This window comes from Kitasatospora sp. NPDC038210 (assembly GCF_055600605.1).
Genome location: NZ_JBVJYK010000010.1, coordinates 54,827 through 168,781, shown reverse-complemented (window position 1 = coordinate 168,781; position 113,955 = coordinate 54,827). Strand labels below are relative to the sequence as shown.

The 113,955-nt window shown below is 74.1% G+C and carries 96 protein-coding genes and 1 pseudogene (2 of these 97 only partly in view); 48 read left to right on the top strand and 49 right to left on the bottom strand.

The window, feature by feature from the left end; all coding sequences use genetic code 11:
- Positions 1–1,513: the 5' portion of an ATP-binding protein gene (locus ACZ7KX_RS21625; RefSeq protein ID WP_470327844.1), read on the bottom strand. The gene continues 134 nt to the left of window position 1, outside the view; only the first 1,513 of its 1,647 coding nucleotides appear in the window; it begins with the start codon at positions 1,511–1,513; its stop codon lies off the left edge, out of view.
- Between the two features lie 428 nt (positions 1,514–1,941).
- Here ACZ7KX_RS21625 and ACZ7KX_RS21620 point away from each other — a divergent pair, with 428 nt between their 5' ends.
- From ACZ7KX_RS21620 to ACZ7KX_RS21610, 3 genes are all read left to right on the top strand, one after another.
- Positions 1,942–2,877: a class I SAM-dependent methyltransferase gene (locus tag ACZ7KX_RS21620; RefSeq protein WP_470327843.1), complete on the top strand. Its 936-nt coding sequence runs from the start codon at positions 1,942–1,944 to the stop codon at positions 2,875–2,877.
- On the top strand, positions 2,861–3,448 hold the full coding sequence (locus ACZ7KX_RS21615) for a GNAT family N-acetyltransferase (protein ID WP_470327842.1): 588 nt from the start codon (positions 2,861–2,863) through the stop codon (positions 3,446–3,448). Before ACZ7KX_RS21620 ends, ACZ7KX_RS21615 begins: the two co-directional genes overlap by 17 nt.
- A gap of 115 nt (positions 3,449–3,563) precedes the next feature.
- Complete coding sequence (locus ACZ7KX_RS21610; protein ID WP_470327841.1) at positions 3,564–5,015, top strand: WGR domain-containing protein; 1,452 nt, start codon at positions 3,564–3,566, stop codon at positions 5,013–5,015.
- Positions 5,016–5,163: 148 nt separating this feature from the next.
- Here ACZ7KX_RS21610 and ACZ7KX_RS21605 read toward each other — a convergent pair whose 3' ends face one another.
- The 7 genes from ACZ7KX_RS21605 to ACZ7KX_RS21575 all read right to left on the bottom strand — a co-directional run bounded on the left by ACZ7KX_RS21605 (position 5,164) and on the right by ACZ7KX_RS21575 (position 13,793).
- Positions 5,164–6,180: an NADP-dependent oxidoreductase gene (locus ACZ7KX_RS21605; RefSeq protein WP_470327840.1), complete on the bottom strand. Its 1,017-nt coding sequence runs from the start codon at positions 6,178–6,180 to the stop codon at positions 5,164–5,166.
- Between the two features lie 122 nt (positions 6,181–6,302).
- Positions 6,303–6,941, bottom strand: coding sequence for a hypothetical protein (locus tag ACZ7KX_RS21600; RefSeq protein WP_470327839.1), 639 nt, complete (start codon positions 6,939–6,941; stop codon positions 6,303–6,305).
- Positions 6,942–7,167: 226 nt separating this feature from the next.
- A complete protein-coding gene (locus tag ACZ7KX_RS21595) occupies positions 7,168–8,229 on the bottom strand; it encodes an LLM class flavin-dependent oxidoreductase (RefSeq protein ID WP_470327838.1) in 1,062 nt (353 codons plus the stop codon).
- A gap of 220 nt (positions 8,230–8,449) precedes the next feature.
- Positions 8,450–8,839 (bottom strand): SCO5389 family protein, encoded by a 390-nt coding sequence (locus ACZ7KX_RS21590; RefSeq protein ID WP_350523156.1) that lies wholly within the window; start codon positions 8,837–8,839, stop codon positions 8,450–8,452.
- Between the two features lie 118 nt (positions 8,840–8,957).
- Positions 8,958–10,499 carry an MFS transporter gene (locus tag ACZ7KX_RS21585; protein ID WP_470327837.1) on the bottom strand — a complete coding sequence of 514 codons (1,542 nt, stop codon included), beginning with the start codon at positions 10,497–10,499 and terminating at the stop codon, positions 8,958–8,960.
- Positions 10,500–10,698: 199 nt separating this feature from the next.
- Positions 10,699–11,232, bottom strand: a complete 534-nt coding sequence (locus ACZ7KX_RS21580; RefSeq protein ID WP_470327836.1) for a flavodoxin family protein — start codon at positions 11,230–11,232, stop codon at positions 10,699–10,701.
- 197 nt (positions 11,233–11,429) lie between these two features.
- Positions 11,430–13,793: a glycoside hydrolase family 65 protein gene (locus tag ACZ7KX_RS21575; protein WP_470327835.1), complete on the bottom strand. Its 2,364-nt coding sequence runs from the start codon at positions 13,791–13,793 to the stop codon at positions 11,430–11,432.
- A 238-nt stretch (positions 13,794–14,031) separates the two neighbouring features.
- Between ACZ7KX_RS21575 and ACZ7KX_RS21570 the strand changes: the two genes are divergently transcribed.
- The 3 genes from ACZ7KX_RS21570 (at position 14,032) to ACZ7KX_RS21560 (ending at position 18,712) form a co-directional block, all read left to right on the top strand.
- Positions 14,032–16,764, top strand: a complete 2,733-nt coding sequence (locus ACZ7KX_RS21570; protein WP_470327834.1) for a bifunctional acetate--CoA ligase family protein/GNAT family N-acetyltransferase — start codon at positions 14,032–14,034, stop codon at positions 16,762–16,764.
- 135 nt (positions 16,765–16,899) lie between these two features.
- The gene (locus tag ACZ7KX_RS21565) at positions 16,900–17,577 is read left to right on the top strand and encodes a response regulator (RefSeq protein ID WP_470327833.1); all 678 of its coding nucleotides are present in this window, start codon (positions 16,900–16,902) and stop codon (positions 17,575–17,577) included.
- A gap of 154 nt (positions 17,578–17,731) precedes the next feature.
- On the top strand, positions 17,732–18,712 hold the full coding sequence (locus ACZ7KX_RS21560; RefSeq protein ID WP_470327832.1) for an Acg family FMN-binding oxidoreductase: 981 nt from the start codon (positions 17,732–17,734) through the stop codon (positions 18,710–18,712).
- Positions 18,713–18,748: 36 nt separating this feature from the next.
- Here the strand turns inward: ACZ7KX_RS21560 and ACZ7KX_RS21555 are convergent, their stop codons facing one another.
- Complete coding sequence (locus tag ACZ7KX_RS21555; protein ID WP_470327831.1) at positions 18,749–19,072, bottom strand: ATP-binding protein; 324 nt, start codon at positions 19,070–19,072, stop codon at positions 18,749–18,751.
- Positions 19,073–19,186: 114 nt separating this feature from the next.
- Here ACZ7KX_RS21555 and ACZ7KX_RS21550 point away from each other — a divergent pair, with 114 nt between their 5' ends.
- Positions 19,187–20,230, top strand: a complete 1,044-nt coding sequence (locus ACZ7KX_RS21550; protein WP_470327830.1) for an alcohol dehydrogenase catalytic domain-containing protein — start codon at positions 19,187–19,189, stop codon at positions 20,228–20,230.
- Positions 20,231–20,356: 126 nt separating this feature from the next.
- Here ACZ7KX_RS21550 and ACZ7KX_RS21545 read toward each other — a convergent pair whose 3' ends face one another.
- A complete protein-coding gene (locus tag ACZ7KX_RS21545; protein ID WP_396545830.1) occupies positions 20,357–20,761 on the bottom strand; it encodes a hypothetical protein in 405 nt (134 codons plus the stop codon).
- 291 nt (positions 20,762–21,052) lie between these two features.
- Between ACZ7KX_RS21545 and ACZ7KX_RS21540 the strand changes: the two genes are divergently transcribed.
- The 4 genes from ACZ7KX_RS21540 to ACZ7KX_RS21525 are packed head-to-tail and all read left to right on the top strand — an operon-like array spanning position 21,053 to position 25,308.
- The gene (locus ACZ7KX_RS21540; protein WP_470327829.1) at positions 21,053–22,330 is read left to right on the top strand and encodes an ABC transporter substrate-binding protein; all 1,278 of its coding nucleotides are present in this window, start codon (positions 21,053–21,055) and stop codon (positions 22,328–22,330) included.
- Positions 22,327–23,259, top strand: coding sequence for a carbohydrate ABC transporter permease (locus tag ACZ7KX_RS21535; protein WP_470327828.1), 933 nt, complete (start codon positions 22,327–22,329; stop codon positions 23,257–23,259). Before ACZ7KX_RS21540 ends, ACZ7KX_RS21535 begins: the two co-directional genes overlap by 4 nt.
- The gene (locus tag ACZ7KX_RS21530) at positions 23,256–24,089 is read left to right on the top strand and encodes a carbohydrate ABC transporter permease (protein WP_350523144.1); all 834 of its coding nucleotides are present in this window, start codon (positions 23,256–23,258) and stop codon (positions 24,087–24,089) included. The genes ACZ7KX_RS21535 and ACZ7KX_RS21530 overlap by 4 nt, the downstream gene beginning before the upstream one ends.
- Positions 24,090–24,123: 34 nt before the next feature.
- Complete coding sequence (locus ACZ7KX_RS21525; protein ID WP_470327827.1) at positions 24,124–25,308, top strand: ABC transporter ATP-binding protein; 1,185 nt, start codon at positions 24,124–24,126, stop codon at positions 25,306–25,308.
- 25 nt (positions 25,309–25,333) lie between these two features.
- Here ACZ7KX_RS21525 and ACZ7KX_RS21520 read toward each other — a convergent pair whose 3' ends face one another.
- Entirely contained in the window at positions 25,334–25,717 is a 384-nt protein-coding gene (locus ACZ7KX_RS21520; RefSeq protein ID WP_470327826.1) for a cupin domain-containing protein, read from the bottom strand.
- 154 nt (positions 25,718–25,871) lie between these two features.
- Positions 25,872–27,062 (bottom strand): CopD family protein, encoded by a 1,191-nt coding sequence (locus ACZ7KX_RS21515; protein WP_470327825.1) that lies wholly within the window; start codon positions 27,060–27,062, stop codon positions 25,872–25,874.
- 185 nt (positions 27,063–27,247) lie between these two features.
- On the opposite strand from ACZ7KX_RS21515, the gene ACZ7KX_RS21510 reads away from it, so the two are divergent.
- Positions 27,248–27,547 (top strand): hypothetical protein, encoded by a 300-nt coding sequence (locus ACZ7KX_RS21510; protein ID WP_350523140.1) that lies wholly within the window; start codon positions 27,248–27,250, stop codon positions 27,545–27,547.
- 65 nt (positions 27,548–27,612) lie between these two features.
- On the opposite strand, the gene ACZ7KX_RS21505 is transcribed toward ACZ7KX_RS21510, so the two are convergent.
- The 5 genes from ACZ7KX_RS21505 to ACZ7KX_RS21485 all read right to left on the bottom strand — a co-directional run bounded on the left by ACZ7KX_RS21505 (position 27,613) and on the right by ACZ7KX_RS21485 (position 33,703).
- Positions 27,613–28,779: a class I SAM-dependent methyltransferase gene (locus ACZ7KX_RS21505; RefSeq protein ID WP_470327824.1), complete on the bottom strand. Its 1,167-nt coding sequence runs from the start codon at positions 28,777–28,779 to the stop codon at positions 27,613–27,615.
- A gap of 92 nt (positions 28,780–28,871) precedes the next feature.
- Positions 28,872–32,024 (bottom strand): ATP-binding protein, encoded by a 3,153-nt coding sequence (locus tag ACZ7KX_RS21500; RefSeq protein WP_470327823.1) that lies wholly within the window; start codon positions 32,022–32,024, stop codon positions 28,872–28,874.
- A gap of 43 nt (positions 32,025–32,067) precedes the next feature.
- A complete protein-coding gene (locus ACZ7KX_RS21495) occupies positions 32,068–32,505 on the bottom strand; it encodes a universal stress protein (RefSeq protein ID WP_470327822.1) in 438 nt (145 codons plus the stop codon).
- A gap of 124 nt (positions 32,506–32,629) precedes the next feature.
- Complete coding sequence (locus ACZ7KX_RS21490) at positions 32,630–33,193, bottom strand: YbaK/EbsC family protein (protein ID WP_470327821.1); 564 nt, start codon at positions 33,191–33,193, stop codon at positions 32,630–32,632.
- A gap of 36 nt (positions 33,194–33,229) precedes the next feature.
- Positions 33,230–33,703 (bottom strand): nucleoside deaminase, encoded by a 474-nt coding sequence (locus ACZ7KX_RS21485; protein ID WP_350523135.1) that lies wholly within the window; start codon positions 33,701–33,703, stop codon positions 33,230–33,232.
- Positions 33,704–33,855: 152 nt separating this feature from the next.
- On the opposite strand from ACZ7KX_RS21485, the gene ACZ7KX_RS21480 reads away from it, so the two are divergent.
- Positions 33,856–34,944: a hypothetical protein gene (locus ACZ7KX_RS21480; protein ID WP_470327820.1), complete on the top strand. Its 1,089-nt coding sequence runs from the start codon at positions 33,856–33,858 to the stop codon at positions 34,942–34,944.
- Between the two features lie 28 nt (positions 34,945–34,972).
- On the opposite strand, the gene ACZ7KX_RS21475 is transcribed toward ACZ7KX_RS21480, so the two are convergent.
- Positions 34,973–35,821: a universal stress protein gene (locus tag ACZ7KX_RS21475; RefSeq protein WP_470327819.1), complete on the bottom strand. Its 849-nt coding sequence runs from the start codon at positions 35,819–35,821 to the stop codon at positions 34,973–34,975.
- 254 nt (positions 35,822–36,075) lie between these two features.
- On the opposite strand from ACZ7KX_RS21475, the gene ACZ7KX_RS21470 reads away from it, so the two are divergent.
- On the top strand, positions 36,076–36,432 hold the full coding sequence (locus ACZ7KX_RS21470; RefSeq protein WP_350523132.1) for a zinc ribbon domain-containing protein YjdM: 357 nt from the start codon (positions 36,076–36,078) through the stop codon (positions 36,430–36,432).
- A gap of 54 nt (positions 36,433–36,486) precedes the next feature.
- On the opposite strand, the gene ACZ7KX_RS21465 is transcribed toward ACZ7KX_RS21470, so the two are convergent.
- The 11 genes from ACZ7KX_RS21465 to ACZ7KX_RS21415 form a co-directional block, all read right to left on the bottom strand.
- On the bottom strand, positions 36,487–37,491 hold the full coding sequence (locus tag ACZ7KX_RS21465; protein WP_470327818.1) for a hypothetical protein: 1,005 nt from the start codon (positions 37,489–37,491) through the stop codon (positions 36,487–36,489).
- Entirely contained in the window at positions 37,488–38,390 is a 903-nt protein-coding gene (locus ACZ7KX_RS21460; protein ID WP_470327959.1) for an ABC transporter ATP-binding protein, read from the bottom strand. Before ACZ7KX_RS21460 ends, ACZ7KX_RS21465 begins: the two co-directional genes overlap by 4 nt.
- A gap of 36 nt (positions 38,391–38,426) precedes the next feature.
- Positions 38,427–38,834 carry a GntR family transcriptional regulator gene (locus ACZ7KX_RS21455; protein WP_350523129.1) on the bottom strand — a complete coding sequence of 136 codons (408 nt, stop codon included), beginning with the start codon at positions 38,832–38,834 and terminating at the stop codon, positions 38,427–38,429.
- A 98-nt stretch (positions 38,835–38,932) separates the two neighbouring features.
- Positions 38,933–40,468: a DUF2079 domain-containing protein gene (locus tag ACZ7KX_RS21450; protein ID WP_470327817.1), complete on the bottom strand. Its 1,536-nt coding sequence runs from the start codon at positions 40,466–40,468 to the stop codon at positions 38,933–38,935.
- A 322-nt stretch (positions 40,469–40,790) separates the two neighbouring features.
- Positions 40,791–41,354 (bottom strand): CGNR zinc finger domain-containing protein, encoded by a 564-nt coding sequence (locus ACZ7KX_RS21445; protein ID WP_470327816.1) that lies wholly within the window; start codon positions 41,352–41,354, stop codon positions 40,791–40,793.
- A 190-nt stretch (positions 41,355–41,544) separates the two neighbouring features.
- Complete coding sequence (abc-f, locus tag ACZ7KX_RS21440; protein ID WP_470327815.1) at positions 41,545–43,179, bottom strand: ribosomal protection-like ABC-F family protein; 1,635 nt, start codon at positions 43,177–43,179, stop codon at positions 41,545–41,547.
- A gap of 407 nt (positions 43,180–43,586) precedes the next feature.
- On the bottom strand, positions 43,587–44,483 hold the full coding sequence (locus tag ACZ7KX_RS21435) for a Bax inhibitor-1/YccA family protein (protein ID WP_470327814.1): 897 nt from the start codon (positions 44,481–44,483) through the stop codon (positions 43,587–43,589).
- A 186-nt stretch (positions 44,484–44,669) separates the two neighbouring features.
- A complete protein-coding gene (locus ACZ7KX_RS21430) occupies positions 44,670–45,137 on the bottom strand; it encodes an SsgA family sporulation/cell division regulator (protein ID WP_470327813.1) in 468 nt (155 codons plus the stop codon).
- A gap of 321 nt (positions 45,138–45,458) precedes the next feature.
- Entirely contained in the window at positions 45,459–45,887 is a 429-nt protein-coding gene (locus ACZ7KX_RS21425) for an SRPBCC family protein (RefSeq protein ID WP_470327812.1), read from the bottom strand.
- A gap of 134 nt (positions 45,888–46,021) precedes the next feature.
- Positions 46,022–46,888 (bottom strand): alpha/beta fold hydrolase, encoded by an 867-nt coding sequence (locus tag ACZ7KX_RS21420; RefSeq protein WP_470327811.1) that lies wholly within the window; start codon positions 46,886–46,888, stop codon positions 46,022–46,024.
- A 127-nt stretch (positions 46,889–47,015) separates the two neighbouring features.
- On the bottom strand, positions 47,016–48,395 hold the full coding sequence (locus ACZ7KX_RS21415; RefSeq protein WP_470327810.1) for an amidase family protein: 1,380 nt from the start codon (positions 48,393–48,395) through the stop codon (positions 47,016–47,018).
- Between the two features lie 341 nt (positions 48,396–48,736).
- Here ACZ7KX_RS21415 and ACZ7KX_RS21410 point away from each other — a divergent pair, with 341 nt between their 5' ends.
- Positions 48,737–48,931, top strand: a complete 195-nt coding sequence (locus tag ACZ7KX_RS21410) for a hypothetical protein (protein ID WP_470327809.1) — start codon at positions 48,737–48,739, stop codon at positions 48,929–48,931.
- Between the two features lie 248 nt (positions 48,932–49,179).
- Positions 49,180–51,174, top strand: a complete 1,995-nt coding sequence (locus tag ACZ7KX_RS21405) for a sensor histidine kinase (RefSeq protein ID WP_470327808.1) — start codon at positions 49,180–49,182, stop codon at positions 51,172–51,174.
- A gap of 130 nt (positions 51,175–51,304) precedes the next feature.
- Here ACZ7KX_RS21405 and ACZ7KX_RS21400 read toward each other — a convergent pair whose 3' ends face one another.
- Positions 51,305–51,517 (bottom strand): hypothetical protein, encoded by a 213-nt coding sequence (locus ACZ7KX_RS21400; RefSeq protein WP_350523117.1) that lies wholly within the window; start codon positions 51,515–51,517, stop codon positions 51,305–51,307.
- 472 nt (positions 51,518–51,989) lie between these two features.
- Between ACZ7KX_RS21400 and ACZ7KX_RS21395 the strand changes: the two genes are divergently transcribed.
- Positions 51,990–52,586 carry a TetR/AcrR family transcriptional regulator gene (locus tag ACZ7KX_RS21395; RefSeq protein ID WP_470327807.1) on the top strand — a complete coding sequence of 199 codons (597 nt, stop codon included), beginning with the start codon at positions 51,990–51,992 and terminating at the stop codon, positions 52,584–52,586.
- A gap of 216 nt (positions 52,587–52,802) precedes the next feature.
- A complete protein-coding gene (locus tag ACZ7KX_RS21390) occupies positions 52,803–53,420 on the top strand; it encodes a TetR-like C-terminal domain-containing protein (protein WP_470327806.1) in 618 nt (205 codons plus the stop codon).
- Positions 53,421–53,586: 166 nt separating this feature from the next.
- On the opposite strand, the gene ACZ7KX_RS21385 is transcribed toward ACZ7KX_RS21390, so the two are convergent.
- Both ACZ7KX_RS21385 and ACZ7KX_RS21380 read right to left on the bottom strand, forming a co-directional pair.
- Positions 53,587–54,951, bottom strand: a complete 1,365-nt coding sequence (locus ACZ7KX_RS21385) for an FAD-dependent oxidoreductase (protein WP_470327805.1) — start codon at positions 54,949–54,951, stop codon at positions 53,587–53,589.
- A gap of 220 nt (positions 54,952–55,171) precedes the next feature.
- Positions 55,172–56,011 carry a slipin family protein gene (locus ACZ7KX_RS21380; RefSeq protein ID WP_470327804.1) on the bottom strand — a complete coding sequence of 280 codons (840 nt, stop codon included), beginning with the start codon at positions 56,009–56,011 and terminating at the stop codon, positions 55,172–55,174.
- A 239-nt stretch (positions 56,012–56,250) separates the two neighbouring features.
- On the opposite strand from ACZ7KX_RS21380, the gene ACZ7KX_RS21375 reads away from it, so the two are divergent.
- The 3 genes from ACZ7KX_RS21375 (at position 56,251) to ACZ7KX_RS21365 (ending at position 59,622) form a co-directional block, all read left to right on the top strand.
- Positions 56,251–58,179 carry a site-specific integrase gene (locus ACZ7KX_RS21375; protein WP_470327803.1) on the top strand — a complete coding sequence of 643 codons (1,929 nt, stop codon included), beginning with the start codon at positions 56,251–56,253 and terminating at the stop codon, positions 58,177–58,179.
- Between the two features lie 91 nt (positions 58,180–58,270).
- Positions 58,271–59,323: a hypothetical protein gene (locus ACZ7KX_RS21370; protein ID WP_470327802.1), complete on the top strand. Its 1,053-nt coding sequence runs from the start codon at positions 58,271–58,273 to the stop codon at positions 59,321–59,323.
- Positions 59,323–59,622 (top strand): hypothetical protein, encoded by a 300-nt coding sequence (locus ACZ7KX_RS21365; RefSeq protein WP_470327801.1) that lies wholly within the window; start codon positions 59,323–59,325, stop codon positions 59,620–59,622. The genes ACZ7KX_RS21370 and ACZ7KX_RS21365 overlap by 1 nt, the downstream gene beginning before the upstream one ends.
- 112 nt (positions 59,623–59,734) lie before the next feature.
- Here ACZ7KX_RS21365 and ACZ7KX_RS21360 read toward each other — a convergent pair whose 3' ends face one another.
- The 9 genes and pseudogenes from ACZ7KX_RS21360 to ACZ7KX_RS21320 form a co-directional block, all read right to left on the bottom strand.
- Complete coding sequence (locus tag ACZ7KX_RS21360) at positions 59,735–60,340, bottom strand: hypothetical protein (protein ID WP_344637714.1); 606 nt, start codon at positions 60,338–60,340, stop codon at positions 59,735–59,737.
- Positions 60,341–60,605: 265 nt separating this feature from the next.
- Complete coding sequence (locus tag ACZ7KX_RS21355) at positions 60,606–61,856, bottom strand: IS701 family transposase (RefSeq protein WP_470327800.1); 1,251 nt, start codon at positions 61,854–61,856, stop codon at positions 60,606–60,608.
- Between the two features lie 149 nt (positions 61,857–62,005).
- Complete coding sequence (locus ACZ7KX_RS21350) at positions 62,006–62,884, bottom strand: GNAT family N-acetyltransferase (RefSeq protein ID WP_470327799.1); 879 nt, start codon at positions 62,882–62,884, stop codon at positions 62,006–62,008.
- 324 nt (positions 62,885–63,208) lie between these two features.
- A complete protein-coding gene (locus ACZ7KX_RS21345) occupies positions 63,209–64,540 on the bottom strand; it encodes an IS1380 family transposase (RefSeq protein ID WP_470327958.1) in 1,332 nt (443 codons plus the stop codon).
- A gap of 46 nt (positions 64,541–64,586) precedes the next feature.
- Entirely contained in the window at positions 64,587–65,165 is a 579-nt protein-coding gene (locus ACZ7KX_RS21340) for a suppressor of fused domain protein (protein WP_470327798.1), read from the bottom strand.
- Positions 65,166–66,485: 1,320 nt separating this feature from the next.
- Entirely contained in the window at positions 66,486–68,045 is a 1,560-nt protein-coding gene (locus ACZ7KX_RS21335; RefSeq protein ID WP_470327797.1) for an alpha/beta fold hydrolase, read from the bottom strand.
- A gap of 180 nt (positions 68,046–68,225) precedes the next feature.
- A pseudogene (locus tag ACZ7KX_RS21330) lies at positions 68,226–68,400 on the bottom strand (IS481 family transposase); the annotation flags it as partial.
- 522 nt (positions 68,401–68,922) lie between these two features.
- Positions 68,923–69,600 carry a hypothetical protein gene (locus ACZ7KX_RS21325; protein WP_470327796.1) on the bottom strand — a complete coding sequence of 226 codons (678 nt, stop codon included), beginning with the start codon at positions 69,598–69,600 and terminating at the stop codon, positions 68,923–68,925.
- Positions 69,601–69,974: 374 nt separating this feature from the next.
- Complete coding sequence (locus ACZ7KX_RS21320; protein WP_470327795.1) at positions 69,975–71,414, bottom strand: MFS transporter; 1,440 nt, start codon at positions 71,412–71,414, stop codon at positions 69,975–69,977.
- Between the two features lie 155 nt (positions 71,415–71,569).
- On the opposite strand from ACZ7KX_RS21320, the gene ACZ7KX_RS21315 reads away from it, so the two are divergent.
- Together ACZ7KX_RS21315 and ACZ7KX_RS21310 are read left to right on the top strand one after the other, a co-directional pair.
- Positions 71,570–72,493: a LysR family transcriptional regulator gene (locus ACZ7KX_RS21315; protein ID WP_470327794.1), complete on the top strand. Its 924-nt coding sequence runs from the start codon at positions 71,570–71,572 to the stop codon at positions 72,491–72,493.
- Between the two features lie 188 nt (positions 72,494–72,681).
- The gene (locus ACZ7KX_RS21310) at positions 72,682–73,863 is read left to right on the top strand and encodes an MFS transporter (protein ID WP_470327793.1); all 1,182 of its coding nucleotides are present in this window, start codon (positions 72,682–72,684) and stop codon (positions 73,861–73,863) included.
- Positions 73,864–73,945: 82 nt separating this feature from the next.
- On the opposite strand, the gene ACZ7KX_RS21305 is transcribed toward ACZ7KX_RS21310, so the two are convergent.
- Entirely contained in the window at positions 73,946–74,806 is an 861-nt protein-coding gene (locus ACZ7KX_RS21305) for an NAD(P)H-binding protein (protein ID WP_470327792.1), read from the bottom strand.
- A 276-nt stretch (positions 74,807–75,082) separates the two neighbouring features.
- Between ACZ7KX_RS21305 and ACZ7KX_RS21300 the strand changes: the two genes are divergently transcribed.
- Positions 75,083–75,733, top strand: a complete 651-nt coding sequence (locus ACZ7KX_RS21300; protein WP_470327791.1) for a helix-turn-helix domain-containing protein — start codon at positions 75,083–75,085, stop codon at positions 75,731–75,733.
- A 104-nt stretch (positions 75,734–75,837) separates the two neighbouring features.
- Positions 75,838–76,326: a DUF4265 domain-containing protein gene (locus tag ACZ7KX_RS21295; protein WP_470327790.1), complete on the top strand. Its 489-nt coding sequence runs from the start codon at positions 75,838–75,840 to the stop codon at positions 76,324–76,326.
- A 119-nt stretch (positions 76,327–76,445) separates the two neighbouring features.
- Here ACZ7KX_RS21295 and ACZ7KX_RS21290 read toward each other — a convergent pair whose 3' ends face one another.
- Positions 76,446–76,880: an alpha/beta fold hydrolase gene (locus ACZ7KX_RS21290; RefSeq protein ID WP_470327789.1), complete on the bottom strand. Its 435-nt coding sequence runs from the start codon at positions 76,878–76,880 to the stop codon at positions 76,446–76,448.
- A 227-nt stretch (positions 76,881–77,107) separates the two neighbouring features.
- Between ACZ7KX_RS21290 and ACZ7KX_RS21285 the strand changes: the two genes are divergently transcribed.
- The 16 genes from ACZ7KX_RS21285 (at position 77,108) to ACZ7KX_RS21210 (ending at position 97,312) form a co-directional block, all read left to right on the top strand.
- Positions 77,108–78,346 carry a styrene monooxygenase/indole monooxygenase family protein gene (locus ACZ7KX_RS21285; RefSeq protein WP_470327788.1) on the top strand — a complete coding sequence of 413 codons (1,239 nt, stop codon included), beginning with the start codon at positions 77,108–77,110 and terminating at the stop codon, positions 78,344–78,346.
- A gap of 130 nt (positions 78,347–78,476) precedes the next feature.
- On the top strand, positions 78,477–79,022 hold the full coding sequence (locus ACZ7KX_RS21280; protein WP_350523103.1) for a hypothetical protein: 546 nt from the start codon (positions 78,477–78,479) through the stop codon (positions 79,020–79,022).
- A gap of 183 nt (positions 79,023–79,205) precedes the next feature.
- Positions 79,206–80,117: a phytoene/squalene synthase family protein gene (locus ACZ7KX_RS21275; RefSeq protein WP_470327787.1), complete on the top strand. Its 912-nt coding sequence runs from the start codon at positions 79,206–79,208 to the stop codon at positions 80,115–80,117.
- A gap of 477 nt (positions 80,118–80,594) precedes the next feature.
- On the top strand, positions 80,595–81,689 hold the full coding sequence (locus tag ACZ7KX_RS21270; RefSeq protein WP_470327786.1) for a sugar ABC transporter substrate-binding protein: 1,095 nt from the start codon (positions 80,595–80,597) through the stop codon (positions 81,687–81,689).
- 169 nt (positions 81,690–81,858) lie between these two features.
- Positions 81,859–82,647: an ATP-binding cassette domain-containing protein gene (locus tag ACZ7KX_RS21265; RefSeq protein ID WP_350523100.1), complete on the top strand. Its 789-nt coding sequence runs from the start codon at positions 81,859–81,861 to the stop codon at positions 82,645–82,647.
- On the top strand, positions 82,644–83,909 hold the full coding sequence (locus tag ACZ7KX_RS21260; protein ID WP_470327785.1) for a sugar ABC transporter permease: 1,266 nt from the start codon (positions 82,644–82,646) through the stop codon (positions 83,907–83,909). Before ACZ7KX_RS21265 ends, ACZ7KX_RS21260 begins: the two co-directional genes overlap by 4 nt.
- Before the next feature lie 602 nt (positions 83,910–84,511).
- Positions 84,512–85,033 (top strand): hypothetical protein, encoded by a 522-nt coding sequence (locus ACZ7KX_RS21255; protein ID WP_470327784.1) that lies wholly within the window; start codon positions 84,512–84,514, stop codon positions 85,031–85,033.
- Between the two features lie 471 nt (positions 85,034–85,504).
- A complete protein-coding gene (locus ACZ7KX_RS21250; RefSeq protein ID WP_350523097.1) occupies positions 85,505–85,675 on the top strand; it encodes a thiazolylpeptide-type bacteriocin in 171 nt (56 codons plus the stop codon).
- Positions 85,676–85,744: 69 nt separating this feature from the next.
- A complete protein-coding gene (locus ACZ7KX_RS21245) occupies positions 85,745–85,945 on the top strand; it encodes a thiazolylpeptide-type bacteriocin (protein WP_350523096.1) in 201 nt (66 codons plus the stop codon).
- 138 nt (positions 85,946–86,083) lie between these two features.
- The gene (locus ACZ7KX_RS21240; RefSeq protein ID WP_470327783.1) at positions 86,084–88,789 is read left to right on the top strand and encodes a lantibiotic dehydratase; all 2,706 of its coding nucleotides are present in this window, start codon (positions 86,084–86,086) and stop codon (positions 88,787–88,789) included.
- Between the two features lie 144 nt (positions 88,790–88,933).
- Entirely contained in the window at positions 88,934–90,097 is a 1,164-nt protein-coding gene (locus ACZ7KX_RS21235) for a hypothetical protein (protein ID WP_470327782.1), read from the top strand.
- The gene (locus ACZ7KX_RS21230) at positions 90,094–91,797 is read left to right on the top strand and encodes a hypothetical protein (RefSeq protein ID WP_470327781.1); all 1,704 of its coding nucleotides are present in this window, start codon (positions 90,094–90,096) and stop codon (positions 91,795–91,797) included. Before ACZ7KX_RS21235 ends, ACZ7KX_RS21230 begins: the two co-directional genes overlap by 4 nt.
- Positions 91,794–93,797, top strand: coding sequence for a TOMM precursor leader peptide-binding protein (locus tag ACZ7KX_RS21225; RefSeq protein WP_470327780.1), 2,004 nt, complete (start codon positions 91,794–91,796; stop codon positions 93,795–93,797). The genes ACZ7KX_RS21230 and ACZ7KX_RS21225 overlap by 4 nt, the downstream gene beginning before the upstream one ends.
- Positions 93,798–93,887: 90 nt before the next feature.
- Positions 93,888–95,582: a thiopeptide-type bacteriocin biosynthesis protein gene (locus ACZ7KX_RS21220; protein WP_470327779.1), complete on the top strand. Its 1,695-nt coding sequence runs from the start codon at positions 93,888–93,890 to the stop codon at positions 95,580–95,582.
- Between the two features lie 80 nt (positions 95,583–95,662).
- Positions 95,663–96,247, top strand: a complete 585-nt coding sequence (locus ACZ7KX_RS21215; protein ID WP_350523090.1) for a TetR/AcrR family transcriptional regulator — start codon at positions 95,663–95,665, stop codon at positions 96,245–96,247.
- 84 nt (positions 96,248–96,331) lie between these two features.
- Positions 96,332–97,312, top strand: a complete 981-nt coding sequence (locus ACZ7KX_RS21210; RefSeq protein ID WP_470327778.1) for a zinc-binding dehydrogenase — start codon at positions 96,332–96,334, stop codon at positions 97,310–97,312.
- Between the two features lie 90 nt (positions 97,313–97,402).
- Here the strand turns inward: ACZ7KX_RS21210 and ACZ7KX_RS21205 are convergent, their stop codons facing one another.
- Positions 97,403–99,466 carry a galactose-binding domain-containing protein gene (locus ACZ7KX_RS21205; protein ID WP_470327777.1) on the bottom strand — a complete coding sequence of 688 codons (2,064 nt, stop codon included), beginning with the start codon at positions 99,464–99,466 and terminating at the stop codon, positions 97,403–97,405.
- 273 nt (positions 99,467–99,739) lie between these two features.
- Here ACZ7KX_RS21205 and ACZ7KX_RS21200 point away from each other — a divergent pair, with 273 nt between their 5' ends.
- Genes ACZ7KX_RS21200 through ACZ7KX_RS21190 form a run of 3 tightly spaced genes read left to right on the top strand, consistent with a single transcriptional unit; the run spans position 99,740 to position 103,531 of the window.
- The gene (locus tag ACZ7KX_RS21200; protein WP_470327776.1) at positions 99,740–100,465 is read left to right on the top strand and encodes a hypothetical protein; all 726 of its coding nucleotides are present in this window, start codon (positions 99,740–99,742) and stop codon (positions 100,463–100,465) included.
- Positions 100,466–100,473: 8 nt separating this feature from the next.
- Positions 100,474–102,123: a S8 family serine peptidase gene (locus tag ACZ7KX_RS21195; protein WP_470327775.1), complete on the top strand. Its 1,650-nt coding sequence runs from the start codon at positions 100,474–100,476 to the stop codon at positions 102,121–102,123.
- A gap of 40 nt (positions 102,124–102,163) precedes the next feature.
- Positions 102,164–103,531: a hypothetical protein gene (locus ACZ7KX_RS21190; RefSeq protein WP_470327774.1), complete on the top strand. Its 1,368-nt coding sequence runs from the start codon at positions 102,164–102,166 to the stop codon at positions 103,529–103,531.
- Positions 103,532–103,585: 54 nt separating this feature from the next.
- Here the strand turns inward: ACZ7KX_RS21190 and ACZ7KX_RS21185 are convergent, their stop codons facing one another.
- Entirely contained in the window at positions 103,586–104,800 is a 1,215-nt protein-coding gene (locus ACZ7KX_RS21185) for a saccharopine dehydrogenase family protein (RefSeq protein WP_470327773.1), read from the bottom strand.
- Positions 104,801–105,015: 215 nt separating this feature from the next.
- Here ACZ7KX_RS21185 and ACZ7KX_RS21180 point away from each other — a divergent pair, with 215 nt between their 5' ends.
- The 3 genes from ACZ7KX_RS21180 to ACZ7KX_RS21170 are packed head-to-tail and all read left to right on the top strand — an operon-like array spanning position 105,016 to position 107,719.
- Complete coding sequence (locus tag ACZ7KX_RS21180) at positions 105,016–105,402, top strand: DUF485 domain-containing protein (RefSeq protein WP_470327772.1); 387 nt, start codon at positions 105,016–105,018, stop codon at positions 105,400–105,402.
- Positions 105,399–107,129, top strand: coding sequence for a solute symporter family protein (locus ACZ7KX_RS21175; protein WP_470327771.1), 1,731 nt, complete (start codon positions 105,399–105,401; stop codon positions 107,127–107,129). The genes ACZ7KX_RS21180 and ACZ7KX_RS21175 overlap by 4 nt, the downstream gene beginning before the upstream one ends.
- A 2-nt stretch (positions 107,130–107,131) precedes the next feature.
- A complete protein-coding gene (locus ACZ7KX_RS21170) occupies positions 107,132–107,719 on the top strand; it encodes a cysteine dioxygenase family protein (protein ID WP_470327770.1) in 588 nt (195 codons plus the stop codon).
- A gap of 118 nt (positions 107,720–107,837) precedes the next feature.
- On the opposite strand, the gene ACZ7KX_RS21165 is transcribed toward ACZ7KX_RS21170, so the two are convergent.
- On the bottom strand, positions 107,838–109,667 hold the full coding sequence (locus ACZ7KX_RS21165) for an alpha-keto acid decarboxylase family protein (RefSeq protein ID WP_470327769.1): 1,830 nt from the start codon (positions 109,665–109,667) through the stop codon (positions 107,838–107,840).
- Entirely contained in the window at positions 109,664–111,784 is a 2,121-nt protein-coding gene (locus ACZ7KX_RS21160; protein WP_470327768.1) for a flavin monoamine oxidase family protein, read from the bottom strand. Before ACZ7KX_RS21160 ends, ACZ7KX_RS21165 begins: the two co-directional genes overlap by 4 nt.
- Before the next feature lie 216 nt (positions 111,785–112,000).
- Here ACZ7KX_RS21160 and ACZ7KX_RS21155 point away from each other — a divergent pair, with 216 nt between their 5' ends.
- Positions 112,001–112,774: a GNAT family N-acetyltransferase gene (locus tag ACZ7KX_RS21155; protein WP_470327767.1), complete on the top strand. Its 774-nt coding sequence runs from the start codon at positions 112,001–112,003 to the stop codon at positions 112,772–112,774.
- 160 nt (positions 112,775–112,934) lie between these two features.
- Here the strand turns inward: ACZ7KX_RS21155 and ACZ7KX_RS21150 are convergent, their stop codons facing one another.
- Entirely contained in the window at positions 112,935–113,513 is a 579-nt protein-coding gene (locus ACZ7KX_RS21150) for a 3'-5' exonuclease (RefSeq protein ID WP_470327766.1), read from the bottom strand.
- Between the two features lie 83 nt (positions 113,514–113,596).
- A protein-coding gene (locus ACZ7KX_RS21145; protein WP_350523076.1) for an SOS response-associated peptidase crosses the window boundary here: on the bottom strand, positions 113,597–113,955 show its 3' portion. Its footprint extends 385 nt past the window's final position; only the last 359 of its 744 coding nucleotides appear in the window; its start codon lies beyond the right edge, outside the window; the stop codon is at positions 113,597–113,599.

The window sequence follows — 113,955 nt, the reverse complement described above, 5'->3', positions numbered from 1 at the left end:
GCTTCGGCTCCTTGGCCGGGCGGGGCGCCCGGGCCGCCGGGCCCGCCATCGGTCCCGAGGTCGGCCCGGCCGGCTGGGCGGCGGTGCGCGCCGGTCCGGCGGGGCCGGTCCGCGGCACCGGCCGGTGGCGGCGGCGCTGCGGGAGCCCGTTGGCCGTCCGCTCGGTCACGATCACCTCGTCGTCCCCGGCGGGCGCCGCCGCGGTGGACGGCGACCCCCACGGGTTGGTCGAGCCGTAGGACGGGCCGACGCCGGCCGAGGTGGTCGGGGCGCCCCAGGGCCGGGCCGGAGCCGCGTGCCGGGGCGGGTTCGCCGGGAGCGGGCGCGGGCCGGAGAAGGCGCCGATGCCGTGCGCCCGCCCGGTCGGGGGAGCGGTGGTGAGCAGCTCCTGCGGCACGACCAGCACCGCGCGCACCCCGCCGTACGCGGAGCGGCGCAGCGACACCTGGAAGCCGTACGCCTGGCAGAGCCGGCCGACGATCGCGAAGCCCAGCCGGGGGGACTCGGTGAGGTCGTCGAAGTCCTTGGAGACCATGGCCTCGCGCATCGCCTGCTCGGCGCGGGCGCGGGCCTCGTCGGTGAGGCCGAGGCCGCCGTCCTCGATCTCGATCGCCATCCCGCTCTGCACCTCGGACGCGCTCAGGTGCACGTGGGTGTGCGGCGGGGAGTAGCGGGTGGCGTTGTCGAGCAGCTCGGCGACGGCGTGGATCAGCGGTTCGACGGCCGGTCCGGTGACCGAGATCTGGGCCACCGGGTGCAGGTCCACCCGCTGGTACTCCAGGATCCGGGACATGCCGCCGCGCAGCACGCTGTAGAGCGCGATGGGCCGGGTCCACTGGCGGCCGGGGCGGGCGCCGGACAGGACGGCGATGCTGTCGGCGAGGCGGCCGGTCAGCGCGTTGCCGTGGTCCAGGCGCAGCAGGTCGTCGAAGACGGCCGGGTCGTTGCCGTGCCGGTCCTCCATCTCCCGCAGGTCCTTGGCCTGCCGGTGGATGATCGCCTGGACCCGGCGGGCGATGTTGACGAAGGCGCGCTCGGCGGAGTCGCGGCGGCTGACCTCGTCGTCGACGGCGACGGCGATGCCGTGCGCCACGGACACCAGGGACTTGCGGAACCGCGGCGAGACGGACGCGTCGCCCTGCTCGACCGGCTTCAGCAGGATGTCCATCGAGTACCCGTACCGGGACCCGGAGACGACCCGGCGCAGCTCGACCTCGGCCAGCCGCGCGAGCTCGTTCTCCTGCCCGGCCAGCCGGCGTTGCAGGTCCTCCGCCTGCCGGGCGCTGCGGTCCCTCAGCTCGGTCAACGCACGCCCCCGGCGGGCCGATTCGGCGGCCACCACGGCCACCAGCACGGTGCCCGTCGCCCCGCACCACAGCACCCCGGCCCGGGCCCCGGCGCCCACCACCGCCGCGGCGACCGCGACGGCGGCCGCCATCACGGCCGTCGGCAGCAGCCAGCCGAGCAGGGGCGCGGGGCGCCGTCTGGCGGGTGACGATCCAGGTCGAAGCATTCAGCATCCTCAAACGATCGGAACAGTACGGGGACGGACGGCGACCGGCTCCGGAGGCGTGGTGCTGCAGCATAGCCAAGTTCAGGACAATCCTGACCGAGACTCAAAAATACTGTCTCTCAACCGACTTGTGGCAACTTGCCGGACATGCCCGACATCTCGCACACCAGTCCCACACCCGGCGGATCGCCGCCCCGCACCAGGCTTCTCGCCCTGCCGCCCGCGCACCGGCAACCCGGCCCGGATTCGCCCATGTGAAGGGTTTCCGGCCCAAGTCCCCGCGCGGCGACCCGAGTTCGTGCTAGGCGGCGTCAAGGACGGCCCCTGATCACCCGTGCGGGTGAGTGCACCGGGGCAGGCAACGGATGTTGCCTCGCAGAGCAACGACCATTGACGGACGGCCGCGGGTATCCCTACAGTCCGTTCCCATGGAGACGGACGATCTTGGTCGGCGGGTGGCGGAGGACGTGGCCGGTGGGGGTGGGGTGGCGGGGTTGCGGCGGCTGTCGGGGGTGATCGGGGCGTTGGAGGAGCGGCGGACCGAGCTGGTGGAGGAGTTGCGGCGCGGGCAGGAGGCGACCTGGGAGGAGATCGGGCGGGCCTGCGGGATGACCCGGCAGGGGGCGACGCGGCGGTGGGCGGGACGGCTGCGGGCGCGCTCGTTCGGGATCGCGGCGGCCGCGTACCAGGCCGGGCGGCCGGGGTACCCGCAGGCGCTGATCGGATCGGCGGTGCCCCGGGACGCCCGGCGGGTGCTCGACCTGGGCGCCGGCACCGGCAAGGCGACCCGGCTGCTGGTCGAGGCGGGACTGGACGTGGTGGCGGTCGAGCCGGACGCGGGCATGCGGGCGCAGCTGGCCGCGGCGGTGCCGAAGGCGGCCGTGCGCGCCGGCTCGGCGGAGCGCATCCCGCTGCCGGACGGAAGCGTGGACGCCGTCGTGGTGGCACAGGCCTGGCACTGGTTCGACCCGGCGGCCGCCGTCCCGGAGATCGCCCGGGTGCTCGCCCCCGGCGGGACGCTCGCCCTGGTGTGGAACGTCCGGGACGAGTCCGAGCCCTGGGCCGCCGAACTCGGGGCGCTGATGCACCGTCCGGCCCGGCAGCGGATCGACACCCGGCCGGTCCTGCCGGCGCCGTTCGGGCCGCCCGAGCGGCTGGAGATCGGCTGGGAGCACGAGACCACGCCGGCCGGGATCGTCGAGATGGTCGCCTCGCGCAGCTACGTCATCGCGCTGCCGGAGGCCGAACGCGCCCGCCTGCTGGCCGACGTCGGGCACCTACTCGCCACCCATCCGGACCTGGCGGGCCGGGACGTCATCCGGCTGCCGTACCTGACGAGGTGCACCCGTGCCCGCCTCGGCTGAGCCCGTCGCCGGGAGCGCCCCGGCGCCCGTCGCCATCCGCCGCCTGGGGCGCGCGGACGCCGAACCGTACCGGGCCTTCCGGCTCACCGCGCTGCGCGAGACGCCGAGCGCCTTCACCTCCGACTACGCCGAGGAGCGCGCCAGGCCGATGGCCGCGACGCTCCGGCGCCTGGCCGAGGCCGAGGACGGGCCGGGCGCGCTGCTCGGGGCCTTCGGCGCCGGCGGCACCCTGGTCGGCACCGCCGGGCTCACGGTGGCGCGGCGGAGCCAGGAGCGGCACAAGGGCACGCTGTACGGCATGGCGGTGGCCCGCGGCGCGGCCGGGCGGGGGACCGGGCGGGCCCTGGTGCGCGAGGTGCTGCGGACCGCCGCCGCGGACCCGTGGCTGCAGCAGGTGCTGCTGACCGTCTCGGAGGGCAACGAGGCCGCCCGGCGGCTCTACACCGCCTGCGGGTTCGAGGTGTGGGGGCGGGAGCCGAGGGCCGTCCTGGTGGACGGGCGGGCCGTCGCCAAGCTGCACATGGTGCGGCTGCTGGACACCGGGCCGACGGGCGAGCGCGGCCGGCGCTGATCCCGGGACGGGCCCGGCCCGGGCGATTGTCGGTGCGAGGGCATAGTTTGGGGTCGTCGGAGGGCCTGAGCCGCCCCCGCGATTCCGTCTCCGTTGCCCGAAAGGGGTCTTCGCCGTGTCCGTCGCCGTGGGAGAGCAGGTCACCTACCTCGAACTGTCCGAGGACGGGGGGAGTGCGCACAAGTTCTACGAGGTGCGCATCGCCGGTGCGGTGGTGACGGTCCGGTACGGGCGGATCGGCGAGCCCGGTCAGAGCAAGGCCACCAGCTACCCCAGCGCCGAGAAGGCGGCCGCCACGGCCGCGAAGAAGATCGGCGAGAAGGTCCGCAAGGGCTACGCCCCCGCCGTCCAGGGAGTGCGCCAGCGCCGCGCGGTGACCAGGCGGCAGATCGTCAGTACCCGTTCCACCGCCCGCCAGGCTCCGCTGCTGTGGCGGTTCCGCTCCGGCTCGCCCGCCTTCGGGATCTTCGTCGGGGAGGAGCACGCCTGGGTCGGCAACGAGCGCGGCGACGTCTACACCCTCACCCACGACGGCGAGGTCACCGCCCGCTACGGCCTGCCGGACGGCGTCAAGTGCATCGTCGCGGACGACTGGTGGATCTACGCCGGCTGTGACGACGGCAAGGTGTACGACCTGGGCGGCAAGGTCCCGCGGGTCGCCTACGAGATAGCCCAGGACGTCGACATCTTCTGGCTCGACATCCACGACGGCGTGCTCGGCGTCGCCGACGAGCGCGGCGGCCTGACCACGGTGGACCACGAGGACGAGTTCCAGTGGCGCCGCCAGGCCGACGGCCGGGACGGCTGGATGGTGCGCTGCGACGCGGACGGCGTCTACCACGGCCACTCGCGCGGCGTCGCCCGCTACGACAACCGCAGCGGCGACCCGCGGTGGCACACCCCCACCAACGGCGAGGTGCTGTTCGGCTGGCAGGAGGCCGAGGAGGTGTTCGCCGGCACCGGGCGCGGCTGGGTGCACCGGCTGCGCAAGTCGGACGGCGCGGAGGTGGCCGCCTACCGCTGCGACGCCGCCGTGTTCTCCTGCGCGGCCTCCCCGGACGGCGAGTTCGTCTTCGCCGGGGACAACCACTCCTCGGTCTACTGCTTCGCGGCCGACGGCACCCGGCTGTGGAAGCTCGCCACCGGCTGCGGCTCGGCGTACAGCATGCAGTACCGGGACGGCCGGCTGTACCTGGTGACCACCGACGGCTCGCTGGCCTGCCTGGACGCGAGCGAGCAGGCCGTCCGGGCGGCCGAGGGCGGCACGCTGCCGAGCACCGCCGAGGTCGGGAGCGCGGGCTGGGAGCCGGTGCTGGCCGGCGCGGAGCTGGAGACGGTCGTGGTGGCCCCGGGTGCGGGCGCCGGCGGCGGGATCGAGGTGGAGTGCGTCCAGGACGGCGCCCGGCTGCGGGTGCGGGTGGTCTCGCAGGGCTACGACCCCACGTGGCGGGTGCAGTTCCCGAAGGACATCCGGGTCCCCGGGGCGCGCTACGTGGTCGCCGAGGTGCGGGAGTCCGCGTCCGGCGGCTTCTACCGGGCGCGCGGCGAGATCAAGCGCCTGCTCTGACAGCCGGGCTCCGGGCCCTGGACGTTGTCCCGGCGCCGCTGTCCGGGGTGCCGACTCCGGGTCGCCGACTCCGGGGCGCCGGGCGGCCGCCCGGGGGAAGCGGCCGCTCGGGGAGTCTCCTCGCGCGGGGCTGATCCGTGGCGGCGGATCAGCCGAGGCGGAGCACCAGCTTGCCGGTGTTCTCGCCGCGGAACAGCATCTGCAGGGTCTCCGGGAAGTCGTCCACGCTGCCCTCCACCACCTGCTCCTTCACCTTGATGCGGCCGTCGCCGATCCAGCCCGCGATCTCGGCGGCCGCTTCCGCGTACCGGCGGGCGTAGTCGAACACCACGAAGCCCTCCATCCGCGCCCGCCGCACCAGCAGTGACAGGTAGTTGGACGGGCCCTCGACGGTGCTCTCGTTGTTGTACTGGCTGATGGCCCCGCAGATCACGACCCGGGCGTGCATCGCGAGCCGGGTCAGCGCCGCGTCCAGGATCGGCCCGCCGACGTTGTCGAAGTAGACGTCGATGCCGTCCGGGGCGTGCGTGCGCAGCGCCTTGCGGACGTCCTCGGCGCGGTAGTCGATCGCGGCGTCGAAGCCCAGTTCTCCGGTGAGCAGCGCGCACTTCTCGGGACCGCCGGCGATGCCGACCACCCGGCAGCCCTTGACCTTGGCGATCTGCCCGACCATGGTGCCGACCGCCCCGGCGGCGCCGGAGACCACCACCGTCTCGCCCTCCTTGAGCGCCCCGACGTCCAGCAGCCCGAAGTAGGCGGTCATGCCGGGCATCCCGAGGGCGCCGAGGTAGGTGGACAGCGGCGCGAGCGCGGGATCGACGGTGATCGCGCCCTTGCCGTCCGACACCGCGTACTCCTGGACCCCGAAGGCCCCGACCACGTGGTCCCCGACCCGGAACTTCGGGTGGTTCGACGCGACGACCTCGACCACCGACCCCGCCCGCATGACCTCGCCCAGCCCCACCGGCGGCAGGTACGACGGCCGGTCGTCCAGCCACCCGCGCATCGCCGGATCCAGCGACACGTACCTGGTCCGCCCCAGGAACTCGCCGTCCCCGGGCTCCGCCACCGGCTCGCTCCCGTGCGTCCAGTCCTCCGCCCGGACCTCCCCGACCGGCCGGCGGGCGAGGCGGATCTGGCGGTTCACTCCGGTGTCTTCGGTCATGACGTCTCCTGGGTGCACACTCGGCTCGGGAACTTCGACGGCCTGATTCTAAGCAAGCGCTTATTCATCTGACCAGAGCCTGCCACCTCCCGGAGTCCGACAGCAGCCGGCGCCGGCGTCGGTCAGTAGCGGTCGAGGAGGTGGCCGTAGCCGCCCGTCTGCCAGACGATGCGGCGGAACTCCCGGAGGTCGAGGGCGGCCGTGCCCAGACCGACGGCGGCCGGGAAGTGGACGGTGCCGCAGCGGGCGCAGTACCAGGCCTTGGCCCACAGGCGTTCGGCCCGGGGCCGTCCGGCGAGTTGCTGGTCGGCGGACGCGTGGAGCAGCGTTGCGGTCAGGAAGAGGATGCCCGCGAGGATCAGGGCGACGGTCGGCACCATGACGGGGATCTCGAAGGCGTGGTGCTCCTGGAAGGTGGAGGACCGGCGGTCGTCGTCGTCGAAGTCCCTGGCGAAGGATCCGGCGAGGAAGGTGAAGCAGGCCATCATGAGCAGGGCGACCCCCAGGCCCACCGCGATCCGGACGGGCGCCCGGTTGTCGATCGGCGCGGGCGCCAGGGCGCGGGACAGGTCGGACACGACCTCCCGGGTCCGGTGGCGGTGGTCGCCGTGCGGGTGCCGGGACGTCACGCTGCTGCGCCCGGCGTGGTACACCGCCGGGACGCTGCGGACCTGGTCGGTGAGCCCGCAGCGCGGGCAGGGGCGCAGAGCCGGCCGTGGCGGCGGCGGTGCCGGTGCCGGTACGGCGTCGTGGGTCCCCATCGTGATCTCCCCCCGTGGCGGCGTCCGGCCGTGGCGGTCGTCCGTCCGTATCGGCTCAGGACGCCGTTGTGACCGCCGTGGTTGCGGTCAACTCGCACCGTGTGCAGGCTTGTTGGAGATACCCAGCGCGTCGCGGGTCCAGTCGGCCGGAGTGCGCGTGGTGGGGGCGGCCGCCCGGGGGCTCGGCCGCGTCACCGGTCACCCGGGGGCTCGGCCGCGTCACCGGTCACCCGGTCGCGCCTCCGCCGGTCGCCGGGGCGGGGTGGCCCGGCTGCCAGCCGAGCGCGGGCCCGAGCCGGGTCGCCAGATCGGTGAGGATCTGCACGTAGTCCCGGTGTTCGAAGGTGAACGGCAGGGCGAAGGCGACCTCGTCGACCTCCCGGTACCCGGCGTGCGCGTGCAGTCGTTCGACGAGCTGCTCGGACGTGCCGACCAGGTCGGGGGCGAACAGCAGCCGGGCCGGTCCCTGCGGGGCGAGCGTGCGCGGGATGCGGGCGAGGGCGTACGCCTCGTACCGAGCGCGCTGTTCGGGCGTGGCGCTGTCGGTCGGGATGACCACCAGCCCCTGGGAGACCCGGGCCCGCTCGCCGTCGGGGTGGCGCTCGCGGAAGGCGCGGATCTGTTCGGCCTGGATCGCGGCGAAGTCGGGCGGCCCGTCGTCCGTCTCGGCCTTCACCACGCTGCTGGTGAGCAGGTTGATGCCCTGTTCGCCGGCCCAGCGGGCGGAGCGCAGGCTGCCGGCGCCGTACCAGAGCCGGGCGGCGAGGCCGGGGGAGTGTGGCTGGACCCTGCGGGAGTACGCCTCGATGCCCTCGGTGCCCTCGAAGTCGGAGGCGGCCTCGCCGCGGAGGAGGGCGAGCAGGCGTTCGGCGCGGCGGGGGCTGAAGTCCTCATGCCCGCCGGTGCCGGGGTAGAGCGCGTCGCGTACGTGCTCGTAGTGGACGGGCGGCCCGACGGAGAAGCCGGGGTTGAGCCGGCCGTCGGACAGGACGTCCAGGGTGGCGAGGTCCTCGGCGAGGCGCAGCGGGTTCTCCCAGCCGAGCGGGGTGACGGCGGTGCCGAGCCCGATGCGGCTGGTGCGCTGGGTGGCGGCGGCGAGCACGGCGACCGGGGAGGAGATGCCGTACTGGAGGTGGCGGTGGCGCAGCCAGGCGTGGTCGAAGCCGAGCTGCTCGCCGAGGGTGATGAGGTCCAGGGTGGATTCGTGGCCGGGGCGCGGGTCGGCCTCGTCGAAGAGCCCGATGGTCAGGAAGCCGAGCTTCCGCAGGGGGCGAGGGTCCGGCGACATGGTGGGCGGCTCCGCGGGTTGTGGGACGGCCCGGGGGAGGGCCGGAGCGGTGGTGCCCCTCGAACGTAGGCGTCCCGGTCCCGGTCCGACAAGATCGGCACGCGATCCGGACACCCGACCGCAACGGACCCGCAACGGCGGGCAACGCCGCGCAACACGGCGTCGTGCGTTGCGGGGGCCCGCGCCCGGGTGCGGCGCGGGCCCCGCGTGGGACCGCCGGTCAGCAGCTGCGCAGCTCCGGGCTCTGGTTGCGGATCTGGTTGCGCAGCGAGGTGAACTCGCGGTACGCCTCGCTGTCCTCGGCGCCGGGCCGGAAGGCGCCGACGCGGTGGCAGTTGACGAAGGCGAGCTTCACGCCGAAGTGGTCCTCCAGGCTGCCCCGGATGGCGTTGCTGGCGAGCGCGCGCAGCAGCTGGGCCCGCTGCTCGTCGCTGGGCGTGGTGTTGTCGGTGGTGAACTCGTCGTCACCGGCGGCGAGTTCGGTGCTGAGCCCGGCGACGACCTGGTAGGCGTACGGGAGCGAGTCGCGGACGGTGGCGAGGAAGTCGGCCTGGTCGACACGGCCCTCCCGGGCCTGGGCGAGGAGGGCGGGGGAGACGTCGAGCGACATGGGTGTCCTCTTTCGGGGGTGGGGGGCGTGTCTGGGCGTCGGTGGGCAGCAGCCACCGCCATGGTTATCGAAGATGAAAACCATTACGGGTAAGCGTTGCGCCCGACCTGATTCCCTGTCAAGCACCGCCCCCCGAAGGACTGACGTCCGCCGCCGCCGGCCGACGGACCTTGATGACCAGCGTGGCGATCACGACCGCGAGCGCCGCGAAGACCAGGCCCATCTGGAAGGCGCTGGCGATGCCGTGCACCAGGACCTGTGAGGAGTAGGGCTCGGGGAGCTGTCCGGTGGCCTTGAAACGCAGGGTCTCCTGCGGAGTGGCCTGCTGCAGGAACGCGCTGACCTGCTTGCCGGCCTCGTTGCGGCTGGCGGTGCCGTAGACCGTGACCAGGATCGACAGGCCCAGGGACCCGCCGACCTGCTGCGTGGTGTTGAGCATGCCGGTGGCGGCGCCGGTCTCGTGCGGGGCGACGTGGGAGACGGCGGTGAGCATCACCGGGACGAAGATCGAGCCCATGCCGAAGCCGAAGAGCAGGGTCGGGCCGAGGACGCCGCCCACGTAGGTGGTGTTGATGTCGATCTGGGTCGCCCAGGCGACGCCGGCCAGCACCAGGACGGAGCCGGTGACCAGGAACGGCTTGGGGCCCCAGCGCAGTTGGTTGCGGGCGGCGAACTGGGCGGCGGCGATGATGGCCACGCTGATCGGCAGGAAGGCGAAGCCGGCCCGCAGCGGGCTGAACCCGAGGATCTCCTGCACGAACAGGGTGATGAAGAAGAAGATGCTGAACATCGCCGCGGCCACGCAGAGCATCAACCCGTACGCGCCGGAGCGGTTGCGGTCGCGGAACAGGTGCAGCGGGGTGATCGGCTGTGGCACGCGCCGCTCGTTGAGCAGGAAGGCGGCCAGCAGGACGACGGCGAGGCTGAACGCGGTCAGCGTCACGGGGTCCGTCCAGCCGTGCTCGGAGGCGCGGATGAAGCCGTACACCAGGGAGACCATGCCCGCGGTGGCGGTGAACGCGCCGGTGAGGTCGAAGCGTCCGGGGTGGCGTTCGGACTCGTTGATGTAGAGCGGCGCCAGCAGGGCGATCGCGATGCCGATCGGCACGTTGACGAAGAACACCCAGCGCCAGGACAGCCAGGACGTCAGCATGCCGCCGAGCAGCAGCCCGATGGCACCGCCCGCGCCCGCGACGGCGGAGAACACGCCGAAGGCCCGGTTGCGCTCCGGGCCCTCCTTGAAGTTGGTGGCGATCAGCGCGAGCGCGGTCGGCGAGGCGATCGCGCCGCCGAGGCCCTGCAGGGCCCGCGCGGCGAGCAGCCAGGCGGAGGACTGCGCGACCCCGCCGAGCAGCGAGGCCAGGCTGAAGACCAGGACGCCGACCATGAACACCCGGCGCCGGCCGAGGATGTCGCCCGCCCGGCCGCCGAGCAGCAGCAGCCCGCCGAAGGTCAGGGTGTAGGCGTTGATGACCCAGGACAGGTCGGTGGTGTTGAACCCCAGCGCCTGCTGGATGTGCGGCAGGGCGATGTTCACGATCGTGATGTCGAGGACGACCATGAGCTGGGTGGCCGCGATGACGGTGAGGGCTATCCCTGGGTGCTGGCCCCGGCGTGCGGTCGCGGGCGGAGTCTTGGCCAGGGCGCGCGAGGTGACCATGGCAGGTTCCCCAATGACTCGGGGGTGAACGACGGGAGGGGACGGATTCGCTCACCTCCACCGACACTAGTCCGGGGAGATAGGGAACACAACCGTTCATTACGGACAAGCGGCGAGTTCCGGACACCGGGGACGAACGACCACCGACCGCTCGACCCGGGTCTCCGGCCGTCCCGACCCGGCTCTCCGGCCGTCCCGCTCAGACCAGCCCCGCACCCCAGGCGCGGGCGCGGTCGAGCTCGCCGGCGCGCAGCGGGCCGTCGTTGTCCTCCACGATGAAGCCCTCGGGCTCGGCGACCACGTCGAAGTGGCGGTGGGCGAGCCGGTGGGCGATGCCCTCGGCCGCTCCCCCGGCCCGGGCCATGTCGACCCTGGTGTCGAACGCGGCCGCGTGGGTGCCCGGTTCGGTCTTCGGGAGGTCGTGGAACCAGGACCGCAGGCCCGGGCCCGCGGCGGTCTCCCGTGCCTCGGCCGCCGCCGTCTCGCGGCCCTCCTGGCGCCCCTCGGCCGCCACGGCCATCCGGCGGCTGAGCCCGGAGGACATGCCGTGCATGTGGGTCGGGCCGCCGACCACCAGCAGGTCCGCGGACCGGGTCTGCTCGGCGTCGGCCTCGGCCACCGCGAGGCAGTCCACGGCCGCCCCGGGGTCGGCCTGGCGGACACCCTCGGCGATCGCCTCGGCGATCTCCCGGGTGTTGCCGTACATGCTCTCGTACACGATCACGGTGTGCATGGTCGCCACCTTTCGTCACCTCCAGCCTCGCGCCGGCGGCGTCCGGCGGCGGTGGGCCGTTCGGCCCGGATCGGGGCCGTCAGGCCCTCGTGGGGACGGCGGTTCGGCCCGGCGGCCGCACCGGCCGCACCGGGTGCAGCGCAGGCGGGCAGGCGGGCAGGCGGGCAGGCGGGCAGGCGGCGGGGGCCGCGCGGCCGTCAGAGGTGGAAGCGCCGGGTCTCGCCGGGCCGGATCGTCGCCTCGGTGCCGCGCAGGCGGACACGGACCGGCTCCTGGCGGTCCGCGCGCAGCCGCACCGTGACCGTGCGGCGGTCGACGGCGATGCCGAGGCCCCAGTGGCCCCGGTAGCGCAGGTCCAGCTCCAGGCGGCCGAGCGCGGAGGGCAGGCGCGGGTCGAGCCAGAGCGCGTCCTCGCGGACCTCCAGGCCGGTGTAGCAGCGCTGCAGCAGGTCCACCGCGCCCGCCATGGCGCCCAGGTGGACGCCCTCCGCCGTGGTGCCGTGCTGGCTGTCCCGCAGGTCGGCCACCAGGGCGTCGCGGAAGTACCGCCAGGACGCACGGCGGTCGGAGCGGGTGAGCACCCAGGCGTGCACCACCGAGCTGAGCGTCGAGCCGTGGACGGTGCGCCGCAGGTAGTAGTCGGTCGTACGGCGCAGCAGTTCGTGCCCGGCCGGGTGGCCGAGGCGCCGCAGCAGGTCGCGCACCTCGCGGGCGGAGAACAGGTACCAGAGCATCAGCGCGTCGGCCTGCTTGGAGGCCTTGTAGCGGTTGACGCTGTCGCCCTCGGCCTCCAGGATCCGGTCGAGTCGGCGCAGGTCCGGGTAGCGGCGCCGGTAGCCCGCCCAGTCGAGCTCGGCGAGCCGCTCGTAGCCGTCGAACTGGCTGAGGACGCCCTCGTGGAAGGGCACGTGCAGGTGCCGGCCGACGTCCTGCCAGCGCTCCAGCTCCGCGGTGTCGAGGGCCAGGCGCTCGCGCAGCTCGTCGCGGCGGTAGCCGGGCAGGGCGTCGAGGGCGTCCCGGGCGCGGGCCAGCACCCAGGAGGCCAGCACGTTGGTGTAGGCGTTGTCGTCCAGGCCCGGCCGGCCCGCCCAGGGGTAGGCGTCGTGGTACTCGTCGGGGCCGAGGACCCCGCGGATCGACCAGCGCTCCCGGGCCCGGTCGTAGTCGGCGGCGGAGGACCAGTAGCGGGCGATCTCCAGCAGCATCTCGGCACCGGCCGAGGCGAGGAAGTCCCGGTCCCCGGTGGCCTGGTAGTACTGCCAGACGTTGTAGGCGACGGCCGAGCCGACGTGCCGCTGCAGGTGGCTGTGGTCCGGCAGCCAGCGGCCGGACAGCGGGTTGAGGTGCAGCTGCTGGGACTCCTCCCGGCCGTCGCCGGCGCTCTGCCACGGGTAGACCGCCCCCCGCAGGCCGAGCGCGCGGGCCTGCCGCCGCGCGGCTTCCAGGCGGCGGTGGCGGTGGCGCAGCACGGCCCGGGCGAGCTCGGGGAAGCGGAGGTCGAGCAGCTGCAGCACGAACAGCTCGTCCCAGAAGACGTGCCCCCGGTACGCCTCGCCGTGCAGCCCCCGGGCCGGGATGCCGACGTCGAGGTCGACGGAGTGCTCGGAGTACGTCTGGAGCAGGTGGAACAGGTCCAGGTGCAGCGGGCCGGCGCCGTCGAAGTCGGCCTCGATCCCGCAGCGGCGCCACAACTCCGCCCAGCGCAGAGCGTGTTCGGCGAGCAGCTGCCCGAAGTCGGCGGCTTCGGCGGCGAGCAGCCGGGAGGCGCGCAGCGGGGTCCCGGTCGCCCGGTCGCGGGAGGTGTGCACGGCGACCGTCTTCGTGACGGTGACGGGCCGCCCCGCGGTGGCCTCCAGGGCGAGGAGGTGGGCCGTCCAGCCCTCGCGCAGCTCGGTCGTCACCGTGTGCGCGCGGTCGGCGCTCGTGCGGGCGCACAGGGCGATCCGCAGCGGCGAGTGCAGCGCCTCGGCTTCGAGCCGGAGCAGCCCCGTGCCGTCCACCCCCTGACCGGCCGGGACGAGGTGGCGTCCGGCCAGCCCCCGGTAGCGGGCGACCCCGGTGTTGGCGACGTCGCCGTCCAGGCCCGAGCGCACCTCCAGCAGGCCGGACCAGTTCTCCGGGGTGAAGGTGCTCTCCAGGGCCAGCAGGTGCGGCCGGGCCTGGCTGGCCAGGCGGCGCTGCACCAGCCTGGTCCGACGCCCCTGCCCGTCGACGACGAGGGCGGTGCGGGTCAGCAGCCCCCGGCGCAGGTCCAGCTCCAGCGTCTGCTCGGCGGGAGGCCCGGTGAACCACGCCCCGTCGGCCGGGCGGAAGGTCAGCGGCAGCCAGTTCGGGCAGTTGACCAGGTCCTCGTTGGTGACCACGCGCCCGGCCACGGCCGACTCCGCCCGGTCGTAGCAGCCCGCCAGGTACGTCCCCGGGTAGTGCACCCCGTCCGCCACCGCCTCCGGCGCGGCGCCCCGGCTGACCACGTACCCGTTGCCGACCGCGCACAGGGCCTCCCGCAGACCCTCCTCGGCCGGGTCGAAGCCCTGGTAGCGGAGGGTCCACGGGTCCGGCATGTCGGGATGCTCCGCTGGTGGGTCCGCTGCCACGAGGTGACCTCCGTGCCGACCGGTCTGCCTCCAGTCTGCGCATCCCGCCGCCGGGCCGCCCGCCTGCCGCCTGCCCGCGGCCGGTCCGCCCGCCACCCGCCGGCTGCCTCGCCCGCCGCCGTCCGGCCCGCGGGCGGGGCCGATCGGCCCTTTCCCGGGCCGGGGCGGGGTGGCGAGGCTGGATGACGGAGACAGGAGGTGCGCCATGACCGCTGCCCACCCGTCGCTCACCGCGGAAGCCCTGCTGGCCGACGGCACCACCGTGGAGCTGCGGCCGCTGGGGCCGGACGACCACCGGGCGGTGCTCGACCTGCACGCCGCCGGGATGTCCGAGGAGAGCCGCCGGATGCGGTTCTTCGGGGTCAGCCGCAACGCGCCCGCCCAGGCCGCGGACCGGCTGTGCGGGCCGTCGCGCACCGGCATCCTGGCGCTCGGCGCCTGGGCGGGGGACGAACTGGTCGGGGAGGCGGACTGCGAGCTGCTGGACGAACCGTCGCGGACCGCGGAGCTGGCCCTCGCGGTGGCCGACCGCTGGCACCACCGGGGCGTGGCCACCCTGCTGCTGGAACACCTGGTGCACGCCGCCCGGGCCGCCGGGATCCGGTTCTTCGAGGCCGACACCCTCTACGGCAACCGGGCCGTCCACCAGGTCTTCGCCGACCTCGGCCTGCCCGTCCGGCGGCACCACGCCCAGGGTGAGGTGAGGATCCGGGTGCCGCTGGACGAGGGCGACGAGCACTACCGCTCGGCCGTCGACGAACGCGGGCGCCGCGCCGACGTGGCGAGCCTGGCCGCGCTGCTGCGCCCGGCCTCGGTCGCCGTGGTCGGGGCGTCCCGACGGGAGGGCTCGGTCGGCGGGACCGTCCTGGCGAAGATCCGGGACGGCGGGTTCGCCGGCCCGCTCTGGGCGGTCAACCCGCACGCACGCGAGATCGGCGGCGAGCGCGCGTACCCGTCCGTCTCCGCGCTGCCCGCCGTGCCGGACCTCGCCGTGCTGGCCGTGCCCGCCGGCGCCGTCCCCGGCGTGGCCGAGGAGTGCGGCGAGGCGGGCGTGCGGGCACTGGTGGTGCTCACCTCGGGCCTCGGGCCGCAGGAGGCCGGCCGGCTGATCCGGGCCTGCCGCCGGCACAGCATGCGGCTGGTCGGGCCGAACAGCCTGGGCCTGGCCCAGACCGATCCCGCCGTCCGGCTGGACGCCGAGTTCGGCGGCGCCTTCGCCCGGCCCGGGACCGCCGGGGTGGCGGTGCAGAGCGGCGGCGTGGGGATCGCCCTGCTGTCGCGGCTGACCTGGCTGGGCATCGGGGTGTCGAGCTTCGTCTCGCTCGGCGACAAGTACGACGTCAGCGGCAACGACCTGCTCCAGTGGTGGGAGGCGGACGGCCGCACCGACCTCGCGCTGCTCCACCTGGAGTCCTTCGGCAGCCCGCGCGCCTTCGCCCGCACCGCCCGGCGGGTCACCCGCACGATCCCGGTGCTGACCGTCGACGCCGGCCGCTCGACCGCCGGCCGCCGCGGCGCAGCCTCGCACACCGCCGCGGCCGCCACCCCCACCGTCACCCGGGAGGCGCTGTTCCGGCAGGCCGGCATCACCGCCACCCGCAGCATCGACGAACTCGTCGCGGCCGCCGCCCTGTTCCACGCCCAGCCGCTGCCCGCACCGCGAGGGGCGGTCGCCGTGGTGTCCAACGCGGGCGGCATCGGGATCCTGGCCGCGGACGCCTGCGCCGAGGCCGGTCTCGCGCTGCCCGAACTTCCGCCGGGTCTCGCCGAACTGCTCCCCGCCGGCGCGTCCGTCCGGAACCCGGTGGACACCACGGCGGCCGTCACCCCGGTCGAACTCACCCACCTCCTCCGGGCGTTGGAGGAGGAACCGGCCGTCGACGCGATCCTGGTGTGCCTGGTGCCGACCGCGCTGGGCGCCGCCACCGGCGAGGACCCGGTGCGCGCCCTGGTGGAAGGCCCGGCCCGCCGCCGCGTCCCGGTCGTCGCCGTGCTGCTCGACCAGCAGGTGCCCGTCCGGTACCGCAGCTGCGCCGACGGCGGCCTGCTGCCGGCCTACTCGGACGCGGTGGCCGCCGCCCGGGCCCTCGTCCACGCCCGGGACCGCGCCCGCCGACTCGCCGAACCGCCGTCCGCACCCGTCGCCGCCCCGGACTGCGACCGCCAGGCGGCCCGCGGCCTGGTCGACGGCTACCTGACCGCCCACCCCGAGGGCGGCTGGCTGGACCCGCTGTCCACCGCCGACCTGCTGGCGGCCTACGGGCTGCCGCTCACCACGACCGTCTGGGTCCGGGACGAGCAGGCGGCGGTGGCCGCGGCCGACGGGCTCCGCGGGCTCGGGCACGACGCGAGGGTCGCGCTGAAGGCGTACTGGCCCGGGCAGGTGCACAAGAGCGCCGTGGGCGCCGTCCGCACCGGCCTCGCCACGGACGCCGACGTGCGCGAGGCCTACCGCGAGTTCACCAAGCACTTCGGCGTCGAGCTGGTCGGCGCCGTCGTCCAGCCGATGGCCGCGCCCGGGCTGGAGCTGCTGGCGGGCGTGGTGCAGGACCGGGTCTTCGGCCCGCTCGTCGTCCTCGGACTGGGCGGAACCGCCACCGAGGTCCTGGCCGACCGGGTGGCCCGGCTCGCCCCGCTGAGCGAGCGCGACCTGACCACCATGGTCACCGAACTGCGCAGCGCCCCACTGCTGTTCGGCCGGAACGGCGGGGCGGCCGTCGACCTCGCCGCCGTACGGTCCGTCCTGACCGGGCTGTCCCTGCTCGCCGAGGACTTCCCTGAACTCGCCGAGGCCGACCTCAACCCCGTCATCGTCCGCCCGGACGGCGCGGTCTGCGTGGACGCCCGGGTGCGCCTCGAACGCAGGCCGTCCTTCGACCCCTACCTGCGGCGGCTCCGGCGCCCCGCGGCCGCCGGGCCGGCCTTCGAGGAGGAGTGACCCCGAAGCGGCGCCGCACGGGGCCTGCGGGCCGGGTCGGCGGCCGCGGCCGGAGGCGCCGCCGCCCGTGCGCAGCGCCTCGCGGCGGCGCAGAATCGGTGGTGTCACCGCCCGCGCACCCCCACGGAGCAGGCCATGGACACGCCCCGGCCCGTACGCGTCTTCCTGCTGGACGACCACGAGGTGGTCCGGCGGGGCGTCCGGGACCTCCTGGAGGCCGAGCCGGACCTGGAGGTCGTCGGCGAGGCCGGCAGCTGCGCGCAGGCCCTCGCCCGGGTGCCCGCGCTGCGCCCGGACGTCGCCGTGCTGGACGTGCGGCTCCCGGACGGCGACGGCGTGAGCGTCTGCCGGGAGCTCCGGGACGGGCTGCCCGGCCTCGCCTGCCTGATGCTGACCTCCTTCGACGACGACGACGCCCTGCTCGACGCGATCATGGCCGGCGCGGCCGGGTACGTCCTCAAGGAGATCAAGGGCGCCGACCTGGTCGGCGCGGTCCGTACGGTGGCCTCCGGCCAGTCGATGCTCGACCCGGCCACCACCCGCAAGCTGATGGAGAGCCTGCGCCACCACGACGAGCAGAGCGAGAGCGACGCGGCCCTCGCCGGTCTGACGCCCCGCGAGCGGGAGATCCTCGCCCTGGTGGGGGAGGGCAAGACGAACCGGCAGATCGGCCGGGAACTCTTCCTGGCCGAGAAGACGGTGAAGAACCACGTCTCGCGGCTGCTCGCCAAGCTGGGCGTCGAGCGCCGCCTCCAGGCCGCCGTCCTGGCCGCCCACGTCGACCCCGAGCAGCACCACCAGCGCCCGCGCTGAGCCCGTCGGCCGCACTGCCCGTCGCCTGCCCTGAGCCTGAGCCCGCGCTGAGCCCGACGGGCCCGGCCGGCCCCGGAGACGGAGCCGAACGGCCCAAGCGGCGCGCCGGCCCCCGGCCGCATGCTGGAGGTGATCGATCTCCCTGGAGGCGGCCATGCCCACCCTCGCCCTCGACGCCCGCGCGCTGGAGAAGCTGGTCTCCGCCGCGGTGGCGGCACCCTCGATCCACAACAGCCAGCCCTGGCGCTTCCGGCTCCAGCCGGACACCTCGACGCTGGAGGTCCGGGCCGACCGCAGCCGGGCCGTCCCGGCCGTCGACCCGCGGGGCCGGGCGCTGCACATCTCCGTCGGCGCGGCCGTCCTCAACCTGAGGGTCGCCGCCCGCCACCTCGGCTGGGCGCCCGAGGTGAGGCTGCTGCCCGACCCCGCCGAACCGGACCTCCTGGCGGCCGTCGAACTCGATGCTTCGGCCCCCGTGCCCGCCCCGGGTACGGAGAAGCTGTACGAGGCGATCTGGCACCGGCACTCGATCCGCACCCCGTTCACCGGCGAGCCGGTTCCCCCGGCCGTCCTGGAGGAACTGGCCACCGCCGCCCGGTCCGAGGACGCCCTGCTCCACCTGCCCGACCACGCGGAGACCGAACGGCTGCTGCACCTCACGGCCGAGGCCGAGCGCCGCAACACCACCGACGAAGCCCAGCGCACCGAGAGCCGCAGCTGGATCCGCAGCGGCGAGGTACCGCCGTACGGCATCCCGGTCGGCGCGCTCGGTCCCCAGGACGCGGCCGGGCGGCTGCCGATGCGCGACTTCTCCGCCATCCACGCCGATGAGCACCGTGCCCCCGCGCGCTTCGAGGCCGAGCCCCGCATCGCCGTCCTCGCCACCGAGCACGACGCCCCGCAGGACTGGCTGCGGGCCGGCCTCGCCCTGGAACACGTCCTGCTCGCCGCCACCGTCCACGGCGTCCGTGCCTCCCTGCTGCACCAGGCCATGGAGTGGCCCTACCTGCGCTGGGAGGCCCGCGACCCGCACCGCGGCCCCGGCCACGTCCAGATCCTGATCCGCCTCGGCTACGGCCCCGAGGGTGCCCCGACACCCCGGCTGGCCCCGGGCGAGGTGCTGGACCGGCCCTGATCCGCAGGCCCCGGGCCCCGGCGTCGAAGACGGACCCTAGGACGGCGGAGCCCGCCAGACCAGCTCGGTGCCGCCCTCCGCACGGGTCCGGGCGGTGAAGGTGCCGCCCAGGGCGGTGGCGCGGTCGGCGAGGTTGGCCGGGCCGCTGCGGCGGGCGCCCTCGGGCAGGCCGACGCCGTCGTCGGTCACGGTGACGGTCACGTCCGTGCCGGCCGCGATGGTGGCCTCGACGGTGGTCGCCTTCGGATGGCGGGCCGCGTTGGACAGCGCCTCCTCCCGGGAACCTCCCCGGCTCGCCCCCGACCCACGGACCAGCGTAGGCGCGCGGCCCGGGCCGCGTCGGGCGGAAGGGGGGTCCAACGGCCCCGTCGGAGCACCCCACCGGACCCCTGGCGGCGGGTGGGGCCGCGGATGACGCTGGAAGCGCGAGCGGGGACCGCCAGGGTTCCGCCGTCCGAGAGGAGCGACCGCAGCATGAAAGCGCTCACCTACCACGGACCCGGCCGCCGCACCTGGGGCGACGTCCCCGACCCGGTCGTCCGCGACCCCGAGGACGCCGTCGTCCGGGTGGACGCGGTCACCATCTGCGGCACCGACCTGCACATCCTCAAGGGCGACGTCCCGGAGGTCGAGGAGGGCCGCGTCCTCGGCCACGAGGCCGTCGGCACCGTCACCGAGACCGGGCCGGGCGTCCGCACCGTCGCGCCCGGCGACCGCGTCCTGATCTCCTGCATCTCCGCCTGCGGCCGCTGCGCCTACTGCCGCGCCGCGAGCTACGGCCAGTGCACCGGGGGCGGCGGCTGGATCCTCGGACACCTGGTCGACGGCTGCCAGGCCGAGTACGTCCGCACGCCCTTCGCGGACACCTCCCTGTACAAGCTGCCCGACGGGGTCCGCGACGAGGACGCGCTGCTGCTCGCCGACATCCTGCCCACCTCGTACGAGGTCGGCGTGCGCAACGGCCGGGTCGGGCCGGGCGACACCGTGGCGATCGTCGGCGCCGGGCCGATCGGGCTCGCCGCGATCCTCACCGCCCGGCTCTACAGCCCGGCCCGCATCATCGCGGTCGACCTCGCGCAGAGCCGCCTGGACGCCGCCAAGCGCTTCGGCGCCGACACCACCCTGACCGTGGCCGAAGCCACCCCGGAGGCCGTCCGGGGCCTGAGCCGGGACGGGCTCGGCGTGGACGTCGCGATCGAGGCGGTCGGGGTGCCGGAGTCCTTCGAGCTCTGCACCCGACTGGTGCGCCCGGGCGGCCGGGTGGCCAACGTCGGCGTGCACGGCAGGCCCGCGACGCTCCACCTGGAGGACCTCTGGATCCGCAACGTCACCGTCACCACCGGCCTGGTCGACACCCACAGCACCCCGATGCTGCTCGACATGCTGGCCGTCGGCCGGCTGGACGTCGGGGGCCTGGTCACGCACCGGTTCGGCCTCGGCGAGATGCAGGACGCGTACGACGCCTTCGCGGACGCGGCCGGCACCGGGGCGCTCAAGGTCGCCCTCTTCCGGACCTGACCCGCCTCCCTCCGTCGACTCCCGTCCCGGCCGGCCACGCCGGAGTGCCGGGCGTGGGCAGGGCACGCGCCGCCGCCCCGGAAGCCCGTTCCGGGGCGGCGGCGCGAGGCGCGAGGCGCGTGGGGCTCAGCCCGTGATCGCCTTCAGGGCGGCGGTCATCGTCGCGGCCATCGTGGAGGTGCCGTTGTAGGAGCCGACGGTGGCGTCGTTGAGGGCGTTGACGATGTCGTCCCCGGCGACCTGGTTGTTGTCGCCGACGATCACCGTCCCGTAGTTGCCGCCGGTGGCCTGCGCGGCCTCCATGGCGCCGGTGGCGACCCCGGCCGTCGTCCCGCTCGCGCCGTTGTGGGAGCCGACGGTGGCGTCGTGGCCCGCGTTGATGATGTCGTAGCCGGCGACCTGGTTGTTGTCGCCGACGATGACCGTCCCGTGGTTGCCGCCGGAGACGACCTCGGCGCTCGCGGCGGTCGGCACGGCGGCCAGGCCGGCGGCGGCGAGCAGGATCAGCGTCCGGGTGAGGCGACGGTTCATGGGTGTTTCTCCGCTTCTGTCAGTGTTCGTCCCCGGTCGGGGCGAAGGTGACAGTAGGCGTCGCCCCCCGGGGCGGCGGGCGATGGTCCGCCGCACGTGGCGTGTCGGCCCCGGGCGGAGGATTCCCGGTCGCCACGACGCACCGGTCCCGGGCGGCGGCCTCGTGCGCGGCGGCCGGTGACCCCGGCCGGGGTTCACCCGTCCGGATGGCCGGCGGCGCGGCACGCCGGGGAGCGGCGGTGGCGCCGGGCTAGGGTCGGCGGGGCCGGTCCGCCCCACTACGGGAGAACGATGCCGAGGGTCCCCAGTCTCCGCTCACGGTGGGCGAGTGCCGCCGCCGGGCTGGCCGTCGTCGCGTCCGCCCTGACGGGCTGCGGGAGCAGCGGGCAGAGCGGCCGGGTCACCCTGAACTGGTACAACTTCCCGGACGACTCGGGCGCCCTGCAGCAGGCCGCCGACCGCTGCGGGCAGCAGTCCGGCGGGCGCTACACGATCCGCTACAACAAACTGCCGCGCGGCGCGGACGGCCAACGCCAGCAGCTGGTGCGCCGGATGGCCGCGCACGACACCGACGTGGACATCCTGGGCCTCGACGTCACCTGGCCCGCCGAGTTCGCCGAGGCCGGCTGGATCCGCGAGTGGACCGGGCAACTGCGCGACCGGGCCACCGCCGACACCCTCGACGCGGCGGTGCGCACCGCCACCTGGCAGGGCCGGCTGTACGCCGCGCCGTACAACTCCAACACCCAACTCCTCTGGTACCGCGACGACCTGGTGCAGACCCCGCCCAGGACCTGGGCCGAGATGCTGGCCAAGGCGGACGAGCTGGCCCGCGCCGGCAAGCCGCACTACGTGGAGATCCAGGGCGCCCAGTACGAGGGACTCACCGTCTGGTTCAACACCCTGATCACCAGCGCCGGAGGCTCGATCCTCACCCCCGACGCGCAGGCCCCCTCGCTCGGGGCGCCCGCCGTCACCGCCGCCACCGTGATGCACGACCTGGCGACCTCACCCGCCGCCGACCCGTCGCTGCCGAACCAGATGGAGGACCAGAACCGGCTCGCCATGGAGTCCGGCACGGCCGCCTTCGAACTCAACTACCCCTTCGTCTACCCCTCGATGAAGGCCAACCAGCCCGAGCTGTTCCAGCACTTCCGCTGGGCCCCGTACCCCGCCGTGATCCCCGGCCGCCCCGCCAGCGTCACCATCGGCGGGATCGACCTCGCGGTGGGCGCCTACAGCCGGCACCCCGACCTCGCCTTCGAGGCCACCCTGTGCCTGCGCGACCGGGAGAACCAGCTGACCAACGCGCTGAAGGGCGGCCTCCCGCCCTCCCTGCGCAGCCTCTACCAGGCGGCGGAGCTCACCCGGAGCTACCCCTTCGCCGCAGACGTGCTCGCCGCCCTGGACTCCGCGAGCATCCGGCCGAAGACACCGGCCTACCAGAACGTCTCCATCGCCATCTCGCACACCCTCTCCCCGCCCGCCGACATCCGCCCGGAGAAGGACGTGGCCGACCTCCACGGGCAGATCCAGGACGCCCTCGGTTCGAAGGGGCTGATCCCGTGACACCGTCCACCGCCTCCCGCGCCACGGCCGGCAAGGCCCCGGCCGGGCCGTCCCGCGGCGCCCGCCAGGAACGCCGGCTCGGCCTGCTGCTGTGCGCCCCCGCGGTCGTCGTGATGCTCGCCGTCACCGCCTACCCCATCGGCTACGCCGTCTACCTCTCGCTCCAGCGCTACGACCTGCGCTTCCCCGGGCAGGCGCACTGGGTCGGGCTCGCCAACTACGGCGCGGTGCTGACCTCGCCGTACTGGTGGCAGGCGCTCGGCGTCACCGTGCTGATCACCGTCGTGTCGGTGGCCGTCGAGCTCGTCCTCGGCCTCGCCCTCGCCCTGGTGATGCACCGCGCCGTCTTCGGCCGCGGCACCGTCCGCACCGCCGTCCTGGTGCCCTACGGGATCGTGACCGTCGTCGCCGCCTACTCCTGGCAGTACGCCTGGACACCCGGCACCGGCTACCTCGCCGCCCTGCTGCCCGAGGGCAGCGCCCCGCTGACCGAGCAGTGGCCCGCCATCGGACTGATCATCCTGGCCGAGGTGTGGAAGACCACCCCGTTCATGGCCCTGCTCCTGCTCGCCGGACTCGCCCTGGTGCCCGACGAGACCGTCCGGGCGGCGATGGTGGACGGCGCGAGCTTCGGGCAGCGGCTGCGCCTGGTGATCCTGCCGCTGATGAAGCCGGCCATCCTGGTCGCCCTGCTCTTCCGCACCCTGGACGCCTTCCGGATCTTCGACAACATCTACGTGCTGACCGGTGGTTCCAACGGCACCGGCTCGGTGTCGATCCTCGGCTACGACAACCTCTTCACCGCGCTCAACCTGGGCATCGGATCGGCGATCTCCGTCCTGATCTTCGTCTGCGTCGCACTCATCGCCCTGGTCTTCGTCAAGCTGTTCGGCACGGCGACGCCGGGCGCGGAACCGGAGAGCCGATGAGCACCCGACACGCCCGGACACTGACCGGCTGGGGCGTCGCCAACCTGGTCGTCGTGCTGTACGCGCTCTTCCCGGTGTGGTGGATCGTGGCGCTCTCCTTCAAGGACCCCGCCACCCTCACCGACGGAAACTTCGTGCCGCGCGAGTGGACCTGGGCCAACTACCGCGGCATCTTCCAGACGTCGGAGTTCACCCGGGCCCTGGTGAACTCGATCGGCATCGCGGTGATCTCCACCGCCATCGCCGTCGTCCTCGGCACCATGGCGGCCTACGCGGTGGCCCGGCTGCGCTTCCCCGGCAAGCGGCTGCTGATCGGCATCTCCCTGCTGATCGCGATGTTCCCGCCGATCTCGCTGGTCTCACCGCTGTTCAACATCGAGCGGGTGCTCGGCCTCTTCGACACCTGGGCCGGGCTGATCATCCCCTACATGACCTTCTCGCTGCCGCTGGCGATCTACACCCTCTCCGCGTTCTTCCGGGAGATCCCGTGGGACCTGGAGAAGGCGGCCAAGGTCGACGGCGCCACGCCCTGGCAGGCGTTCCGGCTGGTCATCGCACCGCTGGCGGCGCCCGGCGTGTTCACCACCGCGATCCTGGTGTTCATCTTCTGCTGGAACGACTTCCTCTTCGCGATCTCGCTGACCTCCACCACCTCGGCCCGGACGGTGCCGGCCGCCATCGCCTTCTTCACCGGGAGCTCCCAGTTCGAGCAGCCGACCGGCTCGATCGCGGCCGCCGCCGTGATCATCACGATCCCGATCGTGGTCTTCGTGCTGCTGTTCCAACGCCGCATCGTCGCCGGACTCACCGCCGGCGCAGTCAAAGGTTGAGACCGCCCCACCCGGCGGACCAGGAAGGCGGACCGTGGCCGAGATCGTCCTCGACGGCATCACCAAGCGCTACCCCGACGGCGCCCTCGCCGTCCGCGACGTCAACCTCACCATCGCCGACGGCGAGTTCGTGATCCTGGTGGGCCCGTCCGGCTGCGGCAAGTCCACCACGCTCAACATGATCGCCGGGCTGGAGGACATCACCGACGGCACCCTGCGGATCGCCGGGGAGGTCGTCAACGACCGCGCGCCCAAGGACCGCGACATCGCCATGGTCTTCCAGAGCTACGCCCTCTACCCGCACATGAGCGTGCGCGACAACATGGGCTTCGCGCTGCGGCTGGCCAAGACCGACAAGGCGACCATCGCCGCCAAGGTGGAGGAGGCCGCCCGCATCCTGGACCTCACCCAGCACCTGGACCGCAAGCCCGCCAACCTCTCCGGCGGCCAGCGCCAGCGGGTCGCGATGGGGCGGGCCATCGTCCGCGACCCCAAGGCCTTCCTGATGGACGAGCCGCTGTCCAACCTGGACGCCAAGCTCAGGGTCCAGATGCGCACCCAGATCGCCGCGCTCCAGCGCCGTCTGGGCACCACCACCGTGTACGTCACCCACGACCAGGTGGAGGCCATGACGCTCGGCGACCGGGTGGTGGTCATGCGGGCCGGCGTCGTCCAGCAGGTCGGCTCGCCGCAGCACCTTTACGACGAGCCGGTCAACCTGTTCGTCGCCGGGTTCATCGGCTCGCCCGGCATGAACTTCCTGGGCGCCGCGCTGGAGGAGAACGAGCTGCGCACCTCGCTGGGCGCGCTGCCGCTGGAAGACCGAACCCGGCGCGCCCTGGAGCGGGCGGACGCGCCCCGTGAGCTGATCGTCGGCATCCGCCCCGAGGACTTCGAGGACGCCGCGCTGGCCGAGCACACCGGTGGTGTCACCTGCACCGTCACCGTCGAGGTCCGGGAGTCCGTGGGCTCCGACGTGTACGTCCACTTCGCGGAGGAGGGCGGGCCGGCGGCGACGGAGGAACTCGCCGAACTCGCCGCGGACTCGGGCCGGGCCGACACGGGCATGCAGGAGCACCGCGTGGTCGCGCGGCTGAACACCGCGACCCGCGCCGCCGAGGGCCACCCGCTGGAGCTGTGGGTCGACACCGCCCGGATCCACGTCTTCGACCCCCGCGACGGCGCCAACCTGACCCACCCGGAGCGCCAGCCGGGGTGAGCCGGGCGGGGGCGGACAGGGACGACTACGGGGTGCCGCCCTCCTGGCGGGCCATCCACTCCATGAGGGCCCGTTCGGTGACGGCGAGGTCGTCGGTGGGGCTGAACTGCAGCAGTTCCGTTCCGGCGTCGACGTAGGGCCGGTGGCCCGGCGGCTGGTAGAACGCGTCGCCGGCCTCGTACACCTCCTCGTGGTCCCCGAAGACGAAGCGCATGCGTCCGGCGATGACGTAGCCCCAGTGCGGGCAGTGGCACATCCCGCCGGGCAGTGACTGCAGCGGACCGTCCAGGTCGGCGTCGGCGGCGAAGGAGACGAACTCGACCGTGTAGCCGTTCATCTCCGCGCGGCGGTCGGTCACCGGCCCGAACTCCTGGACCTGCGGCGCCGACTGCTTGGATACCTTGGGCATCGGTACGGCTCCTCCCGGTGGCAACCCCGAGACTTCCCCTCGTGTCGAGTCGACCACCTCGCGCCCCGGGGCGCATCCGGGCCGGGCGCCGGAACGCGCGCCGCCGGTCCGGAGGAGGTCCGGACCGGCGGCGCGCGCGGGAGGGGTGCGGGTGTCAGGGCGCGGCCGGGGCGGCCGGCGCGCGGCGGGACAGCGCGTCGGAGGCCTTGACCGTGGCGTACAGGGAGACGGCGAGGGCGAGGACCAGGGCGGCGCCGGCGGCGAAGAGGCTGCCGGAGGAGACGGCCTTGGCGCTGCCGGCCTCGGTACGGGCGGAGCCGGCGAGGAACGGCACGACCGCCAGCACCGCGACCCCGAGGGCGACCTCGCCCCAGACGACCTTCGGGAAGTGGCGCAGCGTGAGGTGGCGGAGGGAGGCGGTGTCGTCGGCGCGGCGGGCCCGGGCGATCCGGGGCATCAGCCAGAACTGGTTGAAGGCGCCGGCGGTGACCAGGGCGAGGACGAGGAGGACCTTGACGAGCAGGGCGAGGCCGTAGCCGGTCGTCCACAGCTGGGACACCGCGCCGACGTGCTTCCAGGTGAGCCAGAGGCCGGAGACCACGACGGCGCCGACGCAGACCATGGCGACGAGGCTGAAACGGCGCCACAGGTCGGCCCACAGCGGGCCGGCGGCGTCACCGGGGCGGCCGCGGGCGCCGGCGAGGGCGCCGAGCAGGGCGAGGCCGCCGAGCCAGACGGTGCCGGAGACGATGTGGACCTGGTCGAGGCCGAGGTCGAGCCAGCGGTCGACGTCGGCGGGCGCGGTGGTCGGGACGGCGGCGATCAGGGTGACGGCGAGGGCGGCCGGCAGGGCGGCGAGGGCGACGCGGTCGGTGTGGCGGCGGACGGCCGGGACGAACAGGGCGGTCAAGGCGGCGGCCGTGGTGAGCAGGACGGCGTTCTGGACGAGGTAGACCGTGCCCTGGGCGATCCAGGCGCCCTTGGCGGCGGGGGTCCGGAGGAAGTCCAGGATCCGGTCGGGGGCCAGGGCGTCGCCGAAGGGCATGCCCTTGCCGGAGCGGGCGACGCGGGCGGCGAGCTGGAAGTAGCCGGCGACCAGCAGCACCACGCCCGCCCGGGCGAGGTACACCGCCGATCTGGATCTCAGGACGGCCGCGTCGTGCGTGCCGGCCTCATCGCCGGTGCGTTCGGCGGCCCGCAGGGAGGGGCGGACGGTGGTGGCGTAGGTGACGGTGGTGCCGATGGCTCCGCTGAGGCCGATGAAGTAGCCCGTCTTGGTCAGGATCCGCCAGAGCTGGGGCGTGGTGTATCCGGCCGTGTTCGCGGCCAACAGCAGACTGTTCATGAGGGAAGGCTAACCTTAGAAAGGTTAGCCTTCCCTCATTCTTGGCCAACGGCTGTCCTATCGTCATGAATCCGTGATGACCCTTCGGGAACCGGTGTGGGTCGAGGTGCGCACGGACCGGCGGGGGCGTTTCGTGGAAGCAGCGGGGAATTCGCGTCAGGACGAGTCGGCAAGGGAGCGGTGACATGGCTGTGGTGATGTCGATGCGGTGGGTCGGGGCAACTCCGGAGCAGTACGACACGGTGCGTGACGAGGTCCGCTGGGAGGAACTCGAACCGGCGGGTGCGCAACTGCACGTCGCCTGGTTCGACGCGCAGGGCCTGCACGTGACCGACGTGTGGGATTCCCAGCAGGCGTTCGAGACGTTCTTCGCCGAACGACTGGCCCCGGCGGTCGAGAAGGCCGGCATCCCCGGTGCGCCGGAGACGACGTTCAGTCCGCTCCACCGGCGCTTCGTCGTCCCGGGCGTCAGCGGCGCCGCCTGACGGCACGCGGCGGGGGCGGACGGCGCACGGCGGGTGCGCCGGAGCCCGGCGCACCCGCGCGGGGGTCAGGGCCGGGCCTCCAGAAGGATGTTGAGCGGGGCGCTGTCCTCGGCGATCCGCCGCACACGGGTGAGCCCGCCCGCCGCCAGGACCTCCCGCAGCCGGGCTTCGCCGGCCATCGTGCCGAGCGCGGCGGCGCCGGTCTGGGCGAGCGAGGACGGGGTGCACACCAGGGTGGAGATCGCGTAGCCGACGCGGGCGTAGGGATTGGCGAAGTCGTCGGCGAAGCGGTCGGCGGCCAGCGGCTCGACGACCAGGACGGCGCCGTCCGGCGCGAGGGCGGCCCGGGCGTGCGCCACGGCGGCGACCGGATCGCCCATGTCGTGCAGCGAGTCGGTGAAGGTGATCAGGTCGTAGCCGTCGCCGGGGTAGCCGGCGGCGTCGGCGACCTCGAAGACGGCCCGCCCGTCGAGCCCGGCCTCGGCGGCGGACGCCCGGGCCCGGGCGACGGCGGCGTCGTCCGGATCGAAGCCGACGACGGTGCTGCGCGGCCAGCGCTGGGCGATCAGGATCGAAGAGAGGCCGTGGCCGCAGCCGACGTCGGCGACCCGGGCGCCGGCTTCGAGCCTCGGCACGATGCCCTCGACGGCGGGGATCCAGGCGGCGATCAGGCCGTGCACGTACGCGGGGCGGGTGAAGCGCTCCTGCGCCAGGCCGAGGGCCGGGTGGTGCTCGCCCCAGCCCATGCCGCCGCCGGTGCGGAAGAAGCCCTCGATGCGGTCGAGGTCCGCCCAGAGCGCGATCAGGCCGGGGAAGACGCCGATCAGTGCGGTCGGGGAGCCGTCGTCGGCGAGGACGGCCGCGTACTCGTCGGTGAGGGTGAAGGCGTCCGTCGCCGGGTCGTGGTCCAGGTGGCCGGCCACGGCGACGCCGCGCAGCCACTCCCGGACGTAGCGCTCCACCAGGCCGGTGCGGGCGGCCAGTTCGGCGGACGTGAGCGGGCCGGCGCCGGCCATCGTGCGGAACAGGCCGAGCCGGTCGCCCAGCACGATCAGCGGCGCGGTGCAGTTGACGCCGAGCTCGCCGAAGACGTGGCCGACGGCGGCTTCGAGCCGGTCGGGGTCGACGGTCGGGGGAGTGGAACCGGTCGGCGACGCGGGTTCGGTCGGGGTCGGGGTCGGGGTCGGCGTTCCGGCTTCGGTCGGTGCTGCGGTTTCGGTGGCGGGTGCCATCTCGATCACCTCTTCGGAAGTGCTGGTGACCGAGAGGCGTGGGAAACCGCCTCACAGACCGTGGGACGGGCGCCCGGCGGGCCCTCGGGCGGTCACAGCTGCCAGTGCACCGGCTGCGCGGGGCGGTAGGCGCACGCCCGGCCGGTGGTGACCGACGCGGCGAGGTGCCGGCCCAGTTCGGGGTGCTCGCGCTCGATCCGGCGCATGGTATCCCGGATCCGGGCGGTGACGGTGGTGCGCGCCCGTTCCCCGGCGTCGCCGAGGCGGCGCGGGCGCCCGCCGAGGCCGTACGCGCCGCGCAACTCGGCGACCAGCGCGTCGCGTTCCTCCTCGGCGCGGGACAGCCGGGGGACGTCGTCGAGCTCGCGGGCCTCGGCGATCTCCCCGTCGAGGCGGTCCAGCCGGGCCCGGTAGGCGGCGCGCGCCCGTTCGTCCGCGCGCTCGTCGCTGCCGGAGGGCGGGTGGTCCGGGCCGCCCAGCAGCCGGGTGGCGGAGACCTCCCGGCCGGGGGAGGACAGCAGCAGCGCCAGGTCGTGCAGGCCCTTGGCGTCCTTGAGGACCACCGTGCGGCCGCGGTACCCGAGCGTCCACAGCTGGCCGTCCCGGTGGAACACGTGGTCGCTGTCCGCCCGTGCGAGGGTGGCCCGGGCGTCGTCGCGCAGCCAGTCCAGGCCGAGCTCCTCGGCGGCGGCCAGGGCCTGGGCGAGCAGCAGACGACCGCGTTCGCCCGCCGGATCGCGGGCCAGCAGCGCCCGGCCGAGTTCGAGCCGGGCCCGGACGGCGACGGGTCGGGCGCCGAGGCGGTCGGCGCCGTCCAGGGCGTCCGTGAGGTGCCGGACGGCCTCCGGCCCGGTGGCGGCCAGGCCCAGGTAGAGCGCCACCGGGCCGAGGACGGCGACACCGCCGCCGATCACGATGATCTCCCGCTCGTACGGCAGCAGCCGCCGGTAGCGGTCCTCGCGCACCTCCGGAACGCCGGCCGCGACGGCGATCTCCACGTCGAACGCGAGGCCCGCCAGCGCCCGCCACCGGTAGCGGGAGAGCACCTCGGCGGCGGGCAGCGCGCGCAGCACGGCGGCGGCCGCCCCGGGCTCGTCGGCCGCCAGGTGGTCGAAGCAGCGCCAGTGCGGCAGGAACTCCGGCGGCAGCCCGGCGTCGCCGCACTCCGCCAGCGTGGCCGCGACCCCGGCCGGCCCTTCCCGGGCCAGCGCTCCGGCGATCCGCTGGGTGGCGCTCACCCCGGCGCCGTCCGGTTCACCGATCGCCTCGGCCAACTCGGATGCCTCGGCGGACAGTTGATCGGCCTCGCGGTAGCGGCCGCGGAGCAGCGCCCAGGCGGCGTCGCGGGAGCGGACCAGGTAGCGGGCGCGCGGCAGCCGGGACCGCTCGGCCGCGTCCGCCGCCCGGCGCAGCGCGTCCGCCGCGCCCGGGTCGGCGAGTTCCAGCAGCGCCACGAAGCGGCACAGCGTGCCCTCGAACTCCAGCGCCGTGTCGTGCGCCGCCACCGCCGCCGCCACCATGCCGTCGGCGAGGGCCAGCCGGTCCTGCGCGGTGCCCGGCGCCCAGGTGACGTCGTGCTGCGCGAACAGCGCGGTGGCCAGGGCGTGCGGATCGCCGGCGGCGCGGGCCCGGTCCGCGGCCCGCCGGGCGAGGTCCCGGGCCCGGGGGGTGTCCCGCTCCGGCCCGTCGGCCAGCTCCCGGGCCAGGGCCGCGAGCACCTCGGCGTGCACGGCCGCGTGCGGCCCGCCGGCCAGGGCGGCCTCGGCGCGCTCCAGCCGGTCGACCACCTCGCGCGGGGAGTCGCCGCTGCGGACGCCCGCCTCGTGGAGCCCGAGCGCGGCCGCCGCCAGCAGCTCCGGCCGCTTCGCCGTCAGGGCGGCCCCGGCCACCTCGGCGAACCGGCGGGCGGCCGAATCCCTCGCCCCGGCGCGCAGTTCGGCCTCCGCCAGGTCGGCGCGCAACCGCAGTGCCGCGGGATCGCCCGGGTCGGTGAGCCGTACCGCCTGCTGCCACCACCGGGCGGCCTCCTCGTACGCGAGCAGGGCCATCGCCTCCTCGGCGGCCCGGACGGCGTGCCGGACGGCCGGTTCGACCGGGCCGAACGGCAGGGCCTGGCCGTGGTGCCAGGCCAGCTCGGCCGGGCCGGCGGTGTCGGCGAGGGCCCGGGCGGCGGCGAGGTGGAGTTCGGCGCGGCGGGCCGGATCGAGCCGGTCCAGCAGCTCCGCCCGGAAGAGGTCGTGGACGAACCGGTAGCCGTCCGGGCCGTCACGGGCGACGATCCGCGCGCGCAGCGCGGGTTCCAGCAGGCCGGGAACCTCGGCCCGGGCCACGGCCGCGAGGCCGGCGAGCCGGTCGGCGGTGAAGGCGCGGCCGAGCACCGCGGCGGTGCCGAGCGCCCGGGCCGTCCGGTCCGGCAGCCGGGCCAGGCGCCGGGCCACCGTCTGCCCGACGGCCGTGGGCACCGTCGGGTTGTCGCTGCCTGCCGGGTTGTCGGCAGCGGCGGCGCGCAGCCGGGCGACCTGCTGGACGAAGAACGGGTTGCCGCCGGTCCTCCGGTGCACCAGGGCCGCCGCCTCCGGCGTCGCGGGCGGCCCGAAGCGCTCCAGCAGAGTGCCGACGCCGGCCGGGTCCAGGCCGCCGAGCACCACCACCTCGGCCCCGGGCAGTGCGGGCAGGGGGTGGTCGTCGGGCAGCTCGACGTCCCGGTAGGTGCCGATCAGCAGCAGCGGCTCGTGCCGGGAGCGCCGGCCCAGGTGGCCGAGCAGCAGCACGGACGCCGGGTCCGCCCACTGCAGGTCGTCCAGGACCGCCACCAGCGGGCGGCCGTCCCGCAGCAGCAGGCCCGCGATCCGGTCGAACAGGGCGAGCCGGGAGTCCGCACCGCCGGCGGGAGCCGCCGTGCGCCGCGGCGGATCCTCCCCGGCGAGCGCGTCCCCGGGCGGCTGTTCGCCGGGCGGCTCAGGGGCGAACGGCCCGGGCCGTCCGGTGGCCGCGCGCACGATCTGCTGCCAGGGCCACAGCGCGGGTGCGACACCCCCGTCCTCGCACAGGCCCCACACCGCCGTCACACCGCTGCTCCGGGCGTACCGCACCACCTCGGCGGCGAGCGCCGTCTTCCCGATCCCCGGCTCCCCGGCCAGCAGCACCAGCCCGCCGCGGCCCGCCGCGGCGCCGTCCACCGCGCGGCACAGCGACGTCAGCAGCGCGGCCCGGCCCACGAGCTCCGACTCAACCGGCGGCCCCACACCGGCATTCTCCCACCGGGCCGGCCCCGTCACCCCGTGCGGATCACTGCGCGCGCACGATGACCACCGGGCAGGTGGCGTGCTGCGCGCAGCGCGTGCTGACCGAGCCGAGCAGGGCCCGGGTGAAGCCGCCGTGGCCGTGGCTGCCGACGACCAGGACCTCGGCGCCCCGCGACGCGTCCAGGAGCACGTCCGAGGCGTCGCCCATCACCAGTGACGGGCGGATCTCCACCGGATGGTCCTCGCCGAGCACCGACTGGAGCTCGTCGGCGAACTTCCGGTCGGCCACGTCCCGGTCGAGGGCCATGTCGACCACCGGCGCCGACCAGCCGAAGTGGCTCGGCGGCTCCCAGGCGCCCACCGCATCGACGACCCCGCCGATCAGCGTGGCGTGCCGGATCGCCCAGCGCAGCGCGGCGTGCGACGACGGCGAGCCGTCGACGCCGACCACGACGCGGGGAGCGGATTCGTTCGCGTCCATGTGCACCGTCCTGTCGGTCGTCGCCCCCTCCACCACGGTGCGCGCCGCCCGGGGCCGCCGCCAGTACTTACCGGCAGCCGGGTGACGGCGGCCCGGCGGCGGGCCCGGCGGCGGGGCCGGCCGCTCAGCCGGCCAGGCCCGACAGCACCTGGGCGCCGGGCAGCCGGGCCAGCGCCCGGCCCGGGAGGATCAGCTTGCCCCGGCGCCGGCCGCTGCCGACCAGGACGTACGGGGCCGCGGCCACCGCCTCGTCGATGAGCAGCGGCCAGGCGGCGGGCAGGCCGACGGGGGTGATGCCGCCGTACTCCATGCCGGTCAGCTCGACCGCGACGTCCATCGGCGCGAAGGACGCCTTGCGCGCCCCCAGGTGCGTGCGGACCGCGCGGTTGACGTCCACCCGGGTCGTGGCCAGGGCGAGGCACGCGGCGTGGGTGACCTCGCCGGCGCGTTTGGCGGCGACCACCACGCAGTTCGCGGAGAGCTCCGGCGGCGTGTCGTACGCGGCGCAGAAGACCGCGGTGTCCGCCTTCTCCGGGTCGGTGTCCACGTAGAGCACGGACGCCGCCGCGTCCCGGGCGTCCCAGTTCTTCAGGGCGTCGGCCACGGGGGCGGCCAGGTCGTCGCACACCTCCAGCGCGGCGAAGGCGGTCGGGAAGCTGCCGAAGGGCGGGGGCACGGGCTCGCTCATGGGACGGACTGTAGCGCGGCCCGCCGCCCCGCCCGGCTATCCCCAGTAGCCCGCGTGCACCGCGGCCGCCTCCTCGAACAGGTGCGGGCCCGACACCTCGACGGTGTCGCCGCCGGCGGCGAAGACCCGTCGGCACGGCAGGTCGAGCACCGGCTCCTCCGGGTCGGCCCCCGCGATGGCGATCAGCTCGGACGCTCCGAGCGCGTAGACGACCTGCCGGATGCCGCTCCAGTAGATCGCGCCGGCGCACATCGCGCACGGTTCGGTGCTGCTGTACAGGGTGGCCGCGGTCAGCTGCGCCGGGTCGAGGGTCCGGGAGGCCCGGCGGACCAGGTTGATCTCCGCGTGGGCGGTGACGTCGCGGTCCGTCAGCACGGTGTTCTCGGCGGTGAGCAGGACGTTCCCGGCGGCGTCGGTCAGCACCGCGCCGAAGGGGTGGTTGCCGCGCTCGCGCGCGCTGTTCGCGAGCCCGATGGCGGCGAGCAGGTGGGTGCGGGTGTGGTCGGCCATGGCGGGCTCCTCGGGGTGCGGGACGGGTGCGGTCGGGTGGCGGGTGGGGCGTCGGGTCGGGTGGCGGGGTCGGGCCGTGGGGTCAAACGTATGACGGCGGGCGTTCGACGGAAGCGGCCCGGCAGCGGGCGCCCGGGTGACAGGATGCCCGGGTGAACGAGATCACGCGTGCCGCCGAACGCCTCCTGGCCACCCGGCTGTCCGACCCCGTCGACCTGGGCGGGAGCACCCGCACCACCGTGCTGCGCTGCCGGACGGCGGAGGGGCGGAGCGTCGTCGTCAAGGCCTACACCGGCGGGCGGGACGCCCTGCGCGGCTTCACGGCCGAAGCGGCCGGGCTCGCGCTCGGCCTGGCCGGCCCGGAGGTGCTCGGGGTGGACCGCGAGGTGCCGCTGCTGGTCCTGGCGGACCTCGGCGACGCGCCGACGCTCGCCGACCTGCTGCTCGGGGACGACCCCAAGGCCGCCGAGGAGGGCCTGCTGGCCTGGGCGGTCGGGCTCGGCCGGCTGGCGGCCCGCTCGGTGGACCGCCGCGCCGACCTCACCCGGCTGTGGGCGCGGTACGACACGGGCACGCCCACCTGGGCGGAGGATCCGTGGATCGCCCGCGCCGCCGCCGCCCTGCCCGGCGTGCTGGAGGCGGCCGGCGTCGCCGTACCGGACGGCCTCGGCGCGGAGCTCGCGCGGATCGGCACGGCGGGCGGGGAGGAGTACCCGGCCTTCACGCCGGGGGACACCTGCCCGGACAACAACCTGCTCACCCCGGACGGGCTCCGGCTGCTCGACTTCGAGGCCGCCGACTTCCAGTCGGTGTTCCTGACCGCCGCGTACTGCCGGATGCCGTTCTCCTCGTGCTGGTGCGTGTTCGCGCTGCCGGACGGCCTCGCCCGGCGGATCGAGGCGGCGTACCGGGCCGAGGTCGTCCCGGTGTACCCGGCGCTGGCCGAGGACGCGGTGTGGGAGGACGGGATGCGGCGGGCGGTCGCCGTGTGGACGGTGCACGCGACCCTGGGGCTGCTGCCCCGCACCGCCGAGGACGGCCCGATGCACCGCACCCGGCGGCCGGTGCCGACCCGGCGCCAGGTGCTCAGGCACCGCTGGGAGACGGCGGCGCGGCTGGACGGGCTCCCCGCGTTCACGGAGACGATGCGGCGCCTGCTCCGCGAGGTCGCCGACGACTGGCGGGTGGACCCGCTGCCCGGCTACCCCTGCTTCGGGCGCGGAGGCGCCGACCTCGGCTGACGGGCCGCGAGGCCGCCCCTCCGGCCGGTCAGCCGTACGGGACGACGGCGACCGGGCAGTGGACGTGGTGGATCGCGGCGTGCGCGACCGGGCCCAGGTGGTGGTGGCGCAGCGGCCGGTGGTGGCTGCGGCGGCCGACCACGAGCAGCCGGGCCGTCGCCGCCGCGTCCACGAGCTCGACCGCGGGCCTGCCCCGGACCAGGTCGGCCGTCACGGCCACCTCGGGGTGCCGGGCCCGCCAGGACTCCAGCGCCTCCGAGAGGTCGGCTCGCTCGTCGCCGGACACCTCGTCCTCCAGCCCGCCGATCGCGCCGTAGGACATGTGCTCGCTGCCGGCCGGCGGGGACCAGACGTGCACCACGCGCAACGGGGCCGAGCGGAGCGCGGCGGCCTCGAACGCGAAGGCCAGCACCGGATCGGCCGGGTGCGCCAGATCGAGGCCCACCGTCACCGGGCCGTCCGGTTCCTCCGCGCCCGCCCGGACGAGCACCACCGGGCAGGCGGCCCGGCGCAGCACCTCCTGGCTCACCGAGCCGACCAGGAAGCCGCGGACGGTGCTCAGCCCACGTGAGCCGAGCACCAGCACGGCGGCGCTCCCGGCGGCGGCCTCCAGCGCCTCGGCGGGCGCGGCGGACTCGGTCGCGGAGGAGACCTCCACCCCGGGCGCCAGGGCGCGCAGGGCGGCCTCGCGGGCGGCGAGTTGCGACCGGACGTGCCGGTAGCTCTCGTCGCTGCCGACCACGTCCCGCTTCGGCAGGGGCCACGCCTGGAGGATCCGGAGCGGCAGGCCCCGGCGCTGCGCCTCACGGGCGGCCCACTCGGCGGCGGCCAGGCTCTCCGGCGAGCCGTCGAAGCCGACGACCACGGATCCGGTCATGGCGTCCTCCTCGGTTCCGCGCTGGATCGGGGCGGCGGGGGCGGGGCCCCTGCCGCCCGGGTGCGGTGCCCCGCGGCCCCGGGCTCGGTGCCCGGCGGGCCCGGGTGCCGCCCCAGTATCGGCAGTGGACGCGGCCGGCGCCTCCCGGGGCGTTCCGCCGGGTGCCGGCTCTGCCCCGGCGGAGCGGTGCCGCCGCCCGCCCGTACCGGCTGAGCAGCGGAAACGCCCCTCTGGTGAGCGGATATCCTGATCACATGAGCGACAACCTTCCCGCGTGCCCGCAGTGCGGCGGCGAGTACACCTATGAGATGGACGCCCTCATGGTCTGCCCGGAGTGCGGCCACGAGTGGGCGCCCGCCGACACCGGCGCGGCCGCCGCCGGGGGCGGGGAGCGGGTGGTCAAGGACTCGGTCGGCAACGTGCTGAACGACGGCGACACCGTGACCGTCGTCAAGGCCCTGAAGGTGAAGGGCAGCGCCTCCGGCATCAAGGCCGGCACCAAGGTGCGCAACATCCGCCTGGTCGACGGTGTCGACGGCCACGACATCGACTGCCGCATCGAGGGCTTCGGCGCCATGCAGCTCAAGTCGAGCGTGGTCAAGAAGGCCTGACCCGCGTTCGCGGGCCCAGGCCCCCGTCCTCCGGCCCTGCCGGAGGACGAGAGCCTAGGCGCGGATCCGGCGGAACACGACCAGCAGGGCGACCGCGGTGAGCGCCAGCAGGATGCCGGCCTCGACGAGCTGGATCGGCACGAGGTGGTCGGCCGGGTGGTACCGGAGCCAGACGGCGGTGGCCCCGTCACAGGGGGAGGACTGGCAGGTGTCGTCGGAGATGCGGCTGCCGTCGGCCAGGACGGAACCGCGCTCGACCAGCCACGCGTTGGTGGGCTGCCCGATGAAGGAATGTCCCGGGTCCGTCGGGACCACCGTCTCGACGATCGGGTGGAAGGACGGGCGGACCAAGCTCATCAGGCCGTGGGCGCCCGCGACCAGCGCGCCGGTGAGGAACATCGCGGGCAGCGTCCGGCGCACCAGCCGGCCGACCAGGACACCCAGCGCCAGCGCGAACAGCGACCAGGCGATCGGCGCGACCCCGAGTGCCGGGTAGGTGAAGAACTGGAACGGCGGGTCGAAGGCGACCGGCCCGTGCACGATGTCCGTCCACCACACCCAGGTCATCAGGGAGGCGAGCGCGCCGCTGAAGACCAGCACCGCGAGGCCGGGCACCGCGAGCCGGGCGGCCAGCCAGCGCACCGGGCTGACGGACTGCGCGCGGATCAGCCGGATGGTGCCGCGCTCGTACTCCTGGGCCAGCAGCGGCGCGCCGACGAAGACGCCGATCAGCAGCGGGACGGCGGTGACCGCGGGCTGGAGTATCCGGACGAACCAGTAGTTCGGCCGGTCGATCGGCGAGAGCAGGGTCCAGCAGCGGGTGCCGGACCAGGTCGAGGGGCTGTAGCAGCCGGTGCGCCGCAGGACGCCGATGGTGTGCCGGCTGGCGAGGTGGATCCAGAGGAGGTCGGCCGCCACCAGGACCAGCAGTGCCGCCAAGGTCCACAGCACCGCCCGGTTCTGACGGAGGGTCAGCCAGAGCATCCCGCGCAGCCCGGGGGCGGCGGGGCGGCGGCTCGCCGGTGCGGTGGCGCGGTCGGGCAGGACGTTCGTGCTCATGCGGCGGCCCCGTCGTTCGTGTGCTCTTCGTTCGCGTGGTTCGTGGCGAGGTTCCCGTCGGCCGGTGCGCGGAGGTAGCCGAGCAGCAGCTCCTCCAGGCTCGGCCGCTCGCCCTCCCAAGGACCGTCCAACGGCTCACCGGTACGCACCAGCGCGGTGGCCCGGCGTCCGCCGACGCGCTGCTCGACGACCAGGTCGGCCGGGAGCGCGGTGGACCCGGCGGGCCCGGTGACCAGCTGGTGCCCGTCCAGGATCTCCTCCAGGTCGCCGGCGAGTCGGATCCCTCCGCGCTGGACGAGCAACAGGTGGTCGATGACGCCCTCCAGCTCGGGGAGGATGTGCGAGGAGACCACGATGGTGGTGCCGCGTTCGGCGGCGGCGGACATCAGGGTGCCCATGAGCTGGTGGCGGGCGAGCGGGTCGAGGTCGGCCATCGGCTCGTCGAGCAGCAGCAGGTCGGGGAGCTTGCCGAGGGCGAGCGCCAGGCAGACCCGGGTGCGCTGCCCGCCGGAGAGCGAGCCGATCCGCGCCTTGGGCCGCAACTCGCCCTGGTCGACTATGCGTTGGGCCGTGACCTGGTCCCAGACCGGATTGAGCTCACGGCCCATCCGCAGCGTCTCGGCGACGCTGAGGCCCGGATAGAGCGGCTTGTCCTGGGCCACGTACGCGACCCGGGCCCGCTGGTCCGGTGTGCCGGCGGCCTCGCCGAACACTCGCAACTCGCCCTCGGTGGGGGAGAGTTGCCGGGCGGCGAGGGAGAGCAGGGTGCTCTTGCCGGCTCCGTTGGGGCCGACCACGCCGCAGATCCGCCCGGTCGGGACGGTGAAGTCGCAGTCGCGCAGGGCCCAGTCACCCCGGTACCGCCTGCCGAGGCCGACGGCCTCCAGCGCGGGCGTCATGGTCGTCGGGTCTTCCACCCGGTCCCCCCACTGTTCTCAGTTCGGTGTTGCCGGGGAGACCCCGGTGTCGAAACGCTGCTCCAGGACGGAGGCCATCAGCGCGGCGATGTCCTCGCGCTCCAGGCCCGCCTCCCTGGCCCGGTCCACCCAGCCGACCAGGTCCGCGCGCAGCGGACCGTCGGCCGCCGCCTCCGGCCGGGCGAGTGACCGCCGGACGAAGGTGCCGAGCCCCGGCCGGGGCTCGACCAGCCCCTCGCGTTCGAGTTCGCGGTAGGCCTTCAGCACGGTGTTGGGGTTGATCGCGGTCAGCTCCACCACCTCACGCGCGGTCGGCAGCTTGTCCCCGGGCTGCAGCAGCCCGAGCCGCAGGGCCTGTTTGGTCTGCTGGACGATCTGCTGGTAGGTGGAGACGCCGCTGCGCCGCTCGATGCGGTACTCGATCACCGGCGTTCCGGCCTTTCACTAGTTCAATAGTGGAATGGTGGCCCACTGCGGCGCGCGGGTCAAGCCGAACCGGGGGAGGGGCGGGACGGACGGCCCGGTCAGGGGCGTTTGAGCAGCAGCAGGCCGTCCCGGTCGACCAGCCGCCGGTAGCCCGACTCCTGGTAGACCGTCAGCATGCGGGCGGTGTCGGCGACGGCGCACGGGGCCCGCACGCTCGGATCGAGCAGATCGACAACCACCCACTCCGGACCGGGCCGGGCCGGCTCCCGGCACACCAGGGTGACCTCCGTCCGGTCGGTGAGCTGGGCCGCCAGGCGATTGGAGGCGGCCACCGTGGCGTCGTCCGGTATCAGCCGGAGCATCGCCCGGGTCTCGGTGAGCCGGGGCGAGGTGCGCCAGGCCTCCGGCATCACCACCTCGTGCAGGGGGTAGAGCGGCAGCGTCACGACCGTCACCAGGGCGCTGACGAGCAGTGCGCGGTGGGCGCGGCGGGGGAGCGGGGCGGTCGCGGCCTCGCCCCCGGTTGTGGCCTCGCCGACGGTCGGGTGCCGGGTCCGGGAGCGGGCGAGGGCGTCGACCAGGGCGGCGACCGCGATCGGCATCAGCACTGCGCTGTAGTGGTAACTGACGCCCCAGTAGTGCGGGTTGGCGGACAGCAGCCGCCAGGCCAGGGTGGGCACACAGAGCAGGAAGAGCGGAGAGCGCAGGCCGAGGAAGCCGGCCGTGGCGGCGAGCAGGAACAACAGCAGCCACTTGACCGGCGGCCACAGGAGGTGCAGCAGCAGGGCCCACGGCGTGGACTGCCCGCCGCCGTCCAGCTGCTGCCAGTAGTCGAAGCCCCCGCCGGAGTTGAACGCGGGCAGCACCGCGAGCACGGTCACCGCGGTCGCGGCGAGGCCGACGGCGGCGAGGGCGAGACCGGGCAGCGGGGTGCCGCGGTCCTGCCGGGCCTGCCAGGCGATCAGCACGCCGACGGCGGCGACGGTCAGGCCCAGGTCCTCCTTGACCAGCAGCAGCGGCAGTGACCAGAGCGCGGCGGCCAGCGGGCGGCGCCGGCCGAGCGCGGTGGCGGCGAAGGAGAGCAGCGGGACGGCGAACGCGATCTCGTGGAAGTCGTCGGCCGAGGCCCTGACGATCCCCCAGGAGGCCCCGGTGACGCAGCCGACCACCAGGGCCACCCGCGGCCCGGCCACCTCGTGGGCCCAGCGGGTCAGCGGGACGACGGCCAGCGCCATGAGCAGCGCCTGGGCGACCACGAGGGTGAGCGGCGTCGGGAAGGCCCGGTACGCGGGGGCGACGGTGGCGATCAGTGGGTGGAAGTGGTCTCCGAGCAGGTGGTACCCGGGCCCCTTGAGCGGCACGATCGGCGCCCGCAGGTGCGCGTACGCCCGGATGGCCTGTTCGAAGATCCCCAGGTCGTAGGCCTTGGTGAGGCCGCGGCGGTGCCGGTTGGCGGCGACGCAGACGTAGAGCGCGGCGAAGACCGCGGCCAGGCCCCAGGCCAGTGCGGCGGGGTGGCGCGCCAGGCGCGGGGTGCTGGCGGGGTGGCCGGACGGGGCCGCCGGCGGCTGGGGCCGCGGCCGCGGCTGAGGCGGGGGCTGGGTCGGGCTGTGCGGGGAGGGGGCCAGGGTCATCGGCATTGAACCCTTTCACTATTCGATTAGTGGAAGGGTGATGGAAGGCTGAGCGGGCGTCAAGCTCGGCCCGGGCGAGGCCGGGTGGTGCCGGGGGGGTTGCAAAGGCAGGTGTACATCACCACGTTGACTGGTGATGTACACCTGCCATCAGCGACTCACCATCTCGACCGGTGATGGCAACGTGTTCCGACGTCACGCCCCTGGCGGGTGTGCGTGGGTGTCGGGTGTGCGGCGCCGCAGGTGACGGTGGCGCCCCGCCCGGATCCGCGGTCGAGGAGTCCTGCCCGGTGCCGTCACCGGAACATGTCGGCCGGAGCGGTCAGTGCGCGCCCACGGCGGGCGAGGTCTTCTTCCGGGCGCGGTAGGCGGCGGCCTTGATCTTGTTGCCGCAGGACTCCATGCCGCACCACTGGCGGCGCATGCCCCGCGAGCGGTCGATGTAGACCCGTGTGCACTCCGGGTTGCCGCACTCCTTCAGCAGGGGGACGTCCGGACCGCTGAGCAGTTCGACGGCGTGCCGCGCGACGGTGGCCAGGGCCTGTCCGGGTGTCGCCTCGTTGTGCCGGCCGGCCATGGTGAGCTGCGGCGTCACGGGGGTCCTGCGCGCGGCGGCGTTGAGCACGGCGAGCGCCTCGCGGTCGAAGTCCTCCTCGGCGAGGCGGTTGGTGACGAGCCGGTAGACGGCCTCGCGCACGGTCCTCGCCTCCCGGACGTCCTGCTCGTCGCCGGGCGTGATGGTGTCCACGAGTCCGCAGTCCAGGTACCAGGCGTTCAGCCGCTCGGGCGTCACGAACATCTCGAACCGGGTCGACCGCCGCGCGCGGAGGGTCGCGGCGAAGTCGAGGGCCGGGTGCCCGCACACGAAGACATGGTCAAGGTTCACATCACCATCCTGACAGGTGACTGTCAGGGGTGCAAGGACCGGCCGGTGCGCGGGCGGCGTCCACGGCTGCGCGCACCGGCCGGGTGTGCCGGAAGCGGCTACGGCTGCGCGCACCGCCCGTCCGGCTCCCGCGGTGGCCGGCCCGCCGGGCGCGAAGCCCCGGACGCGGACCGGACCACGCACCGGCGGTTCACACCGCGGGGGCCCAGGTCTCCTGCAGCGTGCCGTCGGCCAGCCGCAGCCAGCGGTTCACCCCGATCTCGGCGAGGAACCGCTCGTCGTGGCTGACCACCAGGAACGCGCCCCGGTAGGCGTTGAGCGCGCTCTCCAACTGCCCCGCGCTGACCAGGTCGAGGTTGTTGGTCGGCTCGTCGAGCAGCAGCAGCTGCGGGGCCGGATCGGCGCACAGCACGCAGGCGAGGGTGGCGCGCAGCCGCTCCCCGCCGGAGAGCACCCGCACGGGCAGGTGCGCCCGGGCGCCGCGGAACAGGAAGCGGGCGAGCAGGTTCATCCGCTCCGCCTCGGGCCGCTCGGACGCGAAGGCGGCGAAGTTCTCCGCCACGGTGCGCTCTTGGTCGAGCAGGTCCAGCCGCTGCGAGAGGTAGGCGATCCGGCCGTCGTTGCGGGTGATCAGCCCGTCGTCCGGGGCGAGTTCGCCGGTGATCAGGCGCAGCAGGGTCGACTTGCCCGCGCCGTTGGGCCCGGTGAGCGCGATGCGCTCGGGGCCGCGGACGTTCAGGTCGACACCGCCGTCGGCGAACACGGCCCGGCCGCCGTGGCGGACCTGCAGCCCTTCGCCGAGGAACAGGTTGCGCCCGGCGGGCACCTGCGTGTCGGGCAGTTCCAGGGACAGCCGCTGTTCGTCGCGCAGGGCGCGGCCGGCCTCGTCGAGCCGGGCCCTGGCCTCGCCGACGCGGGTCGCGTGCACCTGGCCGGACCGGCCCGCCGACTCCTGGGCGCCGCGCTTCATGTTCCCCGCGAAGATGCGGGGCAGGCCGGCGTTCTTGAGGTTGCGGGCGGCGTTGCTCGCCCGGCGCTCGGCGCGTTCGCGGGCCTGCTGCATCTCCCGCTTCTCCCGCTTCAGCTCCTGCTCGGCGTTGCGGACGTTCTTCTCGGCGGTCTCCTGCTCGGCCCGCACGGCCTCCTCGTACTCGGTGAAGTCGCCGCCGTAGTAGCGAAGTTCGCCGCTGTCGAGTTCGGCGATGCCCTGCATGCGGTCGAGCAGCGCGCGGTCGTGGCTGACCAGCAGCAGGCAGCCGGTGAAGTCCGCCAGCACGTCGTGGAGCTTGCGCCGGGCGGCCAGGTCGAGGTTGTTGGTGGGCTCGTCGAGCAGCAGGACGTCGGGGCGCTTGAGGAGTTGGGCGGCGAGGCCGAGCGAGACGATCTGGCCGCCGCTGAGCGTGCTCAGGCTGCGGTCCAGGTCGAGGTGGCCCAGGCCGAGCCGGTCGAGCTGGGCGCGGGTGCGCTCCTCGATGTCCCAGTCGTCGCCGATGGTGGTGAAGTGCCGCTCGTCGACGTCGCCGGACTCCACGGCGTCGATGGCGCTGATGACCGCGGCGACGTCGAGCACCTCGGCGACGGTGAGGTCCCCGGTCAGGGGGAGGCTCTGGCTGAGGTAGCCGAGGGTGCCACTGACCGTCACCGAGCCCGCAGCGGGGGTGAGTTGGCCGGCGATCAGCTTGAGCAGGGTGCTCTTGCCGGAGCCGTTGGGGGCGACCAGGCCGGTCCGGCCGGCGGGCACGGTGAAGGACAGGTCGTGGAAGACCGGGGTGTCGTCCGGCCAGGCGAAGGAGAGGTTCGAGCAGACGACGGCGGCGTCGGACATGGAGGTGACCTCGAAAGGGGTGAGGGCAGGACTCTGGAGCGCTGCCCTGGGCAGACACGGGGAAGGGGTACGACGAAGTCGGCCACTTCGGCGGCGGCGCTTCCGATGCGCCGGCCGGTGGCCGTCAGATCCGGATCTCACCCGGAGATGTCGTCGTCACCCGCCATGTCTGCCACTCCTCGATCACACGAACGTCAGGTCACACGCAGCGTAGCAGGTTGTTCCGCGAAGGCCGTCGCCGTTTCCACCGACCCCTCCGCGTCGGCTCGTTGACCGCCGCGGTGGGGCGGATCATCGGCACGGACGACCCCGGCCTGTCGGCCTTCCGGCCCGTCGCGTTCCCGTGGCCCGGGGTGCGCCGGAGGGGCGTGCGCGTGCTGCGCATGCCCCTCCGGCGTCGGGGAAGCTCAGTCGTCGCCGTCGAGGACGGTGAGCACCTGCAGCACCTCCAGGTAGATCCACACCAGCGTCGTGGTGAGGCCGAAGGCCGCGAGCCACGCCTGTTCGCGGGGGAGGCCTTCGGCGAGGGCGTCCTCCACCTGCCGGAGGTCCAGGGTGAGGAAGCCCGCGCCGAGCAGGACGCCGACGGCGCCGAACAGCAGGCCGAGGACGCCTCTGTGGAAGCCGAGGTCGTGGCCCGCGCCGAGGGCGGAGAAGAGCAGGTCGGCGAGGATCAGCAGGAGGAAGCCGGCCGCGGCGGTGGCGAGGAAGCCGGTGAACCGGCGGGTGACCCGGATCCAGCGCATCCGGTGGGCGACCAGCACGGCCGCCGACACGGCGAAGGTGCCGAGGACGGTCTGGACGACGGCACCCGGGGCGAAGTAGGTCGAGGTCGCGCCGGAGACCACACCGAGGAACACGCCCTCGAACGCCGCGTACCCGAGGATCAGGGCCGGGGACGGCAGCCGCCGGACGGCCTGGAGCATCGCGAGGGCGAACGCGACGACGGCGGCGCCCAGGGCGATCCCGTACGAGCGGCCGAGGTCCGCCTCGTCGACGGGCAGGAGGAGCCAGGAGAGCACCGCCGTCAGCGCCACGGTGCCGAGCGTCGTCGCGGTGCGCACGACCACGTCGTCCAGGGTCATCGCGGGGGCGGCCGGGGCGGCCGGGGCGGTCGGCGGAACCGTCGGGGCGTCAGGCGCCAGGGTGCCGACGGACGTTGCGGCGGTGGCGCCGTCGGTGCGGGGATCGATCACCGGTGGGCCCCCGGCCGGGGTGCGGACCGGCCGGCGCGTCGATGCCCCGGCCGGGGCGGCGAAACGGGCGGCGCCCCAGCGGGAGAAGACCGGGTTGGTGCTCTTCACGTCAATCCTCCTCGTCCGCCGCGGGTGTGCGGCTTGCGGTGGAGCGTCGCCCTGGAGCGGCCGGCGCGGAGGCGCGCGTGTGAGCACGCCCGCGCCCGGGGCTGACGACAACCCCCCTTGTGTCACCACTCTGGCAGGTGACGTAGAGGCCGGGGAAGTCATCCCTGCGGCCGATCTCCGGCGGGCTCACCCGGGCGGCGCTCCCGGGTGGTCGAGCAGTCCGTGGAGGAATCCGTCCCAGTCGATGCCCTCCAGCTCCGCCTCGGCCGGGACGATCCGGTAGGTGGCGTCCAGCCAGGCCGCCAGCGGTCCGGTCGGCAGCTCGAAGAGGGCCTCCAGCTCCGGGGTTTCGAGGAGCAGCCAGGAGGACGGCTGCTCGTCGGCCCGGCCCGGCCACATCCGTACGTCGCCGCAGCCGCTCATCGCCGTCAGCCCGCCCAGCAGCAGCGCGCGGCCGAACCGCCAGACGAGGCTCGGGCCGCGTTCCGCGAGGAACTCGACGGCGATCACCGCGGGCGTCCGCGGGTCGAAGCGGAACTCCGCCCGCGAGGGGAACCGGGTGAACTCGTCGAGCATCCGGTCGACGTCCAGGACCAGGGGCGGCAGGTGTACGGCCGTCGGGTGTGCCCGCAGGGGCGGTCGGTCACGGTGCATGGCGGGGTTCCCCTCCGAGGTGCGGACTGTGCGGCCCTCACTCTCCGCCGGGGGCGGGCTCCCGCGCATCGGTCACTTGACCGTCGGAGGACGGTGTGCGGCGGGGCGTTCGCGGAGCCGGGGCGGAGCGGCGGGCAGAGTCGGCCCCGCCGGAGGAACCGTCATTTGACTGCCCCCTCCCCGGAGCCGGGCCGGATCGGGGCCGGACCGGGGGAGGGTCGGAGCGGTGGGCGCGACGACGGGGCCGACAGCGCATGGCTGTCGGCCCCTCCGGTCGTCCTCCCGGCGCGCCGGACCCGCGGAACCCGGCCGCGGCGCGGCTCACTTGGCGCGCAGCGGCCCCGCGAAGGACTTGCGCAGGGACGGCGGAGCCGCCACCGGCAGGAGCGCGGCGAGCATCCTGCCCTTGACGGTGGTCGGGTGCCGGGTGAGCTCGACGTCGACCCTGGTGCCCTCCGCCCCGGGGGTCAGCCGGAACACCCAGCCGCCGCCGGCCCCGAAGAGCTTGGAGTCGAGCGTCGTGATGGTGACGGTGTCGCCGCCCGGTTCCCACTCGTACCGTGCGCGTTCCCACGCGGCTGCGGTGCCCTCGGTGACCTCGGCCCAGGTGTCGCCCCGGTCGTGGACCTCGAAGTGCTTCGCGTCGATCGTGGGCCAGGTCTCGGCCCGGGAGGGGCCGAAGTCGGTCAGCACCGCGAGGACGTCCTCCGGAGCGAGCGTGGAGACGAGATGGAACCGTACGACTGCCATGATGGGCTTCCTCGGAGATGAGTTTCTGGTCAGGCCGGTGATGCACCGGCCGTGGCGGGGGTGCGGCGGCGCCCGGTGCGGCCGCTGCGGGTCACCGCGCGGTGGGGCCGGGCGCGCGGGGGAGGGCCGGCCGGTCAGCGGGCGGTGGCGCGGGCGGCCTGTTCGATGACGTCCGCCACGAGGCGCGGGCGGGAGACGGCGACGGAGTGCGAGGCGGCCACCTCGGTGGTGTGGGCGTGGGCGCGCTCGGCCATGTAACGCTGCACCGCGACCGGGATGTTGAGGTCCTGCGTGGTGACGACGGACCAGCTGGGCGTGGTCTGCCAGGCCGCGCCGGTGGCCTTCTCCTCCAGGGCCGCCTGGGCGATCGGGCGCTGCTCGGCGGCCATCAGGGCGGCCCGGCCGGCCGGGACGTCGGCGGCGAACTGGTGGCGGAACGCGTCCTGCTTGATGTAGAGGTCGGTGGCGGTGCTGCCGTCACTTTGCCGGTAGGTGACGGGGTCCAGGGCGCCGGGGAGGGTGGAGCCCGGGTACCTGGTGGTGAGCTCCAGGGCGGTCTCGCCGGGGGCGGGCAGGAAGGCGGCCACGAAGACGAGGGCCTTGACGTCGGGGTCGCCGGTGGCGGCCTCGCTGATCACGGTGCCGCCGTAGGAGTGCCCGGCGAGGACCTTCGGGCCCTTGATGTGGTCGAGGACGGTGCGCAGGGCGGCGGCGTCGGAGGCGGGGCCGCGCAGTGGGTTGGCCGCGGCGACCACGGGGTAGCCGTCGGCGCGGAGTTCGGCGATGACGCCGTTCCAGCTGGAGCCGTCGGCGAAGGCGCCGTGCTCCAGGACGATGGTCGGCTTGGTGCGGCCGCCGAAGGCGTCGGCCCCGGCCCCGGCGGCGCCGCTCGCGCCGAGCGCGGAGCCCGGGGCGGTGAACGCGCACAGCGCCAGGCTCGCCGTGGCCGCTGCGACCGCGCCCGCCACCAGCCGCTTGCGCCCACCCATGATGCTTGCCACGACAAACCCCTTTTCGGATATTCCGGACATGGCCGAGCCGGCTGGTGCCGACTCCGTCACCGCTTTGACCGGTGATGAGTTTGTCGTGGCGTCGCGTTACCTGTCAAGGCGGTGACGCGATGGCGGGCTACCCGTGCCGCACCAGGGCGTCGACCGCGACGGCCACGGACAGCAGCTCCCGGTCGGCCCACCGGCGCCCGATCAGCTGCAGGCCGACGGGCGGCGACGCGGTGACCGGAAGGGGCACCGTGACCGACGGCAGGCCGGCGACGGCGGCCGGGGAGGTGTTGCGGATCAGGCTGAAGAACGTGGGCACGTCCTGCCCGTTGAGCGGGAGGGAGTCCTCGAAGCGGTGCAGCGGCCGGGCGCACACCGGGACGGTGGGACTGAGGATCGCGTCCAGGCCGTTGGCCGTGAACAGGTCCTCGTAGGCCGCCTGCATCACGCGGCGCCGGGCCAGCGCCCCCTGGAGGGCGGCGGCCCCGGGGTACCCGGGGCCGGTGGGCAGGGCGGTGGCCTTGAGCATGTCGCCGATGACGGGGTCGGAGACCGCGTCGAGGACCTCGGCCGGGGTGAGTCCGACGCGGTGCTCGTCGAGGTAGCGGCCGAGGGCGTCGGCGAACTCGCCGAAGACCAGCGGGAATCCGATCCGGGAGTCGTGCTCGACCAGGTGCGCCGTGTCCACCGGGACCCAGGTGGTCCGTTCGGTGGTGAGTCGGGCGACGGCGTCCTGCCAGGCGGCCCGGACCGGGCCCTCCAGGTCCTCGGTGAACACGTGCCTCGGCAGGCCCAGCCGGAGCCGGCGTGCCGGGTCCTGCGGGCTCCCGGTCGCGCCGGTGACGAGGGTGTCCAGCGTCAGGAGGAGGTCCAGGGTGTTCGTCATCGGCCCGGGTGTGTCCCGGGTGGGGCTCAGCGGCGTGACGCCCGCCGAGGGGTAGCGCCCGGCGCTGGGGCGTAGGCCGTAGATGCCGTTGAGGGCGGCGGGGATGGTGATCGAGCCGCCGGTGTCGGTGCCGAGCCCGGCGTCGGCGACGCCCGCCGCCACCGCCGCGGCCGTGCCGCCGCTGCTGCCGCCCGCGAAGAGGGCGGGGTCGGTGGCGTTGCCGACGGCGCCGAAGGCGTGGTTGCACGAGGTGGCTCCCAGGGCCAGCTCGTGCATGTTCGTCTTGCCGAGGACGATCGCCCCCGCGGCGCGCAGGGCCCGTACGACGGGTGCGTCCGCGCCGGGGACGAACTCGGCGAGTGCCGGGGTGCCGGCGGTGTTGGGCAGGCCGGCGACGTGGATGTTGTCCTTGACGACGAGGCACCAGGGGGCTTGCTCTTCCTCCTGCCCCTCCTGCTCCGCCCCGCGCCCGCCACCGGCGTCGTGGCGGGCCGCGGCGGCGAGTGCTCCCTCGGTGTCGAGCGTGATGAACGCGTTGAGGTGCTCGGTCGCGGCGGCGCGGTCGAGCGCTGCCTCCACCGTCTCCTGCGCGCGGCCCCGGCCGGTCGGGTCCGGGTTGACCATGGGCGTGTCTCCTTGTGACGGTGCGGGTGAACGGCTCCGCCGTGGCCCCGGCCGGGCAGTGCCGGGCCGTCCGGGACCACGCAGGAAAGGGACACTAGCGGTGTCATCGGGCCGGTACCACCCGGTAACTGGGCGCTGCGGGTGGGGCGTTGGCTCGGGTTGACGGCCCGGTGGCGATCGGCGGGCGGGCGGAGTCGGAGGCACACGTGTGCACGGTCGGCTGGGTGTGGAGCCCACCCATATCGTCACCTTCTTGACAGGTGATGGATGTGCGCGCACGCTGGTGGCGTCGTCGGCGGCACCGAGGGAGCCGCCCGGGACCGGTGAAGTGGAGAGTGGCCGTGAACGAGGACCGCACCCGCGACCCCGCCGCCGAAGCGCGGCACGCCCGCTACGGCAGGCTTCCCGAGCGCATCCGCTTCGAGGACATGACCGAGGAGGTGGACACCGCGCCGGGCCGCCGGGCGGGCGACCCGTACGACCCCGAGGGCTCCTGGAGGTTCTACAACTGCCTGGCCGTCGACCTGGGCGCGTAGTCCTGCCGCCCCGCCGTCCCGCCGTCCTGCCGTCCTGCCGCCCCGCCGCCCGGCGGACGCCCGTCCGGGGTGCGTTGCCCCGCCGGGGCCGCTGCCTCATGTGCCCGGGACACCGGGTGCAGGAGACTTCTGGCATCCGGTGGGTCGTCGGAGAGGACGGGGTGCTCATGGCTGCGGAGAGTGCGCGGAGGGCCTGGCGGCGACCCCGGTCCCGGCCCCGGCCCCGCCCGGCGGAGCGCCGGCTGGCCATGGCGGGGGTGTGCGCCGTCGTCTGCCTGGTGGCGGGCGGACTGTGGATCGGCTACGTCCTGAGCCACCAGGGGGCCGCCGGGCTCTCCCAGCCGGTCCACCACCTGGCGGTCCTGGGCTACGGCCTCGCCGCCGTCGCCGGCGGGGTGCTGCTGCACGCCCACCGGCCGGGGAACCAACTCGGCTGGGTGCTGCTCGCCTACGGCACGGCACTGATCGTCCCGCTGGCCGCGCAGACCCCGGTCTGGGTCGAGGTGGACGAACCGCGCGTCGTCGGGGCCGTGGTGGTCCTGACGTCGATCGGGTACACGGTCAGCGGCACGCTCTGGCACGCGCTGCCGCTGTTCCTGCCGGACGGGGCGCTGCCGAGCCGCCGGTGGTGGTTCGCGATCGGCGCCGTGGCCCTGTGGATGCTGCCGCAGGCCTGCTACTACGTCTACCAGCCCACGGTGTTCGGCCGGCCCAACCCGCTCGCCGGCACCGCCGTCGCCGGCTGGCTGCGGGCCTTCAACGACCGGCTGCACCTCACCCAGCTCGTCGTGTTCGTGGTGCTGACCGTCCTGGTGGTCCTCGTCCCGCTCGCCCGCACCCGCGGGATGCCCCGGCGCCGCCGGCAGAACGTCCTGATCGCCCTCGGCGTCTACCTGCTGTGGGGCGGCGCCGAACTCGGCTACTACTTCGACGACCAGAGCACCCCCTCCTACATCGCCTTCGCGGTGGCCTCCGCGCTGTGGATGCTCACCCTGGCCGTGATCGTCGTCCGCGACGGCTCCTGGCGGCTCGACCGGGCGGCCCGGCGGGTCCTGGTCGGGCTGCTGATCGCCGCCGGGCTGGTCGTGGTGTTCGTGCTGGTGGCCTGCGTGCTCTCCACCATGCTGATGCCCGGCCGGCGCGGTGCGGGGGCGCTGCTGCTGGTCGCCGCCGTCTTCCTGCTCGCGGCCGGCCTGCCCCGGGGCGTGCGCTGGGCCTCCGGCGTCGTCGACCGCTGGTACTACGGCGCGCGCGCCCAGCCGTACCAGGTGCTGCGCAGCCTGGCCGGACGGGTCAGCCAGACCGTCGACCCGCAGGACGTGCCAGCCGTGCTGTGCGCCACGGTCAGTGACGAACTCCGGCTCTCCGGTGTGGCGTTGACCGTCTCCACCCGCGGCGGCGAACGCCCGCTGGCGGCCGTCGGCGACCGCTCCGGGAGCAGCGAGGCCTTCGCCCTGGTGCACCGGGGCGCCGAGATCGGCCGGCTCACCGTCGCGCCGCGCTCGGGCCAGCGGGCCCTCGACTGCAGTGACCGCGACATCCTGCGCTCGCTCGCCGACCAGGCGGCGCCCGCCGTCGCCTCGCTGCAGCTGATGGAGGACCTGCGGGCCAGCCGCGAGCAGATCGTCGCGGCCCGCGAGGAGGAGCGCCGGCAGCTGCGCCGCGACATCCACGACGGACTCGGGCCGATGCTGGCCGGTCTGCGGCTGCGGCTGCAGGGGGCGGCCGCGGTGGACGACCCGGCGATGTTCTCGGCCACGCTGACGCGGGTCTCGGACGACCTGGCCACGGCGGTCCGGGAGGTCCGGCGGATCACCGACCGGCTCGGGCCCACCGCGTTGGGCGACTACGGGCTCTCGCGGGCGCTGGGCCGGCTCGCGGAGACCTTCAGCGGTGACGACCTCGCCGTCACGGCCCGGCTGGAGCCGGACCCGCTGCCGGAGCTGCCCGCCGCCGTGGAGGTCGCCGTCTACCGGATCACCGCGGAGGCCCTGAACAACGTGCTGCGGCACGCCCGGGCGAGCAGTGCCACGGTGTCCGTGCGGGTGGACGGCGGGGACCTGGAACTCCTCGTCGAGGACGACGGACAGGGCCCGGGGCGCCGTGGACCGGCAGATCCCGGGGTGGGGCTGCGGTCGATGTCCGAGCGGGCCGCGGAGATCGGCGGCAGCTGCACGGTGGACGCCCTCGGGCGCGGCACCCGGGTGCACGCGGTGCTCCCGCGCCGGCCCGCGAGCGGCTGAGCGCGGCGGCCTGGCCGGGCTGCTGCGGCCGCCGCGGGGCCGGTCCTGACCGGCGCCCGCCCCCGGCGCGACGGGCGCTCCGGGGGCGGGATCCGTGACCGGGTTCGAGGACGGGGGATCGATGGCGGGTTCAGTTGCAGTTCGGCGGGTTGGGGCACAGGCCCTTGGGGCCGCCGCCTCCGGGCGCGTGCCCGATGTGCGGTCGGCGCTTCGCTCGGTGGCCGCCTGCGCCGTGCTCGACCGGGCACCTGCACGCCCGGGCGGCCGCGGCGACGCTGATGGCGGCGAAGAACGCCGCGGCACCGGCCGCCAGCAGCGCCGTACTGGCCGTTCTGTCGGTCATGGTGACCTCCACGGTGGGTTTCGCAGGTCGGTCGTGCCGGCCTGCTCCTCCATGCCACCGCCGGTCGCGCCCCGTCCGCATGGGGCGACGGTCCCGTCCCGGTCCCGCCGGGCGGGAGCGCGCTCACGGTTCGTGGCGCGGGCACCGGGGAGCCTCTGTTCGAAGCGTATCCGGGCGAACTCTCGCCGCAAGTCGGCCAGTTGGCACCCGGTGCCAGCCGGTGCGGCGATCCGACCGGGGCGGGGGCCGGGACGTCGGCCGCTTCGTTGGCGTCGACGCCTGGGGCTCCCGTGCCGGTGGTGGCGGACTCGGCGCACGGGTGCCTCCTTCCCGCCCCGGTGGGCCGGTCCGGGATAAACTTGACCGGCGGTCAGGTTCTTGCTCGCTGCCGTACTGGACCGGCAGTCCAGTTGTCCGCCGGAGTGGCGGCCGGGTGTCCACGGGGCGCCGGGCGAACAGGGAAGAGGACTCGATGACGGACGGCCGACGCGAACGCGCCGACGCGACCCGCAACCGGCGCGCGATCCTGCGGGCGACCGAGGAGCTCCTGGCGGGGCACCGGCCCGAGCAGATCTCGATGGAGCAGGTCGCGGCCGCCGCCGGGGTGGGGAAGGGCACCGTCTTCCACCGCTTCGGCAGCCGGATGGGCCTGATGCGGGCGCTGATGCAGGAGCGGGCCTTCGACCTGGAGGAGGCGGTGCGCTGCGGGCCGCCGCCGCTGGGCCCCGGCGCCCCGGCCCGGGAGCGGCTGCTGGCCTTCCTGGACGCGGTGGTCGACGTCGTCTCCCGCAACAAGAGCCTGCTGGCCGCGCTCGGCCAGGCCGTTTCCGCGAACCCGCCCTCGCCCGACCAGGGGCCGCGCGAGGCGCACCCGGTCTACCGGGCGTGGCACGAGCACCTCGCCGCGCTGCTCGCCGAGCAGCGGCCGGAGCTGGACGCCGAACTCACCGCCCACATCCTGCTCGGCGCGCTGCACAGCGACCCGATCCTGCGCCTGCTGGAGCAGGGCGAGGGGGAGCGGCTGGCGGACGCGCTGCGCGAGCTGGCCGTGTCGCTGCTCGGCCGCTGACGACGGCCCGTGACAGGGTTGGGAGGGAACGGGTTCGTTCACTAACATCGTCAGTAGCCCCGTGACGGGGAATGGCCGGAGGAGCGGTAGAACCCGTTCGCCCGCGGGCGCCGACTGCGGCCCCGAACGGAGATTCGGTGGTCCGGAGAACCGCGGCGCGGGTGAGCGCGTGTACCGATGGGATCGAGGAAGGACGACTGGAGAAGGTGCGCAGCCATGACCGCTGAAACGGATGCCGTGCGAGGACCGGTGGCGGGCGCCCCGCTGCGGCGACGCGGCGAGGCGCTGGAGAGCGCCATCTACGAGGCGGTCCTCCGACAACTGACCACCGACGGCTACGCCCGGCTGACCATGGAGGGCGTGGCCGCCGCCGCGCAGACCGGGAAGGCCGCGCTCTACCGCCGCTGGTCCTCGAAGGAGGACCTGGTGATGGACGCGCTGAGGGCCAGCCTGCCGCCCGGCGCGTCGGCCCCCGACACCGGCAGTCTCCGCGGTGACCTGCTGGAAGTCGTTGCCAGGCTGCGCGCCGCGATGTTCAGCGAGCTGGGCGCCGCCGTCCGGGCGATCATGAGCGAACTCGACCACCAGCGGGCCCACGCCTTCGTGGCGATCGTCTTCGAGCGGGTGGTCGAGCCGACGACGGCGCTGCTCGCCGAGGTGCTGGACCGCGGGACGGCGCGCGGCGAGGTCCGCCCGGGGGCGGTCACCCCGCTGGTCACCGACGTGGTGCCGGCGCTGATGCTGTACCGGATCAAGATGTGCGGCGGGGACGCGGTGCAGCTCGACCCGGAGGAGATCGTGGACGAGGTGCTGCTGCCGATCGTCCGCCCCTGACGGGCGCGGTACGGCGATCGGCAGCGGCCCTCGGAATTCCCTCCCCCGGAATCGGCCGGAATCAAGCCGGAATCAAGCGGGATTCCCGACCGGTGCGGTCCGGTGCGGTTACCGGCGAGGGTTCCGGGGGAATTCCGGTGGTTTTCGGTGAAGGCGCGGGAGGCGTTCACGCCCCGCTGCGGCGGAGCATCTCCTCGCGCTCGACGACCTTGACCCGCTCGCGGCCCTCGGCCTCGCCGAGCGCGCGCTCGTGGGCGTCGAGCAGCTGCCAGCCCGCCCAGGTGGTGTACCGGACGCCCTGGCCGCGCAGGTGCTCCTCGACCGCGGCCGGGTCGGGCTCGGTGGCGCCGGGCAGCCGGCCGGCGGCGTGGTCGTCCAGCAGGCAGGCGACGGTCTCGTTGGCGTCGCCCTTGGTGTGGCCGATCAGGCCGACCGGGCCGCGCTTGATCCAGCCGGTGACGTAGGTCGCGGTGCGGTGCGAGCCGTCGCCGTCCAGGACCCGGCCGGCCGTGTGCGGGACGGTGCCGGAGACCGGGTCGAAGGGCAGCTTGGGCAGCTCGTCCGAGTAGTAGCCGACGGCCCGGTAGACCGCCTGCACGTCCCAGTCGGTGAAGCGGCCGGTGCCGCGCACGTTGCCGGTGCCGTCGGGCTCGGTGCGCTCGGTGCGCAGCCCGACCACCCGGCCGTCCTCGCCGAGGACCTCCGCCGGGGACTCGAAGAAGTGCAGGAAGACGCGGTGCGGGCGGTCGCCGACGTCGCGGATCGCCCAGTTCTCCAGCGTCGCCGCGACCAGGTCGACGTGCTTGACCGCGCGGCGCTGGGCGATCGAGCCGGCGTCGTACTCGATGTCCTCGGGGTCGACGATCACCTCGATGGTGGGGGAGTGGTCCAGCTCGCGCAGCTCCATCGGGCTGAACTTGGCCTGGGCCGGTCCGCGGCGGCCGAAGACGTGCACCTCGCGGGCGCGGTTGTGCTCCAGGCCCTCGTGGACGTTCCCGGGGATCTCGGTGGGCAGCAGTTCCCCGGCGGTCTTGGCGAGGATGCGGGCGACGTCCAGCGCGACGTTGCCGACGCCGAGCACCGCGACCTTCTCGGCGTCCAGCGGCCAGCTGCGGGGCACGTCCGGGTGGCCGTCGTACCAGGAGACGAAGTCGGCCGCGCCGTAGGAGCCGTCCAGGTCGACGCCGGGCAGGTCCAGCGGACGGTCGGCGGTCGCGCCGGTGGCGAAGACCACGGCGTCGTAGAACCGGTGCAGGTCGTCCAGAGCGAGGTCGGCCGGGTAGTCGACGTTGCCGAACAGCCGGACCTGCGGCTTGTCGAGCACCTGGTGCAGGGCCGTCACGATGCCCTTGATGCGGGGGTGGTCGGGGGCGACGCCGTACCGGATCAGACCGAACGGCGCGGGCATCCGCTCGAACAGGTCGATCGAGACGCCCGGCGTCCGGGCGGCGTCGGACTTCAGCAGGGCGTCGGCGGCGTAGATGCCGGCGGGGCCGGCTCCGACGATCGCGACTCTGATCGGGCGAGGCATGACGGGCGGTCCTCCGGTGGGTGCGCAGCAGGAGGTGGTCTGGACCCGTTCAGCCAACCCCGAGGTGGGGCGCGGGTGTAGTCGGTTCCGATCTATGGGGTCATAGGGACGACCTATGGGTACGCGGGAACTCGGGGCGGCCGGGCCGGGCGGGTGCCCGGAACGGCCGCGTGGGGTGGTGTGCGTGGGTGGTGCCCGCGTGGGTGGTCCGCGTGGACGGTCAGCTCCCGTCGGCCGGGGTCTGGGCGGGCACGGCGGGCGGCTGTGCGGTGGCCCCGGCGGTCTCGCTGCCGTCGGCCGGGCCGTCCGCGATCCGGGCGGCGGAGGCCTCGAAGAAGCGCAGCAGCTCCACCGGGAACGGCAGCACCAGCGTCGAGTTCTTCTCCGCCGCGACCTCGACCACGGTCTGCAGCAGTCGCAGCTGCATCGCGGCCGGGGTCTCGGCCATCCTGGTGGCCGCCTCGGCGAGCTTGGACGCGGCCTGGAACTCGCCGTCGGCGGTGATGATCCGGGCCCGGCGCTCGCGGTCGGCCTCGGCCTGGCGGGCCATCGAGCGCTTCATCGAGTCGGGCAGGCTCACGTCCTTGATCTCCACCCGGTCGATGTGCACGCCCCAGCCGGTCGCCGGGCTCTCCAGCATGACCTCCAGCCCCTGGTGCAGGTTCTCCCGGCCGGAGAGCAGGTCGTCCAGCTCGCTCTTGCCGATGATCGAGCGCAGCGAGGTCTGGGCGACCTGCAGCATGGCGAAGGCGTAGTTCTGCACGTCCACGGTGGCCCGGATCGGGTCGATCACCCGGAAGTACAGCACGGCGTCGACGCTGACCGAGACGTTGTCCTTGGTGATGCCCTCCTGCGCGGGCACCGGCATGGTGACGACCTGGACGTTGACCTTGCGCATCCGGTCCAGCACCGGCAGCAGCAGGGTGACGCCGGGCTCGCGGACCCGGCCGCTCACCCGCCCGAGGCGGAACACCACGCCGCGTTCGTACTGCTGCACCACCCGCACACCGGTCACCAGCCAGAGCAGGACCACCACGGCGACGATCACGGCCACTGCCACGATTCCGACCTCCCCCGTCGCGGCGCAGCCGGGCCGGGTCCGGGTGGGCCCTGTCGCTCGGTGCGAGCCGCGCAGGACAGTATGCTCCCGGCCCGCCGGGCCGGACAGACGGGTGCGGGGCGGTTTTGACGGATCTTTGCCACCGGCTCCGCCGCGGGCGCCGACGGCCCTGAGCAGGCGGCTCGTCAGCGGACCGCGCTTCGGCGGACAACGCCTCAGGCGGTTACACCGATGTGGGCGTGGCCGAGGAGGTCTTGCAGCGGCTGACCGCGCCACCGTTCCTGCCAGCGGCCAAGGCCACGAGAGCTGGCCGTCGGCGCGGGGTGACGAAGACGTTGGAGTGGCTCGCAAGCGCTCCTGGAGACACCTGGCAAGAACGGTGGACAAGCAGCGGCGCCGAGGACCTTCCCGGCGCGGACTGGACTGAGCTCCCACTGCGCTTCCTGAGCCGGCAGGCCGGGTCGCCGCCGTCGTACGTCCGCACCGACCTGTCCACCGGGTTGCTGATGCTGATCGCCAGTGATGCGATCCGTCCCAGCCTGCCCTGGATGCTCACCCGGACCCACCGACACCTGGCCACCATCATGGCCGAGGTCCGCGACCCCGACGGCTTCGGGCAACTGGTGCAGATGGCCGCCGCGCAACCGCACTCAAGCAAAGATGCCCAGATCGCAGCGACCCGGATCGCGATCCTCCTGGCCTGCAAGGGCGGGCTCATCCAGGACATCACCGTCGGGGACTGCGTGGAGCTGGTCGACACCCAACGCCGGGTCCACGTCCGCGGCGGACAGCACAAGATCGACTTCTACCTGCGGCTGCGGACTCTGGGCATCTTCCCCGATGACGCCCCGGCCACGATCCGGGCGTTCGGACAGGCCCTGGGCCAGCTGAGCATCGAGGAGCTCGTGGACCGCTACCCGATCCACTGCCGCCCGATCCGGGATCTGCTGGTCAACTACCTCCGCGAGCGGCAGCCCTCGCTCGACTTCGCCAGCTTAGACGCGATCTCACGGACGTTGGCAGGGCTGTTCTGGACGCGGATCGAAGCGCTGTCACCGGGCATCGACACGCTCTTGCTGCCGCCAGCGCCGGCCCGCACCTGGAAGGAAGACCTGAGCACCAAGCGACGCACCACCACCGGTCCCGACGGGACGACGATCGAGATCACCAGCCCCCGGCTCAACGCCAAGGACGAACTGATGCGGGTCCGAGCCTTCTATCTCGACCTCGCCCATTGGGCCACGGAGGAACCGGCCCGCTGGGGACCGTGGGTCGTCCGCTGCCCGATCAGCGATGACGAGATCCACAAGGCCAAGGAGCGCAAGCACCGCAAGGCACGGATGGATCAGCGCACCCGCGAGCGCCTTCCCCTGCTCCCCATCCTGGTCAGCACCGCCAACCGCCGCAGGCTCGCGGCAGCCGAGTTGCTCCGGACTGCGCAGGCCACCTGGAACCCGCCGATGCCGCTGCTGTTCCAGCGGCAGATCGGAACCGAGCACCGGGCCTTCACCCCCACGTTCCTGCGCACGCTGCTGATCGGCGCGATCGCGGCCACCGGCCTCACCGACTCCGCCGGCGCACCGTTTACGATCTCCCCACACGACTCCAGGAGAATCTTCGTCACCGAGGCCATCATGAACGGCCTGCCACCGCACATCGCCCAAGTGATCTGCGGGCACAAGAACATCGATACAACGATGGGCTATAAGGCCGTCTACCCGGCCGAGACAATCGAGGCGCACAGGGCCTTCATCGCCCGCCGCCGGGCCACCCGGCCCAGCGAGGAATACCGGACTCCCACCGAGGAGGAGTGGGATGCCTTCCTCGCGCACTTCGAGAAACGCAAGGTGTCCACCGGTATCTGCGGCCGCGCATTTTCCACCCCTTGTATTCATGAGCAGGCTTGCGTCAGATGTGCACTCCTCAGGCCGGACCCGGCCCAACGCGCCCGCATCGAGGAGATCCGCGACAACCTCATCGCCCGCATCGCCGAAGCCGAACGTGAAGGTCGGCTCGGCGAGGTCGAAGGACTCCAGGTCAGCCTGGCTGGTGCCGCGGATAAACTCGCCCAGGTCGACCGACGCAGGCCGCAGAGCGTCAACCTCGGTATGCCGGGTCGCGTCGCATCGTCAGCACGCGTCGCCGCGGCCGACAGGGAGGGCACCTGACCAGGCCAAGACCGCTTTCGCCCGATCGAGGTTCCGAATGACCAACGACTCGGCGTCTCGACTGTCAGTGGGTTCCGGCATACTCCGCGGCATGTCAACTGCCGATATCACCCTCGACGAGTGGCTCAACTTCGACCGAAAGGCGGCGGGGGCCACCGCCGAGACGGCCGCTCGAACGGTGGGCGGCATCGTCACGTCCGTCCACCTTCACGAATACGCCGGACGAACCGCCTACAACGCGATTATCGAGGTCGATGGGAGACCGTTCGTCTTCGTCCCCGGCGGACACGCCCAACTCGGCTTCGAACCCGAATCCTGGACGCCGGCCGACGATGAGGTCCTGTCCCATCTTGGTAGCCGCACAGCATTGGACCCGTTCCCCGAGTACGCCGACCTTGAGTCGGATGACCGAGCTGAGGCCCGTGCTCGCCAGACCGACAGTACTGTCGACGAGATCCGCCAGCACATCGCCGCCATCACCTCGCGCCCCCGGACCACCCGCTTGAAGGCGTTCCTTGCTGCAAAGCACGCTGACGAGGCCGGCGTGAGCAAGGCTCCTCTCGACCACCCGATCATCACGGCGCTCATCCAGAAGTGGAAGCCTGGATGTCAAGAACTCATCGACGATTTCATCCTGCCTGAAACCGACACGGGCACCCACGGCCGAGTTCGCTTCGACCCAGACGGCAAGCCCACGGCGGCATGGCTTGCGACCCATACCACCCATGGCACGATCACCGATGAGCTGGCGCGGACTGGCCGACGCCTGCCCACTCCCGATGAGTGGGAACACGCCTACGCATTCGGCGCACGAAGCCTCTTCCCGTGGGGCGACCGGATGCCGATCCGATGGCTCGGAGACGACAACACCCTTGTCATGCCCGACGGTGTCCGCACGGCCGCAGCATCACCGATGCTGTCGGGGCTGCACATGGCCCAGAACTCCTACAAGTGGGAGCTGACCACCGACCGTCACGAGGTCCGCGGCGCCGATGGCGGCGGTGCCGAATGCGGTGGCGAACCCTGGTTCGCCAAGTGGTTGATACAGGCGAGCTCCTACCGCGACCCCGAACAGGGCGACTTCGTCGCACAGCGCCCGCACACCCGCGGCACCCTCGCTCGGCCTGTCATCCCGCTGGATTGATGGCGAAAGTTGACCCCACGCGGAGCCGGGTCCAGTTCAGAGAAGCCTGCGTCCGATGCTCGCTCCTCCGCCCCGAGCCCTCCCAGCGCAACCGCCTGATCGAGATCCGCGACAACCTGATCGACCGAATCGCCGAAGCCCAACGCGAAGGCTGGTTCGGCGAAGTCGAAGGGCTGGAGATCAGCCTGGCCGGCGCCCACGGGAAGCTCACCCAAATGGACGCGGCTCTTCAGCCCTCCGTCGTCCACCTGGGTCTCCCGACCTTCGATCAGATCGCAGGACGATCCAACACCTCGTGACCGTTCTCCAGCCCGACGTCTGGACACCCAACTGAACCTTCCTGGACCGCTTTTCGTTCCGAAATACTCAGCTGGCCGCACTTCTTGGGCCGGTGGGCCGTTCGCCTATCAGTCAGAAGGGAGGTTCGAGATCGCCGCGGCCATCGCTGTGCGGCCCGCAGTCCCAGGGCTCCTCCTGAAAAGGTTCAATGTCACTGACGTCGTGGCCCCATGCTTCGAGGGCCTTCCAGGCAACGCGCCGGTTAGGGGCGTCGCTGCTGGTGTCTAGGATGCGGCGCGCGTGCACTGCAAGGTGATCGCGGCGCTGGGCAAGCGCGGGGTGTTCGGCGAGGATCAGCGCGGCGAGGCCGGCGGCTTCGCGCACGTCCGCGTGGCTGTCCTGCAGGAAGGGTGCGACGGCTCGATAAAGCATCGGACGCAGGTCCCGGAAGGCCGCCAGCGTGGTGTCGTGGGTGAGGAAGCCAGGGAAGTATTGCTCGGTGCGGTCGACAATCTCGTCGGAGGCGTCGTAGGCCGTGGAAACCAACCAGTTCAACAATGTCGCGCGGATGGGGACGTTGCGATACGGCCGGAGGGTCATGGCCACCGGGTGGGCGAGGATGCCGGCGACATACATGGCGACGGGGGCGGTGGCTTCGTAGATGCTGTTCTGGTGGCCGACCAGCTCGCTCAGTTCCGACAAAGCGGTGACCTGCACCTTGGGATCAGGCTCCAGCAACCGTGCCAGGACTTTGGGAAGGCACTCACCGTTCCCGAAAGCCGTCTGGAGCGAACCCCAATCAGTCTCCGCTAGGACTACCTGGTAGGGCGGCAAGTTAGGCTCGCGGGACGCCCCGGCCTTGGAGCTGCTGTGGTTCACAGGCCAAACCTAGTAGGGCTTGGTCAGGTCTGTTGTCGCGTGGGTATGTCGCGGTGGCAGGTGGGGCAGGCGTCGGCCCAGGTCGCCAGGAGGGTCTGGAGCTCGCGGACGACCTGGTAGAGGCTCAGGCCGGCCCCGCGTCTTTTGGGGCGGTGGCCAGTCTGCGCAGGGTGCAGAACCCGTGAGCGAGGGAGACGAGCGTGACGTGGTGATTCCAGCCGGTGAACGTGCGGCCCTCGAAGTGGGCCAGGCCGAGGGCCTGCTTCATCTCCCGGTAGTCGTGCTCAACCCGCCAGCGGAGCTTGGCCGTTCTCACCAGAGTGGTCAGCGGGGTGTCGGCGGGCAGGTTCGAGAGCCGGAACTGGACCGGCTCGGCTTCCCTCGCGGGCCATTCGGCAAGTAGCCAGCACTCAGCCAGTTCCACGCCCTCGGTGGCGTCGCGGATCTCGCGTCCGGCAGGGCGGATCCGCAGCGCCACGAAGCGCGAGCACATCCGCTTGAGGCCGCTCTTGGCCTTGCCGGGGCGTGATCCCTCCCGCCACGACACCGGCCTGGCCGCTTTCTGTCCGGCAGCGATGGCCAGATCCTTCACGCTGCGGGCCTTGCCCGGGTACTTCGCGACAGGTGGCCGGCCGGTGCCGCCGTAGGCGGGCGTGGACGGCCGGGCTTCGCCGGGGTGCGCGGTCGGCGTGGTGGAGATCCCCACCACGTAGTGCAGGCCCCGTTGCTGGAGGCCGAGGCGGAAGGCCGCGGCGTCGCCGTATCCGGCGTCGGCGACGGCGAGCGGGACGTGAACACCCCAGGAGCGGGTCTCGTCGATCATGTCGAGGGCCAGCTGCCACTTCTCCACGTGACCCAGGTCGGCCGGGCTGCCGCACCGGCCGCGGCGGGCGACCTTCTCCGGGTCCGCCTTGGCCGATTCCGGGTCCCAGGTGGCGGGGAGGAACAGTCGCCAGTTGACCGGCGCCGAGGCGTGGTCACGGGCCAGATGGAGCGAGACGCCCACCTGGCAGTTGGTGACCTTTCCGGCGGTTCCGGTGTATTGCCGTGACACACACGCCGACGCGTCGCCGTCCTTGAGGAACCCGGTGTCGTCGATGATCAGCGCGGTCGGGTCGATGGCGTCCTGCATCCTCCAGGACAAGCGCGCCCGGACATGTGCCGACTCCCAGGGACTCGTCGTGACGAAGTGTGCGAGAGCCTGCCGGTTTCCCTCCTCCCCGAGCCGCGCGGCCATCGGCTCCACCGACTTCCGCTTGCCGTCCAGGAGCAACCCACGCACATACGCCTGCCCCCAACGCCGTTGGTCAGCGCGTGTGAACGCTTCGAACAGCTCCGCCGTGAACGCCTCCAGGTCCTCCCGGACCTCGGCCATCTCCCCAGGTGTCACACCTCAACAACGCGCCACCCGATACGAGGACACGCCATCACCGCGTCGACCTGACCAAGCCCTACTAGGGCGTGTCTCGAAAGCATGGACAGGCCGGGCGGGGTGACGCCCCGGTCCGGCCCGTCCGCTCTCTGCTAAAGGTCGAGTTGATGCTGGTGTGTCGTGTGCGTGGGTGTGTAGCCGAGACCGTCGTTGATCCGTCGCATGTGCGTGTTGCTGTCGGCGGTGTCGGTCAGTAGGCCATCGAGGTCCGGATAGTCCCTATGGGCTTGTCGGATCGACTCGGCCTTCATCCATCGGCCGAGGCCGTGTCCACGGTGCTCGGGCAGCACGCCCGTGCCGTAGTGCTGGCCGTCACCTGCGCCGTTGCCGGGGATGACGAGTTCGGTGAACCCGGCGATCGAGCCGTTGGAGGCGTCGATGGCGACGACGGTGTGCAGGTGGTCGCCGCGCTGTTCGACCGCCTTCGCCGCGGCCCGCACGCGGTCCACGTCCCAGGCCACGGTGCCGTACTCGGCGTCGTCCATGGGCATGTCGTCCATGGCGCGGCGTGAGGCGGCGAACGTCCGGGCGAGGTCGTCGCGGACGGTTCCCTGCCATGACGTCAGCCGGTAGCCGGGATGAGGACGCTCGACGATCCCAGCGAGGATGGTGGTGTCCACCTCGGCCATTGCCAGGCGGGTGTACCTGAAGGTGAGGACCTTCCGGAAACCGCGCGCTGCCAGGAAATGGTCGCCGGGTGATCCGGCTTCTGCCTGCGCGACGACGCGACGTCGGGCGTTGTCCCGGGCGGTGGCCACGACGGTGTCGAGGAGCCGGGAGCCGACGCCCTTGCGGCGCTCCGCAGGATGAACACGGAGGTCGAACTCGGCGAGGTGATCCTGTCCGCCGTCGAGCAGACGCAGGAAGGCTGTCCCGGCAGGGATGGAATCCGCGTCCGACGCCAACCAGGCAAGACGCCGGCCGTGCGGCCCGTGAGCGGGGTCGGTCAGTGGGGTGATGCGAAGGGACAAGGTGTCTCCGTCGAGAGGAGGTGGCAAGGGTCAGTACGCGAGCTCAACTCCTGGGCACTCGTGCGCATGTGCTCCACACCTCCTGGTCGACAGCGCCGGCCTGCACCGATGCGGGCGGCTGGGCGAACCTAGCTGGCCGCCGGACCCCTGGGCAACGGATTAACCTCGATCTTTCGTGACGGTCCGTCGGTTCATTCAGCGGGCCGTTTCGGCTTTCCTGGCCAGTGGTGGGCATGCCTGCGGCCCGGCTGTCGCGTCGGGTGGGCGCCGGGTTCCACCGGTCCGGCCGGAGGATGACTCGTCGGGACAGGACGTCGTTGCTGCTCAGCCGGGGTTCGGCAGGGCTTGCAGGCGCTCGAACGCGGTAGTGATCGTCTCGGTCCAGGGCCAGTGGCGGGCCAGGCGGAGCCAGCGGCGACGGCCGGTAGTCACCATTTGGGCGGCGGAGAACAGCCGCAGTCGCGGGCGCTTGGGCTCCCACCGGCGCGCGGGCCCGTCCAGGGCGAGCATGGGCATCCAGGCGAGCAGGTCGAGTGCGAGCTGGACGATCTCCAGCCAGACCTGGTTCTGGGCGGCGTCGTGCAGGGGCAGGTTGCGCAGGCCGGTGTCGCGGGCGGCGCGAATGCGGTCCTCGGCGCGGGCCCGCCGGCGGTGCCGCAGCTCCAGGCCGGCGATCGGGACGTGGGCGGTGTTGGTGGCGAAGCAGGTCAGCCGCATGCCGTCTGCGTCGGTGAAGCGCAACTGCGCTCCGGGGTGCGGGCGTTCTTTGCGTACGATCAGCCGTATACCTCTCGGCCAGCCGCGCAGGACGTCGCCGGCGAGCTCGGCGACCCAGGCGCCGTCGCGGATGGCGCCGTCGGGTTCGACCGCCGGAGTCCAAGCCGAGGCGGGCACCAACAGCACCGCCTGGTGGACGCTCTCGGTGATGGTCATCCCGACCGAATAGGACAGCCACCTGCCGCGAGCTGTGAGCCAGTTGAGGAACTCGTGGGTGCCGCCGCCGGAGTCGGTGCGGATGAGGGTGTGCCGGCCGCGCCGGTACTTCTTCGGCAGCTGGGCCAGGGCCAGACAGGCGGCGGCGATGTGGTCGGCGGCGGTGTTGCTGCCTGCGTTCCCCGGCCGCAGCAGGCCGGCGACCGGCTCTCCGGAGCCCTCCCTGCCGTGGTCGACGAACGCGAACAGCGGGTGGTGGCCGAAGGTCTTCTTCCAGGTCGCGGCCGCGTCCTGCTTCTCGGAGTGAGCCAGGACGAGGACCTCGTCGATATCCACGACCACTTCGCCGCCCGCGTCCGGTGCGGCCTGGCCGGCCAACCGCCAGACCCGCTCACGAACTTCGGTCCGTGCCCGCCGGACGGCCGCCAGTGCGCGGGGGCCGGCCGCAGCCAGGGTGTCGACCAGCCGGGAGACCGTCGGGTCCGAGGCCACCGGCCCGAACACACCGGGCTCCGACCGCAGCACGGCCACGTCCGCCAGGCAGTCGCCGCCCAGCGCCACCGCCAGCGCGACGTCCAGCAGGATCTTGCCGGGGTCGTGCACCGCTCTTGGCTTGCGCCACGGTGCGAGCGCCGCAGACAACCCGGAGGCCAGGCCCTCGGCTACCACGCCAAGACAACCACCCACCTCGTCACGGAGGCCGGTGGAACCTGGAGCCGATATGCCAGCGGGGGTCGAACCCCGTGATCCCTGGCGGCCGGAGGCGAGCTCACACGACCGATGCCCTGAATGGGTCGGTGGGAATGATCTCGGCCTCGTCGAAGAGTTGCTCCAGCGCCTCGTGGCCGTGATGTCTGCGGAACTCGATCTCGGCCGTCGTCACCGGCAGGGCCCACAGAATGCGTGCGTGTCCCTCGGGCAACGGACAGCGCTCAAGCTCGGGCCCGTGGAGATAGGGCAGACTGATCAGCAGGTGGTCGCAGGCCGAACCCGGCACCCACGGTTCACCGATCGGCATGCTGTGCTCCAGGTCGAGCAGATGCCCTCCGCAGTGGTAGTAAGCGATCATCGCCATGAGTTCGACGAACCGCTGGTCGCGGACATGGGCGGTCATGACGAACTCAAGTCCATGGCCGTCCTGCTCCACCTCGGACCAGCAACCGGTCGTCACATAGGCCCAGCAGTCGCTGCGCGGGCCGGGGCCCACGACGAGAACTCGCAGGTCGACCAGCACCTCTCGGCGCCCCAGCCCAAGGTCGTATTCGACGACCTCCACGGGATGTCCTTCAAAGAATTCTCGGACATGTGACTCGACGGCCTCAGCGGCCTGCACCTTCGCAACGCTCACCGCGCGATCATGCCAGACCGCCGACGGACGTCTACGACTGATCACTCAGTGTCATGAAGTGCTGGCCTCAGCCACGAATTCGCGACACCTCAACATGCGAGCTCACCAGTCTCGGCCCCCAACCTCATTGGGCACCGCCAGGCGTGCTTCGCCATGCGGGCTCAGTCATGCAGGACCCGGCATTCCACGCGGTGCCGCACAGCGTCTGAGCAGGATTCCTGGCGTGAAGACCCGCTGGGGTCTGTCCGTCGACGGCCGGGAGCGGGAGGCGATGGAGCAGCCGGCCACCGGCTGCCCGGACGAGACGCTCACCGTGACCCTGGCCCGCTGACCGTCACACGCCGGACGGCGGCGCCGCGGATCGCGGCCCCGCAGCCCGGAGTGCTTCCCCGGCAGATGCCCTCGCCCCGGCCGCCGCGGGACCCGGGACGTCCGGAGACGGCCGGCGGCGCCGGCAGGATCCCGGATGGCACCGGGGAGCCGCCGAACCGGCCGCCAGGGCGCCGGCCGGGTGGGTACGGCCCCGACGGGACAGCCGCGCGGACGGGTATCGGGCGACGCTCGCCCCGCTACGCCGCAGCCTCGACCTGGTCGTCGAGGTGCTGCAGGAGGCTGCGGGCCTGGACGCGGTCCTTGCCGGACAGCGTCGCCCAGTACCCCGTCCGCCCACACCGCGTGCGAGGCCTGCCGCTCGGCTTCCTCCAGCCGCCCGGACTCGGCGAGCTGCTCCTCGCCCAACCCCGCCTTCGCCGCTTCCACGTCACCGCCCCAGGACCCGAGCGAGGCCAGGAAGGCCCGCCGCTCGGCCCGCACCATCACCAGCGCCCGGCTGCGCCTGCACCAGATGGTCGGGGTACTCGTATGTCGTCTGCTTGCTCACGACCGGAATCGTAGGTGCGACCGGATCCCGGGCCGGGCTACGCCCCGCTGCCGATTGGACGGGCCGGTGATCGAAGCCGATCCGGCTCGGCAGCGGCCTCTGAGCGCGCACCGTGTCCTGGGACCGGAGACCGGGGCAGGCCCGCGAGATCCGGAAGGCATCTGCGGCACCGCCCACCCGCGCAGTCACGAGCCGGATCCCCGGCGCGGGCCTCGCGGACCCGTTCCACGATCCGGCCGTCCCCGCTGCCGTCCGGCCGAAGGAACCCCGTCCCCGGGTCGACCGGCCCGGTCACCGTGCCCATCGCAAACGGGCGCCGAGCGCGCCGAGGACGTCGGAGCGCAGGACGGTGCGACCAGCCCACCGAGGGCAATGAGGCGGACACCCGAAGTGACAGGCCGTGGGCATCCCGACCACGCACCACATCCGGCCCCGCCCGGCTAAGCCTTGGTGCAGGTCAGGTCGGCCTCCGGAAGGCGCCCGTCGGCCAGGTACGCGTTGACCGCGTCGTCGACGCACGCGTTGCCGTACGTCCCGTAGAGCCCGTGCTGGTTGGCACCCCGCAGGGTCAGCAGCCGGGAGCCGGGCAGCATCCCGTGCAACGCGACACCGTCCCGGTAGGGGCTGCGCGGGTCCCCGGTGGCGGAGAGGATCAGCGCCCGGGCGCCGCGGCGCACCTCGGTGGACGGCTCGCGCGGGGGGTCCAGGAAGGCGCACGGGGAGATGTTGTCGAGCAGCGGGCCGGACAGCGGGTACCGGGCGCGGTCACGCTCGATCCGGCGCCAGTAGTCCTCCGGGTCGCGCGGCGCGGTACCGTCCGCGCACAGGATGGCCTGGGAGATGCTGCCGGACGGCGACCCCTCCGGGGTGAACAGGAAGCGCAGGAGGGCGGCGGTCCCGTCCGAGGGGGTGACCGGCCGACCCTGCGCGGCCTCGGCGAGCATCGCCATCAGCTCGGCGAGGACCGCCCGTTCCGCGTCGGAGTCGCCCGCGAGGTTCCCGAACAGCAGCAGCGGCACCCGGGTGTCGTCGAGCCCGAAGGCGTCCGCGCCGGTGCCGACGACGAGCGGGCGCGCCGCGGCCGCCCGGACCGTCCGCAGCACCTCGGCGACCACCTCCTCGCGGGTGCGGCCCAGCCCGTACGTCTCGTGGCGGGCCGCCGCCCAGTCCGCCCAGTCGGCGAACGCCCGCTCGTTCTCCGGCGCCATGTTGGGAAGCAGCTCCGGCCCTGCGTGGGCCGGGGTCAGCGCGCTGTCCAGGACGACCCGGTCGTAGCGGCCGGGGAACATCTGGGTGTACACCGTGCCGAGGTAGGTGCCGTACGAGAGGCCGAGGTAGGAGATCCGCCGTTCGCCGAGCGCGCCCCGCACCACGTCCATGTCCCGGGCCGCGTCGCGGGTGCTCACGTGCGGCAGCAGGTCCCCGGCCGCCGAACGGCACCGGGCCGCGAGGTCCCGCTGCAAGGCGACCTGGCGTTCGAAGGAGGCCCGGCTGGTCCCGGCGGAGGTGATGCTGTAGCCGATCGGCCAGTCGCAGTCGAGTTGGCCGCTGCGGCCGGCGAAACGCTGGTCCAGCCCGACGATGTCGAAGCGGGCGGCGGTGTCCTTCAACGCGGCGTGCACCCGCGGCGGCGCGCCGAGCGTCGGACTGCCGGGGCCGCCGTCGTTGAGCAGCAGCGTGCCGATCCGGTGGCGGGTGTCGGTGGCCTCGATCCGGGAGAGCGCCAGCGTGACGGTGCGTCCGCCGGGGTCGCCGTAGTCGAGCGGCACGGTGACCTCCGTACAGCGGGCGCCGGCCCGTTCCAGCGCGGCGCCCTCCTCGTCCTGCGGGCCCTGGACGCAGCTGTGCCAGGCCAGGCGCTGCTGGTAGTAGCGGTCGAGCCCCCGGGGGATGCCGGCGGCCTGTGCGGCGGCCTCTGCCGGTGCCGTGGCGGCGGCCGCGGTCAGGCCGGCCACGAGGGCGAGAGCGGCCGCGGCGGCGCGGCGGCGGAGGTAGGTCATGCCGTCTCCTCGGCGGTGCGGGGCCCGGTCCGGGCCTTTCATGATCGCGCTCAGGCCCGGGTCGGGTCGGCCGTCTTCCGGCTCGGATGGGGTGATCATGGGTGCCCGGCTCCCTCGGTCGCGTCTGTCCTTACCAGTTGGACCGAACGGCGCCCCGAAACGTGACGTCGACACCCGCAACACGTAGTGAGCCGCAGGGTTGTTGACGCGGCTGGCCGGTGGTTGGCCTCCGAGCGCGGTGTGGCAGCGATGGTGGGTTGCAGCGGTGGAGGAAGTCGGGGAGCGTTTCGACCCGCTGCCGGGTGCCGGCGCAGGGGCGTTGGCGGGCCCATTCGTCGACTGGTGGAAGAGTGCGGGGCGGGGGACAGCTCGGTCAGCACGGCCCACTTCTGCATCGAGGGCTGGGAGTACCACGGCTGACACCGCATCCCGGAGCCGTCGGCCAGCCGGCCCGTACCACTACTCCCCCACGGCCAGACCCTCGACCGGTACCACCAGCAGGTTCAGTGATAGCCCCACAGGGGGTGGCTTGCTGATCGGTGTGGGCCCTCAGTGGCGTGTGGCTGAGACGAAGTCGTCGCAGGTCAGTTGGCGCTCCGTCAAGGGCGGCGCAGAACTCACTCTGGTTGTGGACACGCCTCGTGGCCTGTTCATGCGCCGGATACCTGATGCCCTGCTGTTGCCGGCCGGTGTCGAGCAGGGGACCGATCCTGCCAGGGCCGCGAGGTGGTCCCTCCCGTGGGGGCCGGTCGCTCGCGGCGGGCCGGTGGTCAGGCGCTGCTGCGGGCTTGTGCGTCGTGTCCGGCTGTTGGCTGGGTGCTACACGAACGCAGTCGCGGCGGCGTGGTCGGGTCGGTGGGTGATACTTCGGTGGGCGTTACTGGTGTTGGTGGGGAAGTTGCTCTTCGAAGTCGCAGGCGGCGGTGGCCCGGTAGCCGGCTGTTCGTACGGTCGTGAGGACGCGGGCGACGGCATGGGCCAGGGCGGGCATGGGGCCGTCCGCGTCGATTTTCAGGGGCCAGCCGATGAAGTCCGTCGCCAATGCGACGTCGGGGTTGGGCCGTACCTCGAAGTCCACGCCCGCCCGCGCGACGCAGTACCCGCTCGGCGCGGCCTCCAGCGCCGCGGCGACGAGGTCGGTCACCGTCCGCCGGCTCGCGCCGGCAACGTAGATCGCGCAGTAGTCGCTCCCGCCGGCGTCCGTCGCCGCCTCGCCGGAGCCCTCAGCGGGGGCGTCGATGAGGTGAAGCCGGCCGCAGTCCTCGACCCGGTTCCCGACCGGCAGCCCCGCCCAGCACTCCTCTGCCCCCACCGCGTGCGAGGTGTGCCGATCGGCTTCCCTAAGGCAAGCGGACTCGGCCAGCTGCCCCTCGTCCAGGCCATGAGCCGCGACCGGGATGTCGCCGTTCCAAGCCGAGAACGTGGCCAGGTAGGCGCGGCGCTCCGCCTGCACGGCCGCCAGTGCCCGCTGCGCATTGATCAGGTCGTCGGTGTACGCGAAGGTCCTTTGCTGCCGTGTCGGCAGTTCCGGCTCGGGTATGGCGGGAGAGGTCATGACGGCACGCTACCGACCGCTGCGCGTCCGTCGCGCACGGCTGTCCGGTCTGGAGGCTACGCGGGCTTGCGCCCCGGCTCGCCCGTCCTGGAGCCGTTGCTGGCCGTCGTCGACCGCTCCACCATGGCCCCGGCCGACGTCGCCGCGAAGTTCCCCCGGTACCGCGAGCCGTTCCGCACGAAGGTGAGGAGCACCGACCCGGTTCGCGCCGGCCAGGAGCCGGCCGCCCGGACGGTGCACTGCTGGCGCCGTACCTGGCCCTCTTCGTCATCGTCGTTACCGTGCCCGCACCCTGGGCCTACGCCGCCGGCGCCCTCCTCCTGACCGCCTCCGCGGACCGCGCCCCGGCGGACGGTGCCTCAGCGGACAGCGCCTCAGCGGGCGCCGGTGCGCTCCGGCTGCTTCACGCCCGGTGCCGCTGCGGCCTCGACCCGGCGGCGCGGGCGGCCGGCCAGCGCGTTGATCGCCGCCACGGCCAGGCCCAGTCCGAGCGCGATCAGCCAGGCGCGCCGCTGGTCGAGGTGCGGGCCGGCTGCGACCGAGGCCAGCACGGCCACGCCCAGGGTGCTGCCGAGCTGGCGGGAGGTGCTGGCGAGCGCGGAGGCCACGCCCGCCTGCTGCGCCGGCAGACCGGTCACCGCGGTGTCGGTGATCGGCGGGTTGATCAGGCCGAAGCCGAGCCCGAGCACGAGGTACCCGGCCGCGTACGGCAGGTAGCCGTCGCCCCCGGCCGCCAGGGCGAGCAGTCCGGCGCCCAGCGCCAGCAGCAGGCCGGAGCCCACCAGCAGCCGGCGCGCCCCGACCACGAGGAGGAGTCGGCCGCTCAGCGGCGACACCACGGCGATCATCAGCGTCGCCGGGAGCAACGCCAGTCCCGTCTCCAGCGCGGAGGCGTGCCGCTGCTGCTGCCAGTACACGCTGGACACGAACAGGAAGCCGGCGAGGATCGCGAACGCCAGCACCGCGCTGACCGTGGCGGCGGTGAAGGTCGGGCGGCGCAGCAGTGCGAGCGGGAACACCGGGTGCGCGCGCTCCTTCTCGACGGCCACGAACGCCACTCCGCCGCCCACCGCCAGTGCCCCGCACACCAGCGGGGTGACACCGCCGAAGCCGGCGTGGGCGCCGTGGATGAGCAGCTCGGTGACGCCGAACACGGCGACCGCGCCCAGGGCCAGCCCGACCGGGTCGAACGGACGGGGCGCACCGCCCCTGGTCTCCGGTACGCGCACCGACGCGGCCAACGCGAGCACCACCACCGGCAGGTTGACCAGGAAGATCCACCGCCAGCCCAGCGCGTCGATGAGCGAGCCGCCGACCAGCGGGCCGACCGCGGCGGCCAGCCCGAAGATGGCCGCCCAGAAGCCGATCGCCCGGGCCCGGCGCACCGGGTCCTCGATCGCCGTGGTCAGGGTGGACAGCGCGTTGGGGCCCAGCAGCGCGGCCCCGCAGCCCTGCAGGACACGGACGGCGATCAGCTGGTCGGGGCTGCCGGCGAGTGCGCAGCCCAGCGAGCCCACGCCGAAGACGAGCAGTCCGGCGCGGAACATGGTGCGCCGCCCGAGGCGGTCGCCGAGGGCCCCGGCGAGGAGCAGCAGCACCGCGAGGGTCAGCGTGTAGGCGTCCACGATCCAGGCCAACTGCGAGGGCGCGGCCCTGAGTTCGGAGCGAAGGGTGGGTAGCGCGACGTTCACCGCGGTGGAGTCGAGGCTGGTGATGAACAGTGAGGCGCCGCAGACGACGGTCAGGCCGGTCGGGCCGAGGACCCGGTGTTCGCGCGGCGGCCGGTGGACGTGTCGGGGCACGGCGGACGGCATGGGGGACCCCTTCCGGGTCGAGGCGGGAAATGGCGACGGGCAGGGCGCGCCCCGGCGCGGGGCCGGTCGGGCGGGGCTGCGGTCGCTCTTCCTCGAACCTAGGCGGCCTGCGGATTTGCAGCAATCGGCAAAATGGCAACTGATACTTTCACCTGGTGCAACTGTCCTCGGTCGACCTCAACCTGCTGGTGGTCCTCGACGCCCTCCTGCAGGAGAGCTCCGTCACCCGCGCCGCGGACCGGCTCAGCCTCTCCGTCCCGGCCACCAGCCGCGCCCTCGGCCGGCTGCGCCGCGCCTTCCAGGACCCGCTGCTGGTGCGCTCCGGCCGCGGGCTGCGGCCCACCGCCGCCGCCGTGGACCTCCGACCGCGCCTGAGGCTCTGGCTCGAACAGGCCGAGGAGATCCTCGACCGTCAGGCCCGCCCGCTCGACCGGAGCCTGACGGTCGTCGCGCCGCAGGACCTGATCGTCACCAGGAGCGCCGACCTGCTCGCCCGCCTCGCCGCGGCCGCCCCCGCCGCCGAACTGCGCCTGCTGGCCTCCGACGGGGGGCGGGACGGCGCCGAAGCCGTCCGGGACGGCACCGCCGACCTCGCCGTCGTGGTCAACGCCGCCAAGTACCCGGACCTGCGCTCGCTCGGCCTGGTGCGGGCCGGACTCACCGCCGCCGTCCGGGCGGACCACGGGCTGACCCGGGGCGAGGTGACCGCCGAGCGCTTCGCCGCCGCCGGGCACGTCCTGGTCTCCCGCAGCGGGCGGCCGGAGGAGGCGCTCGACCGGGAGCTGCGCGAGGCCGGCGTGCCCCGTACCGTCCGCTGCGTCGTTCCCGGCTACCTCGCCGCGCTGCAGCTGGTCGGCCGGACGGACCTGGTCACCGTCGCCCCCGCCGTGCTGGTCCGCGAGCTGGGCGCGGGCCTCGGCGTCGTGCCGGTCGACGTCCCCGCCCGGCTGCGGCCGCTGCGGGTCACCCTCCTGTGGCACCCGCGCCGGGACCACGACCCGCTGGTGCGACTGCTGCGGGAGAGCCTGGGCGCGCTGGCCGCGGAGCTCACGGGGGCGGGCGACGAGCCGCCGCACTGAGAGCCCGGACCGGGCGGCCGGACGGGCGGCCGGCCTGTGCGGCCGCGTCGAACTGCCGCACGGATCCGCCGCGTCGAACTGCGGCCCGGAGCCGCCGCTTCGAACTGCCGGTCGGGCCGGAGTGCGGAGGCGAAGGCGCCGGGTGCGGGACCGTACCGGTGGCCCGTCGGGACGGATACCGTCACCGGGTGACCACGACGAGCAACTCCACGTCGCCGGAGGCCGGTTCCGTCCGGCCGCCACTGGTGACCCGGGCCCTGCTGCTGCGCTTCGTCTCGCTGTTCGGGTCCTCCGTCGGCTTCAACCTGCTGCTCTCCGCCGTCCCGCTGTACGCCCAGGAGTCCGGCGGCGGCGACCACGCGGCCGGCCTGGCCACCGGTGCGCTGATGCTGGCCACCGTCGTGGGCGAGCTGGCCACGCCCGCGCTGACCGCCCGGTTCGGCTACCGCCCGGTGCTGGCCGCCGGGTTGGTGCTGCTGGGCGCGCCCGCGCTGGTGCTGGCCGCGACCGGTTCGATGGCGGCGGTGGTGGTGGTCTGCCTGCTGCGCGGGATCGGCTTCGCGACCGCGTTGGTGGCGGGCGGGGCGCTGACGGCCGCGCTGATCCCGGCCGAACGGCGCGGGGAGGGGCTCGCGCTGGTCGGGGTGGTCTCCGGAGTGCCGTCCGTGGTCGGCCTGCCGATCGGCGTCTGGCTGGGCCAACACGTCGGCTGGGACTGGGTGTTCGCGATCGGGGCGGTGGCTCCGCTGGCCGCCGTCGCCTCCGTCCCCGCCCTCCCGGACCGCAGGGCCGCGGCCGGTCCGGCGGTGGGACTGCGGGAGGGGCTGCGCAGTGCCGCGCTGCTGAGACCGGCGACGGTGTTCGGCGCCACGGCGCTGGCGGCGGGAGTCATCGTCACGTTCCTGCCGCTCGCCGTGCCGTCCGGCGGGGCCGTCGCGGTCGCGCTGCTGGTCCAGCCCGGGGCGGCGACGCTCGCCCGCTGGCTGGCCGGGCGGTACGGGGACCGGCGCGGCTCGGCCGGGCTGGTGCTGCCCGCCCTGCTCACCGCGGCGGCCGGGATGCTGCTGCTGGCCTGGACGGACAGCGCGGTGGCGGTCGTCGCGGGGGCGGCGGTGTTCGGTGCCGGCTTCGGCGCCGCGCAGAACGCGACGCTGGCGCTGATGTACACCCGGGTGCCGCCGTCCGGGTACGGCACCGTGACCGCGCTGTGGAACGTCGCCTACGACGGGGCGATGGGCGTCGGCGCGGTCGCCTTCGGGGCGGTCGCGGGCGGGACGGGCTATCCGTGGGCGTTCGCCCTCACGGCGGCGGTGATGCTCGCGGCGCTCGCCCCGGCCCGGTGGGACCGGGGGAGCGCCGCGCCGGAGTGAGGGTCGCGCTGGACTCCGGTCCGTGCGGGGTGGGGTCCGTGCCGCGGCGGGCGCGGACCCCCTGCCGGACGTGACCGCCCCGTCAGACCCGGAAGACGGCCGCGTGCTCGGCGGAGAACTCGGCGAAGGAGCGGGCCGGGCGCCCGGTCAGTTTCTCCACGTCCGGGCTGACCGTCGAGGCCTGCCCGGACGCGTACAGCCCGTACAGCTCGACCATGCCCTCGGCCCGCCACGGGTCCCAGCCGGCGCCGAGCATCCCGGCCAGGGCCTGCTCCGGCGCGAGCGCGGTGTAGGCCACCTCGCGGCCCGCGACCGCGCCCAGCTGCTCGGCCAACTCGCCGTGGGTGAGCCCGGCCGGGCCGGTCAGGGTGTAGACCGCTCCCTCGTGGCCGTCGGTCGCCAGCACCTCGACGGCCGCCGCGGCGACGTCGCGGGCGTCCACGTACGACACCGCGCCCGTGCCGCCCGGCACGGCCAGCGCGCCGGACCTCACCGACCCGGCCATGCCCAGGAAGTTCTGGTAGAAGCCGTTCGGCGCGAGGACCGTCCACGGCAGGCCGGAGGCCCGCAGGTGGTCGAGGCCGCTGACGTGCGAGCCCACGAAGCGCACGCCCTCCGGGCGGTGCTCGACGCCCGCCGCCGCGTGCAGCACGATCCGCGGGCGGCGCCCGCTGCGCACCGCGGCGTCGATCACGTTCCGCTCGTGCCAGGCCATCTCGGGGTGCACGGCCACCAGCAGGTAGACCACGTCGGCGCCGGCCAGGGCCGCGTCCAGCGACTCCGGGTCCGCGAAGTCGGCGGCCACCCGCTCGACCGCGTCGTCCCATCCGGCCGGCCCCGACGAGCCGGCACGCACCACGGCCCGCACCGTCGCACCGCGCTCCCGCAGCCCCACGACGACCTCGGACCCGACCGTACCGGTGGCACCCGTCACGACGATCACGGACGGCACTCCTCCCCGTTGTGGACCCGGACCTGATTCCGCGTCAGGCCGATGATCGCAGCCGGGTGGTGCGGGATCAAGGCCGGGGCCGGGCGCCGCGGCCCGCGGGCGTCGCACCGCCGACGGTGCGTACCGACACGCACGGGCCGGGCCGTTGCTCGACTTGCCGCAGGGCGGGCGCTTGGATGGTCCCGCCCTGGTCAAGCGGACGGACCCTTCCGGGTCGCGCCCGGCCCGCGGCCCGAAACACCCCCGGCAAGCCGAGGAGTCACCACCGTGCACGACACCCCCGACCCCGCCGTCGTGGCCCGCCGGATCGCCGAACGGCGGGAGCAGCTGGGCCTCGGCGAGGAGGAGCTGGCACGCCGGGCGGCGATGGCGCCCCGCTACCTGCGGCACCTCCTCGAAGCCGGGCCCGGCTTCGACCCGGGGGGCTTCGTCCGGATCGCCGCCGCCCTCGGCAGCAGCACCGACGAGCTGCTGTCGGGCCGCGCCGACGCCCCGCCCGGACACGGCGGCCCCGGGCCGCGGCCGCAGCTGGAGAACCTCACCGAGGCCGAGTGCTGGGAGCTCGTCGGCACCCACGGCATCGGCCGGATCGGCCTGCCGGTCGAGCCGGGGCCGGTGGTGCTGCCCGTCAACTACGTGGTCGACCGGGCCTCCTTCGCCTACCGGACCGGTGCGCGCCACGCCACCGCGCCGGAGGAGGGGGCCGCGGTCTCCTTCCAGGTCGACCACATCGACGAGTACCTCGGCCGCGGCTGGAGCGTGCTCGCCCTGGGCCCGGCCCACTACGTGGACGACCCGGGGGAGCTGGAACACCTGGACGGCCTGGTCGGAGCGGCACCGTGGGCGGGCGGCGACCGCCGGCTCTGGGTCCGGATCCGCCCCGAGGAGGTCACCGGCCGACGGCTGGTCACGGGCTGAGGCGGCCGTCGCCGCGGGCTGTCGCCCCCGGCACCGGCAGCGGTGACCGGCTGCGGCATCATGGCGAGGTCAGCGGAGTCGGCCCCGGGGGGGGGAGTGCGGTCGTGCAGTTCGTCGTCCACCAGGACCCGGCCGGTCGCGCCGCGTCCCACCACCTCGCGCGCGCCGACCTGGCCCCCTTCGGACTGGACGGGCGGGTCGAGCAGCTGTGGCTCCGGGCCCTGAACGACGGGAGCCACCAGGTCGCCTGCATACCCTTCGCGGCCTACGGGATCGCCCTGGGCGACATCGTGCTGCTCGACGACGAGGACTACGTCAGCGAGGTCGTCGGGACGGCCTGGCACCGGACGCTGCGGTTGGTGTTCGTCCCCGGCCTGCCGGCCGAGGAGCTCCGAGTGGCCGCCGAGGCGATCAGGGCCGAGAGCGGCGCTGCCGGACTGCTGAGCGAGTGGGAGGGCGACCGCCTCGTCGCCGTCGACGTCCCGCCCGACGTCGAGCCCGCCGGGCTGCTCGCCGTCATGGGGGCGCTGGTCGAGGCCGGACACGCCCGCTGGGAGTGGGCCGACGCGATGCCGTTCGCCGCCCGCTCCTGACGCCTCCCCGGTGAGCCGCGCCGCGCGTCGCCACGTGCGCGGTGCGCGGTGCGTGGTGCGCAGTGCGCGGCGCTCGACAAGCGATGCGCGACGGACGAGGCCGGGCGAGGCGGGGCCCGTCAGCCGCGGTCGAGCAGCTCGCGGACGCGGTCGGCGACGAGCGCGGGCTGCTCGGCCTGGATGAAGTGCCCGGAGTCCACGCGCTCGTAGCGTCCGTCGGGCAGGGCCTCGGTCCAGCGGCGCTGGTGTTCCTGGAGGGCCGGGTGGTTGCGTTCGCCGCCCCGCCGGGGTCGGTCGGCGGAGAGCAGGACGGTCGGGCAGGCCGGGGGCACCGGGGGCCGGGCCCGCAGGCGGGGGACGGCGGCGGCCACCGCACGGAACTCGCGGCGGGTCTGGGCGATGCCGGCCGGGACGAAGTCCTCGGCGAGCATGGTGGCGTAGGTCTCGGGCGGAAAGACCCGGCGGACCTCGCCGCCGGCCAGGCGGGCGACCGCCCGGAACCGGATCAGGGGCCCGACGACCGCGAGCGTGCGGCTGGCGCCGCGGCTGGCCAACCGCCCGGCGCCCGACCGGGATCCGTACCTGATCAGCCCGATCGTCTTCCCGGCCGCGGGATCCGCCGGAGCGTCCGCTGACGGTCCGTGAGCCCGACCGCCGGTCCCGGGGCCGGCCGCCGCTGCGCGGCCCGTGGACGCGCGCGCCGATGACTGGTATCCAGGCCACTGGGCAGCCGGACGGAGCCGGCGCCGCGCCGGGACGTACCACCAGGAGAGCAGGGGCGATGCGCAGAGTTCTGATCGTCGGTGCCGGGCAGGCCGGACTCCAACTGGCCCTGGGGCTGCAGGCCCACGGCTACGACGTGACGGTGCTGACGGACCGCAGCGCGGAGGAGGTGCGCGCCGGACGGGTGCTGTCCACCCAGTGCATGTTCGACTCCGCGCTGCGCACCGAGCGCGCCCTCGGCCTCGACCTGTGGGCCGACGAGGCGCCCCGGATCGAGGGCGTCGGGGTGTCGGTGGCCATGCCGGACGGGCCGCGGGTGATCGACTGGGTGGGGCGGCTGGACGCCTACGCGCAGTCCGTCGACCAGCGGCTGAAGATGTCGACCTGGCTGGAGGCCTTCGCCGGGCGCGGCGGCCGGGTGGAGCTGCGCACGGTGACCGCCGCCGACCTGCAGCACCTGGCCGGCTCGTACGACCTGGTGCTGGTCGCCTCCGGCAAGGGCGTGCTGGGCTCGCTGTTCGAGCGTGACCACGCGCACTCGCCGCACGAGCGGCCGCAGCGCGCGCTGGCCGCCGCCTACGTGCACGGGCTCGCGCCGCGCCCCGAGCACGACTTCCCCGCGGTGCGCTGCAACGTGGTGCCCGGCATCGGCGAGTTCTTCGTGATGCCCGCCCTGACCATGTCGGGGCCGTGCGACATCCTGCTCTGGGAGGCCATGCCGGGCGGACCGGCGGACGCCTTCGACGGGCTCCGCGACCCGGCCGAACACCTCAGGGTGACACTGGAGTTGATGAGGACCTTCACGCCTTGGGAGTACGACCGGGCCCGCGCCGGTGTCGAACTCACCGACTCCGGCGCCACCCTGGCCGGGCGCTTCGCCCCGGTGGTCCGCCGCCCGGTCGGCGAACTGCCGGGCGGCGCCGCGGTGCTGGGTGTGGCGGACGTCGTGGTCACCAACGACCCGGTCACCGGGCAGGGGGCCAACAATGCCGCCAAGTGCGCGGCGGTCTACCTGGAGGCGATCCTCGCCCACGGCGACAAGCCCTTCGACCGCGACTTCCAGCAGGCCGCCTTCGACGGCTTCTGGGAGATCGCGGGCCCGGTCACCACCTGGTCCAACGCGATGCTCGCCCCGCCGCCCCCGCACGTCCTCGACCTGCTCGTCGCCGCCGGCGAGCACCAGGCGGTGGCGGACCGCTTCGCCAACAACTTCAACGACCCGGCGGACGTGGCGCGGTGGTACCTCGACCCGGACCGGGCCGCCGCGTACCTGGCCTCGGTCACGACCGGAAGCTGAAAGGTCAAGAGCTTCCCAAATCGGGTGCGATCGCGCGTCGATCATGGTGGGTTCGTGTCGCCCCCTCGCCGAGGGGGACATTCGGCTCGGAACACGAGCAGTACGGACATCCGGACAACAGGAGACAGCGGTGGCGGTCGACGGGGGCAACATGGCCCAGGTTGTGATCGATACGGCGTACAACGAGCGCAAGCGGCTGCACACCGGCCGCAGTCGGACCACCACCATGATCGTGCTGGGCGTCCTGGCCGGGATCGGCCTGTTCCTGGCGCTGGTCGTCGGCAAGTCCGACCCGGACTCCGCGCCGACCTGCGACGGCCACACCATGACCCGGAACAGCGAGTGCCGGATCTGGTCCAACCACGGCGGCGGGGGCACCTATTCGTACGACGAGATGATCGACCGTCGGGAGTCCTCCAACGGCGTGTGGCGGGTCATCGGCTTCGGCGGCGCCGGCCTCGCCGTCGTCCTGATGGCGGTCGCCTACACCAAGCTCGACCCGAACCGCCCCTGGGGCAAGCCGGTCAGCGCGGCCTGCCCGCGCTGCCGGGAGCTCAACCTGCGGGAGAAGCTCACCGTCCACAGCGTCACCAAGGGCCGCACCACCCACCGCTACAGCGGCATCGTCACCCTCTGCACCCCCGCCTGCGGCTTCTCCACGATCCGCCAGCGCTGACCTGTCCGCCTGCTCGGCGCCCGGGCCCGGCCCTCGGGTCCCTGTACCCGGGCCCCGCCTCCGGTCCCTTGCTCCCGGGCCCCGGCGTTCCGGTCCCCGCCCTCCGGGTCGGGACCGGAACGGGCCGTCCGGCTCCCACCCACTACGCTCGGTCCGGATCGAACGGACGATTGGGTGAAGCGAGTGAGCAGGTGGGAGCGGGCGCTGGACGCGGCCGGCGTGCACGACCCCGGGCTGCGGGCCGACTACGGCCGACAGCGCCGGCAGGTCGCCCGGTACAAGCGGGAGGTCACCCTGGCCGCGGGGCTGCTGCTCCCGGACCGCACCGTCCCGCACGTGATCGCGGCCGCCGCCTTCATGCACCGCACCGACACCCTGCTCGACAGCGGCCCGCTCGCCGAGCGCCGGGCGGCGTCCGCCCGCTGGCAGCGGGAGGTCACCGGGAGCCTCGACGCCGACCGCACCGACGACCCCGAGCTGCGCCCGCTGCTGAACAGCGTCGCCGTGCACCCGGCCCTGCGCGGACACGTCCTGGACTTCCTGGCCGCGGCGGAGACGGACCTCGACTTCACCGGGTTCGCCACCGAGGAGGAGTACCAGGCGTACGTGGACGGGTACTCGCTGCCCGGCTTCATGGTCGTCGCCGGACTGCTCGGCCCGGACGGCGACCAGGCCGCCTACCGCGCCGCCTGCCGCACCTACATCGACGCCGCCCAACGGCTGGACTTCGTCAACGACCTCGCCGAGGACCTGGCGGAGGGCCGGCTGACCGTCCCCGAGGAGACCCTGCGCCGGCACGGCGTCACCCGGGCCGACCTGGAACGGGCCCGCGACCTGCCGGCCGTCCGGACGCTGCTCGGCGAGCTGCTCGACCGGGCCGACCGCGCCCTCGCCGAGGGCGTCGCCGTCGTCGCACTGGTGCCGGCCGCCCACCGGCCGATGGTCCGCTGCCTCCTCGGGGTGGACGGGCTCGTCAGTGCCGCCGCCCGTGCCGACCTGGGCGCGCTGCTGCGCCGCTCCGCGAGCCCGGCCAAGGGGGCCGCGCTGCGCCTGCTGGGCCGTGAGTACTTCCGGGCCCGCCGGCTGCGCGGCTGAGGAGTCCGCCGGCTGCGCGGCTGCGCGGCCGGGCGGTCCGCCTGCGCCGCCGCTGACGAATCGTCAGAGTCCGTGCCGGGTGCGTGAGTCGGCTCCGTTGGGTGGTCCGGCCCGGGATGCCGCTTCGGTGGGGCCGTCGCCGTGAAGTCCGCAGCCGACCTGCGGACTATACCTCAGTCGACACATCTTGAACGCACGAGCCCCAGGCGTCACTCCAGGGCGCAGTAGGCGCCCGGCCTGTGTCGAGACTTCGCCGAAGTCCCTGCCTGCACTCCGTCATCGTCACTGATAGTCGCGAGGCTGGCGCATTGCGTGTTCATGGCACCCCCTTCAGGTGATGGATGCGTTCAGGAAGATAACGAAAAGGCCCCGCCTTCTCTGGCCTTGGATTTACTTCTTGACTCCATCTGGCACATGCGGGTTGACTCCCTCCCACTCCGCCGCACCGTCGCGGCGACGTCAGGGAGGCACCCCCACATGAACGCAACGATGCGTCGCGCCGTCATCGCCACCGCAGCCGTCTCGATGGCCCTGTCCATGGCCGCCTGCGGCAAGGCCGGCAGCGACAAGAAGGACTCCGCCGCGAGCGGCGACAACAAGTCCATCGGCCTGCTGCTGCCCGAGAACGCGTCCTCGACCCGCTACGAGTCCTTCGACCGCCCGTTCATCGAGGCCAAGGTCAAGGCGCTGTGCGCGGACTGCAAGGTGCTCTACAACAACGCCGAGGGCAGCGCCGCCAAGCAGAAGCAGCAGTTCGACACCCTGATCGCCCAGGGCGTGAAGGTCATCGTCCTGGACGCCTTCGACGCCACCTCCACCCAGTCCTGGGTCAAGGAGGCCGCCGCCAAGGGCGTGAAGGTCGTCGCCTACGACCGCCTGGCCACCGGCCCGGTCGCCGCCTACGCCTCCTTCGACAACGAGAAGGTCGGCGAGCTGCAGGGCCAGGCCCTGGTCGACGCGCTCGGCGCGCAGGCCGCCGACGCCAACGTCGTCATGATCAACGGTGACGACGCGGACCCGAACGCCGGCCAGTTCAAGGCCGGTGCGCACAAGGTGCTCGACGGCAAGGTGAAGAAGGTCGTCTACGAGCAGTCCGGCGAGTGGAAGCCCACCGTCGCCGGCCAGAAGATCGGTGCCGCGATCACCCAGCTCGGCAAGGACGGCTTCCAGGCCGTCTACTCCGCCAACGACGGCATGGCGGGCGCCATCATCACCCAGCTCCAGGGCGCGGGCATCAAGGTCCCGGTCGGCGGCCAGGACGCCGGCCTCGACGCCATCCAGCGGATCGTCAACGGCGACCAGGCCTACACCATCTACAAGGCCTACAAGCCGCTCGCCGACACCGCCGCCGAGCTGGCCGTCGACCTCCTGCAGGGCAAGGACGTCAAGTCCGTGGCCACCGCCAGCGTCGACAGCGCCACCGACAAGGGCATCCCGGCCAAGCTGCTCGACCCGAAGGTCGTCACCAAGGCCAACATCAACGACACCGTCATCGCCGACGGCCTGTACAAGGCCGCCGACATCTGCACCGCGGACTACGCCGCCGCCTGCGCCACCGCCGGCCTGAAGTAGCACCGCCCGGGCGGAGCTCCCCGCCTCCCCGGGGAGCACCGCCCGCAGCGCGCGGCAGGCCCCGGCCCGCCCCGACAGCCCCTTTTCGACGTTCACCCGCCCGCTCCGCACGGCGCGCGGGCCACACCGGCCGCCGACCCACCATCACGGCGTGCGCGGGAAGAAGGAGATGGTTCACGTGACAGGCGCACCCGTACTGGCGTTGCGCGGGGTCTCCAAGCGCTTCGGCGCCGTCCAGGCACTGACCGACGTGCACCTGGAGGTACACGCCGGCGAGGTGGTGGCCCTGGTGGGCGACAACGGCGCCGGAAAGTCCACGCTGGTGAAGACCATCGCCGGCGTCCACCCCATCGACGAGGGGACGATCGAGTGGGAGGGCCAGGCGGTCTCCATCGGCCGCCCGCACGACGCCCAGGCCCTCGGCGTCGCGACCGTCTACCAGGACCTCGCGCTGTGCGACAACCTCGACGTGGTCGGCAACCTCTTCCTCGGCCGTGAGCTGAAGCGGTTCGGCACGCTCGACGAGGTCGCCATGGAGAAGCGCGCCCGCGAACTCCTCGACACGCTCTCCATCCGCATCCCGAGCGTGCGCATCCCCATCGCCGCCCTCTCCGGCGGCCAGCGCCAGGTGGTCGCCATCGCCCGCGCCCTGGTCGGCGACCCCAAGATCGTCATCCTGGACGAGCCCACCGCCGCCCTCGGCGTCGAGCAGACCGCCCAGGTCCTCGACCTCGTCGAGCGCCTGCGCGACCGCGGCCTCGGCGTCATCCTGATCAGCCACAACATGGCCGACGTCAAGGCCGTCGCCGACACCGTCGCCGTCCTGCGCCTGGGCCGCAACAACGGCGTCTTCGAGGTGGCGAACACCTCGCACGAGGAGATCATCTCCGCCATCACCGGCGCCACCGAGAACGCCGTCACCCGCCGCCAGGCACGACTCGCGGAGGAAGCGAAGTGACCACCGAGCAGACCACCCCCGACACCCCCGCACCGGCCGCCCCCGCGGTCGACCCCCGGCTGCTCGTCCGCGAGGCCGGTTTGGCCGGCTACGTCGCCGAGTTCAAGCAGAAGATGAAGAACGGCGACCTCGGCTCCGTGCCCGTCGTCCTCGGCCTGATCCTCATCGGCGTCATCTTCCAGAGCGTCACCGGCGACTTCCTCAACGCCGACAACCTCACCAACATCACCAAGTGGATCGCCGGCCCCGGCCTGATCGCCGTCGGCATCGTCTTCGTGCTCCTCCTCGGCGAGATCGACCTCTCGCTCGGCTCCGTCGCCGGCGTCTCCGCCGCGATAGCCGCCGTCCTGTCCGTGCGCTCCGGCTACAACGAGTGGCTCGCCTGCCTCATCGCCATCGCCGCCGCCGTCGCGATCGGCGCCCTGCACGGCTTCTTCTTCGCCAAGATCGGCGTCCCGGCGTTCGTCGTCACCCTCGCCGGCCTGCTCGCCTGGAGCGGCCTGCAGCAGTACGTCCTGGGCGACAAGGGCACCGTCAACGTCGTCAACGACGGCGTCCTCGCCAACCTGGACACCTACTTCCTCGGCGACGGCGACATCGCCTACACCTGGGGCCTCGCCGTCCTCGGTGTCGCGCTCTTCGGCGCCGGGCAGGTCATGGACGCCCGCCGCCGCAGCGCGGCCGGCCTCGCCGCCCGCCCGATGAGCGAGATCGCGCTGCGCACCGGCGTCCTCGCGGTCATCGCGCTGACCGCCGCCTACATGCTCAACCAGGACCGCGGCCTGCCGCTGCCCCTGCTCGTCTTCCTCGGCGTCGTCGTCATCACCGACTTCGTCCTGCGCCGCACGAGCTACGGCCGGCAGATCTTCGCGGTCGGCGGTGGCGTGGAGGCCGCCCGCCGCGCGGGCATCAACGTCGCCTGGGTCCGGATCTCGGTCTTCATGATCTCGGCCGGCATGGCGGCCCTCGGCGGTCTGTTCATCGCCTCGCAGCAGGGTTCCGCGGACAAGATCCTCGGCGGCGGCAACGTCCTGATGAACTCCATCGCGGCGGCCGTCATCGGCGGCACCAGCCTGTTCGGCGGACGCGGCAAGACCTGGTCGGCCCTGCTCGGCATCCTGGTCATCCAGTCGATCATCACCGGGCTCGACCTGGTCCACGTCAACCAGGCCATCCAGTACATGATCACCGGCGCCGTCCTGCTCGCCGCCGTCGTCCTGGACTCGGTGTCCCGACGCACCCGCAAGACCGCCGCGCGCTGACCCGCCGTCACGCGCTGCCCGGGCCGGCCCGGTACCCGAAGGATGGGTACCGGGCCGGCCCGTGCCGTGTGCGTGAGCGCGGGCGCATACGGTGTCCACAAACGGAACGGCCCTTTGTCGTAGGAGAGTTGCCGGCTCTGTCCGAGCCATGGGGCGGCCCTGGGCGGGTGGCTGGCATGAGGCCCCCAGTCAGAGGTCCCACCCCCGCCGTTCGGCCGCCCCGACGGACCACCCGGCCCGTGGGCCGGCACGGGAGCGGGCGCGGTACGGATACACGGAGCACCGTGCTGGTCCAGGCCGGTCTGCGCTACGGGGACGAGGACCTGCCCGCCCTGGCCGCCGAGGCGTCCGACACCTGCCGCACCCTCGCCCCGCCCAGGTGTACCGCTGCTGCGGCCTGGCCGGCGTCGGCTGCTTCCGCTGCGCTGAGTCGTCCCGGGGCCGGCTCGCCGGGGGCACGGGCTGAACGAGCGAAGCCTTCCCCGGGTCGGGTGTGGCAGACGACGGAGTGATCCCCGGGATCGGCATCCTGCTGGTGGCCCGATCAGCAGGCGAGTGGGTGCCACCGCACCGATCGCTCGCCCACCAGGTAAGGACAGCCCGTGAAGTCATTCGGGAAGATCAGCGCCATGTGCGCCGCCGTTGCAGCAGCCGCTCTCCTGGGCGGTACCGCCGCTCACGCCCAGGGCGACGGCGGACTGCTCGGCCTCGGTCTCCTCAACACCCCCGCCCTCACCGTCGCGTGCATCCCCGGAGGACTGGTGAGTCAAGGCAGCCCGTCCACCGGCAACCAGAACACCGGCTGCAGCCAGTCCGCTTCCGGAGCGGAAGCAACGCCGTCGTCGAGCGCCGGTGGCCTGCCGGCGCGCCAGACCGTCAGCTCGTCCGTCGCCGCCCAGCCCGGAGAGCTCGCCACCGCAAGTGCGCGGTGCCCGACGGGGACGGTGGTCACGGGCGGTGGCCTCGCGACGGATGCCGGCTCCTCCTGGGACATCAAGAGCTCCGCCGCCACCGGGACCGCCGACCCGAGCACCGGGGGCGCCTGGTCGGCGAGTGCCAAGAACACCGGCACCGCGCCCCAGGTGCTCACCGTCCATGCGGTCTGCGCGGGCCGCGCGGCCTGACCCACGGGCGCGTCACCGGTTGCGGCCCCGGGGGCCCAGCCCCGACAGCCCCTGTCGGATCCGGGCCCCCGGCGCCCCGGCACGGCGGAATCGCAGCGGAACGATCAATCAGTGGAGCGGGTGCGGATCAACCGCACCCGCTTTTCCGTGCCTGCCCCAGGACACCTTCTCGATGAGGTGTCAGGTCGTGTTCGAGGGCGAAACATCGCAGGTCGCTGGCGGATCGCTCAAGCGCCGCTGAAGAGGCGGTGGCGATGCGCCGTGGGGGCACGGACTACCGGCCAAACGCCCCGTCGGCCATGTCGGCGGCGGGTTCCCGAGGCCTAGAGTCGTCCTCGGGCGGCGCGACAGCAGGGTTCGAGTGACCCTCGACCGACGCACCCACGGGGGGCCCGGCACATCCCACAGCACCCGCTTCGCAGACCCGTCCCGGATCATCCGGCACGGCCTGCCACCTCAAGGGAGTCCGCCATGTCCGACAACGCTCTCGACCTCCAGGACCTCGACCTCAGCGAGCTGAACGTCACCGCGCTGCGCGACACCGTCGCACTGCCGGAGAACGGCGCGTCCTGGGGCTCCTGCTCCTGCCAGGGCTCGTCCTCCTGCGCCCAGCCGGAGACCATGGTCGCCCCGCTTTCCTGATGATCCATCAGTTCACGATCCGTCACAGCACTGTCCTGCAAGCCTCGTTCGAGAACCAAGGGAGACCTCATGTCCGACCGTACACAGGGCACGCTCGCGCTCGATGACATCCTCGCCCTCGACGGCCTCGACCTCGGGGAGCTGACCGTCACCTCGCTGCGCGACACCGTCGCGCTGCCCGAGACCGGCGCCTCCGGCGGCCCCAGCTCGACCTCCTGCGGATCGTCCTCCTGTGGCGCGCCGCACCCGCCGGTCCTCGACACCTTCTGAGAGCCGGCCCCAACGGACCACCCCGTACCGCCCCGTACCGCCCCGCACCACCAGCGCAACAACTTCGAACCCGGCGCGTTCGCGCGGACGCGCCGGGTTCCTGCCGTGCACCGCCCAGGCCCGTCGGAGGGAGCCGCCATGCCGAACCGAGCCCTGCCGCGTCCCGTACTCCGCCCGGTCCCCGCACCCGTGCCGGCACCGGTCGCCCACACCGCCCGCCACGCCCTGGTGCGCGCCACCGTGCTCGCCCGGCCCGCACAGTCCGCACCGTCGGCAGCCGTACGGAGCCTGCTCGCCGAACTCGGCGCCGTCGAAGCCGCGGAGGCGGCCCTGCGGACCGACCTCTGCGACGACCTGTACGACAGTCGCACCGGGCACGACGAGGAGTTCCACCGCCGGATCGTGCTCCCGCTCCGCCGCGACCTGCACAACGGACGCCCGCCCCGCGCCGCTCAGCTCGACCGGCTCGGCGACCTGCCGCAGCGCGTCCCGCGGCTCGCCGACTGGCTGGACCTGCGGCAGCGCCGCGCCCGGCTGCTCGCCGCGCTCGCCGACGCCGTCCCGCCCGCGCTCGCCGCCGAACGTGCCGCCCTCGCCGAACTCTGCCGCGCGCCCGCCTTCACCCGGGCCGTCGCCCTCACCAGCGCCGACCTGCTGCGCGCGGTCGCCAACACGGCGCGCGCGGCCGGCTCGACGGGGGAGCGGCCGGCCCGCGCCCGCAAGGAGGAAGCCGCCGTCCTGCGCCACGCGCTGCGGGCCACCACCAAGACCAGCCCGCTCACCTGGTTCACCTCGGTCGGCTGGTCCTCGGGCGACGGCCTGCCGGACGGGCACGCAGGGGACGCCACGCCGAACGCCACGCCGGACGGGCACGCAGGGGACGCCACGCCGAACGCCACGCCGGACGCGCCCACCGGAACACCGGTGCCCCCGTACGCGGTGGTCCGGGAGAACCGGACGCTGGTCGCCGCGCTCGTCCAGGCCCTGCTCGACGACCCCCGGCGCAGCCGCACCCTGCCGCACCGGATGACCGGGGCCGCCCGCGTCGCCGACGGCCGTGCCCACTACGCCCGCAGCGAGGTGGTGTTCGCGGGCGGCCGCTACCTCGTCACCCGCGAGGAGGAGGTCGAGCTGGCCGACCGGCCCGAACTGGCGCTGCTCGCCTCGCTCGCCGACACCCCGGACACCCCGGACCGCCTCGCCACCCGCCTCGCCGCCGCCCTCCGCCGCCCGGAGGACGACCCCGTCGTGCACCGCTTCGTCGGCCAGCTCCGCACCGCCCGCCTGCTGGTGCCCACCGACCCGGTCGACCCGCAGGACCCGCAGCCGCTGCGCAGCCTCGCCCACTGGCTCCGGCAGTGGCCGGAGGACACCGCGATCGTGGCCCTGGTCGACCACCTGGCGGACCGGACCGCCGAGTTGGAGGACGCGCCGGGCGAACGCCGCCCCGCGCTGCTCGCCGCGCTCGCCGACGCCTGGCACCGGGTGCTCGCCGCCGCCGGCCGGCCCGTCCCCGCCGAGGCCGCACCGCTCACCGTCCTCAGCGAGGACGTCCACGCGCCCGCGCCGCCGCAGCGCCGGCCGAGCCGGGCCGACCGCGCAGCGCTCGCCGAACTCACCGCGCTGGCCGAGCTGTTCGACCACGGCCACCTGATGCGACGGGCCGCCTGCGACCGGTTCGTCGCCCGCTACGGCGTCGGCGGGGTCTGCGGCACACCGTGGGAGTTCGCCGCCGATGCCGCCCAGGCCTGGTCCGCCATCGCCGTACCGGACGAACTGGCCGCCCTGCGGGCCGAGTTCGCGGCCGTACCGGAGGCGGACGGCGAGATCGTCCTTCCCGCCGAGCGGGTCCGGGCGCTGGCCGCCCGGTTGCCCGACTGGACCGCGGCCCGGCCGCTCAGCTACTCGTGGTTCGTCCAATCCGACCCCACCGACGGCCTGTTGTGCGTCAACCACGTCTACGGCGGCTGGGGGCGCTTCGCCAGCCGGTTCCTCGACGCCACCACACCGCGGGCCGCCGCCGACGTCACCCGGCAGATCCGCCGCGGCCTCGGCGAGGGAGCCCGCGCGGCCCAGATCCGGCCGGTCGGCGGCTTCAACGCCAACCTCCACCCCCTGCTGCTCGCCGACGAGATCGGCCCCGACCGGCGGTGGACCAACCTGGTCGAAGCCGACCTCGACCTCGTCCACGATCCCGCCTCCGACCAGCTCCGCTTCCGCCTGCGGAGCACCGGCGAACTGCTGGACGTCCTCTACCTCGGCTTCCTCGCGCCGGTCATGCTGCCCCAACGGCTCGCCCCGCTGCTCGCCGACCACCCCAACGGCGTCGTCGACTTCCGCCCGCTGCTGCCCCGCACCGCCCTCCGTGCGCCCGGCGGCACCGTCACCGGCACCCCGCGCCTGCGCCACCGCCACGTCGTCCTCGCCCGCCGCCGCTGGTACCTGCCGCCGGCCGTCCTCGACGCCCTGCGCGCCGACCTCGCCGCGGACCCCGGCACCGACGGGATCCCGGCCGGGGCCACCGCGCGCTGGCGCGCCCTGCTGGGCCTCCCCGAACAGCTGTTCCTCCACCCCGTACCGGCCGCCGCCACCACGGACACACCCGCCGACGCCTTCGTGGCCCACCTGCGGGCGCCGAAGCCCCAACCCGTCGACCTCGGCAACCCCCTGCACCTGTGCCACCTCGCCAAGTGGCTGACCCGGTACCCGAACGGGGTGGTGCTGGAGGAGGCGCTGCCCGCCATCGCCGGCGCGGCGGAGCCGACCCGGACGGTCGAGCTGGTGGCGGAGACCTACCGGCCCGGACGGGCGGGCGCCACGGGCCCCGAGGAGGGAACCCCGTGACCCGGGCGCCGTCGCACGCGTGGGCCGGCCGGCCCTCGGGCGGCCCGCGGCACGGTGCCGCGGAAGCCGGCGGCCCGCCCCCGGGTGCGAGTCCGTTCCCCAGCCCTTCCCCCGTCCCGCTCCGCACTGCCGAGGAGGCGTCCGATGAGTGACCTGGCCGACGGCCGTGAGGCCGTGACCACCCGCGATGTGGTCCTGACCTACTACCAGCCCGTCAAGGCCCGCGCGCTGCGCGAAGCCGTGCTGCCGGCCGCCCGGCAGGCGGCGGCGGACGGGCTGGAGGCGCACGTCGAGCGGCACTGGCGGTTCGGGCCGCACCTGCGGCTGCGGCTGCGCGGCCCGGGGGCGCGGGTGGCCGCCGCGGCCGAGCGGGCCGCCGAGGGGCTGCGGGCCTGGACGGCGGCGCACCCGTCGGTCGCCGACCGGACGGACGGGCAACTGCTGGCCGAGGCCGCCGTCGCCGGACGGATCGAGCTGATCGCGCCGCCGTACGGACCGCTGGTGCCGGACAACACCGTGCGCGTGCTGCCCGTCGACCCGTCCGCCGGGGAAGCGCTGAACGCCCTGCTGGGAGCCGGATCCGCCGCCCTGCGCGACGAGTTGATGCGGCTGGGCCTGCCCGCCATCGGCGCGGGGTGCGACTTCCTCGGCGCGCACGGCGACGCCTCCGAGGCCCGCGTCCAGTTGGTGGTGTCGGCGCTCGCCGCCCACGCCGCCGCGCACCCGGAGGGGCTGATCGGCGGGCACTACTCGATGGTCTCGCACCTGGAGGACTTCCTCGTCCACGAGGACCCGGACGGCAGCCTGCGGGCCGCCTTCGACCGGCGCTGGGACCGCGTCGGCGGCGCCGTCACCGCACTGGTGGGCCGGATCACCGACGGCGGCGCGCGCGGCTGGGAGCGGGACTGGGCGCACTGGTCGGCGACCGCCTGGGCGCTCGCGGAGCGGCGCCACGCGGCCGGGATCGACCTCGGCGGCAGCCGCGAGGAGTACCGGGCACGCGCGGCCGCGGTCGGCGACCCGGAGACCGCCGCCCGCTGGGACTTCGCCCTGCGCACCCGCTACAGCGACTTCCACTGGCTGCTGCACCGCTCCGACCCCGGCGGCACGATGTGGACCCGCCCGGACTACCTGATCTACCGGGCCTGCACCAACGGCCTGTACCGGCTGTTCGCGATCTGCGACGTCCGGCCGGTGGAGCGCTACCTCGCCGCGCACCTGGTGGTCCGCACCGTGCCCGAACTCACCGGGCACCGCTGGCAGGACCGGGTGGACGAGGTCATCGCCGCCGTGGAGGGCGCCGCGTGACCGGCCGGGCCGGGGGTCCGCAGGGGGGTGCCGTACGGCCCCACCTGCGCCCGGGCGTGGCGGTGACCCGGCTCCGGGACGGACTGCACCTGCGCGGGCGCGGCAGCAGCCTCACCCTGGAGGGCAGCCGCGCGCTCCCCGCGCTGTGGAAGCTGCTCGACGCCCGGCTCGCGCCCGGTGCGGACCCGGCGGCGCCGGTCCCCGAGCCGAAGGTGGCGGCGGCGCTGGCCACCGTCACCGCCCGGCTGCGCGAGCACGACCTGATCGTGGACCACCCGAGCGGCGCCCGACTGCCGCTCTGGCCGGGCGCGGTGGCGGCGGAGCCGGGTGGCGCGGCGGCGGCCCTCGCGGCCGCCCGCCCGGTGGTGGCCGCCGCCGACCCGGACGGCCCGTTGGCCCGCGCGGTGGCCCGTGCCCTCGCCCGGGGCGGGACGGCCGCACCGGCGGTGGTCGCCGACGCCGGGCTGCCGGCCGGGCGGGTGGTGGCCTCGGCGGGCGCCCCGCCGGTGGCGGTCGGGGTGCAGTGCGGCGCGGACGGCGGGTTCGTCACCGAGCCCGCCGACCCGGCGCGCACCCGGGCGGACGCCGCCGCCCTCGCGGCCCGACTGGGCACCGACTCCGGCGCCGGTCCCGGCACCGACGCTGACCCGGGCGCCGGACACCCCGCCGCGCTGCCCGTCCTGCTCGCCGCCGCGGCCGCCCAGCGGCTGCTGTGCGCGGTCGCCGGCCTGCCGGACCCGGGCGAGCCGGGCGACGACCCGCGCCTGCTCGCAGGTCGCCCCGCCGTCCTGCTCGCCGAGGCCCGCCCGACGCGCGCCGAGCACCATCCGTGGGCGGCGGGCGCGGGCGGTGCCGCCGAACCGCCCACGGACCTCGTCGAGGCCCTCCGCCGGGTGACCGCCCTGGGCGATCCACGGCTGGGCGTCCTCGACGCGCCGTCGCCCGGCGACCTGCCCCAACTGCCCGTCGCCCTGGTCTCCTGTGCCACGCCGTCCGGCGCCCTGGTGGCCGGCGCCGCCCGGACGGACCTCGCCCGGCTGGCCGCAGCCTGCCGGTCCGCCGAACTCCACCTGGCGGCCGTCGGCGGGGGAGCGGCCCCGGTGGTGGGCGCCGACCCGGAGCACGCCCTCGGCCGGGCCCTGCGCGCGGCGGCCCTCGACCGTGCCGCGGCGGACGGACCCGCCTCGCACGGACCCGCGCTGCCGGAGTCGGCCTGGCGCGAGCACCCGCAGGCCGCGCACTGGTGGGCCGTGCTGGCCCGTCTCCTCGGCCGGTCGCCAGCTCTGACGGCCCGTCGGTTCGGGAGAGGTGTAGAGGTGTTCGTTGCCGAGGCCGAAGGGAGCCGAGCCGTCGAGGCCACCCCCGCCGACGCCGTCGCCCACGCCGCCCTGGCCGCCCTCACCCGCCTCCTCGCCCGGCGGAGCGGCCTGGCGGCCGCCCACCACACCGCCCTCACCGGAGCGGCCGCCCCCATCGCCGCCGCCGGACGCCACCCGGCCGCCTGGACGGACGAGGGCTGGACCGACCGCTGGCTCACCGGACTCGCCGACCGCGAAGCGGACCTGCGCGCCGCCCTGCACCGCCTGACCGGCCTGCGCACCGCCCCGTGGCGGGCCGCCACCCCCGCCGCCCGTCCGCTCGCCAACGCCCTGGACGGCTGCGGGTTCACCGCACTCGTACGCTCAGGAGACGGCCGATGAGCGAACTCCCCGTCCTCACCCCGGCGCAGGCCCTGGCCACCACCGGCGGCACCGCCGTGGTCCACCTCACCGAGTGGACCCTCGGCCTCGCCGCCCGGCTCAGCCGCCACGCCCTGGCCCACCCCGTGCGCCTGGTGCCGGTGCGCGAGGACGGCGCGCTGACCCTGGTCGGCCCCGTCCTGCACCCCGGCGCCCCCGCCTGCCTCGGCTGCACCGAGTATCAGCGGCTCGCCACCGCCGGCGGCCGGGTGCCCTGGCAGAGCCCCGAACTGGCGCTCGCGGGCACCGGCACCCCGGCCTTCGGCGACGCGGTGGCCGCCCTCGCCGCCGAGCTGGCCGCAGCCGTGCCGGCCCCCGCACTCGCCGTCGAGGCGGCCGCAGCCGTACCGGCCCGCGCAGGAGCATCTGACCCGGCCGCCGCCGTACCCGCCCCTGCCGAAGCGCCGGCCCCCGCCGGGGCCGCACCGGGGCCGGCCGGCGTCGGCCACGCCACCGTCCACCTGGTGAACGGCGCCCGCGCCACCTGGTCCACCCACCGGGTCCGCCCCGTCGGCGGCTGCCCCGTCTGCCACCCGCTGCCCGCCGACACCGCCGAGGCCGCCCGGCTGCCCGCGACGCCCCGCCCGCTGCCCGACCCGGCCGTGCTGCGCGGCCCCAACGACCGTACGGGCGCCGAGCAGTTGCGGGCCGAACTGCACGACGAGCGCTTCGGCCCCGTCCGCCGGCTGTTCCGCACCGAGGACTCGGCGTTCGCCCTCACCACCGCCTGGGCGACCGACGGCCGGACGGTCGACGACGGCGGCTACGGACGTGCGGAGGACTTCCGTTCCAGCGAGCGGGTGGCCCTGTTCGAGGCCGTGGAGCGGTACGCCGGCATGCGGCCGCTCGGGCGCCGGACCGTCCTGCGCGCCGCCTTCGCCGGCCTGCGGCGCGACCTCGGCCGCGACGCCGTCCTCGACCCCGCTCGGCTCGGCCTGCCCGACCCCGGCCACCACGGGCACCCCGCCGCCACCACCGTCCCGTACACCCCGGACCTGGAACTCGACTGGGTGCACGGCTGGTCGCTGACCCACCGCCGTCCGGTCGCCGTCCCCGAGCACGTCGCCTACTGGGACCTGCCGGCCCGCGACCGCCCCCGCGTGGTCTACGAGTCCTCGAACGGCTGCGGACTCGGCAACAGCCCCCAGGAGGCCGCGCTCTACGGCCTGTTCGAGGTCGCCGAGCGCGACGCCTTCCTGATGGCCTGGTACGCGGGCACCCCGCTGCCCGGCGTCGCCGTCCCCACCGAGGACCCGCAGGTCGCCGACCTGGCCGCCCGGGCCCGGCTGTTCGGCTACCGGCTGACCCTCCTCGACGCCACCAACGACCTCGGCATCCCCGCCGTGATCGCCCTCTGCCGCCACCACGGCGGCCACCCGGACACCCCGCGCACCTTCCTCGCGGCGGGCGCCCACCACGACCCGCTGACGGCGATCCGTTCCGCCGTCGCCGAGGTGGTCACCAACGTCCAGGAGGCCCCGCACCGCTCCACCGCCCCGGGCGGCCCGCGCGACCCGCAGCGGCTGCGGCAGCTGCTGGACCGGCCCGACCTGGTCGTCACCCTGGACGACCACGTCGGTCTCAACGCCCTGCCCGAGGCGCAGCCCCGGCTGGACTTCCTGTTCGCCGGCCCGCCGCCGGTGCCCCCCGCCGAGCGCTGGCCCGGCGCCCCCGCACCGGTCGCCGACCTGACCGAGCTGCTGGAGCACACCGTGCGCAGGCTCGCCGGCGAGGGCCTGGAAGTCGTCGTGGTCACCCAGGACGAGCCCGGCGTCCGCGACCGGCTGGGCCTGCACTGCGCCAAGGTGATCGTGCCCGGCACGCTGCCGATGACCTTCGGCCACGTCAACCGCCGCACCCGGGGCCTGCCCCGGCTGCTGGAGGTCCCGTACCGGCTCGGCCGCACCCCGGGCCCGCTGCGCCACGACGAACTGCCGCTCCACCCGCACCCGTTCCCCTAGCCCGTCAGCCCGTCAGCCCGTCAGCCCGTCAGCCCGTCAGCCCGTCAGCCCTCCAGCCCTCCAGCCCTCCAGCCGTCCGGGAAGGACACGATGACCATGCAGGACGTGATGACCGCCCACCGGCCGCCCACCGGCCACGCCGCACCCCCGACCGGCTGGCACAGCCTGCACCTCGCGCTGCCCCTGCCCGCCCACGAGGCGGACGCCTTCGTCACCGCCGACCTCGCCCCGCTGATGGACGGGCTCGCCGACACCGACTGGTTCTTCATCCGCTACGGCGAGGGCGGCCCCCACCTGCGGATCCGCCTCCGCGGCCCCGGCGCGCCGCCCGCGTCCCTCGCCGCCGAGCTCACCCGGCTCGCCACCCGCCGCACCCCCCTGGACGAGCCCTGGGCGGCGCGGCACGGCGAGGTCACCGAGGTGCCGTACGTGCCCGAGACCGAGCGCTACGGCGGCCCGGCCCTGCTGCCGATCGCCGAGGAGCTGTTCACCCGCTCCACCCGCACCGCCGTGCACGCCCTGCGCGCGCTGGACGCGGCCCCCGGCTCCCGCCTGCCGATCGCCCTCGACCTCGCCCACACCACCGCGCACGCGCTCGGCCTCGACGAACTCGCCGCCTCGCGCTGGCTGCGCCGCCAAGCCGCCTCCTGGCGCTGGGTCACCGAGTACCGGGCGCTGCCCGGCGCCGCCGTCCACACCCAGGTCAACACGGTGTTCGCCCGGCAGCGCGACGCCCTGGCCGGGCGTGCCCGGGCCCTGCGTGCGGCCCTCGGCTCGGGAACGGCCGCGCCGTGGCTGGGCGACTGGGCCGCCGAGGTCGCCGCCGCCGCCGCCCGGATGCGGGCCGCCGGGGCCCCGGAGCCGGCCGAACGCCTCGCCTGGGTCTGGGCCTCGCAGCTGCACATGCTGTTCAACCGGCTCGGCGTCGGCCCGGACGAGGAGCGCGCGGTCTGCCGCCTCGCCGCCCGGACGCTGCTGGAGACCGAGCAGCCGTTCACCTTCTTCCCCGCGGACCACCACGCGCCGGACCACCAGTACCTGGAACGCAGCAAGTTCCAGATCGGCCGCACCGAGGACACCACCCTGCGGGACCTGCCGCCCGTCCCGGCCCAGCGGCCCCGGCCCGGCGACGTCCCGCTGCCCGCAGACCCGCTGCCGCCGGTCACCCTCGCCGACGCGCTGCTCACCCGCCGCTCCAGCCGCGGCCCGCTGACCGGCCCGCTCACCGCCGCCACCCTCGGCGGCCTGCTGTGGCCGGCCTTCGCCGACGGCGAGGGCACCGGCCACCGCCCGTACCCGAGCGCGGGCGCCCTGCACACCGTGCGCCTGCGGCTGGTCGCCCTCGCCGTCGACGGCCTGCCCGCCGGCACCTACGAGTGCCTGCCGGAGCACCGCAGCCTGCGCCCGATCGGCCCGCCGCCCGAGCTCGACGACCTCAAGGCTCTCTCCTCCTACCTCTCCCGCCCGGCCGGCGACCCGGCGGCGATCGACATCGGGAGCGCCCCCGCCGTCCTCGTCGTCTACCTCGACCTCGCCCTGCTGCGCCGCCGCTACGGGCTGCGGGCCCTGCGCCTCGGCCTCCTCGAAGCCGGCCACCTCACCCAGAACCTGCTGCTCACCTCGGCGGCCCACGGCCTGGGCACCACCCCCCTCGGTGGCCTCCAGGACGACCTCGCCCACGAACTCCTCGGCCTGGACGACATCGAGGAGCCCGTCCAGTACCTGCTCCCGCTGGGGCGGCCGGTGCCGGCGGAGCGCCCCGGGAGCCCGGTGCTGCCCGGGTGATCACGACGTGAGGGGTCAAGACCGGTGTCGTCGTCGCCGGGGCCGTTGTTCTTGAATGAGTATTCAGATATGGTTCCCCCATGCCCAGGCCCCGTGAGTTCGACCCCGAGACCGTCCTCGACCAGGCGATGCTGCGGTTCTGGGAACGCGGGTACCGGGCGACGTCCATCGAGGACCTGGTGAAGGCCACGGGCGTGAAGCCCGGCAGCATCTACGGCGCGTTCCCCGGTGGCAAGCGCGCGCTCTTCGTCCAGTCGCTGGAGCGCTACTCGAAGCTGGTCGTGCCCCGCAAGCTCGGCGAGCTGGAAGCGGCGGGTGCGTCGGTGGCGGAGGTCCGCGGCTACTTCGACGGGCTGGTGCGCGACCTGCTCAGCCCCGAGGGGCGCCAGGGCTGCCTGCTGGTGAACACGGCGATCGAGAACGCCGCCGAGGACGACGCGGCGGCCGCGGTCGTGCGCGGCCACCTGGCGCGTCTGGAGCGGTGCATGACCCACGCCCTGGAGAACGCCGTGCGCCGGGGTGAGGTGCGGGCCTCGCTCGACCCGGGCGGCAGCGCCAAGCTGCTGGTCGCGACCTGTCAGGGGCTCATGGTCGTCGGCAAGGCCAATCCCGACGGGGCGGTGCTGCGGGCGATCGTCGACAACGCCTTCGCCGTGCTCGCCTGACGCCACGGCACCTCGGGCCACCGTACGCGGTGGCCCTTTCGTCGGCCCTATAGATGAATGACTATTCAAGAATGAGGTTGGGACATGAAGGCCATGGTCATATCCGCCCACGGCGGACCCGAGGTCCTCACCGCCACGGAACTGCCCGACCCGGTGCCCGCCGCCGGTGAGGTCCTCATCCGGGTGAAGGCGTTCGGCCTCAACCACGCCGAGGCGTACATGCGGAGCGGCGCCTGGGGTCAGGTGGCCGCCGTCCCCGGGATCGAGTGCGCCGGCCTCGTCGAGGCCGACCCCTCGGGTGAACTCCCGGTCGGGACGAGGGTGGTGGCGATCCTCGGCGGCATGGGACGGACCCGCAACGGCAGCTACGCGGAACTCGTCACCGTCCCCGCGACCAACGTGGTGGCCGTGGACTCGACCCTGCCCTGGGCCGACCTGGCCGCCGTGCCCGAGGTGTACGCCACGGCGTACAGCGCCCTGCACGGCAACCTCGCCCTCGGCGCCGGGGAGACCCTGCTGGTCCGCGGCGCGACCTCCTCGCTCGGGCAGGCCGCCGTCAACCTGGCCGTCCACCACGGCGCAACGGTGCTCGCCACCACCCGCAACCCCGCACACGCGCCCCTGCTCAAGGACCTCGGGGCCTCCGAGGTGCTCATCGACGACGGGCGGCTGGCCACGGAGGCCGAACGCAGGGGCCTCGCCGTCGACGCGCTGCTGGACGTCGTCGGCAACACGGTGCTCCGTGACTCGCTGCGCACCGTCGCGCCGCGCGGCCGGGTCTGCCAGGTCGGCTTCCTCGGCGGATTCGCCCCCGTGGCGGACTTCGACCCGATCGCCGACCTGCCCAGCGGCGTCCGGCTCAGCTTCTTCGGCAGCGCCTTCGTCCTGGGGACCCCGGCCTTCCCCCTCTCGGACGTTCCACTGGACGAGATCTACGCCCGGGTCGAGTCCGGCGCACTCCGCGCCCGCCCCACCCGGACCTTCCGCTTCGACGAGATCGTCGAGGCCCACCGGGTGATGGAGGCCGGCCAGGCCCTGGGCAAGATGGTCGTCGTCCTCGACTGACCCGACGCGGCCGGGCGGCACCGACCCTCCGGTGCCGCCCGGCCGCCCGCTCCCCGGCGCGCCCCGCAGACGGGGGCGCGAACACGCGCCCTAGCTGCTGTACACGCCGACCTCGTGCAGCGAGTACCCCCACTGGGTGCCGCGCTGCACGCCCTGCACGCGGACGTACCGGGCCGGGACGCCGGGGAACCGTACGGTGTCCAGGCCGCCGTCCCCGGTCGTGGTGGACCACACCGACCGCCAGGTGCTCCCGTCGGTGGAGACCTCGATCCGGTACGCCCGCCCGTAGGCGCGTTCCCAGTCCAGCGTGACCCGGCCGACCAGGCCGGTGGAACCGAGATCGACCTGGAACCACTGGTCGTCGCTCCACTCGCTGGCCCAGCGGGTGCCCGGGTCGCCGTCCACCGCCCGGCCGGGCGCGAAGCTGACGAACGGGTTCCACCACTCGGTGGTGCTGGCCGTGGCCGGGCGGTTCGCGGCCAGGTTCACCGTCGACCGGTGCCGCTCGGCGGCCCCCCACGTGGTGAGGTAGGACTCGGCGCCGCGGAAGAGGTCGTCGACCACGCCCTGGCCGCCGACCTGCCGGATGTCCTCCAGCCAGTCCGGCACCAGGCCGTAGTGGGCGGCGCCGTCCGTGTTGATGTCCCAGGTGCGCGAGCCGGTGGTCTGGCGGTCGATCAGGGACCCGCCGTCGGCGCTGCGGAACGGGTAGCGCACCGGGTTGGCGGTGTCCGCCCCGCGCGGGCCGGGCCAGCCGCCGACACCGTTCATGTCGGTGCCGTAGCCGTACCCCACGTGGTACTGGTCGCGCAGCGCCTCGGTCCGCTTGGCCTCGGCGCTGAACGCCTCGGCGCCGTTCATGTACTGGGCGACGAAGCCGCCGAGCTTGTAGACCCGCTCGATCCAGTCGAGGTCCATCCAGCTGTGCGAGGAGATCACACCCGGGTAGGACTCCGACTCCAGGATGTCGAACGAGCGCGCGGCCGCCTTGACGCTCATGTGGTCGACTTCGAGCATCATCTTGCGTTTCATCAGCCCGCGCACCGCGTACTCGCCGAGGTCGGTCAGCCCGCGCGTGTTGCACTGGGCGCCGTCGGCGTAGGCCGGCACCGTGACCCCCGCCGGGAGCTGCTGCTGCGCCTCGGGCGCCGGGGCGAGGCCGATCGGGTTGTCGTGCTGCGGCCCGGCGCACTGCTCGGTCTTCCAGAAGGTGCCGGTCGACAGGAACTGCCCGACGTTGATCGCCGTCCCGAGCGCGCCCTCGTCGAAGCGCACCCCGCAGAGCGCGTTGTCGAACTTGTGGCAGAGGAACATGCTGCGCACGCCCAGCCCGTACAGCTCGTCCAGGCCGCGGTCGATGTCGGCCCTGCTGCACTGGGCGACGTCGAGGATCTGCTTGCAGCCGAAGGGCTCGGAGGTCTCCACGCCGAGGACGACGGCCAGCTTGCCCTGCTCGATGACCTCGCGGGCCTGCGCGCTGTCCGTGACGATCCGGAACCAGCCCTTGCCCGGCCCGCCGTACATCGTGTCGATGTAGGCCTGCAGCTCGTACGTCTTCTGCGCCTGGAGGCGGATGGAGGTCATCTCGTCGCAGCTGCGGTCCTTGAAGAAGTAGACCGAGCAGATCACCCCGTTGGTGACCAGGTCGTTGACCAGCACCCGCTGGCCGCCGCGCCAGGCCCGTTCGATCCAGGCGTAGTAGTTCTGCTGGTGGGTGAGCGAGTCGTGGGCCGGCCAGTCCTTGAAGGTCGGCCAGCCGACCGGGTCGTGCTTGCCGTCGCCGCCCTTGGTGATGAAGTCGAAGATGGCGAGCGAGCCGTCGGGGTAGTGCTCGGGGCAGTCCTTCAGCGCGTCCGCGATCCCGGCTTCGGAGAAGGACTTGCCGCAGATCAGCCGCCCGCCGAACGCCTCGTTGGCCATGATGTGGTCGTGCGCGTCGACGAAGCCCCGGACCCGCCCCTGGGCGTCGGTCCCGCGGAACGGTTCGCCCGTGACGCCGATCTGCGAGTCGGGCGCGGGGCGTGCGGTCGGGTTCCACCAGTCCGTCCCGCCCGGCGCGGCGGGCGCCGGACCGGCGAGCGCCATGGCGGCGAGGGTGAGGAGCGCGGCCAGCAGTGCGACGAATCCGCGTCTGCCGTGGGGAAGTCGGTGCATGGTCACCACCCGTGTCCGAGGTGAGGGGGTGGCGCGGCCACGCACGGGCCCGTCCGGGGCGCGGACCGACCCTTCCGGGCCGGCTGTCATGGACCGCGCACTCGGTGTGATGAGAATCGCCACTGTTGGACTGGGAGTCAATAGGCGTGCGCGGATTCCGGTGCGGAATCCGGGACGGCTCCGGTGGTCCTCGACGAGCCGATCGCATCCGCCTCTGTCAGGCTGATGGAGCGGTGTCGAGCGGCACCGCCGCGCGCGAGGAGGTCCGTACGGATGTCTGAGCGAGAACCGGGGCGGAAGCCGGATCCGGCCGACCGCAGGGCCCACACGGCGGCCTTCCGGGCCGCGGAAGCCCGCCGGGAGCGGCGCCGGCGCTGGCTGGTGCGCGGCACGATCGGCCTGGTCGCCCTGGCGGCGGTCGGCGGGATCGCCGCCGTGATCGCGACGAACCAGGGCTCGTCCGGTTCCTCGCACGGGATCCCGGCACAGCCGCGGATCACGGCCGAGGGCCGCACCACGCTGCCGCCGTGGGACGCGCCGAGCGACGTCGCGGCCGCGGTGGCGGCGGCCGGGCTGCCGATGCTCGGCACGGAGGGCTCGGCGCTGCACATCCACACCCACCTGGACGTCCTGGCCGACGGCAAGCCCGTCGAGGTGCCGGCGCAGATCGGCGTGGACGAGGCCGCCCAGCAGATCAGCCCGCTGCACACCCACGACACCACCGGCATCATCCACGTCGAGTCGCCGGTGCACGCGGACTTCAGCCTCGGGCAGTTCCTCACCGAATGGCAGGTCTCCGCCTCCGCCGACCACCTCGGCGGCCTGAAGACCGATGCCACCCACACGCTGAAGACCTACGTCAACGGCAAGCAGGCCGACGGCGATCCGGCCGCGCTCCTGCTGCACGACCACGACGAGATCGCCCTGGTCTACGGCACGGCCGCGGAGGACGCCGGCGTCCAGGTGCCGAGCGGCTACACCTGGCCGAGCGGGCTGTAGGGACGGCCATGGCGTACGAGCCCGAGAGCCCCTTCCGCTCGCCCATCGTGGGCGACCTCGACCTCTCCCGGCCCGGGCCCGCGCCCGGGAGCGAGCCCGGCTCCCCGCCGGGGCTCGTGCTCAGGGCCGTCGAGGAGGTCGACCCGCAGGAGCAGGTGCCGATGCTGATCGAGCTGAACCTGCGCTACCCCGGCGGGCTGCAGGTGGTCCGCGACGAGTTCTACGCGCTCTGGGAGCGCTACGCGGGACGGTCCCGCGGGCAGTGGCCCGACGAGGTCACGTCGGGGAGCCACGTGCAGCCCGAGGTGCCCCCGGGGCTCGCACTGGTCGCGCCGAAGCTGTACCAGACCGTCCTGTCCCGGGCGGACCTCGGCGAACTGGTGGAGGACGACCGCCGCTCCGCCGCCCGCACCGGGCGACCGCCGACCGTCTTCCGGGTGTGGCCGGACTACCTGCTGCACCCGCAGATCGACCGCTCCGCACCCACGGTGAAGGCCAACGCCGCCTGGCGCGCCTACGACGCGCGCGGGAGCGGGATCGTCTGGGCGGTCATCGACAGCGGCATCGACGCGACCCACCCGCATTTCTCCGGGCTGGAGCTCGCCGCCGAGGGGCGGGGCGAGGACTTACCGCAGGGGCGGACCAGCGGCCTGCACCGGGACTTCAGCTTCCTGGTGAACCCGGCCGACCCCGTGGCGCAGCCGCCCGGCGGGGCGGCGGCCGGGGCCCCGGCGTCGCCGCTCGTGGACGACAGCGGGCACGGCACGCACGTCGCCGGCATCATCGCGGGCTGCACCCCGGACGGCATGACGCCGCGGGTGGCCACGCCGGACGAGCCCGGGGACGGCGGGTTCGTCGCCAGGGCCGGAGCGGATCGGCTGTCGGGGATGGCGCCGGCCTGCGAACTGGTCAGCATCAAGGTGATGAGGCTCAGCAGCCAGGGCACCTACGTGACGTCCTCCAGCGCGGTCATCCGCGCGCTGACCTACCTGCGGACCGAGGTCAACGTGGACCCGGCGGTGCTGCGGGTGCACGGCGTCAACATGAGTCTCGGTTGCGAGTGGCGGCCCGACCAGTACGCCGCGGGCCAGTCGCCGCTGTGTCAGGCGGTGGGCCAGGTGGTCGCCTCCGGCGTGGTCGTGGTGGTCTCCGCCGGCAACTTCGGCGCCCGGAGCACGTCCCGGGACACCGCCGACACCTCGGCCGTCATGGGCTCGATCACCGAACCGGCGCACACCGAGGACTGCATCGCGGTCGGCTCCACCCACCGGGAGGCCCCGCACGCGTTCGGCGTCACGTGGACCTCGGGAAAGGGCCCGACGCTCGACGGGCGGATGAAACCCGACGTCGTGGCGCCCGGCGAGTGGATCGCCTCGGCGGCCAGCGGCAAGGTCCGGGCCACCGCCGGGCTGACCCCGGCCCCGGGGGACCCGCTGCCGGCGAGCCTGCTGACGTACGCCGAGCAGTCCGGCACCTCGATGGCGGCGCCGCACGTCTCGGGTGTGATCGCGGCCTTCCTCTCCGCCCGCCCGGAGTTCATCGGCCGGCCGCAGCAGGTCAAGAGCCTGCTCACCGCCTCCGCCACCGACCTCGGCCGGGAGCGCTACGCGCAGGGGGCGGGGCTGGTGGACCTGATGCGGATGCTGGCGAATGTCTGACGAACGGCCACCCGAACGGCCACCCGAAAGGTCACGCGCGATGAGACGACTGCCGACGAACGAGCCCGTGTGGGACGTCACCTTCGACGCGCAGGGGCTGCTGACCGCCCCCGCGGCGGCGGACTTCCTCGACCAGGTCACCGCCGAGGGGGTGCAGGACCTGTTCGTCTTCAGCCACGGATGGGGCACCGCCCAGCAGAGCGCCCGCGAGCTCTACGACGCGATGTTCCCGCTGATCCGGGAGGCCGTGAGCGACGCGGCGAGCCTCGGCACGGTCGGATTCGCGGGCGTCTACTGGCCCTCGCTCTGGTTCCCGCCCACGCCGGCCACCCCGCCGGTGGCGGCCGCCGCGCCGCAGGCCGGGGACGGTGCCGTGGTGGACCTCAGCGCCGGAACGGCGGCCGTCTCCGGGGCCGACATCGCCGCGTCGCTGGTCCAGGGCTTCGCCGACCCGGCGCAGCAGCAGACGGTGACGGACCTCGGCCGGCTCATCGACGAGGGGGTGGCGGCGGTCGGCTCGGACGAGACCGACGAGGTCAAGGAGCAACGGCTGGTGCGGATCCACCAGTTGGTGCGGTCGCTGGTGCCGCCGCCCGCGCCCGACGGCACGTTCGAGGACTCGGGCGAGCAGGCGCTGCTGCAGGACGCCGACCCGAAGACGGCGTACCAGGCCGCCGCCGAGGCCTTCGGCAGCGCGCCGCCCGGCTCCTCCACGCAGGGCATCGGCGACTGGTTCCGGCACGCTGTGAACGGGGCGAAGGACGCGCTGCGGGTGCTCTCGTACTCGGTCATGAAGGCCCGGGCCGGTGACATCGGCCGGACCGGCCTCGGGCCGCTGCTCGCGGCCCTGCACGGCCGCGCGCCCGGCCTGCGGGTGCACCTGCTCGGGCACAGCTTCGGTGCCCGGCTGGTCTCCTTCGCCCTGGCCGGGGTCGGTGAGCCGGCCGACAGCCCGGTCGCCTCCCTGCTGCTGATCCAGGGGGCGTTCTCGCACTGGTCCTTCGCCCACGCCCAGGACAACCCCTTCGGCAGCGCGGGCGCGCTGAACACCTTCGCGGACCGGGTGCACGGCCCGCTCGTCTCCACCTTCAGCGTCCACGACTGGGCGGTGGGCGTGTGGTACCCGAAGGCCTCCTTCCTCGCCCGCCAGGACTCCGAGGCCGACGTCGCCGGGCGCTGGGACGGCATGGGCGCGGACGGGTACCAGGCCGTGGCGCCGTCCGAGGACCGGGTGATGCCCGCCGACGGCGGAGCCGCGTACGGCTTCGTGCCCGGGGCCTTCTACCGGGTGAACGCCGCCGCCGTCATCGACAACGTGGAGGGCGAACCGTTCTCCGGTGCGCACTCCGACATCCGCAAGCCGCAGGTGGCCGCGCTCGCGGCGGCAGCCGCCGGGGCGCACGCGTAGCAGGGGCAGGGGGCCGGGGGGCGACGCCGACGGCCACCGGCCGCCCGCGCGGGGCTACCGGCCGGGCGCGGTCACCGGCGGGGTCTCCAGCACCCGGAAGGAGATCCCCGCCGCGACCAGCCGGTCGATCAGCGGCCGGCCCATCGCCACCGCCGTGGTCAGCTGCCCCGCCAGCGGCGGCAGGTCGTCGTACGCCAGGCACAGCGCCGACTCCGCCAGCATCTTCGCGGTCTCCTGGTAGCCGGGATCGCCCCCGGACACCTCGGTGAGGACCGTCCGCCCGCCCTCCGCCCGGGCCACGAACCGGACGGCGAACCAGGACCGCGCCCGCTGCTCCGCGCTCGGCCCGGCGCCGGGCGCGCGCAGCCGTCCCAGGGCCCGGCGCAGCGGCGGCAGCTGGGCGGCGAGGGCGAGCGCCGCCACCGCGGCGACACCGCCGAGGGCGACCGGCAGCCGCCGTACCGCCGCGTAGTGCGCGTAGCCGAAGTCCGGGCCGTACTCGTCCAACGCGGCGGCCGAGCGGGACACCACCTGAGGGTCGATCGTGGGCATCGGCACCGCCCAGGCGCGGGCCGTCCGCGACCGGTGCGGCCGGCCGGCCGGGGTGCGGACCCGCCGGCCCTTCGGCCGGGGCTCGACCGCGCGGCGCTCCCGGGCGGCCCGGGCCATCGCCCCCGGCCGGGAGAAGGCCGTCATCGCGGAGGCGAAGGTGCCGCCGGAGACGGTGCCACCGGCGCGGACGAAGCCCTCGACCGACACCCGGGCCGCCGGGCCGCCGCGGCGCAGCAGCTCCTCGACGGTGAACAGCACACCGAGGTCGTGCGGCACCGAGTCGAAGCCGCAGGCGTGCACCAGCCGCGCGCCGGTGGCCACCGCCCGCTCGTGGTGCCGGAGGTACATCCGGTCGACGAACTCCGGCTCGCCGGTCAGGTCCACGTAGTCGGTGCCGCTGTCGGCGCAGGCCGCGACCAGCGGCTCGCCGTGCCGCAGGTACGGGCCGACGGTGGAGACCACCACCCGGGCCGAGGCGGCCACCTCGCGCAGCGCCGCGCGGTCCGCGGCGTCCGCGACCAGCAGCGGGAGGTCGGCGCAGCGCGGGTCGATCGTCGCCAGCCGCGTCCGGACGGCGGCGAGCCTGCGCCCGTCCCGCCCGGCGAGCGCCCAGCGGCAGCCCTCGGGCGCGCTCCGGGCGAGGTACTCGGCGGTGAGCCCGCCGGTGAACCCGGTGGCTCCGAACAGGACGAGGTCGTACGGGCGGGTCTCGGCCATCAACAGTCCCTACGTGCAGCAGTCCCTACCGGCGGGTGATCGACTGCGCCACGCTAGGAGCCCGGTGCGGCACTGTCAACGGTTCCGAGCAGGCGGTGCGGGCGGCACCGTCGAGCGGGCCGGGGGCGTCGCCGACCGCGCGTTGACCGCTTGTCTACCACGGACTCCTACCGTCCGGGCCGTTGGCACGTTCCTCACGGCTCAGAAGGATTCCCATGATCGACCCGGCCGCGCCGTCGCGCGGTGACACACCCCGGATCGCCGACGATCCGCGCTTCATCGAACTGCGCACCGCGTACCGCAGGTTCGTCTTCCCGGTGACGGCGGCGTTCCTGCTCTGGTACCTGGCGTACGTCCTCTGCTCGGCTTTCGCCCGCGACCTCATGGCGACCGAGGTCGTCGGACACGTCAACCTGGCGCTGGTCCTCGGGCTCCTGCAGTTCGTCTCGACCTTCGGCATCGCCCTGGCCTACGGCCGGTTCGCCGCCCGGCGGTTGGACCCGCCGGCCGCGGCCCTGCGCAGCGCGGCGGCGTGCCGTCCGACCACCCCGGGCCCGGCAGGCCACGGCGGCGACCAGGAACCGACGGAGATCCGGACATGACCCAGCACCTTCCCACCGCCACCGCCGCGGCGGCCTCGGCATCGCACAAGAGCCTGACCATCGGCCTGTTCGTCGCCCTGGTGGCGGTGACCCTCGCCATCACCCTCCGGGCGCGGCGCAGCACCCGCGGCACCGGCGGCTTCTACACCGGCGGCGGCCAGTTCTCCGCACTGCAGAACGGGATCGCGATCTCGGGCGACTACCTGTCCGCAGCCTCCTTCCTCGGCATCGCCGGGATCATCGCGCTCTCCGGCTACGACGGCTTCCTCTACTCGATCGGCTTCCTGGTCGCCTGGCTGGTCGCGTTGCTGATGGTGGCCGAACTGCTGCGCAACACCGGGCGGTTCACCATGGCCGACGTGCTGGCCGCGCGGCTGCGCAGCGGGCCGGTGCGGACCGCCGCGGGTGTGTCGACCATCGTGGTCTCGATCTTCTACCTGATCGCGCAGATGGTCGGCGCGGCGACGATCGTGGGGCAGCTGCTCGACGTCAAGGGCGCCTCCGCGCAGATCTGGACCATCGTCGGGGTCGGCGCCCTGATGATCGTCTACGTCGTGGTCGGCGGGATGAAGGGCACCACGTGGGTGCAGATCGTCAAGGCGGTGCTGCTGATGGCGGGCGCGGCCGTGATGACCCTGTGGGTGCTGGCGAAGTACGGGTTCGACCTCGGTCACCTGCTCGGGGACGCCGCCACGGCGTCCAAGAAGGGCGAGGCGTTCCTGCGGCCGGGCCTGAAGTACGGGGCCACCGACGGCTGGTCGAAGCTCGACCTGGTCAGCCTCGGCATCGCCCTGGTGCTGGGCACCGCGGCGCTTCCGCACGTCCTGGTCCGCTTCTACACCGTCCCGACCGGCCGCGACGCGCGCAAGTCGGTGAACTGGGCGATCGGCATCATCGGGGTCTTCTACCTGATGACCCTGGTGCTCGGCTTCGGGGCGGCCGCGCTGGTCGGCACGACCACGATCAAGGAGAAGGACCCGTCCGGCAACACCGCCGCCACCCTGCTGGCCGAACACCTCGGCGGTGGCGCGGGAACCACCGGCGGCTCGCTGATGCTCGCCTTCGTCGCGGCGGTGGCGTTCGCCACCATCCTCGCGGTCGTCGCCGGGCTCACCCTCACCTCGTCGTCGTCGTTCGCCCATGACCTGTACGCCAGCGTCATCCGCAAGGGCACGGCCACCGAGCGGCAGGAGCTGGTCACGGCGAAGATCGCCGCCGTGGTCATCGGTGCGGTCGCGGTCGCCCTGTCGATCTTCGCCAGGGACCTCAACGTCGCGTTCCTGGTGGCCCTGGCCTTCGCCATCGCGGCCTCGGCCAACCTGCCGGCGATCCTGCTGACCCTGTTCTGGAAGCGCTTCACCACCTTCGGCGCCAAGTGCGGCATCTACGCGGGCCTGGTCGGCTCGATCGGCCTGGTGCTGCTCTCCCCGATCTGCTGGGGCGGCGCGACCGGCACGGTCCACGCCGTGAAGCTGACGGCCGCGCAGGCGAAGGACTGCGGCGTGGAGGCGTCCAGCCAGCAGGTCGGCAACGCCACGGCGCTGATCTCCTGCACCGCCACCGCACCGGTCCCGCTGCAGAACCCGGGCGTCGTCTCGATCCCGGTCGGGTTCGGGGCCGCCGTCCTCGGCTCCCTGCTCGGCGGCCGCCGCCGCCGCGACGAGGAGTCGGACCGGCGCGTGTTCGAGGAGCTCCAGGTCCGGGCCCTCACCGGGGTGGGGCGGTAGACGTGGAACCGGGCTCGAACCTCGACGAGTTCCTCTCCGACCTCGCGCGCTACGCCGCCGCGGAGGTCCTGACCGCCCAGCTCACCGCGGACACCCTGCGCAAGTACCTGCGGGCCGGGCTGATCGTCCCCGACGACCTGTGCGCCGGTGACGCCGACGGCTACGCGCAGCGGCTCCTGCACGCCGGACGGACGCACTCGGTGGTGGCGCTGACCTGGCTGCCCGGGCAGTCCACCCCGATCCACGACCACGTCTCCTGGTGCGTGTCGGGCGTGGTGGAGGGCGTCGAGGTGGACGAGGCGTTCCGGCTGTGGCGGCTGCCCCGGTCGGGGCGCCGGGTGCTGGTGCCGTCCGGCCGTACCACCTGTTCTCCCGGCCGGGTGCAACTCCTGGTGCCGCCCGACGAGGACATCCACCGGGTGTCGAACGGCGGCACCGGTCGCGCGGTCTCCCTGCACGTCTACGGCGCCGACATCTCGCTGAACGGGGGCAGCTCGATCAACCGGGTCTTCGGACAGGAGGTCGTGGCCGTCCGGCCGGACGGAGCCCGCCTGGTCAGCTGGCGGAACGCGGACGATCCGGCCCCCTGACCGGCACGCCGTGGGCCGGCCCGCCGCTGCGGTCGGATCTCACGCGCACCGGCCCCCGTCGGGGACGGGGGCCGGTGCGCGCGGCGCGGTTCAGGGGTACGTCCTGGTCAGGTGCGGGCTACGGGCACTTCTCGTCGATCCGGTACTGCAGGGCCCTCGGGTAGTCGTGCCGGCTGAGCCGGACCCGGGCCAGGACCGGCGCGTGGTTGAGGTCGTTGCCGGGATCGGCGATCTCCGTCAGGAGCGATTCGAGCTCGGCGTGGGTGGTGAGTTCGCGCCCGTGCATCCGGTCCTTCTCGGTGCCGAACACCTCGGCCAGCATCTCGTAGCGCCACGGGTGCAGCACGTTGTAGAAGTCGGCCCCGTTGGACGGCTTCTCCTTGTAGTAGCAGGGGCTGACCAGCATCTGCTCGATGCCGTAGAAGCCCTCGTTGTCCAGGACGAAGACCACCGGCCGCAGGTGGTGGCGCACCTGGGTGGACAGCTCCTGGCAGATCTCCTGGAAGGAGCCGTCCCCGACGAACACGAGCGGGCGCTTCAGCGGCTGCTGCCGGCCCAGCGCCACGCCGGTGGCGGCGCCGACGGAGTAGCCGATGGACAGCCAGCTGTTCTGGGCCAGGAAGCCGGCCCGCTCGGTGATCCGCAGGTTCATCGAGCCGAGGAGCGCGAAGGCGGCGTCCGAGACCACCGTGAACGGCGAGGGGGCCTGCGGGTCCCCGCCGGTGGCCCGGTGCTCCAGGAAGTGGTTCATGTGCTCGAAGAAGCTGTCGTAGGTCAGCTCCGCCGGGTACTGGTCGCTGCTCAGCGAGTCCAGGAAGTCGGCCGTGCTGGCCGGGACGTCCAGGCCCGCCGCGTGCGCCAGCGCGAAGTGGTCGGCGGCGAAGGTCCTGCCGCCCAGTGCGTCGCGCAACGCCCGGATGAACCGGCCGAGTTGGACCTCGGGGAAGTACCTGGCGCCGACGCTGACGCCGTCGCGGGCCGCCACGATCCAGTCGTCGCCGATCGACTGCTCGCCGCCGAGGTTCTTGGACGTGGACCAGGTGCCCAGGCCGATCCGGCACCCGGCGTTCTTGAAGGTCGCCCGGATCTCCGGCAGGCTCGCCTTCCCGTTGTAGACGCCGGCGAACAGCGGGTGCCGTTCGGACACCACGGACTTCGCGCCGACCGTGGTGCAGAACTGCATCCGGGTGGCCTGCACGAAGTCCAGCAGCTCGTCCTCCAGCCGCTTGCGGACCAGTTCCTCGCCGGCCCACACGATCGGTGTGCCGAACGCCTCGATCAGCTCCACCGCGGCCGCGACCGCCTTCTCCAGCATCTCCTCGTTCCGCTGGGTGAACGGCCTGTCATGGGCGCGGAGTTCGCCCTGCGGAGGCGCGCACGGCGCGTGCCAGAGGTCCTCCATCACCTCCAGGTAGACCGGCTTGCGCTCGGTGAGGCACGCGGTGATCGCGCTGTCGATCTGGGAGGGCGCGAGGCCCGGGTTGGAGAGCACCTGTGCGTCCACCGTGACCTGCCGGTAGACCTCCAGGTTGCTCTCCCGGCGCGTGCTCATGTGCGAGGTGAGCAGGCCGACCGCCTGCTGGTTGAGCCACTGCTCGTAGGAGGGCGCGGCGTTGATCGCGATCAGTGGCACGTCCTCGACGTACGCGCCGCCGACGGTGTTGAGCAGGCTGAACGCGCCCACCCCGTAGGTCACCGCGACGGCGCCGACGGCCTGCTCGCCCGTGGCCGGGTCGATGTCGGCGGCCCGCACCCGGGCGTAGGCGTCGGCCGCGTAGCCGCCGCCCATCTCGGTGGGGGTGCCGATCCAGCGCACCCCGGTGGTGGACTGCATGATCGTCAGGAACGGGCCGAGGAAGTCCCCCGGCACCCCGAACAGGTACTTGACGCCCAACTGCTCCAGCCGGGTGGCCAGGTAGCGGGCCACCGTCCATTCGTCGCCGCTCATCCGCGCAGTGCCTCCTGTCGGCTCTCCGACCGTCCTTCCTCCCGGGCCCGGACCTCGGGCCGGAGGTCCGGTTCCGCCCGGGCCGGCGGCGGCGGGGCCTCGTGCACCGCGATGGCCGACCGGACGGCGGTCTCCACCGCGCCCTCGATCCAGGCGTGCTTGAACGAGACGTGCTCGCCGGCGAAGTGCACCGGGCCCTCCGGCTTCATCACGTCGAGGTGGAAGCTGGTCATCTGGTGGGGGGTGTACACCGCCGCCTCGCCGAAGGCGTACGGGTCGCGCAGCCAGCTCTGGGTCTGTCCGTAGCCGGTGTAGAACACCTCGATCCGGCGGCCGTGCACCGACTGGAGGTTGCGCAACGCGTACACGTACCGCTCGTCGTCCTCCATGGAGTCCCAGCGCACCGCGTCGTCCGACCAGCTGTAGCTCGCCAGGACCACGCCGCCGCCGTCGCCCTCGGGCACCGGGTGCGAGGGGTAGTACATGAAGCGGTTCGGGTTGTCGGTGGTCGAGCCGCCGCCGAAGCAGTCGGTGGCGGGGCGCACGCTCGCCCGGAGCAGCGGGGTGTGCTGGTAGACCTCCCGCTGGCCCTGGCCGATCCGGCGCTCGTCCACGCTCGCGTGCGCGCCGAGCAGCACCTCCGGCAGGTTGCGCGGGGGCCGGTGGCCGTTGTGGGCGGCGGCGACGGCCGCCTCGGCGTCGTCCTCGCCCGCCCGCTGGTAGTACTCGTACAGGCCGGGGGTGATGGAGTCGAGTTCGACCTTCCAGTCCGCCTCGGTGAACTCCCACCAGCGGCGGGAGAACTCCAGCAGCACCTTGGTGGCCTGGTCGTAGTGGGTCTCGATGATCGCCCGGCGCTTCTTGTAGGAGAACGGCGGCGTCACCTGGACGAACCGCAGGGCCGAGAACGGGACGGTGACGATCGCGAAGTCGCCCTTCCAGACCGTGGGTTCGGCCTCCGGGTCGTCCTCGGGAACGGTGCTGACGGCGACCTGCGGCCCGATCGGGCCCACCTCCCGGGCTCCGCCGCCGTCCCGGCGCGGGTCCCAGTACTCCATCCGGATCATCCGCCGGCCCATCCGCAGTTCGTCGCGGAGCTCGTCGGCGAGCGCTTCGGGCAGCTTCCAGCTGCCGCCCTCGATCTCCCAGTAGGTGGCGTTCGGGTTGATGTCGCTGCGGCCCAGGAAGGTGTGGAAGAAGGCCAGGTGCAGCCGCGAGGTCATGTTCTCGATCGTGCCGATCGCCTCGATGGCCTCGTCGCTGAAGCCCGCGTACTCGCGCAGGAAGCGGCCCATCGAGTAGCCGTCGAAGTCGCGGATCACCCGGGCCCAGCCGTCCAGCCACTCGGCGAACGGCTTGTTCACCCGCTTGCCGTCCTTGATCTCCGAGTAGTAGTCGCGGACCGGCTCCAGGGCCTGGTTGACCATGTCGGCGGCGGTGATCCGCACCTCGTCGCCGGTGAGGTGGAAGCCCTCGTTGATGCAGCTGGGGTCGGCCGCGTACTCCTTGCGGCGGGCCTGGATCCGGTTCGTGCGGATCCAGGAGTTGAAGCGCTTGGCCGGTTCGCGGAAGTCCGGGCTGTCCGCGCCGTACTTCCAGACCTTGCCGGGCTCGAAGGACTCGTAGACCACCGGCGGGACGGGCGCGTTCTGGTTGCCGGTGTCCGGATCGACGTCGACGTTGAAGAACAGCTGCCGTTGCAGGCCGAGGCTGTCGACCAGCGCCAGGGTGAGCGGGTGGAAGCTGGGCAGCCGCATCGCCCCGGCCTCCGCGTACTGCCTGGGGTCGTAGAACGGCCCGTCGAGTTCGTCGTCGGTGGAACGGAAGGTCTTGATCCGCCCGCCGATCCGGTTGGCGTTGGCCTCCAGGACGGTGACGTTGTGTCCGGCGTCCTTGAGCAGCTTCCCGGCGACCAGCCCGGCGATGCCCGCGCCGATGATCAGCACGTCCTTGGGCTCGTCCGTCGCCGGGATGCCGTCCTTGATCAGGACGTCGAGGTAGCGCAGCTTCAGGTCCTTGTCGTCCGGACCGACCAGCAGCAGTTCGCGCGCCAGTTGTCGGCAGGTCTGCCAGCGGGCGCGATCGCCGGCGGTGCCTTCGATGACGGGGTTCTCCATGGTGTTCCTCGGGGGAGTGGGCAGCGCGGATGACCACGATGAGTGATTCGTACGCTACTCAAAGTAGCTTCGTCGCCGAGGGACCTGTCAACCGGAGGTCGGTCCTTCGACGGGATCACGCAGTGCCACCGGGCGAGTTCCTGCCCGGGGGGTGTACGGGGAACGAGTTGCGGGGAGCGGGCCCGGGCCGGGCGGGGAGCCCGTAGAGTGCGCGGCATGTCGGATGACGAGTTGCGGCGGATCAACGCCTTCCTGGCCGGGTTCGCGCGTCGGCGGGCCGAGCGCACGGTCGAACTCCCGGGAGGGTTCGCGGTGTTCGACGACCGCTTCGCGGGCTCGTGGTCGAACAACCAGGTCGTGGTGGACCGGACCGACGCGGAGCCGGCCGCCCTGCCCGGCGTCGTCGACGAGGTGATGGGCGAGCGGCCCTTCCGCGTCGCGTCCGTCCTGGACGACGACTTCGGCGCGGCGTGCGTCGGGCCCTTCGAGCGGGCCGGGTACCGGCACAGCACCTACCTGGTGATGCTGCACTCCGGCCCGGTCCCCGCCGCCCGCGACGGCCGCACCGTCGAGGAGGTCGGCCTGGCGGCGCTCCGCGAGCCGCTCGCGGCGAGTTGGCGGACGGCACTGCCGGACGCCGCCGAGGAGGTGATCCACCTGCTGGTCGAGCGACGCGTGACGACCCGCCGCGGAGCCGAACGCGTCCGCTTCCTCGGCTCGCGGGCGGAGAACGGCGAGGTCGCGGCCTGGAGCGACCTCTACCTCGAACCCGCCCTCGGGATCGCCCAGATCGAGGACCTGATGACTGCCGAGGCGCACCGCCGGCGCGGCCACGCCGACGCCGTCCTGGCCGCCGGCCTGAGCCGCGCGGCGGACTCGGGCTGCGCCACGCGCTTCCTGATCGCGGAGTCCGACGACTGGCCGCGGGAGTGGTACGCCCGCCGGGGCTTCGAGGTCATCGGGCGCGGCCACGGCTTCGAACGCACCTGAGGCACGGCCGGCGGGCACGGGAGGGGCACCGTCGGCGCCGTCGAGGTCCCGTCGCGCTGCGGGAACGGCGCCCCCGGTCGGGACGGGGGCACGGCAGGACGGGACGGGCGGTACGGGCAGCCGTGGCCGATCGGGCCCTCGTGAGCGCCGCCCGAGCGGCTCACGCCTCCTGGGCCGTCCCGCCCGGCCAGTCCCCGCGGCCCACCAGGTCCAGGACCAGGGCGGCGATGTTCCACGCGTCGTCGTCGCCCCGGTGGTGGCGCCCCTCCAGCGGGAGGCCGGCCACCGTCAGCGCCTGGGCCATGCCGGGGCGCCGCCGCAGGCCGTAGGCGGCGGTGAAGGCGACCTTCGCATTGGTGTGGTGCTGCCCGAACGGGTACTCCGTGCCCGTGGTCCGGCACTGGCGGGTGAACTGGTTGCGGTCGTAGTCGCCCCAACTCGCCCAGGGCAGCGTGCCGGTGCGGTGCCGGGCGGCCAGCGTCCGGCAGGCCTCGGCGAAGGACAGGCCCCCGTCCACCTCGGCCTGCGTCAGCCCCGTCAGCTCCGTGCAGAACGGGCTCACCCGCGACCGCGCGGGCCGCACCAGCAGCCGGTGCTTGGCGAGGCGGGTACCGGCGCGCAGGTCGACGACGGTGAGCCCGATCTCGATGATCTCGCTCACCTGCCCGGGCGGCGGCTGCCCCTCCCAGCAGGTCGCTTCGACATCGACCACGTTCAGCAGGTGCTCGTTGACGTCCATGAGCGGGCATCGTAGGGAACCTCCCGCCGCCGGGTCACCCGGATTTCCGCCGCCGGGCCGGTGACCGGCCGCCGCTCCGGGCCTCAGTCCGCGAGGCCCAGCGGGTCGGGGGCGGTGTCCAGCAGTTCGGGGCCGTTGTTGCGCACGCTGTTGACGGTGGGGGCGACGGCGCGCACGCGCAGGTCGCCGTCGGCGGGGCGGCGCAGGAGGTGGTGGAGCTCGGCCGGGTCGGTGTGGGCGGGGGAGAGCCAGGTGGGGAGGTCGTCCGGGGCGATGGTGAGGGGCATCCGGTCGTGGATGCGGCCGGCGCTGTCGGTGGCGTCGGTGGTGATGACGGTGGCGGTGGCGAGCCAGGCGAGCGGGTCGTCGTCGGCGCGGGTGCGGTCGCGCCAGAACTCGTAGAGGCCGGCCATCAGCATCACGCCGCCGGTGCTGAGGAAGT

Bases quoted from the DNA above. Each gene is read 5' to 3' on its own strand.
- ACZ7KX_RS21620 (WP_470327843.1), top strand. From the start codon at position 1,942: ATGGAGACGGACGATCTTGGTCGGCGGGTGGCGGAGGACGTGGCCGGT.
- ACZ7KX_RS21605 (WP_470327840.1), bottom strand. From the start codon at position 6,180: ATGACCGAAGACACCGGAGTGAACCGCCAGATCCGCCTCGCCCGCCGG.
- ACZ7KX_RS21600 (WP_470327839.1), bottom strand. From the start codon at position 6,941: ATGGGGACCCACGACGCCGTACCGGCACCGGCACCGCCGCCGCCACGG.
- ACZ7KX_RS21595 (WP_470327838.1), bottom strand. From the start codon at position 8,229: ATGTCGCCGGACCCTCGCCCCCTGCGGAAGCTCGGCTTCCTGACCATC.
- ACZ7KX_RS21590 (WP_350523156.1), bottom strand. From the start codon at position 8,839: ATGTCGCTCGACGTCTCCCCCGCCCTCCTCGCCCAGGCCCGGGAGGGC.
- ACZ7KX_RS21585 (WP_470327837.1), bottom strand. From the start codon at position 10,499: ATGGTCACCTCGCGCGCCCTGGCCAAGACTCCGCCCGCGACCGCACGC.
- ACZ7KX_RS21580 (WP_470327836.1), bottom strand. From the start codon at position 11,232: ATGCACACCGTGATCGTGTACGAGAGCATGTACGGCAACACCCGGGAG.
- ACZ7KX_RS21575 (WP_470327835.1), bottom strand. From the start codon at position 13,793: ATGCCGGACCCGTGGACCCTCCGCTACCAGGGCTTCGACCCGGCCGAG.
- ACZ7KX_RS21570 (WP_470327834.1), top strand. From the start codon at position 14,032: ATGACCGCTGCCCACCCGTCGCTCACCGCGGAAGCCCTGCTGGCCGAC.
- ACZ7KX_RS21565 (WP_470327833.1), top strand. From the start codon at position 16,900: ATGGACACGCCCCGGCCCGTACGCGTCTTCCTGCTGGACGACCACGAG.
- ACZ7KX_RS21560 (WP_470327832.1), top strand. From the start codon at position 17,732: ATGCCCACCCTCGCCCTCGACGCCCGCGCGCTGGAGAAGCTGGTCTCC.
- ACZ7KX_RS21550 (WP_470327830.1), top strand. From the start codon at position 19,187: ATGAAAGCGCTCACCTACCACGGACCCGGCCGCCGCACCTGGGGCGAC.
- ACZ7KX_RS21545 (WP_396545830.1), bottom strand. From the start codon at position 20,761: ATGAACCGTCGCCTCACCCGGACGCTGATCCTGCTCGCCGCCGCCGGC.
- ACZ7KX_RS21540 (WP_470327829.1), top strand. From the start codon at position 21,053: ATGCCGAGGGTCCCCAGTCTCCGCTCACGGTGGGCGAGTGCCGCCGCC.
- ACZ7KX_RS21530 (WP_350523144.1), top strand. From the start codon at position 23,256: ATGAGCACCCGACACGCCCGGACACTGACCGGCTGGGGCGTCGCCAAC.
- ACZ7KX_RS21520 (WP_470327826.1), bottom strand. From the start codon at position 25,717: ATGCCCAAGGTATCCAAGCAGTCGGCGCCGCAGGTCCAGGAGTTCGGG.
- ACZ7KX_RS21515 (WP_470327825.1), bottom strand. From the start codon at position 27,062: ATGAACAGTCTGCTGTTGGCCGCGAACACGGCCGGATACACCACGCCC.
- ACZ7KX_RS21510 (WP_350523140.1), top strand. From the start codon at position 27,248: ATGGCTGTGGTGATGTCGATGCGGTGGGTCGGGGCAACTCCGGAGCAG.
- ACZ7KX_RS21505 (WP_470327824.1), bottom strand. From the start codon at position 28,779: ATGGCACCCGCCACCGAAACCGCAGCACCGACCGAAGCCGGAACGCCG.
- ACZ7KX_RS21495 (WP_470327822.1), bottom strand. From the start codon at position 32,505: ATGGACGCGAACGAATCCGCTCCCCGCGTCGTGGTCGGCGTCGACGGC.
- ACZ7KX_RS21490 (WP_470327821.1), bottom strand. From the start codon at position 33,193: ATGAGCGAGCCCGTGCCCCCGCCCTTCGGCAGCTTCCCGACCGCCTTC.
- ACZ7KX_RS21485 (WP_350523135.1), bottom strand. From the start codon at position 33,703: ATGGCCGACCACACCCGCACCCACCTGCTCGCCGCCATCGGGCTCGCG.
- ACZ7KX_RS21475 (WP_470327819.1), bottom strand. From the start codon at position 35,821: ATGACCGGATCCGTGGTCGTCGGCTTCGACGGCTCGCCGGAGAGCCTG.
- ACZ7KX_RS21470 (WP_350523132.1), top strand. From the start codon at position 36,076: ATGAGCGACAACCTTCCCGCGTGCCCGCAGTGCGGCGGCGAGTACACC.
- ACZ7KX_RS21465 (WP_470327818.1), bottom strand. From the start codon at position 37,491: ATGAGCACGAACGTCCTGCCCGACCGCGCCACCGCACCGGCGAGCCGC.
- ACZ7KX_RS21460 (WP_470327959.1), bottom strand. From the start codon at position 38,390: ATGACGCCCGCGCTGGAGGCCGTCGGCCTCGGCAGGCGGTACCGGGGT.
- ACZ7KX_RS21450 (WP_470327817.1), bottom strand. From the start codon at position 40,468: ATGACCCTGGCCCCCTCCCCGCACAGCCCGACCCAGCCCCCGCCTCAG.
- abc-f (WP_470327815.1), bottom strand. From the start codon at position 43,179: ATGTCCGACGCCGCCGTCGTCTGCTCGAACCTCTCCTTCGCCTGGCCG.
- ACZ7KX_RS21430 (WP_470327813.1), bottom strand. From the start codon at position 45,137: ATGCACCGTGACCGACCGCCCCTGCGGGCACACCCGACGGCCGTACAC.
- ACZ7KX_RS21425 (WP_470327812.1), bottom strand. From the start codon at position 45,887: ATGGCAGTCGTACGGTTCCATCTCGTCTCCACGCTCGCTCCGGAGGAC.
- ACZ7KX_RS21415 (WP_470327810.1), bottom strand. From the start codon at position 48,395: ATGGTCAACCCGGACCCGACCGGCCGGGGCCGCGCGCAGGAGACGGTG.
- ACZ7KX_RS21405 (WP_470327808.1), top strand. From the start codon at position 49,180: ATGGCGGGGGTGTGCGCCGTCGTCTGCCTGGTGGCGGGCGGACTGTGG.
- ACZ7KX_RS21400 (WP_350523117.1), bottom strand. From the start codon at position 51,517: ATGACCGACAGAACGGCCAGTACGGCGCTGCTGGCGGCCGGTGCCGCG.
- ACZ7KX_RS21395 (WP_470327807.1), top strand. From the start codon at position 51,990: ATGACGGACGGCCGACGCGAACGCGCCGACGCGACCCGCAACCGGCGC.
- ACZ7KX_RS21390 (WP_470327806.1), top strand. From the start codon at position 52,803: ATGACCGCTGAAACGGATGCCGTGCGAGGACCGGTGGCGGGCGCCCCG.
- ACZ7KX_RS21385 (WP_470327805.1), bottom strand. From the start codon at position 54,951: ATGCCTCGCCCGATCAGAGTCGCGATCGTCGGAGCCGGCCCCGCCGGC.
- ACZ7KX_RS21370 (WP_470327802.1), top strand. From the start codon at position 58,271: ATGTCAACTGCCGATATCACCCTCGACGAGTGGCTCAACTTCGACCGA.
- ACZ7KX_RS21365 (WP_470327801.1), top strand. From the start codon at position 59,323: ATGGCGAAAGTTGACCCCACGCGGAGCCGGGTCCAGTTCAGAGAAGCC.
- ACZ7KX_RS21355 (WP_470327800.1), bottom strand. From the start codon at position 61,856: ATGGCCGAGGTCCGGGAGGACCTGGAGGCGTTCACGGCGGAGCTGTTC.
- ACZ7KX_RS21335 (WP_470327797.1), bottom strand. From the start codon at position 68,045: ATGACCTACCTCCGCCGCCGCGCCGCCGCGGCCGCTCTCGCCCTCGTG.
- ACZ7KX_RS21325 (WP_470327796.1), bottom strand. From the start codon at position 69,600: ATGACCTCTCCCGCCATACCCGAGCCGGAACTGCCGACACGGCAGCAA.
- ACZ7KX_RS21320 (WP_470327795.1), bottom strand. From the start codon at position 71,414: ATGCCGTCCGCCGTGCCCCGACACGTCCACCGGCCGCCGCGCGAACAC.
- ACZ7KX_RS21285 (WP_470327788.1), top strand. From the start codon at position 77,108: ATGCGCAGAGTTCTGATCGTCGGTGCCGGGCAGGCCGGACTCCAACTG.
- ACZ7KX_RS21270 (WP_470327786.1), top strand. From the start codon at position 80,595: ATGAACGCAACGATGCGTCGCGCCGTCATCGCCACCGCAGCCGTCTCG.
- ACZ7KX_RS21265 (WP_350523100.1), top strand. From the start codon at position 81,859: ATGGTTCACGTGACAGGCGCACCCGTACTGGCGTTGCGCGGGGTCTCC.
- ACZ7KX_RS21250 (WP_350523097.1), top strand. From the start codon at position 85,505: ATGTCCGACAACGCTCTCGACCTCCAGGACCTCGACCTCAGCGAGCTG.
- ACZ7KX_RS21245 (WP_350523096.1), top strand. From the start codon at position 85,745: ATGTCCGACCGTACACAGGGCACGCTCGCGCTCGATGACATCCTCGCC.
- ACZ7KX_RS21240 (WP_470327783.1), top strand. From the start codon at position 86,084: ATGCCGAACCGAGCCCTGCCGCGTCCCGTACTCCGCCCGGTCCCCGCA.
- ACZ7KX_RS21235 (WP_470327782.1), top strand. From the start codon at position 88,934: ATGAGTGACCTGGCCGACGGCCGTGAGGCCGTGACCACCCGCGATGTG.
- ACZ7KX_RS21225 (WP_470327780.1), top strand. From the start codon at position 91,794: ATGAGCGAACTCCCCGTCCTCACCCCGGCGCAGGCCCTGGCCACCACC.
- ACZ7KX_RS21220 (WP_470327779.1), top strand. From the start codon at position 93,888: ATGACCATGCAGGACGTGATGACCGCCCACCGGCCGCCCACCGGCCAC.
- ACZ7KX_RS21215 (WP_350523090.1), top strand. From the start codon at position 95,663: ATGCCCAGGCCCCGTGAGTTCGACCCCGAGACCGTCCTCGACCAGGCG.
- ACZ7KX_RS21210 (WP_470327778.1), top strand. From the start codon at position 96,332: ATGAAGGCCATGGTCATATCCGCCCACGGCGGACCCGAGGTCCTCACC.
- ACZ7KX_RS21205 (WP_470327777.1), bottom strand. From the start codon at position 99,466: ATGCACCGACTTCCCCACGGCAGACGCGGATTCGTCGCACTGCTGGCC.
- ACZ7KX_RS21200 (WP_470327776.1), top strand. From the start codon at position 99,740: ATGTCTGAGCGAGAACCGGGGCGGAAGCCGGATCCGGCCGACCGCAGG.
- ACZ7KX_RS21195 (WP_470327775.1), top strand. From the start codon at position 100,474: ATGGCGTACGAGCCCGAGAGCCCCTTCCGCTCGCCCATCGTGGGCGAC.
- ACZ7KX_RS21190 (WP_470327774.1), top strand. From the start codon at position 102,164: ATGAGACGACTGCCGACGAACGAGCCCGTGTGGGACGTCACCTTCGAC.
- ACZ7KX_RS21185 (WP_470327773.1), bottom strand. From the start codon at position 104,800: ATGGCCGAGACCCGCCCGTACGACCTCGTCCTGTTCGGAGCCACCGGG.
- ACZ7KX_RS21180 (WP_470327772.1), top strand. From the start codon at position 105,016: ATGATCGACCCGGCCGCGCCGTCGCGCGGTGACACACCCCGGATCGCC.
- ACZ7KX_RS21175 (WP_470327771.1), top strand. From the start codon at position 105,399: ATGACCCAGCACCTTCCCACCGCCACCGCCGCGGCGGCCTCGGCATCG.
- ACZ7KX_RS21165 (WP_470327769.1), bottom strand. From the start codon at position 109,667: ATGAGCGGCGACGAATGGACGGTGGCCCGCTACCTGGCCACCCGGCTG.
- ACZ7KX_RS21160 (WP_470327768.1), bottom strand. From the start codon at position 111,784: ATGGAGAACCCCGTCATCGAAGGCACCGCCGGCGATCGCGCCCGCTGG.
- ACZ7KX_RS21155 (WP_470327767.1), top strand. From the start codon at position 112,001: ATGTCGGATGACGAGTTGCGGCGGATCAACGCCTTCCTGGCCGGGTTC.
- ACZ7KX_RS21150 (WP_470327766.1), bottom strand. From the start codon at position 113,513: ATGGACGTCAACGAGCACCTGCTGAACGTGGTCGATGTCGAAGCGACC.